Source organism: Neobacillus sp. NRS-1170 (genome assembly GCF_050468025.1).
The window spans coordinates 57672-169464 of sequence record NZ_JBITPF010000032.1; the positions used below are offsets into that span (position 1 = coordinate 57672).

The window sequence follows — 111793 nt, forward strand, 5'->3', positions numbered from 1 at the left end:
AGCATCTGTTCCAATCACATCAGCGTTACCGCCAAGAAGGGATGTAATGGCCTCCCCGCCGCCATCGTAAGAAACATATTTTATTTTTGTAGGATCCACACCAAATTTAAAGGCAGGAAGAATAGAAATTAAATGGTCCATAGAACCTGGTGCGGAACCACCGGCAAAGGTAAGTTTGCTAGGATCCTTCTTGACTTCATCTAAAAGGGACTTTAAGTCAGTAAATTTGGAATCCTTTTTGACAACAATCGCTCCATAATCTTTTGTCAATTGAGCAAGAGGTGTTGTATTTTTGTAGCCGTAAGGGCTGTTTCCTTCTTTTTTCAAGTTGTTGATAATAATCGGCGGTGAATTAACGAACAGCATTTCGTTATTTGCTGATTGCTGTGTGGCGTATTCAGCCATAAACACGGCACCTCCGCCTCCTGGCTTATTCTCCACTGTTAATGGCTGACTGACGAGCTTCGTTTCGCTCAATACTTTTGTAAAGGAGCGGGCTGTTAAATCCCAGCCGCCGCCAGCTCCAGATGGGGCTACGACAGAAATCGCTTTTGTAGGATAGCTTGGACCAGCCTCTTTTTTACTAGAACCTGAACTTGCTGTTTCTTTACTGCTGCAAGCGCCTAAGCTTAATGCCAAAGCACCTGCACACATTACTGCTGAGATTTTTTTGATCGAAAACATTTTTCTATTCCCCCTTGTAACCGTTTTCTTAATTTTACTTAAAATTTAGAAGATTCATAGTTTTTGCATTTAAACAGCATTAAAAACTTATAAACCATTTTGTTCATTTTGTTCACGACATGAAATAAAGGGGACGATCCCTGATATGTAAATTCGATATCAAAATTCAAAGGCTGCCTCAAGGACAGCCTTTTCTATTTTCAACCATAATTATTGTCCTTAATGATGCCCTCCCTGGCCGTGGTGGTATCCATGGCCTGGATAATATCCGCCATGGCCATGATGATAGCCATGGCCTGGATAATATCCTGCGTGGCCATGATGATAGCCATGGCCTGGATAATATCCGCCGTGGCCATGATGATAGCCATGGCCTGGATAGTACCCGCCGTGACCATGATGATAACCATGCCCTGGATAATATCCGCCGTGGCCATGATGGTAACCATAGCTTGCACCTGGATTCACTACATAAATTCCATGCAGCTGTCGTTGCATCTACATCCCTCCTCAATTAGGTTACAAAATAGTGTATGTATCCCTTTAGAAAATTGGGATAGGCTCCAGCTTAGACTCGAAATTCGTGGCAAAGGAAGCGGAAAATTGTTAAAAAAAAGAAAACGCCATTCAATGATGAATGACGTCTTTCTAAACTACTTCCTTAATTGCAGCTCCGACAAACTTTCGCTTTTGTATATAAATAAGTCTTAAGGATAAGGCGACTCCTGCTGCCAGCAAACCAACGGTCAGCCCAATCCAGTAGCCTCTTGCACCCAAGCTGGTAAAGTTGGCGAGAAGGTATCCGACTGGTAAGCAGATCAGCCAGTATGCAATTAAAGTCATGATAAAGGCTATATTCACATCTTTATACCCTCTTAATGCAGCCTGAGCAGTTGCCTGAATGGCATCCGCGATTTGAAAAAATAAGGCAAATATTAAAAAGTTTGCCGTTAAGTTGATGACAGCTGTTTCATTCGAATAGAAGCCGGCGACTTGATAGCGGAAGGCTACGACAAGTAATCCTGTTAAAATGGCGATTAATATGGCGAGGTACACACCAAGCCAGCTATATTGTTTCGCATCTTTATAACGCTTTGCCCCCACCTCAAAACCAACAAGTACAGTCTGGACCATGGAAATGCTGATGGGAATCATATACAAAAAGGAGACAATATTTAAGGCAGATTGGTAAGCAGCAATCGTGGTCACATTAAATTTACTTAAAAGGATCGTCACCACCGCAAACATACTCGTTTCAAAAAAAGTAGAAAGCCCCATTGGCACGCCAATTTTTAATATCTCCTTACATTTTTCCCATGAAAATTCCTTCATGTTTTCAAATATTGGAAAGGTAGAAAACGGTTCTTGTTTTTTCACGATGAAAATGGTCATTGCCATAAAGGCCCAATCGGTAATGGCTGTAGCATATCCAGCCCCTGCCCCGCCAAGCTCTGGGAAGCCCCAATTTCCAAAAATCAACACGTAGTTTAACAAGAAATTAAGCGGCAGGGATATTATCATAATGATCATGATCACCCTAGTCTTTCCAAGTGCATAAATAAAGGATCTCAGAACATTAAAAATAAACAGTGGCAGGATTCCGAAACTAAGTCCGACGAGGTAATCAAATGCAGTATCCTTAACTCTTGCTGTCAGGTTCATGCTATCTAAAATCGGATCTAACAAGAAGAAACCAAGAATAATTAATAGAATTGTGATAAATACAGAAAGATATAATCCATGTTTTACAACCGAGGTTACCTCATGGCTCTTCTTCTCACCAAACCGCTGTGCTGCTATAGGGGAAACCGCCAGCAGTATGCTGCTGATTCCTGTGAAAATCGGACTCCATATCGAGGAGCCTATTGCTACGCCAGCCAGATCGGAAGAATTGTATTTTCCTGACATAATCGTATTAAAAAACACCATTGAAAACATGCCAAGCTGTGTAATTAAGATGGGAATTAACAGGACGAAAATTTGTTTCGTCTTTTGTTTTATGGTAAAAGTCTGATTCATAAGTGCGTTCTCCTTGAGAAAATAAAAACCCGAAATTTCATTATACGCTATATTGGATTATAATTCCGCACTTTTAAATTCATTCTCCAAAAAAAGAGAACTTCCCTTGGAAGTCCTATTTCTTTACAATTTTTGATGGGTTATTAACCTTGTACAATACTGGTTCATCAACGAGGAATTCTTCTTCGACGTCTTTTCCTTTTGCCAATTTCTTAGCGGCCACTTTGCCATCAAATTCAAGGGAATCGCCAGGAGCTAGTTCGAATTTTTTGAGTGTTTTACTGTGACTGCACCACGCGAGGCCAAGGTCAAGTGGGTTATCCTGTACAATCTGCACATTTTCTAAAACCACCACTTCATCATTTTCTTCATTAAATGGATTATAGGTCATCGCAAATTGTTTCACAGTAGCCGTAAAATGAACTTTATCAGCCGGAAGCTCGAGTTTAGGCGCTTTCTCTTTCTTTGGTTTGGCCTCCTTTGCCTTTGGTTTCGGAGAATCTGCTTTTTGAGCTGTTTCCTTTTTCACAGGGGCTGGCTCCGTATTCTCTGTTATTTCTTTTTCCTCAATCGTCAGCAGGCTTTCTTTTCCAAAGCTTCCTGACTGCATTTCTTTTAAATATGCAGGATGAATGCAGCTAACCTTCCCATCCTGAAATTCAATAACCAGAGTATTTAACTCACCATTATTTCCGTAAGCTTCATAGCCTTTGATGGTTACGATTCGCTTGGCGTTTCTGTCCTTGTACCAGAATTCCTTTTTGGCCTCTTTTGCGGAGGATAAACCCCATTCCTTTAATTTTTCCTTATAATGATCCTCGTCGCGGAAGCTTTCATATTCCCCTTTTGGCGGAATATATTGAGTCAAATCCTTTTGTGTATCCTGGATTGGCAATCTAGCCACTTCCTTCCATCTATGTAAGTGTTTATATTATAACATTAACCCTGACAAATCCTAAAATTAGAACGTTCGATCGCCCCATCAGCATTTCTTTTATTTTTCAAAAAATACTTAGTTCAACGAAGGATTTTGTATGTATAATAGCTTTAGATATTAATAGTGAAGCTGGTGGGGGCACATGCGTACCTATAATGAAAAAATCAGTATTTATCATGGAATGGTGTCAATAATCGCTTTAAATTTAGCTGGTAACTACTTTCCGATTTTCGCCATATCAATTCTTGGAGCGAATAATTACCAAGTAGGTTTAATTAGTTCTCTCCCTCCCTTAGTTACACTCATCATTACGATTCCAGCAGCAATCTTGTTAAATAAGCTGGATGAGCAAAAGAAAACGGTTGCGATGAATGTTTTTTGGGCGAGAGTAATGTTCTTGCTTTTAGTGGGTGTGGTTTTTCTTCCACCTTCCTATCAGGCTTGGACTTTCTTAATCCTTATCGCGGTAATGAATGTACCTGGGACGATTTCTACCATCGGCTGGCAAACGCTCATTAGTGGAATGATTCGTGAAGAACGGAGAGGAACCTTTTTCAGTGACCGAAGTCGGTTACTTACGATTGTCGGTATGGTGACGACACTTATTATTGGCGTTGTCATGAAAAAAGAAACAGACAATGCTGCTGCTTATCAGTGGTTATTTTTTATGGCTTTTGTTTTTGGCTTACTGGAAATGTTTTTCTTGTTAAAGCACAAAGAAACGGACCAGCCCAAAACAGATATCGAACGAAAGAACTCATCAATGGATTGGTCTATTTTTAAAGATCAAGGATATAGGTGGTTTCTTATTTCGGCACTATGCTTTAACTTTGCCTGGCAGATGGCTTGGGGCATATTCAATATTTACAATGTTAAATATGCACATGCGACGATTCTTTGGATTAGCTTGTTTTCTGTAGGCAATCAATGTGTGCAGATATTCACTTTCCCATTATGGAAAAAGTGGGCGGAGCAAAAATCAAATACTTTGATGCTTGTGTGGGTTGCGGCCGGAATGGCTTCTGCCCCGATTTTGACGGTTATGTCTACAAATCTTTATTATTTAACGATTGTCAGTATGATTTCGGGATTTTTTCTATCCGGGACCACCCTACTATTGTTCAATCTATTGTTGGAGCAGTCTCCGGCGGAGAAAAGAACCTATTGTATTACCACCTATAATGTCCTGCTAAGTTTAGTCGCATTTATCGCTCCGCAAATTGGGATTTGGCTGTTGGAAGTAACGGGGATTCAAACCTCCATGGGAATTAGTTCAGTCCTGCGGTTTATGAGTGCGTTGGTATTTTTGTTAATGTACGTGCGATTTATGAAAAATAAAAAACCAATCTTGGAAAAAAGCTAGGGTGCCTGCCCTAGCTTTTTTTACTGAAATATATAGTTTGGGACTTTCATACTTTTATATAGGGAGTTGATTATGAAAACTGGAGGACACTATGATATTAATAAATAACCAGACGGTTAAGCCGGAGACTCTATTTAAAGAGATTACGAACGCTGAACAGCGGACGATTTTAAAACAAATGGCAGCCAATCAAGTGGAATATGGGTATCAAGATAAAGCCCATTTGAAATTTGAGCTTTTATTTCGCAGCAATACCCTGAGAGCGGCAAGGGAACTTAATAAGAGCGGGGTAAAATTTACGACTTTTAGTTATGCTTTCCCGAATCGGAAACTTTGGGACCGGTTGAGTAATGGCGGCTTCCTTATAAAACCTGGCGTCAGCCCTTCTGTTGCGATATTAGACATCATTAAAAACGGCTCTCTCTATGCATTTGAATGCTCCACTGGGATTGCGATTGTCTTGTACATTGCCACACTTTATTCCATCGGCAGCGACCGGTTTAATGTTCTCTTCGACCGTCTATATTTAATGGATTGGCAATTTGATGAGGATTTGCAGATTTTCCAGAAGTACGGGGATGATTTTATCCCTGGTGATGTGCTTCACTTCAACAATCCTGATTTTGACCCGAAACAGGCGCATTGGCGTGCCGAAAATGTCGTCTTCTTCGGAGATGACCAATACTATGGCCATGGTGTCGGAATTCGAAATGCCAGCACCATTATTAAGTTTTTAAATACAAAAAGAAGACCAAACCCTTCCAAATCAGCCTACTTAATGAACCTCATATCAAGGATATATTATCAAGGATTTTTATAAGAGATAGGCAAAACGATTTTTATTACAAACATGAACATGGTAAAATAAATTGATTTACAATAATTGTTTGTGGAGGAAAACTATGTCTGTTGATGTTTATTTAAATTTTAATGGCAACTGCCGGGAAGCAGTGGAATTCTATGCACAAGTTTTTGGCACAGAAAAACCACATATTATGACCTTTGGAGAAACGCCTTCGGATCCTAATTATCCTATGCCAGAAGAAGCAAAAAATTTAGTTATGCACACAAGGCTTAACATCAGCGGCAGTAATGTCATGTTTTCTGATACTTTTCCTGGGATGGAGTTTGTTGAAGGAAATAACGTAAACTTGGCATTTGTCAGTAAGAATCTGGATGAGATTAAAAATGCCTTCCATCAACTTAAGGAAGGCGGAAAAGTGGGCATGGAGCTTCAAGAAACCTTTTGGAGCAAATGCTACGGAATGGTAACGGATAAGTTTGGAATACATTGGCTGTTTAATTATGACAGCGGCGAAAATGAATGGGATAAATAAAACGAAAGACCTCAACAATGTTGAGGTCTTTTTATTTTGATTATCACCTAAAAATTAATGAATGAATCTTCAGGTTTCACTGTTTCTTTTATGACTTTGTTTTCTTTTAGCCACTGAGCGACTTTGCTCCATGTTTTAGGGTCCTGGTATCCAAAGGATTTATCCTTCGCATCCATTAAAGGAAGTAGGATTTCCAAGCTTTTCGTTTCAACGTCCTTTTCAAGCGGAGAGGATTTGTCTTCATGTTTCATTAGGACGGAAAGTCCCTCTTCTGGATGTTCCGAAACATATTTCTGACCTTTCGTGATAGCCGCCATAAACTTTTTAAACACCTCTGGCTTCGCTTTTAACCCCTTTTCACTGCCTACTAGTACCAATTCATAATAATCGGGAACCCCATAGTCGGCTGGGTTTAATGTCCGCATAGGATGGCCTTCTTTATCTAACAATAATTTCTCATGGTTAATATAGCCGCCAATAAGGGCATCTGTTTTCTTTGTTGCCATCGCCGGAATCAAGTCCCAGCCAACATCAACCATTTTTATCTTACCTGCTTCTCCCCCATCTGCCTTCACCATTGTCGATACAATCGCTTCATCGAGTGGAATTGATGGATAGCCAATCGTCTTACCAGCCAAGTCCTTTGGTGATTGAACCGAACTATCTGCAGGGACCATCAACTGGTTTAGGGGGTGGCGGACAATTGCCGCAAACGATTGCACAGGTATATCCTCTCCTCGCGCCACTAATACTTGCGGTTGATAGCTTAAGGCCATATCAATTTTGTCAGCTGCCACTAGTTTAAGAGGATCATTTGTATCGGCTGGCATTTGAATATCCACATCCAAACCTTGTTCCTTAAAATAGCCCTTTTCTTGTGCTGCGTAAAGGAAAGAATGGACGGCATTCGGATACCAATCAAGCATAAGGCTTACCTTCTGAAGCCCCGCATCCTTGCCCGAGGATTTAGAAGATTCACTTTTCCCACATGCACTTAATAGTAATAACAATAGACTTAACATGATTAATAAACTTTTTTTCATTTCGACAAACAACCTTCCTTGATATTAACGATTTTGATTTTTCAATAGCTGTTTTTCTACTGCACCAATTATTAAAAACAAGACAATTCCTAATAATGATAATAGGAAAATGGCAGCAAACACAGCATCCGCCTTTAGGTTTCCTGACATCCTTCGGCTGAAGTAGCCGAGCCCTTCACTTGCCCCCAGCCATTCTCCAATCGTCGCTCCCACGACACAATACACAACCGACATTTTCAATCCAGAAAAAATGGAAGGCAGAGCCATCGGCATTTGGATCTTCTTAAAAATCATCCAGCGGCCTGCACCCATGGTTTGCAATAATTCGCTATATTCCTTTCCGCCTGCCTTCAAGCCATCGTAAGTACTCACGACAATTGGAAAAAATGCCGTTAAAATCGTGACGGCAATTTTACTCCAAATCGAATAGCCGAACCACATGATGAAAATCGGTGAAATCGCGATCAACGGAATTGTTTGCGAAATGACCAGAAAGGGATATAAGATTTTTTCTACCAGACGGAAAAAATGCATCCCTACACCTAACAGGAGACCTCCAGCGAGGGAGAGTCCGAATCCAATTAAGACTTCCTTTAGTGTTGCAGGCAAGTGCTCTTCCAACAAAAGTTCCCGGTTATCAATCAGGGATGCCCAAATTGCCGATGGGGAAGGCAGGATAAATGCGGGTACCATTCCCTGCTTGACAATCCATTCCCAAAAGCTGACAAGGAGGATGACCACAAGCAAAAATAGCCCATATTCTCCCGTCCATTTTTTAAAATTAACTTTCATTTTGAATCAGCCACTCCAATTCTTTACGCATCGCCATAAAATCAGATTGATAGACTAGCTCTGAACTTCGAGGTCTTGGCAAGCTGACTTTTATTTCTTGGATTCCGCACCCTCTTAACAAATAAATCCGATCGCTTAATAAAATCGCTTCCTCAAGATCATGGGTGATGAACAGGACCGTTTTTTGTAATTCTCCCCACAGCCCCAGTAACCAGCTATGCATGTTGCGTTTCGTTAAAGAATCTAGTGCGCCAAACGGCTCATCCAACAATAAGAGATCTCTGCCCGTCACCAATGTTCTTAAAAAAGCGACCCGCTGCTTCATGCCTCCGGAGAGTTCATTTGGGAATGCTTTTTCGTAATCTGCCAGTCCGAAACGGGCTAACCATTCGCGGACTTCTGGGATTTTTTCTTGGCTTTTTTCCTTTATTACCTCAAGTGGCAGCAACACATTGTCCAAAACCGTCCTCCATGGCAACAGAAGGTCTTTTTGCGGCATGTAGCCTACCTGTCCTAATCTTCTCTTTGAATCCTGCTGCCCAATACGAATTTCTCCCACGTCTGGCTCAAGTAAACCCGTAATTAATTTAAAAAGAGTACTTTTCCCAGAGCCGCTTGACCCAATTACGGAGACAAATTCGCCTGGCTGTACATTCAATGTAATTTTTTGAAAAATTGGCCTTTCGCCGCTAAATGAATAGTTCAGCTCTTTGATGGATAACATGGACGAATTAGACAGGCCAATCTCCTCCCTCATAAACCATATCCCAGAACATGTATTCAAATCGGGAAGTCGTCAGAAAGTGTTCTTCTAATTTGGCCAGCTCCCGTTCAGGTTTTCCATCCGCGTATGCATCCAATAAATTAATCAGCCAAGAGGCAAGCTCGCCAAATTCACTCGAAGAGTACATTTTTACCCAATCACCATACTGATAGTGGTTGATAGAATCTGGATAGTTATCTGCTAGCATCTTGCTAATCTCCCAATAGCTCCACATACACGGCAGTAAAGCAGCGATTAACTCCTCCAATGACCCATTTTGGGCGACATTCAGCATGTACCGTGTATAAGCCAAATTGATGGGAGCCGGCTTTGTTTCTTCAAGCTGCTCATGTGTAATTCCAAATCTTTCAGCGTACTGACGATGAAGATCCATTTCACCATGCAAAGTTTCGTTTAGGAGTTTAGCGAATGCCGCCATTGTCTCCAAGTCCCCTGCCTTTACAGCACCCAAGGCAAACAGCTTAGAATAGTCGATTAAGAATACATAATCTTGTTTCATATAACGGATAAAGGATTCAACAGGTAATTCACCGGTCCCCATTCCGACAACAAAAGGATGCTGGTGCGTTTTTTTCCAAATATCCTCTACCTTTTGATAAAGCCTTTGTGAAAATTTCATTGCTAGTCCTCCTTCCGTGTGTTGCACCACTTTGCAATAAATATGGCTATTACTTTTGTAAAATCCAGCAATTGGCGGATTTCTACTTTTTCATTGACAGCATGGGCATCTTCTAGTTTTCCGGGTCCGAAGATAACCGTCGGAATCCCCGCTCTGCCAAGCCAGCCAGCGTCCGTTACAGTGGTTGACATCCCAACTGATGGCTTAAAGCCGAGCAAATTTTCAAAGGAATTAGTAAGAAGCTTTGTTCCAGGGTGCTCAGGATCGATTTCCATTGATGGGAAAATTTCTCCGCGATCCACAATCATCGATTTACCGCCCCAAACAAATTCCGGAGGATTCTCCCTTAGCCATGGGTCTGAAGCAGCGACAGCACCAATGTGCTGTTCAATTTCCTTAATCACGTCTTCGTAATCTTCATTGGGGTAAAAATGTACCGTGATCCATAATGAACAGCGGTCAGCCACAAAGGCTGCATGCCTGCCTCCCTCAATGACTGCAGGATTGATCGTATTAGTGCCATGCGGAAAGCCATCATAGCTTTTCGTCACCGCCCAGTGCCGTTCAAGTTCTTGAAGCCCGGCAATGATTTTCATCATTTTCTCAATCGCACTAGCCCCGTTGATACCTCCGCCTGCATGAATCATTTTCCTTCTTAGCCCGTCATGGTAGGTTTTTTTGCTTTGAATCGTAACCCAGCCAGTAATCACGCCACCCTGTCCTTGAATATGTAAATCGCTTGTATCGACAACAACGGCATAGTCTGCTTTATATCCCTTTTCCATGCATGAAAGTGTTCCGGCCTCCCCTACTTCCTCCCCAATAACCGATTGGAATTGAAGGTCACCTTTTAGAGGAATGCCGAGTTCTTTTAATAGTTTAATAGCCAAAAGTGAGGCAGCGATTCCGCCTTTCATATCGGCAACGCCACGGCCGTAAATATAGCCATCCTTGGTTATGGTTTCAAATGGCGAAGAATTCCACTCTTTATCATCCCCAACCTCGGCCACATCTACATGGCCATTCACAATTAGGCTATTAAACTGGCCAGAAGATTCACCGTGTAAAATGCCAACCACATTAGGGTCCCTAGGGTAGACGTCCCATTTTTCCGTTGTAAATCCCAATTCTTGGAGGTAGCCTTTAATAAAGTCCTGTACCTCCGAGGTATTTCGGGCAGGAGGACTTACAGTCGGAAAGGCAATAAGCTTCGTTAACAGTTCCAACAATTCCTCTTTTCTTGCTTCCACTTCATTCAATATCTGTTCCAGCAATTCTTTTCTCATTTGTTCACAGCCTTGGAATCTGCCAAATTCACAACTTTATTTTTTGAAAAAATAGCTAGAATAACAAAACCAATCAATGCACCGGCAAAGGAGCTAAAAATAAATAACGGAATAAATCCAAATAAGGTCGCTTTTTGTCCGAGAATCAGGGTTGCGATTGGATAGGAAAGGAGCGCACCGAAGATGCCTGTTCCAATGACCTCTCCTATAAAAGCAAGATATATTTTTCTAGTTTTCCAAAATAATAAGGATGCCAGCAATGCCCCGACCATGCTGCCAGGGAAGGCAAATACGGATCCGGTTCCCATTAAATTTCTTAATAGGGATACACAAAAGGCCTGAGCTACTGCGTAATAAGGGCCTAAAAGTACTGCCGATAATACATTTAAAAAGTGCTGAACAGGAAAGACCTTGGTAAATCCAATCGGAATCGATACTAAACTACTAGAAATCGTGCCAATCGCAATCATCATTGCCGTTAACGTAAGTTTATGGGTTCTTTTCATCCTATCACAGCTCCATTTAATTTCTTGGCAGCTTCTAAAGGTGACTTTGCATGGCTGATTGCCGTAATAACGGAAACACCATCTGCCCCGGCTTCCACAACAGATCGGGCATTATCCGCCGTAATCCCGCCAATGCCGACAATAGGGGTTTGGTATCCATTTTTTCTAAGTGTCTCAATAAGTTCAGTACCTCGGGACGGTTTGGCATCCGCTTTTGTTTTAGTCGGAAAAACGGGACCAATACCGAAATAATCTGCGCCTTCTCTTATCGCAGACATCGCTTCCTCTGTGGAATGAACAGACACCCCGAGGAGTTTATCGCCAATTTTTTTCCTAACGGTTTTCACAGACTCATCCTCTTGGCCGATATGGACACCGTCAGCATCGATCGATAGTGCCAGCTCGATATCGTCATTGACGATGAACGGGATTTGATGCTCTTTGCAAATGCTCTGAAGTCCTCTCGCGAGAGTATATTTTTCCTCTCCAGTTAAAGCGCCTTCTCCTTTTTCACGAAATTGAAACAGGGTAATCCCACCAGCGATGGCTTCTTTTAATACCTCTGCAGGGTCCCTCTGGCAGTTAGGGCTGCCCATTATAAAATAAACCTTTAGGTAGTCTCGTAAGTTTTTCATAAAATCAAGCCCTCATTCTTTACTCGATATCCCCAATGGTTGGTTGGACCATGTCCTTTTCCAATTTCCAAATCAAATTGGATCGCATCATGAATAAAATCCTTCGCTAATGCAACTGCGTCATATAAAGACTCGCCTTTTGCAAGTTCAGCCGTGATCGCTGCAGAAAAAGTACAGCCAGTTCCGTGAGTGTTTTTCGTTTGAATTCGTTTCTTGGCAAAACTGTAGAATTCTGTCCCGTCAAACAATAAATCGATAGATAGAGATTCATCTTCATCATGGCCGCCTTTGATGATAACGTTTTGAACGCCAAATTCTAATAATCTCTTAGCTGCTTCCTCTTTATCTTTGGCCGTTTGAATCGACATGCCAGTAAGAACCTCTGCTTCCGGTATGTTCGGTGTAATGACCCTTGCAAGCGGCAATAAATATGTTTTCATAGCTGATATGGCTTCCTTCTGCAGTAAAGAAGCGCCACCCTTAGCAATCATGACGGGGTCTACCACAAGATTTTCCCAATTATATTTTCTTATATTTTCAGCAACCGCCTCGATAATCTCTGCATTAAACAGCATTCCGGTTTTCACGGCATCCGTTCCCATATCATCACCAATCGCTTGCATTTGTTTTACTACGGCTTCTACTGACATCGGATACACTCCATGAACACCGAGTGTATTTTGCGCGGTAACTGCGGTTAAAGCTGACATCCCAAAAACCTGTAATTCCTGAAAAGTTTTAAGATCTGCCTGGATTCCCGCTCCACCGCCGCTATCCGATCCTGCAATCGTTAATGCTTTTTTCATTTTATTTGCCCCCTTAAACCTGTTTGATTGCGCAGTATTGTTTGATATCATCAGTTGAAACAACTGACAATTGGTTTAAAAATTCGATTTGGAAACTGCCTGGTCCTTGTTCAATTGTTTTTTGTGCTGCCTTTTCCGCTGCAATTCCATAAAAAGTTAACGCAGCAACGGAAGCCTTGATTAGATCTTTTTCGACACCTGCAAAAGCACCGATTACAGAGGTCAATAAGCATCCTGTGCCCGTTACTTTTGTTAAAATTGGATGACCATTTGCAATGGCATATGTGGTATTGCCATCGCTGACGATATCTTCCTTTCCGGTAATGACTACTAAGCAATTCATTTTCTGGGCAGCTGTAATCGCAAGATCAATCACATTTCCCTCGGTATTACCAGCGTCAACGCCCTTGATTTCCCACTTTTCACCAACGACATTTGCAATTTCCGCCGCATTTCCTCTAATGATTGCGACTTTAACTTCCTTCATGATTTTTTGGGCTGTGTCTGTCCGATAGCTTGTTGCTCCAGCACCAACTGGGTCAAAAATGACCGGGACATTGTGTTGATTTGCAGATTTTCCTGCAAGAATCATAGAATTGACGTTTTGAGAGTTTAAGGTACCAATATTTAAAACGAGCGCACTAGCGATTTTGGCCATATCGGCTACTTCTTCCTCTGCATAAGCCATAACCGGTGATGCCCCAAGTGCCAAAAGCCCATTTGCGGTAAAATTCGTTACCACTACATTTGTGATATTATGTACAAGTGGATTCACTTCTCTTACTTTTTGTAATGTTTCATACAAACTGTTTTTTTCCATTAGATTTTCCTCTTTTCTTTTTTTAAAATAAAAAAACCAGATCCACACATGGACCTGGTTCATAAGCAAGTAAGCGCAATGACTATTCTCGACTACTTTCCTACGCTGGTATTATCCAGATCAGGTCCAAAGGGTTAAAAACGTTGCCGTTTTCTCTCAGCCCGCATTATGGGCACCCCTAGTAGATACTTAACGTATTAATTTCAAATCAATAATACTCCTATTAAACTTATAAGTAAAGATTTAATTACTTAAAAAAATTATCCTATAAGGTTTACATAATATTATTATGATAAATAAAAAATACTTCCTTGTCTATTCCTTCATATACTAAATGTTTTTATTCTTTTTTCGCCAGCTCCATTAGCTCCTTTAATTCATTTGTAAATCCTTTCACTACCCGATTACCAACAACTGTTACTGGCACCCCTAAAAAACCGTACCCTTCCACTTCCTTTTGATATTCAGGGTTTTCCGAAACGTTCCTAGTTTCAAAAAGGATCCCTTCTTCTGTAAGAACTTTTTTAACCATTGTACATTCAATGCAGTCGTTTGTCGTATAGACTATCACTTGCTTGCTCATCATTGATTTCCCTTCTTTTAACGATTTTCTAGCTCATAAAATGATACCGTGTTTCGCCATAATGTATCAGAAACTTCTTCTAATGACAATTTTTTTATTTTTGAAATTTCCCGTATTGTTTCAATCATCATATTCGGATGGGTCATTTTCCCGGTAAAAGGACCTTCGAACGGCCATGGACCGTCTGTTTCAATCATTATCTGCTCTAGAGGATACATGTGAACGATGTTCCTTATTTTTTCTTTATAAACGATATCAGGGGTAACAGAAATAAAATAGCCATTCTCTATCATTCTCATGATGGTTTTCTGGTCTCCCTTAAACCAGTGAAAATGTGCCTTTTTAATAGAGTACTTTTCCAAAAGATCACAAACAATCGGTGCATCCTCATGGACTGCGTGAAGGACAATTGGTTTATCCCATACGACCGCACTTTGGACAAATTTCTCCAGTATATTATGATATTGTTCATATTGGACGTCAGAAACCTTATTCTGTTGCCTTAAATAATATGGAAGCCCAACCTCTCCGATAGCAATCATGTCGCCACGGTGCTGATCTATCCACTTTAGTAATTCACTTATGTACTCCTTACTAGCCAATGATTGCTCTGGGTGGAAACCAAAAGCTGCCTTCACTTTTTGATATTTTCGGCTTAATTCAAGGTTTCTTATACACGAATCAAGATCAGTTGAAACGGAAATCATTCTATCTATCAGTGGAGAACTATTCATTATATGTTTCATTTCATCATCTTTGTATTGGTCAAGATGAATATGGGCATCAATCATTTTAAGCAACTTACACATCCCCTTTATATCAACAAATAAAGCGCTTTCATACGACAAATAAATTCGAGAAATGTCTGTTCTTGCGCTTTCCCAAGGAATAAAGGAATATTTCCTCGACCGTTAATTTTTAATAGAGCCTATAATATAGCCATTTTACCATTCCTTATCCTAAGAAAACATGAAAACAGGAAATAATTTAAACTCTTCATTGTTTCGACTTTTTTCGCTCTAATTCTCTAAATACAAACAAAACCCCATGAATGTCCGTGGACATTCATGGGGTTTTGTCTTTCTATGGTGCCTGACACCATGATAAATATTTGGAATGTTTTGTGTATGGAAATATAATATATTAATAGTATGGGGGTGTTTCTGGTGGGAAATGAGATGAAGGGGCCGAAATCGCATTCTAGTACGAATAACAATAATAAGACTGACGTAAGGGTTAACAATCATTTTAGTCTTACTATCAATTTTGGTGATTCTTTAAATATTCTTGCATTAATTGCTGGGATTTATTTCATTAGGAGAATTGCCAAGAAACAAAAATTGAAGAAAGAAAAATTGTAATGGGATGTAATTTTTTAGATTCATAGATATAATCACTAGAAAATACCGAATCCGCCCAAATTAGAAATATCTAATTTGGGCGGATTTTAATTTATTAATAGAATATTAGTAGCAATACTTTACCATAATTATTCAAAAGGCTAGTGTTCTTATTGGTGGTAAACTATCAATCAAATAAAAATATTCACCTAATTATAAATAATAGCCATTCCATTATTACGCCTCTGATTCCCAATATTAATATACTAAGCCGGTTACCATTTTCCTCGGAACTTCTATGCTAATTATTCACTCGAATATTAACCCAGATGAATACTCTGTAGTAAAACATGCTATGGAGGTGTAAATATGGAACCGAAAACTAGAAATGATGGTTTGGAAATACAATTTTTCCTATATGGGTTAACAATAGTTTATAAAACTTCAAGCTCTAATCAAAATATTTACGTTACAGAGCGGAGTGAATTCAACGGAATACGTGGGAAATTTCGAATGCTTCAATTTTCTCCAGAGGTTGTCCAAGGAATAATAAATATGGAACAACCGCAATGCCTTGTCGCTTCATACAGTCGAATCACGGTCGATCTTATTGACCACTATGCAATTGATTTTAAAAAGGGGTTCATAATTGGCCATGGAATTGGTACCGTGAGCTCATATTATCCTGATAAAAATTTGTTAACAGCAGAGATTGACCCGCTGGTCGTCGAAATATCCAAGAAGTACTTCGGACATACGGGAAAGAACGTGATTGTCGGTGATGGACAAGCGCTCTTAAAAATTCAAGAGGCACAATCTCAGGATGTCATTTTTTTGGATGCGTATAGCGGTATTGAAATACCATTTCACCTAACCACTAAAGAGTTTTTTACTCTTACTTACGAGAAGCTGTCCGATAGGGGCATTCTAATTTTGAATTATATTGGAAAGATAAGAAATGATGAATTATTGCATACACTATACGTAACGATTTCAGAAATCTTCCCCAGTGTGAAACTGTTTGCTGCTAATCCATTGAGTACAGCATCACAGAATATATTTTTCGTTGCAAGCCGACACGTTCTGGAGGACTATTCACCTCAAGAAGCGACCTCTATCCAAATTATCGGTAAATAGTATAGATGACATTCGTTATAGAATCCTTATTAGCCAGCTTTTAGAGGGTCTTTTATTTGGTTTTTCCAAATTATTTTGTTTTTTGGAAATTTTTATAGCCCTTTTTTTATTATTGTGGAAAAAGTTTAGACTTGTCCATTATTCTAACATAATATGTTTAATGTAAGGGGCCTCTTATTATACTTTAAACATAAAGGGGGGCAAATAAATGGCTACTACTATCGATATTCCAGGTTTGTTAGAATGCTTGGGAGCAGTTCTTGTAATTGTTTTAAATGCAGTTGCATTACTTCTTGCTAATTTACTTCAATTACCGCAACCGACTAAGAATGCTATTGCAAACACAATTTGTACAGCTGCCCAAAACTGCTAATCCTATTAACAATTAAGTAATCCCTTACCGGATACTTCAAGAACCTTAGAAGATTATTTAACCAAATAAACTTCTAAGGTTTTTTCTTTAAAGCGAATAATTGTTTGTTTTTATTTTTTTAAAACAATTAAGAATTTTGCTTCCATAAGGATATTAACACACTACATTTTTATGCTATCGACATAAGATATAAGGAATTTCTGAACTTAATACTATTTAAAAATATAAGGTGGTTAACTTATGAGTGAAAACATGAATGACAATACCGAACAAACCAATCCTTTGAGCAATTTACTTAAAAATCAAAATTCTCTTGATTTGATGGGACTGGCAACATCTCTTCTAAAAAACGAATCTCTATTGAAGTCTGTTATGGAACTTAAGCAAAACACACAAACTCCAATAGTACCAATAGCTTCCGAAAAACAAGGAAACGCAGAGCTTTCATCCTTATCCTTATCAGAACAATTTGAGAAAATCTCCAACGATTTGGCAGAATTAAAAACAGAACTTTTAGAGCTTAAAGAACAAAATAAATATCTTACTAAATTAGTTGAAAAATTATATAATTATAGAAAAAAATAGTATTACTTTTCATTAATAATTAAAAAGAGCCTTGGACTCCAAGGTTTTTTTAATTTAGTAAATGTTTAACCGGCAGCACTTTATATAAATACAAAATGTTAATCTTTTCCTCTATACTTTTTCTATTCATTTTTCTTATTATACGAGTCCTTTTCTTTCTCAAATTTGGAAGAGTCAGTTTTCATTGTTTGTTCCATAGGGTCCTTTTCCTCTACAACCTGTGGTACAGCTTCAACCTTTTCAGTAACCGGTTCAAGTAATGAATTTTCTTCAACATTGTGTGGGAGTGCTTTTGTTTCAACAAGTTGTTCGAGGCGATTGATTCTTTCCAGTAATTGAGCACGTTCTTGTTCTGCCAATCTTCCTTTAGCGGAATAGTACGGATCGCTTTCCCACCAATCCATGCCTATCTCTTTCGCTTTATCGACAGAAGCTACAAGCAGCCTGATTTTAATGGTGAGCAAGTCAACATCAGCTAATGCTATTTTAATGTCCCCTGCAATCACGACTCCCTTATCTAAAATTTTTTCTAAAATTTCTAGTAAATTCGTAGATGATGCATGCTGAATGGCCATATCCATCTCTCCTGTCAAATGGTTTAAAGAAGCCTTCCCAAAGGGCCTAATTCTATGTTGAGTTCTTCATGTTCTAAACCAAAAATTACTTTTAGTTCTTCCATTTTTTCCTCAAGCCTCATTAAGGTTAACCCCAATTCCTCTAGCTGCTCATCCGTGAGGGAATCACTTTCTACCCGTCTCATTGCCTGACGCTCCATTAACTGGCGAAGAAGTTCAATGATTGTGAGAACTAATTTCGCTAATCCTTGCTCTACCCTGCTCGAGTCTAAGGGTATCCGTTCCATTAACGATGACCTCCCCTCCATTTTTCCGTTCTTGTGAGCCAAAGGCACTTTCAATTGATGAAATCAATAGTTTAAGATCAACAACAATTAAATCGATATTGGCAATCGAGATTAAGATTTCACCCCGAACTACGACTCCTGTATCAATAATGCCATCCAATAAATCCAGCAGTGTCATTTCCTTATTTTCAAAAAGATGATGACGCTCCATCTTAGGACTCCTTCACCATTTTGGAAAAATGATAAGGCGGCCATGGGCCAGTCACATGTAAGGTACAACCAAATGTTGTGTATGTTTTTTCTATTTCCTGAATTTTGTTTAAAAAATGTTCTGTTTTAGAAGTTTCGATTAAATAATCAGCATTCATAATCATGTCATCTTTTCGTTCGGTTACTTCTTTGCCCCAATTTTTCCGAAGGTTGGTATCGTGTACAAAAGATAGTAATTTTTGATTGATCTCCTGCCACCATTTCGCCTGCTCCAGTTCAAATTCATTGACAATCAAATGTTCGAGCTTCTTTTTCATTAGGAATTGCTTTCCCTTTGGCATAAATGCTAAATTCTCTTTTAATTCTAAGACAGCGGGATTATGATCAATAACATGAGCCAAAGCTTTATCGGTATCACAAAACATTTTAATATTCCACTCTTGCTTCCCTTTAAGGGAAAGGAGTTTTTGATAAAAAGCATCATATTGCTCTGAGAGGAAACTTTCTAAAGTTGTTTCTTTTTGAAAAATGGTGCAAAACGAAAAGGGAAGGACGGTAGCATTGTTGTGAATCGCGGCGATGACTTCATGATGTTGAAAAGCTTTTTCCTTTAACCATTCGGCATCCTTAATAAGAAGATCAATTTGCTCTTGGGAATAATCTAAGGCATTGACCGGAGTTATGACTGCTGCTAAATCTTTATAAGGGGTTGTATAGAATGGCTTTTGGTCAATGCCCTTAAATGTTGGAATCTCAAAATACTGAAGTTCCTCTGTTAAAATGACCCCGTATATATATATAAAGTCTGTTCCAATCTCTGTAAGAGTCATAATGCCTCCTCCTTTTTAAACCTCTAATCATCTAATAGCTCATTTTTTTCCCGTTCTTTGGCTATTTTATATCTGTTCAACAATTCCTGTTCCCGTAAAAAATAGGCTTCTTCCTCAATTTCCTCCAATTCGTACATCATATGCAACTCGATGAGCTGTTGTTGAATATATTGGATATCGTACAATTCTTGGTCCACTTCTTCTTGAATTTTTTCCCCAAGCTTGATGATGGAGCGGAACGGTAAAGTAAATAATTTAAAAATCATATTTTCCCTTCAATCCTTAATCGAATATCGACAAAGTTATAGGCCGGCCATGGTCCCGTATACTTAAAGTCTACTTTTTCCTTCCATATTTCAAATAAATCATTAACCCGTTTGTCAAATGCTTCTTCCATATCACGATCAACCAAAAAGGCAGCATTTAACAGAGTTTTTCCCGGAATTGTCGAATTTTGCTTTCCTGCTTCCGCTAACTCTAATAAGGAATGATAGATTTCTTTTTCCACCTCATACTCCAAACCTAAAACAAAGTTTTGGGCGTGCTCTCCTATTTGAATCTGGTCATAGAAGGATGCCGGATTGGTGATGTCTATTTTTGAGGCCCGGAGTTTCTTTAAATCTGGATTATTTTTCATTTCCTCCTTCAGCCATTCTTTTTTGGCAATTACCTTTAACCCGACCTCGATTTTGTTCTCCAAATGGATAAATAGTCTTTCAAATTCGTCATGCATATGTTTGGTAATCAGCAGCACATCTTCTTCTGAATGAAATACATTTCCAAAACTCATTGGGATTAAGCTGTATTGATTAATGATTTCAGAAATAATATTTTGATGGGCAAATAAATTATTTCGATCTGGCAAAACATCACCATCCACCTTTGCCACTACCATGGCCACATTCTGGTGGTGAATGGTATAAACCTCATTGTCTAAACCATTGAAACGTACTTTTCCAAATTGCTTTGGCTCCTTTTCACGTATGGCACAAAAAACATACACCCCATTCTGGGTACTCATTGATACTCTCCTTTCCTTAACAATTCTTTTAAAATAAGCTCCTGAACAGCTTTATTTTTCAACTCAGGAAAACTTTGCTTGACCGGTCTCGTTAATACATCCAGACAAAGGGCTTGATACTGTTTATCTTCAGGCAAAATTGGTATGTTTGATTTGTGGGCTATTGTGGCAATCATTAATGAAGCCCGTAAACTTGGACAAAATCCCTTACCATAGGATCTTAGATTAGAAACAAGCCGTACCACTTGCTCTGCTTCATCCTGTTTGATTCCAGTTTTCTCATGGAGGATTTTTATTTCGGCTTCCGTATCACATGTATCCAAACTGATGGTAATTAATCGGTCGAGGAGTGCATCTTGAGTATGAAAGGTTCCTGCGTATTCATCTGGATTACTTGTAAAAATGATGGAAAAGTTTGGATGACAAGGGATAAATGTGTCCTTTTCTTTTCCGTAAAGAGGCAAGACTTTTTCCTCTAAAAGGGCTAAAAATATATTATTCGTTTCAGGCAAGGAACGTGAAAATTCATCATAAATTACAACATGTCCATGTTTTACCGCTTCAATAAGCTGTCCTTGGACCCAAATTGGTTTAATAATTTGCTCTCGCTTATAAACAGAGTGAATATAATTATCGATAATCTCTTTTTTCGTTATTCCATAATGTTGGCCTAATAAATCCTTATTGGATAATTCATGGTGGCCGCGTATAATTGTAACCGGCCTGTTCATTTGTGAGGCAATTTGGAGTGCCAAGCTTGTTTTTCCAATACCTGAAGGCCCGACAAAATGAACGGGATAGCCTGCCTTAATATACTTTATCGTTCTTGTAATGATTTCCTCTATTTTCTCAGTTTTGACGAACATCATCACACCTCCTATTCGCTGATTTTTTCAATAAAGAAGCCAAGGCGTCACCTGCCTTGGCATCACCTTTCTATTTTTTTTTAAGTTGTAGATTCTAATTCGCTGACCTCATCAAAAAGATGATGAGGAGCATCCTTTAGTAGTCCAACCGCTTCTGCGTATTTCAGCCATGTTTTAACGCTGGCAATGACAATCCGGGCTTCGATTGTCAGCAGTTCAATGCCAACTAATGAAACAACAGCCCAAATGTCAATTACGACACCTTTATCCAATATGCGGTCAACTACCTCTGCCAAACTGGATGTATTTACACTCTTTTGTATAGCAGCCATTTACAATCTCCTCCTTTCGTTGGCTGCACTCAAGGGAAATCAATATAGATTATTCTTCTTTTCATGCACAAGTGATGATTCTTACCCTTTATCAAACAGCAGGATTCTTCGTATATTACGATTTACAATATATTATATGTTTACTAAAAAGTATGGCATGGACAAGTGTATTAGTTAGGGGACGCATATTGTTTATTTTTATAGAAATAGATTGATATAAAATATCTTTACAAATTTAAAAATTGTTCTTAATCTAAATGTAGTTAAATGATAGGAGGCTTATTTTTGGAAGAGTTTGTTTACCTGATCAGACCAAAACGCAAGGATTTTATTGAATCCATGACACATATGGAAGCGAAAATTATGGAGGAGCATTTCGAGTATCTTAAAGGTTTGTTAGCCGAAGAAAAATTAATTTTGGCAGGACCTTGCTTAGATGGAGCATTTGGAATTTGCGTGTTTAAATCAGAATCATGGGAAGATGCGGAGACAGTAATGAATAATGACCCTGCTGTTTCAAACGGAGTTATGAGTTCAGAATTACATGAATATAGAGTTTCTCTCATCCAAGGTAAATAAAAAAATGTCATCTTCACCTAGCAGGCGTCATTCGACACCTGCTTTTTTGTGATAAGGCAGGGATTTTACCTTTAATTTTAATAAACATTAGACCAATTTAACCCTTTGTCCCCCCATTTTTAATTCAAATTAAAACAATATTAATAAAGTAATCATACAATAACTTATCCACATTTATGTTAGGGGGTAAACAATGGAAAGTTTTTTTCGCTTAAGGCGGGATCAGGATAGCGAAGGGGTAGTAAGACTACATCCGGAGGTTGCCAAATTTATCGGTATTACCCGCTGGACTGAAAGGATTTTTTACTTCGGCAGTCAATCGCTTCGGGCACCTGTTTATACATCCCATAACCTTCAGGAAAATGAGATTGGCATTTCAGCAGATATTCTTGATCAATTAAACATTCCTCTTAACTGCCACTATGAAATCCTTCTGAAAGACGACGAAATTCACTTCGGTCCCTTTATTGGGTTACTAGCCGGGAGTTCGGTTAATTCTATCACTAGTCAACTAGAGGATCTATTGGATTATTTATTATATTACAAAGAAATCAAAGGTGCTGTTCTTGTTTTTTCAATTGAAGGTGTAAATAAAGAAAATCATACCGTAAAAGGTTATCTTTATAATCCCAAATCGAAACAATGGGAAAAAGGAACATTTCCCTACCCCTCCTCTATTTTTGTTCTGACGAAGAAGGCAAGCTCTAAATGGATTAAGCATTTTCAATCTGTTATCGGTGATGCGGTTTTTAATGATTTTCAATATAGTAAATGGAGTATTCATAAGATTTTAGAGTCCTCTTATAATGTGAAGGATTATCTGCCACATACCATTTTGTATGAATCACCTGAAGAACTTTACACTTTTTTACAGAAATACTCTAAAGTGATGGTTAAATCGATCAGCACCTCAAAAGATTCCTATATTTACAAAATATCAAAAGAAAATAACTACATCATCATCACGAATCCACGAAAGGGAGAAACTAAGAAAGTACGATCCTCTGAAAAGAACCAAGCCTATGAATTGTTTGCTAAGTATTTTAAAGCAGGGGATTATATGATCCAACAATCGATTGAACTGCTAACTACTCATGACCGGACCATTGACTTTCGGGTAATTGTTATCAAGAATTCAAATGGCAATTGGCAGATCATGAACATGTTTGCACGGCAAGGTAAACCGGGCACTGTATTAAGCAATATATATCCGTTTGTTGAATTAGGAAAAGACACTCTAAAAGAAGTCTGGGATTTGAATGAAGTGAAAACGGCCATGCTGGTGAAGGAAATTACCGATAAATCGATAGAAGCGGTAAAGGCTATCGAAGAAAAAGGAGTCCACTTTGCCAATGCCAGTGTAGATGTCAAAGTTGATGAGAATGAAGATATTTGGATTCTGGACGTCCAACATCGCAACCCTTCCCATGAAATCGCACTCGTTGCCGGTTTCCCCGACCTTTACTACGAAATCCTTAAAACCAATATGCTCTACGCCAAAAAACTAGCTGGATTTAATTAATCATTAATCAACATATCACCACAACTTATTAGATGTAGGTAATTACAGTTAACATAATAATATTATGTTAACTGAACAAAAATAAACAAGACAAATGTCCACTTCAGACGGACATTTGCCTTGTTTTGTCTTTTTTTGGTGCCTGACACCTATCTTAACATTACCCCTGTTGCAAAGGTCAGAAATACGTGAGTGCCAAGTTTGACGGTTGGTTGGACGTTCGTGTCCTTAAGCGGGTCCAGGCAGACGATGTCCATGGCTTTTACTTTTGGATGGCGGCCTGCTGCTAGTATCCCTTCCAGCAGTTCTGCCGTGGTCATGCCCCCCGGCGTTGAGGCCGGCACCCCTGGAGCATAGGCGATATCAAGCACATCCATATCAACCGTTAAATAAATTGTATCTACTTTCGCAGAAAGCTCTTCTAAACACTGAAGAACTGTCGCTTCGATGCCTTTCTTCCGAGCGCGGCTCAAGGTAATATAGTTAACTCCCTTTTTATCCGCATATTGCTTTAATTCCTTAGTATTAAAAAATCCGTGCAGGCCGATGTTGTACATATTAGAGCCCTCGACTACACCACTTTCAATCAGGTTCCGCATGGGTGTACCGTTTGAAGGGCCGTTATCGCTCATATCACGTAAATCAAAATGAGTATCAAATTGGAGAATTCCGATTCGCTCTCCAGGCTTCGACTTATGGAGCCCCTTCACCATCATTGCCGTAATTGAATGGTCGCCGCCAATGGCACAAACCTTCGAATTAATAAAATGACTGTGAAGAGCTTCAGAGGCCTCGATAATATTCTCATGACAGCGGCGGATATCGGTAACATGCATAGGAACGTCCCCCACATCCAAGGCGCTCATTTCCGCAAGGTCAATATCCTCGTCAAGATTGTAAGTGGTAAAACCTTTCCAAGCACGCCTAAAAGCATCCGGAAATTCGGAAGCGCCAGAAGCGCTAATCGATGAACGAGACAAAGGCACACCGACAACGACAATCTCCGTTTCTTTACTTATTTCAGAATCTACTGCAGCAGTCAACGGCTGAATCCATTCATGAACTTTCTCCGGAGTACGTCCCTCCGGTCTTACCCATGTAAAACTATGAGGATTAATTTTTGGATAAAGAAAGCTCTTCACTGAGCTGACCTCCCTTGACTACCACTGCACCATTTTTCACAACCGTGTCCACGTGGTTAACCCCATAGGAGTATTGAAGTTTCATATAGTTTGGCACTTTAAAAATGGTCACATCACCTTTTTTGCCAACCTCCAAGCTGCCAATCTCAGCACCCCGATTAATTGCATGCGCTGCATTGATCGTTGTTGCCGAAATGACCTCCGCAGGAGTCATCCCCATTTTCAAACAGCCAAGACTCATAATGAATGGAAGGGAAACTGTAGGCGATGAACCTGGGTTGCAATCCGTTGACAATGCAACAGGTACACCCAAATCAATCATTTTCCGTCCATTAGCAGACTCTGCCATTAAAAAGTATGCCGTTCCTGGAAGTAATACTCCGACTACGCCCTTTTCCGCCATTGCCTTCATGCCCTTTTCAGAAGCCTTCAATAAGTGGTCTGCAGAAACCGCACCTACTTCTGCCGCAAGTTCTGCTCCTTCATATGGCTCAATTTCATCTGCATGAATTTTCGCCAGCAGCCCGTGAAGTTTACCTGCTTCAAGGATCCTGCGTGATTGCTCCGGTGTAAACACACCATGCTCACAGAACACATCATTGAATTCGGCAAGACCTAGTTCGGCCACCTTTGGGATCATTTCGTCAATCAACAAATCCACAAACGCATCCGGATTTTCTTTATATTCTTTCGGAACTGCATGGGCGCCCATAAAGGTAGAGACAAGATCAATCACATGCTTTTCGTTCAGTTCTTTTGCCACTTCCAGCTGCTTTAATTCCGTTGCCCACTCCATACCATAGCCGCTTTTTGCTTCTACTGTGGTAACACCGTGACGAAGGAATGCATTCAAACGGTCATAGCTTTCACTAAATAGCTGTTCATGGCTGGCAGCCTGTGTTGCCCGTGTCGTCGCGTGAATTCCTCCGCCGGCATTCATAATATCCATGTAGGTAGCACCTTGAAGGCGCATATTAAATTCGTTTTCTCTGCTTCCGGCAAAAACAACATGGGTATGTGGATCGACAAGACCTGGGGTCACAAGTTTACCCGTTGCATCGACAACCTCCGCTTGACCTAAACGAGCCACATATTTTGCTGCTAATTCCTCATCCGTACCAACAGCCTGAATCACTCCGTCCTCAATCCAAACACTGCCGTTCTCAATAATGCTAAGTTCAGACATCGCACCCTTAACAAGGGGAGCCTTAGAGCTCCCCTTTAGGGTAACGAGCTGAGAAGCATTTCTAATAAAAAGTGCTTTACTCATTCGTTTCAAATCCCTTCAATCTTAGTCTTGTTGCAGCATTGGCATCTTGATGCCTTTTTCTTTCGCTGTCTTAATGGCTAAATCGTAACCTGCATCAGCGTGCCGAACTACACCCATACCAGGGTCAGTTGTTAATACACGCTGTAAGCGAATTTCCGCATCCTTTGTACCGTCCGCAACGATAACCATACCAGAGTGCTGCGAATATCCCATACCAACGCCGCCGCCGTGGTGAAGGGAAATCCAGCTTGCACCGCCAACTGCATTGATCATAGCGTTAAGAATTGGCCAGTCAGAAACTGTATCACTTCCGTCCTTCATTGCTTCCGTTTCACGGTTCGGTGAAGCAACAGAACCAGCATCCAGGTGGTCACGGCCGATAACGATTGGTGCAGAAACTTCCCCAGAAGCAACCATGTCATTGATGACTTTACCAAAGCGGGCACGGTCTCCATAGCCTAACCAACAAATACGGGCAGGAAGTCCTTGGAAAGCGATTCTTTCTTGAGCCATCTTCACCCATTTACAAAGATGCTCGTCATCTTTGAACTCGCGAAGTAATGCTTCATCAATTTTGCGAATATCTTCAGGATCACCAGATAAAGCTGCCCAACGGAAAGGTCCTTTTCCTTCGCAGAATAATGGACGAATGTAAGCAGGGACAAATCCCGGGAAGTCGAATGCATTTTCAACGCCTTCATCTTTTGCAACCTGACGGATATTGTTACCGTAGTCAAATGTAACGGCACCTTTTTGCTGCATCGTTAACATAGCTTTTACATGTATAGCCATGCTTTGTTTAGAAAGCTTCACATATAGTGTAGGATCTTCTTTTCTTAACTTCGCTGCTTCTTCTAAAGAATAGCCCACTGGTACATAGCCGTTAAGCGGGTCATGAGCAGATGTTTGGTCTGTTAACACATCTGGATTGAAGCCTTTCTCAATCATTAATGGTAAAATTTCTGCCGCGTTACCAAGAAGACCGATTGAAAGGGCCTTGCCTTCCTTTTTCGCCTCAAAAGCTAATTTTAAAGCTTCATCCAAGTCTTTTGTTTTTACATCCAAATAACGAGTTTCGATTCGGCGGTCAATTCTTGTTTCATCCACATCAATGGCGATACAGACACCATCGTTCATCGTTACGGCTAATGGCTGAGCGCCGCCCATGCCCCCAAGTCCTGCTGTTAATGTAATAGTATGTTTTAATGAGCCGCCGTACTCTTGTCGTGCAAGCTCAGCGAATGTTTCATACGTACCTTGAACAATTCCTTGGCTGCCGATGTAGATCCAGCTTCCAGCTGTCATTTGTCCGTACATCATAAGGCCTTTTTTATCAAGCTCATGGAAGTGCTCCCAATTTGCCCAAGCAGGTACTAGGTTTGAGTTTGCCAGTAATACCCGAGGTGCATCCTTGTGGGATTTCCAGACAACAACCGGCTTACCAGATTGAATTAATAGTGTTTCGTCCTCTTCCAACTCTAAAAGCGTTTTCACAATGGCATCAAAAGATTCCCAGTTACGCGCTGCTTTCCCAATTCCTCCGTATACCACGAGGTCTTCTGGTCTTTCTGCCACTTCCTGGTCCAGGTTATTCAATAACATGCGCAGCGCTGCTTCTTGAATCCATCCCTTTGCGTGAAGTTCAGTTCCTTTATAGTTTTGAATAACACGTGGTTTTGCCGTATTTGTCGTTTCCATTTTCGTCACTCCTTAATATGATTCTACTAGTATTATAAAAATAAAATCTTCTGAAAAATACGGTTAAAAAATTAGATGAAGTATAATATTTATGTTTTTATCTAAAGGATATTTAGGGGATAACCTTGTAAAGCTATAAAATTTTTAGAAAAAGATATTTTTTTTAGAAAAAAGACTCAGAGCTTATTCTGAGTCTTTTTCACTGTGTTGCATATCCATTTTTTTCAATCGAAATTCCCTTGGAGCGATTCCAACTGCTTCCTTAAACATTCTGCTAAAGTAATTCGAATTTTGATAGCCAGCAAGCAGGGAAATTTCCTTAACCGGTAAGTTGGTTTCTGTTAAAAGCCGTTTTGCCTCTTTCATTCGAATCCTTGTCAAAAAATCAGTAAAGCTTGAGCCTGTTTTTGTAATCAGGAGATGGCTAAAATAGGACGCATTTCGATCGACATATTGGGCAACATCTTCAAGTCTAAGATCGCTGTTCGAAAAATTTGCCTCCATAAAGGCAATGCCGCGCTCGATCGGGTCTTGTTTAAAATTAAGAATACTTGCTTCGGCACCTAAAAATAATTTTTGTACGAATAGGATGAGATTTTGCACCGTCCGGTAAAGAACGGTGTCATATAAAATAGAGTTAAAAATATATCGGTACTCCCGTTCATAGCTTTGGTCCGCATCAAGATTATAGGTCATCATATACCTTCTCACTTGAGCAAGGATACTAGTTAATCGGATTCTTACTAAGCCTGGGTCAGGATAACGCTCTTTTAATTGTAGAAATTCGTCATAAAGCCATTTTTTTATTTTTTCTAAGTCACTGTTCGCGAGCATGTCCACCCATTCGCGCTGCTCAGGAGGGGCCAGGAAAGGATCGATATGAACCCAATCGGGCGAATAATCAAGCTCAACTACTTGTTGGTATCCCTTATAATAAGTAAATTCGAGCATCTTTCTCGTTTGCAAATATTTTTGATTTAGCGTTAATGGTGCCGAGTTTCCCTTATGGACCACAATCGCAAGAGGTTCGGAGAATTCCTCGTCCCACTTTCTCATCGCTTTTTGACATTGTTCCTTTATATTTGAGCAGGTTTCCTTAAAGAGAAGAATCACCATGTCATTTAATGCAAAAATTCCGTGCATATCCTTGAAGGGATATTCTGTTAAAAAAGAATGCAAGGTAGGAATCGTCTCAATGCTTTCAGTTTGGTACGCAGCGATATGGTAGTTCTCCGAGTCCATGGTATGTGGAATAAATAAAGCTTCATAAGATACATCTTTATATGAATTAGAATGAAAATTACTATGTAATGTGTTTTTTTTGCCAAGCCTCCTCGACGCCTTTTGGTAGGCGGACTTGACCTTGGTTGTCGAAAAAGGTTTGATCATTAACTCCAATGCCTGCATATCAATCGCGAGCCTTGCCTTTTCGAAGGTTGCTTCGGCACTAGTCAGCAGTAGAATGGGGTCATAAATTTGCATGAGGTCGCGGAAGCTGTACCATTCCTCCTTGCTGACCATATCTAGCTCTATCAACACAATATCCGGGGATTCATTTTCAAAAAGAACGATGAATTCTTGAAAATTCGCTGCTAGAAAAATGTTGGTTACAGGAATGGAGGAAGTTTTCAGCAGCCACTTTAATCCTTCACGCTCGTTTAAATCTCGGTCGGCAATCAGCCATTTCCCTTCCATCTTCGCTCACCCCTTTTTAGAAACATTATACATAAAAAAAGGATCCGGTGGTAAACGATAATAAAAAATGAAAAAGGAGTGAGCATATGAGGAAATTTATTATTCTATTCATTGTCCTGATCGCTTTTTCAATAAATAACCCAATCTCAGCCCGCACAGAGCCGATAAAGGGGATTTATGTAAAAGCCGAAAACACGCAAGGCCCAATTTTTGAAAAATTAATGAACCTGATCAACCAAACAGAATTGAATGCAATGGTTATTGATATTAAAGATGACCATGGTAATCTCACCTTTCAGCCCTCTAATAATTCACCCTTTTATACGGCTAGTCGTCCATATATTAAGAACCCATCTACATTAATGTCGACACTAAAGAAAAATAATGTATATCCGATCGCCCGGATTGTCGTATTTAAGGATAATGTTTTGGCGAACGCTAACCCCGATTGGTCGTTTAAAACTACATCTGGCATTTGGAAAAATTCACGGGGTGATTCGTTTACGAACCCTTTTGTCAAAGAGGTTTGGGACTATAATATCGGCATGGCGATTGAGGCAGCGAAAATAGGATTTAAGGAGATTCAATTTGACTATGTCAGATTTCCGGAAAAATTTTCGACCTTTGACTGCACAATAACTTATACCGGCCAAAAAGAAGGAGGCAATCGCGTTGCTTCCGTAACTGGGTTTGTTAAATATGCGAAGGAAAAATTGAAGCCTTATGGGGTCAAAATGTCAGTCGATACGTTTGGAAATGCGACCGTGATACCTGAAGCACAAGGAATTGGCCAAAATTTCTCCCAAATTGCTGAGAATGTCGATGTCATTTCTGCGATGATTTATCCCAGCCATTGGACAGGGATTTTCGGAATCACTAAACCTGATTTAGATCCTTATCGTCTTGTTTCCGAATATGCAAAGGTTGAAAAAAACCGATTAAATAAATTGACCACCCCTCCTACTTCAAGGCCCTGGCTTCAGGATTTCACCGCTGCTTGGCTCGGTAAGGGGAATTATAAAGTGTATGGGAAACAGGAAATTGAAGATCAAATTCGCGCCCTTCATTCACAGGGCGTCAATGAATATTTATTATGGAACGCTGCAAACAACTATACACCAAATGTGGATTACACCCCGTATTAAATAGAAGTAAAAGGGACAACTTCCCATTAGAGGGGATTTGTCCCTTTGTTTTTTTAAGTGGTTGGAACGAATGGTCTGTAATCAAGTAAAGAATCTTTACTTAACAGGTTTCTGACCTCATCAGGAACCCTTACCTTACTTCTTAATTTTCGATCGATGATTGCAAGGACTGCCTCTGCCGAAACGACAAGTTCATGTTCATCCCTAATTATTTTTTGATTCAGCGTAAAGCTGGTATTCCCTACACGTTCAATCGTCGTTGTGATAAAAAGCTTGTCACTTTGGAAAACTTCCTTTTTATAATCAACTTCAATATGTACAGCTACTGCTTCTACACCAAGCAAAATACAAAAACGGTACCATTCCAACCTTGCCTGATCCAAGTATTCATATAGTTTCACATTATTCACATGACCCTTTTTAGATTCGGCAATGAGTTCCAATTCAGTGTAAGTCAATGGGACTCCTCCTTTCATTTAAGTTAGTTCTTCCGTAAATATTCTTAGTTATACTGTATAACAATCGATCAACTTATGGAAGAAAGAATCCCTTTTTACTAAATAAGAAAAAAACTGATCCTGTAAATAGATCAGCTTTACGCGGCCTTTACTCAATCTTTTTTACTCTTGAAAACATAATACCCAATACAACACCGAAAATAACGGAAATAAACTTTATTGAACCTGTGGAAAGGGAGAGAAAATTTAGGATCATTCTGTTGCTTTCATTAACCACCCTTAATAGAATGCCTTCCATCAGCGGCTGGTATAGGATTAAACAAGGGATCAGCACCAAGGGTGCAGCCAGCCAATTTCGACTTATCATATATTTTGTTAAAAATATAAAAATTATCGCAAATAGAATTGCGAAGCCATAAATAAACCAGTTAATATACTGAAGAGCACGGCCTGGCTGATTAAAAAAAGCCACAATAACGAGATAGACAACCCATAAAAATGAAACTAATACTGCTAAAACCTGAGTTCTTATTAAAAATCTCATATGAATCCTGCCTCAATTTCCTCTAAATTCATACACTTACCATAACCAAAAACAACCCAATTAACAACCAGGTCTATAACTATTTTTAAATAATAATTTAAATATTCCAAAAAAATATAAAAGAAATTTTTCATGTTATAATTCGTGTAAATCTAGAAAATACATATGTTCACGGGAGGCGGATTTATGGGGAATGAGGCACATTTAAAGAAAAATATTGGCTTCGCTGTTGCTACATCTTTGGTCGTCGGTACAGTAATTGGTTCTGGAATCTTTATGAAACCTGGAATCGTTATTTCTTCAACCGGCAACTCAACTCTTGCACTATTGGCTTGGATTATTGGCGGAATCATTACTCTGGCAAGCGGTTTGACAATTGCAGAAGTCAGTGTGAAAATCCCCAAAACAGGCGGCTTGTATGCATATATTGAAGAGGTGTATGGAAAGTTTTGGGGGTTCTTATGCGGCTGGGTTCAAACCCTGATTTACGGCCCTGCAATCATGGGCGCACTTGGTCTCTATTTTGGTACGCTTGTGGCGAACTTGTTTGGTTTCTCAGCGGAAAGCAACACCATCATAGGAATGGTAACCATACTCTTCCTTGGCTTTATGAATTTATTAGGCACGCAATATGGTGGATTTATACAAAATATCTCTACGATTGGAAAGTTAATTCCTATCATTTTGATTGCCGTTTTCGGCCTTTTCCAAGGAGATGTTCAAATCCTAAATATGGACAGTGGGGTAACACAGTCATTAAGCATGGGAGCAGCAGTATTAGCAACACTTTGGGCATATGATGGCTTTATGAATGTAGGATATATGGCCGGCGAAATGAAAAACCCTAGCAAAACACTTCCTCAAGCTATTATAACGGGGATATTAATCGTAATCGCTGCCTACTTAACAGTAAACCTTGCCATGCTTCACGTACTGCCTGCAAGTAAAATTGTGGAATTAGGTCCGAATGCAGCAAGTTCAGCCGCCGCTATTCTATTTGGAAAAATGGGCGGAAACCTGTTATCCATCGGCATTCTCGTTTCAATTTTCGGCTGCTTAAATGGGAAAATTCTTACATTCCCGCGGATCCCTTTTGCGATGGCAAAGGATGGATTCCTTCCAGCAGCTAAAGCCATTTCTTCAATTCATCCAAAATATAAGACACCCGTGGGGGCAACCTTGCTTCAAATGGCCATCTCCATCATTATGATGCTAGCTGCAGATCCTGATCGTCTATCTGATATTGCCATATTTACAGTATTCACGTTCTATTCACTATCCTTTGTGGCTGTCTTCTTACTAAGAAAAAAGGGAAAATCCAACAACCAAAATCTTTACAAAGTCCCTTTATATCCAATTACACCAATCGTGGCCATAATTGGCGCCTTATATATCATCGGCAGTACCGTCATAAACAAACCAATGGACGCATTCTTATCGATCCTAGTAACCATAATCGGAATCCCAGTCTACTCAATATTAAAATCAAAACAACAAAAGCAACATCCACTTTCCAAAGTAAGCTAACCCGCAATATAGAACTTGTCCACCCCAGGCGGACAAAAACACAAAAAGTGTCTTTCTATGGTGCCTGACACCACAGAAAGACACTTTTTAATTTTACTTATATTTTTTATTTAGCTTATGTCCTCGTACTTCAGGATCATTTCTTTTTCGATGTGGCTGGCTCGAATTCCAAATTTAGGTGTCATTGGGCACACCGTTTCTCCGAGGAGGATTTTTATTGCCAAGTATGGGAAATTGATTCCTGAAAGGCAGCTAATGTGCATCCCGCCGCTCATCCTTGGATTAATCTCAAGGAGCTTTGGTACCCCGTTACCATATTTCATTTGAATATTGAAAACATAGGGCAATTTATATTCCTCATGAAAATCACGAGCAAGATTAATTAATTCTAGGCTTTCTACTAACTCCCGTACCCGGCCATCCCCTTTCATCCTAGGAATTGCCGCATAGAGCTCTTCTTGGGACGACAAGCAATCAATACTATATTCTCTTCCATCCAAATATTCCATCACCATTAAATCTGGAAAGGATTCCTGCTGGCTAAAAATTTCACAAGCATATTTGTACGGAATCCGAAATCGAATCCCATGCTGGAGAAGCTGCTGAATGGAATCAACTTCTTCCTTGATGACACGAAAACCATTTGCGCCTTCACCAATGACGGGTTTAAAACAAACTTCATGACCTTTTTCTTTCAAGGACTCATAAGCCATTTTAAAGCCCTCGATATTATTGACAACGTGATAATCTGGAACTAAAAAACTCGGTACCCTATTTGCTACGGATCGATAGGCAGCTGCTTTATTGTCAACAGTTTCCATTAATTCATTATCTGGGCAAACCAACACTTTAACACCCAATGCCTCAAACTCCGCTAAACGTTTCGAAATGAGCACATTTTCTTTTCGCGGAATAAAAATATCAATTCCATGTCTCTGACAAAAATCAAGACAAAAAGCAATATATTCATCCCCTGACACTTCCGGCTCAATAAAGGCGTAATCACAATTTTGCAGATATAGCGCATCTTTATTAGGATGTGTACCATAAATAATAAATTTCCGACCATCATCGTTCGCACGAATCAAATCCATATAATGCGAAACAGTCGTAAACCATCGATTAAACCAAATCTTCATATGAAACCTCTTTCATGTTGTAATTTAGGACTTTTCCATTATGTGCCAACAGGATTCATTTTATAACACAAAATATTATATTAAAAAATGAAAAACGCTTCTGCGCAAGCAGAAACGTTTAAACAAAACTATTTAAATGATTGTTTTTGATGCAAAAATTTATTTTGGCAATATTATTACAATTGCATTCAATTAAATATTCTTTTCACAAAATCCCCAATTTCCTGAATTGCTTTTCTTGCTTCCGGCAAAAAATCACCACTCATTTGCCAAACATGCCACATCCCATCCCAAACTTTATAAGATACATCGACCCCACCCTTTCTTGCCTGGACGGCGAGCAGCTCCGCATCACTTTGCAAAATTTCATGACTACCAACTTGGATAAACAATGGGGGCAATCCTGATAAATCAGCAAAAACAGGTGAAATCAATGGATGATTAAGAGATTCCCTGCCTGCATATTCGCGTGCCACCTTCCATATACCCTCTACATTCAAATATGGATCCAAATCTTTGTTTGTTTTATAGCTTTCACCACTGCTTGTTAAATCTACCCATGGCGAAAGGGCGACAATCCCAGCAGGCAGCGGTTCATTCTGTTCTCTTAAAACTAAAGCGGCAGCAAGACTTAAGCCCCCGCCGGCAGAATCCCCTGCAACAATAATATTGGAAGGATGAAACCCCTCTTCAAGCAGCCACCGATATATACGGACAGCATCTTCAATTGCGGCGGGAAAGGGATGCTCAGGCGCCAGCCGATATTCAGGAATCAAAACCTTCACCCCTGCTGCCTTCCCAATACCCGCCGCAAGCGTGCGATGAGTTTGAACGGAGCAGTATTCATACCCGCCGCCATGTAAATACAGAATCACCTTATCATTCAGAGAGCCTTGAGAAGAAATCCACTCAGCATACATTCCTTCTATCTGAATGGATTCCACCTTACTGTCTTTCGGCATCCTTAATCTTTTTGAAGCTGCATCGAGTTTTTGCCGTCTTTCTTCAATCCCCACTTCCAGCATCCGTTTGCCCATTACTCTTTTAACAGAAAGTTTAATTACTTTTTCTAAAAAATAACTTTTAAAACTTCGCATAAATCCTTTCCCCTCTTTAAGACGACGATTAATATATATACATTATACTAGAAAAATCATTATTACATATTATTTCCAATGTTAATTTTTCAAAGATTCCGTAAATATTTTATAACCCTTCTTCCATTTCTACCTTCCTGTAGTACAATTGAATTATCTGTACAACCGATCCGGAGGTTTTTCATGAATCGTCTTACTGACCACCTAATTATTATATCCTTTGATTGTCTCTCAGCTTTAGATTTTCCCATCATTCAAGACCTGCCACATTTTAAGACCATTCTAAATAACGGGGCCTACGTCCAACATGTTGAATCCATCTACCCATCTATCACATATCCCTGTCACGCCACGATCGTGACTGGCAACTATCCCATCCGCCATGGAGTCATTAATAATACCCTGCTCCAGCCTGGAAGGCTTTCCCCGGACTGGAATTGGTTCCGTGATTCTATTCACGGGACAACCCTTTATGATGAAGTCAAAAAAGCAAACATGACAACAGCAGCGCTGTTATGGCCCGTTACAGCCAAAGCCAATATAGATTATAATATGCCGGAGATTTTCGCCAACCGCCCATGGCAAAATCAAATTCTTGTTTCTTTAATGAGTGGGACCCCTCGGTATCAATGGGAACTAAATAAACGCTTCGGACAAATACGCAACGGTTTGAATCAGCCCGAGTTGGACAACTTTGTGCTCGAATCAGCAGTAGATACCATAAAAACAAAGAAGCCCAATTTAATGATGATCCACTTTACAGATTTAGATTCCCAGCGCCATTATCACGGTTTTTCCTCCGATGAAGCCATCGCAGCGATTCACCGCCACCATACTCGGCTCGGCAGAATCCTAGATGCAATAAAGGAAAGCGGAATCGAAGAAAACTCAACCATAGTAGTTTTAGGCGATCATAGCGCCATGGATGAGAATAAAGCAATACATCCAAATGTTCTTTTGAACAAGCAAAACCTCATCACCACCAATCCAAAAGGCAAAATAATTAATTGGAAGGCCTACTGTAAAAGTTGCGATGGCTCCGCATATATTTATCTTAAGGACCCAGACGATTTAACCACAATCCGCGAACTCCAGTCATTGCTAGATTCCCTGCTTCAAGATCCTGACTCGGGTATTGAAAAAGTTCTCACCGGTGACCAAGCTGCGATAAAAGGGGCAGACGGCCAATGTGCATTTATGTTGGAGGCACGGAAGGGCTATTACTTTCTAGAAGACTATGAAGGAGAATATCTCAAATCAATTACACAAGAAGAGGTAACTCTCGATAAAAAATACACCCTGGCCACTCACGGTTATTCACCGGAAAAAGAGAATTATGGAACCATTCTAATGGCAGCAGGAAAAGGAATTCGCCACATCACTCTTCCTGCTATCCGACTCATTGATGAAGGCCCAACCTTCGCAAGGCTTCTCGGTGTCAGCTTAGGCAATACAGATGGAAGCGTAGTTGAAGAATTACTAGATTTATAAAAAAATAAAGGGGGATACGAGATGAGCCGGATGACAAAAAAAGAAAAAAGCTGGGTTTTATTTGATTGGGCAAATTCCGCCTATTCAATTATAATCACCACTGCCGTTTTTCCTTTGTATTTTAAGGCAGCTGCCAAAGAGGCAGGACTCGCAGCGGCAACTTCCACTGCCTACTGGGGCTATGCCAATTCGTTTGCGACCCTGCTGATTTCCATTTGTGCACCTGTTTTGGGCAGCATCGCCGATTTCAAAGGGTTCAAGAAACGATTTTTCACCTTCTTTTTTGCTTTAGGCATTATTTTTACCTTATTACTGGCATTAGTCCCAAGCGACCAATGGTTAATCCTGCTAATCTGTTATATGGTAACGGTCATTGGCTTTGGCGGAACCAATATTTTCTATGATGCTTTTCTAGTGGATGTAACGACCGAGGAACGAATGAACCAGGTTTCATCAAAAGGTTATGCGATGGGCTATATCGGCAGCACGATTCCCTTCATTATTGGAATTGCACTGATCATCCTTGCGCAGCAAGAGATCCTTCCTCTATCCGTTTCTGTTGCAAGCCAAATCTCGTTTGCGATTACCGCGTTGTGGTGGGGATTGTTCACTATCCCGATGCTAAGAAATGTTAACCAGGTATATTATAAAGAACGAGTTCCAAACCCGATAGTGAATGGTTTTAAACAGTTTTTTAGCACGTTTTCCAAAATTAAATTATATCGCCCGTTATTTCTATTTTTACTTGCTTATTTCTTTTATATTGACGGGGTTAATACAATCATTACCATGTCAACCACATATGGAGCAGATTTAGGAATCGATTCACAAAGTCTATTAATCATTTTATTTGCTACTCAAGTCGTGGCGGCGCCCTTTGCTGTTTTGTATGGAAAACTTGCCGATAAATTTAATGCAAAGACCATGCTGCTCGTCGGTATATTTGTGTATATCGTCATTTGTACTTATGCCTATTTCTTAAAAACGACGTTAGATTTTTGGATTCTTGCGATGCTTGTTGCTTCTTCACAAGGGGGAATTCAGGCATTAAGCCGCTCCTACTTTGCCAAGCTTGTGCCAAAAGAACATGCAAACGAATTTTTCGGCTTTTATAGTATCTTTTATAAATTCGCCGCCATCCTAGGGCCTTCACTAATGGGATTTACAGCCTATGTGACTGGAAATACAAACAGCGGGGTATTCAGCTTAGTCGTCTTATTTATCATCGGCGGCCTGGTTCTCCTCCGCGTACCAGAAACAACCAACATCGCAAAATCAAATTCTATTTCTCAATAAAAACCTGACTATGACCTCGTCAACGGCGAGGTCTACTTTTTTCAAAAAAACATGGGGCTTGTCACCATAATTCATCTAAATTTCTATATAATGTTACAAACCGTTTTTCTTTTTGATTCGTTTATTTTTGTAAAGGAATCAGGGAAATAATGAGGGGGATTGCCTTTTTTATGCAAAAAAAGAGTGATGTCGAATTGATGCAATTAATTAAAGAAAAACATCGCCCTGCTTTAGAAGAATTATATGATCGCTATATTAAACTCGTATACTCGTTTAGTTTAAAAGCGACGAAGGATCCTGATAAAGCCAAAGTGATCGTCCAAGCTGTATTTATGCGGATATGGACAACGGAGACGGGGTACAACCCAGAAAAAGGCCAGTTTGTGAATTGGCTTCTTACCATTACACGAAATATCACCATTGACCATCACCGGAAAGAAAAAAAGGAATCTTCCTTTATCGCATTCGGACAGGACCAGTTGGAGCAAATCCCAGGATACCCTGCCAATAATCCGGCAGAAATTGTGTCAAGAAAGCTCTTGCGAGAACAAATACAAAAAGCCTATCAATATCTATCAAACAGCCAAATTGAACTTATTCAATGGCTGTATTGGGAAGGCTATACGCTCCGCGAAATAGCGGATATGAAACAAGAACCAATCGGCACCATTAAGAGCCGGCTGCATCAAACTCTTAAAATCTTAAGAAATCGTATGGTTACGGAGATGGGGGAATGAAAAAATGACGATTAATCATAGCTGTTCATTGTCCATTGAATTAGTCTCTTACATGCTCGGAGAAGCAACAGAAGAAGAAATAATTTTATTTGAAGAACACCTTCTAAATTGTTCAGATTGTCGCAATGAAGTCCAAGAAATGCGGGAGGCGTGGAATTTGATCCCTTTTAAATTGGATGATGTTGAAGTACCTTCTGGATTAAAGTCAGAAGTCATGAATGCCATTTTTCAAGATGACAGCTCTAGTAACACCACCCTTGTGGAAAAGAGTCCTCGTCCAGAATCTAAACCATTTGGACGTATTCGGCAAACCGTATTTGGAGCTGCTGCTGCAGTCCTTCTATTAACCTCTGGCGGTGTTTTGTGGAACAATTTTCAACTTAGGGAAGAGCTGGCTGAGGTAAAAGAAAAAACACAGCTCCCTGCTGAGGTCGTAAAAGTTTATTCCTTAAAATCTGCGGATTCCGCTTCAAGCTCCGCACAAGGTAATGCCTGGCTCTATCAGCAAGGGGATGCAAGACAATTGGTGTTCAAGGTTCATGGACTGGCCTCCACTCATGGTTCAGAAGCCTATCAGGTTTGGTTAATCCATGATGGAAAACGAACCAGCTGTGGTACATTTCAAGTGGATCAGGATGGAAATGGTTTCCTCTCCTACCCCTTGCATGATAATGACTTAGCTTTTGAAGCGATAGGTGTTTCACTCGAACCAGATGCCAATGGAACCCAGCCCCGTGGGAAAAAGGTATTAGGAACATAATGAAAAAGCCCCTGATTCTCGGAAATGAGAATCAGGGGCTTTTTGGTTAAGTATTTGGGTATTCCGTTATTTTTTGATACTGTTTGATGGGGAGGTTATTACCCAGCCAACAGGGGCACCGCCGACAGGATGGCTTAGGGTCCTTCCCTCAATAGAAGATGCGGCATTATTATTAGCCAAAGTACCATCCAGTTTAAAATTATAGTAAATACTCCCACTATTAATATCTTTATCTTTAAAGCTAAATGTAAGCGGCTTATTAAATGCTCCAATGAGTTGATTGGTTTCCATATCTATTACCCTGAAAGCAAAATTCATCACTACTGTTTCACCGGCTGGTGCTTTTGTTTGGAAAAAGCTATTATCCCCTTCAAGAACTTGAAAAGTCACATCATGAGAAAAAGTTCCTTCTGGTATGGTAATTTTGATTCCGGAATGACTAATCCTTGCCGCTTCCCCTGCTTCAATTTTCTTTTCAGCCACTACTTTTGGAAATCCATTTTGCGTAAAATCAGTCGCAGCGAATGCCACCGCACCAAACAAAAGTATTGAAATTAACGATAATACAGTTACAAGGGTAAAACGAATTTTCATTAACTGACATCTCCTTCATTTTTCGTATTGGGCTTTCGTTATAAGTTAACGAAATGTTCGTCAATACGGTTCGAAGAAAATGAAAAAAAATTCCCATGCATAAAAAACTCGTTCATCTATGCATGGGAAAAAATCTAATCAATTTTTATTTACGTACAATCGAAACATTCTCTAATATACCGCCAGAGCTTGATACGATTTTAAGGGTACTCCCCGATAAAAACGATGGACCTGTACCTCTAAATCTAAAAGCACCAAAAGTATCAACGTCAGCCTTGCCTAATTCCTTCACATTCTTTTTTGGATCAACCAGATAAATAGTAACTGTTACACCAGGTCCAACTACATCTGAAGTACCGTCCAGCCTCCAGGTCGAAATCCTTGTACGGAATTCGGCAGGCTGTGCAGTTAATTTATCGGCATGAGTCGTTATCTGAACTTTTACTGGATCAGACGTTCCCCCTTTTCCAGTTACCTTCAGACTAAACTCTAAAGTCGTATTTTGCTTTGGAAACTTAAACTTTGGTTTCGCAGGATCGGCTAAATCAAGGTTCACTTGAGGCCCTTGGGTTTGCTCCCACGTGTACGTCAGTGCATCAGTCGAAGAGCTGCCATCCAATGTAACTTCCGTTCCCTGATCAACTTGCGATTTAGGACCTACAATTACCTTTGCTACAGGAACTGGAGGCAGGGCATTCTTGACAGTAACCTTTACGTTACTCGTTGATTCTTCCCCTTTTGAATTTGTAAGCTTAAGCTGGAATTCAAGCTCACCCATATCAGGTTGAGCTGTAAAGCTGGTGACTAGTTCATTCGGTTTATCAAGGACAACGTTTGGCGGCTGAGGAGCGACTTGTGTCCATTCAATTTGATCAAATGTACCGGTAGATTTCGAACCATTAAGGGTTACCGTTTCACCAGCCACGACCGTTATAGGGTCCCCGGCATTGGCCACAGGAGGACTGGAAGCCTCACCACTGACATCTACTGGAATGGTAACTGACCCTCCACCTGTAGAACTTATTGTAATGTCGGGCGGTAAATAACTTGAACTTATCGTCAATCCATTTTCAGTAATGTTCCCTTCAAAGCCATCAACAGTGAGAGTCGGCTTATTCACATTATCACTTGAATTGGCTTTCACGGTAATGGTAAAGGTTTTATCATTATAAGTTGCACTGGCCTCCCCTGTTACCTTGTCAACAGGATCGATAGTTTTTACAGAATTTGGTTTATCCGATACATTCGTTATGGTTAATGTCTTTGGTTTGGGTCCAGTAAATGGAAGTCGGGCAAAATATTTCCCTTTAGAACCTCTCATCCGAATTGGCTTATCTTCCGCACCCTTTTCGGTTACATCAATCTTGTAATCCTGATCTTCTTCTGTATAAGCAAAAACATCAATCGTTCCGCCATCAATAGGATTACCCTTATCATCAAGATTGCGGTTGTAGGTTGCTTTTATTACATCCACACCAGCTGTAGTGGCTTTTTTGCCCATTAAACTAAATAGATCTGTTTTGATACAGTTGGCTTCTATTCCATCTGAACCAACACATTTATTGCCAGCAGCCGCATTAGCCCCTACTCCTACTCCTTCAATCATGAAATAGTTTTTATAGCCGCCCTTAATTTTGTGGTCCTCATTCGGATCTCCCACATATCCTTCAGGTGCACCTTCATCCCATTCCAAAAAAGATCCAATACGGCTATTCATCGCGGCAGTGAACCCGCCAGAAAGACCGATATCTTCTACGAATCGAATTTCTCCATTTGTTGGATCTTTCTTATCTGCAGCTGTTGCAACTAATTCATCCACACCATATGGGTGAGTAATTTTATATTTTTTTCCCGTCACTAGTCCATCAATTCTGAAGCGGACCCTGCCGAAGACAATTTGGTCCCCATCAACTGGCAAACCATTTCCAAAAGCTGCTTCCAAGGCAAATGTCCCAACAGCCCTTCCATCATTTGGAAGATTATCAATTACCGAACTAGCTAACTGGTAAAAGGCTTCTTCTGGGAAATTATTATTTTTTAGAGAAATTGGTGCATCAGGATTCGGAATCTCTTCAGGTAATAAAGCACAGTAGGGATCATTAACATCAAGACAAAGCTGTAGTCGTGTATCATCATCTTTATACCAAACTGGAAATCCGTTATCTGGATCGATTGGCCCTACTTTGGTCAATTTAAAAGTAGGTTTTTCTATCGTATCTGCTTGTGCCCAGAAAATTCCTCCACTTAACAGCACTAGCACTGATAATATCATGATAAATAGTCGTTTTAAGGGATTTTGTTTCCACCTTATTTTTTTTCTGGAATGAATATTTTTTCTAGGTTCCAACCTTAACCGCCCACCTTTACAATTAGAAATATTTTTTTAAAAAATACTTATACGGGGAGTTTTCATATTTTTTTATCTCGTACTTCAACCGGACGGCTGAATCCTGAAAATTCTTCACCTATCTTATTAATCTCGATTCTTGCATTTTGGAACAAAGGTTCTAGGAAACTCAAATCCTCATTTTTTATCTCCAGATATTCGTTTGGCTGCATGTTTTTATAGCTAAACATGTGACCAGTTTTATTGAGTTCTTCCTTTTTACTCCATAACGTTTTTACTCTAGATGGACTGGTTATTATTTCCTTACTATATGGCGACTCATTTCCATAACGGTCGACCGCGGTAACTGCATAATAATAATTTTTAGAAGGCAGAGGGTCTGTTTCAGTAAATGAATTCGTATTGATAATCTCCCTGTTTACGTTCTTAAAATCCTTTTCAAGAATCGCCTTCCGATAAATGTTGTAACCGACAATATCTTTGCTAACAGAGTTATCCCAAACAATGGTTTTGGATTGTTTCCCTTCTCTAACATTTTGAGGTGGACTAGGCTGACGGTCAGGCAGGGTATGCAATTGACTTTTCGGCTTGTCATGTATGCGAAGAATCCCCCATAAGCCGCCCTCCAAATATCGTCTCAGCTTCATCTCGCGATAGAGATAATCACCTGCCGGATTTAGGAAACCTTCTTTTTGAATTGGAATAATATCGAGCGATTCTCCGGTAGTCAGCGATCCTTGACTCGATACAAGCTTGGAATTAGGATCAGTCCACTGAAAATGCCAGCGATTGCTATGAAGCGTAAAGACACTTCCTCTTGAGCGGTCTGCTGTCTGCATCACTCTTAAACGAATTGGGTCCCCTACATAACCTTCCGGAATCGGAGTTGAAGGGTCACCATGAATAACCGAGCTGAATACAAGTGACTTATCTGGGTTGACAGCCAGACGATGTTTAAACGGCTCAGAGCTATAATTGATTCCCTTTTCACCACGGTCTTCCATATCGGCATGTTCACCCGTTTTTGGGTCGACTTCACCAGGCGTTGGCGCACTCCCATCTTTTCCAATTGTAAAAAGTCCATCTGAAAACATGAGCGCCTGTTCCCTGAAATCAGGTTTATCAGGGACGATGATATCAGCCCGAGCGCCGGATAATATGGTTTTCCCGGTCATCGGATCTCTGTACTGAGAACCCTTCGGTTCTATGATGAGCGACCCATAGGCACCGTGCAATCGATGACTGCGAATGTCCCCATAATCATAAAGGATCGTCCCCCCGTACTCTTTGTCTGCATACCAATTATAGGTAATCGTCTCTCCCGGACCTATGGTTTGATCATAATTATAGCCTATGGTTGCACCATCCGACCCTTGTACATCGTATTGCACCATTTGCGGATGTAAAGAAACACGGTTTGAGTTTTTCCAAAATACCTGCCCGGCCATTAACAGGTCTGGGTCATTCTTATTTACTGGCGGTTTAAAGGGCAAGTTGTTTTTCAACGTCACTTGAATGCATTCGCCTTCATTTGCCCGGATAACAAGGGGCTCGGCACTCTTTTGGCCCTTAAGAATGGCGGAAACATCCTGGGTTAACGCAAACATGATTCCAAATGGATCATGGTCCCCCGCTTTGTTGTACTGAATATCCTTCATAAAGGCAGTCACATCAAATTTTTTCACCGGTGCTGAAGGCGGGCATGGATTACCGGTACTCTTCGGTTTTAGCGGATTACGATTGGCTTTTTTCATTTGTTTCACTTTTTCTGGGTCTGTTTTCGTTTTCAATGCTGCACGGTCCGGCAGACTCTTCAGACTGGCATTTTGTTCGCCCCAAACCCGGACAAATCCCCATAATCCGCTCCATAAATCCTCGATTGGCTGAGATGACCATAGATAATCCCGTTGTTTGACACCAACTGGATTCGGCTGAATTTCCATCGAAAACTGTTCTGACATCCCGATGGATTGCGTAGAGGTTATCTCTGTATCCTTGTTCCCCGATTCTTTTTTCCAGCTCAAACCATGGACGTTAAAGTTATGCTGTGTTTCATGGGCACCTTGAATTAACCGGATTTTAATCGGATCTCCAGGATATGTTTGAATAATAGGTGTTTGTGGGTCACCATGCACCCATGAACTAAATACATAAGCTGGATCCGCATTATTTCTTCTAAAGAATGGTTCATTCGAGTAATTGACCGCGGCATATCCATGTGCTTTATATACCAGCGAAGGATCAGACTCCAATGGAAGCATTTTTCCGTTTTTATCCCACATCCTGGCAAAATCGTGATATATGAGGACCTGCTCACGAAAATCCTCTTTATCAGGCGGTACAATCATTGCTTCTGTTCCAGATTGAATTTCTAATCCAGTCTTCGGATCCAGCCATTTCGATCCCTTTGGTTCCACAATTAATGACCCAAACGTTCCGTGAAAGCCCTTTTCAGCGGCTGACATATGGTCATGGAAGAATATATTCCCCTCTTCATCGGCATTCCAGCGGTAACGAATTTTTTCTCCCGGAAGAACACTTTGACTATAATTCCACCCCACCGCTGTTCCATCTGAACCAAGCGGATCAAAGCCGACAAAATGAATATGAATCGAAAGCCTGTTTGGCTTTTCTGCCTTATACAAATGATTTTCCAGTGTCGCTTCGACGCAATCTCCTTTATTGGCGCGTATAACAAGTGGGCGGGGCCTCATGGTTCCATTTAAAACCTTTGCCTCATCTTCAGCGAGAACAAACATCCGTCCTTTTTTGTCATGGTCGCCTGCGTTATTGTAAACAATGTCCGTTTCAATCCCAACAATGTTATATTTCCGGACTGGGGCATTCTTTTGGCAGCGGTCAAAATTTGGCGCTCCAGGAACCAATGCACCTAGTGCTGCTTTTTCCCCATCTGTCGGCGGTCGTAGCTCAGGGTCTGGCGGCTTGGGGGCCTGTTTACCCAACTCACCGGGTATATATTTCGGGAATCCGGGATTTGTTTCGGTTGGCTTTTCAAGAGCCTTCCTGTCCTTTAGGGGCATCAATTCTGGCTGCAGCTTATCAAAAACTCTTAATAGCCCCCACATCCCTTGAAAATAATGAGGAAACAAATGGCAATGCCATAAATAATCTCCCGGTGCTCCTTTCCCACCCTGAATATAGCCGGCATCATTCGTTAAAGAGAGTGTCTCGGTACTTCCGATGTTTAATGTTTCAGAGTCTACAGTAAACGTTTTTTTTGTTTCACTTTTCCAGCGGTGTCCATGTAAATGAAACACATGGTTTTCATCCTGATTGGCTCCAATAATTCTAAATTTAATCGGATCCCCAATGTAGGCCGGAGTAATCGGAGTGGCCGGATCACCATATACCCAGGAAGAATAAAAATTCGTTGGGTCTTTCCCATCTTCCGTCGCTGCGTGCTCTATTCGATCGTCTGAGGGTTCTGCACGGTAATTTACCGCATATAGTTCTTTTTCGATTCCAAGCTGCTCCTGCCCGTCTCCATCAGGCGGCTCTGGATCAGGATTCTCTTCCTCTTGCGGCTTAGGCAGAGGAAGTTGTGAGCTGCCTGAGATTGCTTCAACACCATCATGAAAGAACAAAGCATATTCTCGGAAGTCTGGTTGGTCAGGCAGTTCAATATTGGCCATTGTTCCACTTTTTATCTCTTCGCCCGTCTGCAGGTCCGTCCATTTTGCCCCCACAGGCTCCACAATTAAAGCGCCAAACAATCCATCTCCCATCGTCCCTTTACCATGAGTTGGATCGGTAAAATATGTAAAGTCAGCGCCATTTGTAAAAAAGAATGTGCCTTCTTCATCTGCATTCCATCGGTAGCGGATTTCCGAATTTGGCGCTGCTGTAGAATCAGGATTATATCCGGCACTCGTCCCGTCTGAACCCTTTACGTCATACCCGACACCTTGGATATGGATAGAAGCCTTCTCTTTTAATTTATTGGTAAAAGTAACTTCAATACAGTCACCTTTATTAGCCCTGATTGTTAGCGGCTCCACTTCCTTGACCGGTTTACCAGGATCCCTTGCGATAGCTCCTTGTATTTTTTCAGCATCTTCTTTTAAAGCAAAAATTTTACCATCTGGAACATGATCACCAAATTTGTTGTAAACCATATCTATATTGAGAGCAATTATTTCGAAATAACGAACACGTGAGCCTTTTTCGCACTTATTTTGTAAATTATTTGTCAGTTCAGTTAAAGTCGGGGTTCCCCTCTGTATTGCTTTTGTCGGTAGAATTGTATAGTTTTGCTTACTTAATGGAGATTGATCTTTGTGGCTGGAAGAATGGAGTTGCTCATTAGAAAGATTTTGATCGGTTGAAACCTTATTAATGTTTGCCTTCAAACTGTTCTCCGTGGCCAACATTTGCGGCGGCTGAGACGATTTCACAATGATAACAACCGATATGGCAGAAATGGCCATTAATAGGATAAAGGAAAATATAAGCATGAATATTGAACTTTTATTCAAATTTGGACCACTTCTCCTTCTACAATTATGATAAAAGTTTCCCAAATCCCTAGGAAAAATTAATAGAATAAATTACAGATGAAAACACTACAAAAATTTATATGTGCAGGACTTATTTAATATTACTTTTTTCACCCTGACGGTTAGATCCTTATTGTCACAGAAAACATTAACCCCAAATAGATTGTGAGAATAAAACTAACAGCAAAAATAATAGCAAAGGCAGGGCTCATTTTTTTAAAGCTAATAAAGATAAGAAATAAAAATAGAAGAGAAATAAACATTAGGAATGCTGAAGGAACAGTAGGTGCGAGTTCTACTTGGTTGAAGAGAGTAATATTTTTTGCCAGAAGCCAATCCATCCAGGTTTGTTTATCCCTTGTAGAAAATCCGCTGGAAACTTCATGCGGTGGGGATAGAGTTCCTAATACCCCGGTGGAAAAGAACACTATCAATAAAATAATACTTTCAGCCCTTAACCATGGCCTGGGATTGAAGTTTGACAGCTTCATAGATTGTTTGGAAAGAAAGCTGTTTATGAATGCAAAGACCAGGACAGGAATAATGCTGATGTGTTTTAAAAGTAACATTCTTCCGTATGGAACCTGCCAGCTGTTTAAATATTGTCCGCTTTTCATGACAAAAAACATTAGGAAAAATCCGCTAATTACAATGATGATAAAACTTACCATGGCTAAAGGAGTGAACCAGCTTAAAAAGTGTGGCCAATTATCCCGGTCCCGCGAAAACCAGCCAACATTTAGTAATACCCCCACCCAGGTCGTCATCATGAGGAAGTGGATTGTATGGGCAACAATCCCTGGCCAGTAGGTAAGGGAGGCCGCATGACCGGCATTCCCAATTGCAAAAATCATTAATAGCAGCCACTGCGCCCGAAAAAATTTAGATCCATTTACATAAATGGTCACCCATAAACACAGCGAAAAGAGACATAAAAATATCCACGCCCGGCCGATTTGAAAGCCGGTTACGACAGAAATTATGGCTGATAATAAGCCAAAACTGTTTTTATAATAAAGGATAGCTTGTAAAATCGGAGCAAAGGTTAAGACGATAATTCCAAGCACACAAAGCAGCAAAACAGGTTTAGAAATAAGCGTATTAGGTCTTTTGTTTTCCGGAACAAACAGCAATACAACATGCCCCGCCAATAGGGAAAACAATAAATACTGTCCAAATTCAGTAAAAGGAATCAGATAGCTCATTGCTTGCTCACTTCTTTCTAAATGACAAAATTACTGCCAATCCAAGGATGACTAAAAAGCCGATGATTAACATAGCAATCATCCAATTTGAATTCTTTTCCTGTGGCTCTAAACTACTTTTTTCTATTTTTTCCTCAATGTTAGTAACGACAGGCATGATTGGTTTATCCTCGTCAAGGGTGATCTCCTCTTGATTAGCGGAAGGTGTATTCAGGTTCTGATTGACTTGCTCCCTTTGAACCTGAAATTTTATTTCACCTGTGATTGGATGTCCATCATTTCCGGCTATATTCCATTGAATAACGTAGGCTCCATTTTCCAAGGGTTCCGGTAATGTACCAATCATTTTTTCCGCTTGGATTTGAACCAGATTAAATGGAATTTCTGTACCATCCTTTAGTAGCTTCATTGTACTTAGATTTTCAATTTTTTCAGCAAAGTTCAGCGTAATCTCTTTAAGTTCGTCTGAAATAATCCCTCCTTCGGCCGGGGTGGAACCTGTTAGCTGCGTGTGCGCACTCGCAATGGATGGAATCAACAAAAAGGCAGTGAAAAATAATACGATTAATTTGCTCATAAATGAACCCCCTTCTATCCTCCTAGGAATTTAGAAAGATTATCTAACTTAATTCTCACAATCTTTTACAAATCCTCTTTAAATTAGAAAATTCTAGTAAAAAATTTATTCAAGAGAGCAGAAAAGTAGTATAAACGTCCTAAAAAAGCCCCCCTATCGACTGGGAGGCTGTCTGCCAACGATTACTTAACTGTAATCGGAATCCTGCCATTTAAAAGAAAAGCATCACTCAAATGATGTCTATATTCTACTTGAGCAAGTGTGTTCATTGGTTTTTCGGTCCTGAATAACACATCACAGCGCTGTGCCGTGCTCATCTCAAATGAAGTACCGGCCTTAAGCGTGTATGGATGATTATATTTACCAAACGGCGGAACACCGAAGGAACGTCCATCACAGGCAATCACGACGACATCTACCGGAAACGTAATTTTGATCTTCACATACGCAGCACATAGCATACGCACCAGGACTGTCTGATTTATCTTTGCATTAATGGAAACCTGCATTCCCTCAACCCCGCTATTATAGGCGGCAGGGATAGTCACACCAGGTCGAATGGACGCAGTCCCCCCAACACGGCCAGGGAAGTATTCACCTGTAACAACAAAATAATCGGGATTGTAATCATTAAAGGCAAAGAAATTATATTTTCCAGAGTCATTAAAATGAAAATCATCATTTACTCCCGGTTCATCACCATGCTCTGGAAAGGTCTGATGCGCATCCTCTGCCTGTACACGCCAGACGGAATCAATGTCGTCAATGACCCATAAGGCCTCGACGTCATATGGAACCGTCATCGCATGTGGATCACCGCTTTCAAGACTGCCGCCAACAAATCCAGGGAATTTCGGGAAATTTGTAAGATTGGCGGCTGTCCGGCGAGGATAACCCCCTACATTCTTCCCATCCTTTGGGTCATAGGCATCAGGCGGCTCGATGATAAGAAAACCATATAAGCCATATTCAAAATGCTGAAGGGTGTTCCTATGACAATGGTAAAAGTAACTGCCAATATGATTTGGCTGCCATTGATAAGCGTAGTCCCCTACCTCCATGGAGCAGTGCCCCACCCCATCATTAATCGCAGTTGGTTCAATGCCATGCCAATGAATGGTATGTGGCGGCTGTCCATGTCCTTTAACCTGTCCGTGATAAATAACACCACGGGGGACACGGATTGTTGGGCCTGGAAAGATCCCCTCCGCAGCTTCCGGGACATCAGGATTTGCAATAAGAAAAAATTCCAGTTTCTTGCCATCCCACGTTTTTAAATCCGTGCCATGCATCAAATCAACCCTCTGCGTATTCGGAATCAGCATGGTTGCACCCGGAACATTTGCTGCAACAAAGGCAGGTACAGGATTTGTCGGCGCTAAGAGCTCCGGCGTTGGCGGACTGGCCTTAGGTGGATTGAATGATTTTACCCAGCTGGCCTCATGACCTTTTACTGACCGGCGGGGGATCTGAAAACCTGGTTTTGATGATGACATAGCATTTCTCCTTTGCCCATTCATAAAAATTTTTTCTATATGAATCTATTTCCTAGTTTCCGTGTAATTGGTGTTCATTCTTTACGGGATCCGTGTTAATCGGGTTATTGATTATCTTCGTTCTTGCATTGGTGTTGGTGGTATTGGATGTCATGGTATGGGATCCATCCATCCCCATTTCTGGGCCAGCTGCCTCCCCTGTTTTTTCCGGACCATGAGAGGTTGGAGCATTCGGAAAAGTCGTTACTCCTCCAGGTGTATTCCGATCTCCAATAAAATGAATTCCACTCATCATTCCCAATCCGTAGTTCCCGCCCTGCGAAGATTGGCTTGCTTCCGAGTGGTCATGCATCGGATAACAAATTGGTGATAATTGAACAGCGAGATCATAATCACCGACCTTTTCACCAATGTCTGGCAAGTGTATGTTCAATTCCTCCGTTGGCGGCCATACCGGGTGAGGGGAAGAACCGACAATCCTTGGATTCGGGATGGACATTAACGGTTTATCAGGAAGCCCGATTCCACGCTCATTCGGAACATCAGGCGGACGAATAAACGGAACGGCCCATTCATAGATCTCCAGTGGGTCAACCGTTAAAGTATCCATCCAAATCGGATTCTCCTGAACAACGCCATTTACACCAATTCGGTAGACGTGGTTTGCATGAATGTGTAAAGAATGCATGGATAGCCCTGCGTTTAAAATCCTAATTACAACCGGCTCTCCAACCCTATGGTTTGGAGTAATATACGGATTATGAGCCGCGAACCAGCCTGAATGTCCATTAATTGTGAAGAATTCAGGTTTTTTGTTTAATCCATCCGGCCTGTAACGGTCATATTGAAAAGCTTTCATGAATTGGGCAGCCGGATAATCTTTTCCAGGTGTATATTTCCCTACCTCTTCAAACAAACGGGAGCTTGCTTCATGAAGTATCCAAATATATTGTCTAAATGCAGGGGTATGGGTGGCATTATCCCCTTGCTCCCATGCTAATCCTGGGAAATGTTCAGTTGAACCAAAATCATCAAATAGCTGTTGGATAGACGGAGTTGGATTAGAATATGGGGTGAATCGGTGCCCGCTAACAGCCCTACTTGGCATGACTACTAATGCCCCGTGAAGTCCCATTACCCGGTTCACAGGTGCGTTTAAATTGTCGTAATATAAATAACTCCCCGCTGTTTGTGGGGTAAATTCAATTGTTTTTGTTTCTCCTGGACGAATGGGCCCACTATCTACCAATCCGCTTATGTAAAACGCATGCGGTTCATCGAGGGAATTGGTTAGCGTAACTTTTACTTTATTGCCAGCCGTTGTATAAATATGAGGACCTGGAACCTCAGCTGGGAAATTTTTCTCTTTATAAAACCAAAAGTAACATTGTGCTTTGTTTATTGAATTGTGCGTTGCCATATCCTTTACAGCATCCGTTATGGTAAAATTAAGCTCCTGAACTTGTATTGTGTTGGCTAGCAGCGGGTTTTTTGAGATCCATGAGGGCATGACGCTCCCTACAATTAATGATGCAATGCCGCCCCCCGCATACTTTACAAAATCTCTTCTCTTCATGTTTTCCTCCTTTACGCACATTAAAGATCAGATTTTTTCCTTTTCCTCATGGTGGACTATGGGCCGTCATCAGTAAAGTAAAACCTCCCTATCAAAAAATACTCCAAAAGGACTATTTTATATCCTGGAGTGTAAACTCTCATTTCTATTTTTGGATTTTATTTCTATTTGACGGTACTTTATAACTATTCAGTTCTACTTGGGAAAATTCCTAATTTAATTTTGAAAGTTTTTTAGGTCTATTATACTATTATTAAAAATAGAATGACCCCGGTTTTATTTACCGAGGTCATTCATTTTACTTTATAATAGGTATCTGAATAGCCTTCTTTCGAATTTGGTGCTTGTTCAACCAAGAAAAGAAGTTGGGATTGTTTTCGTGGATAAGCATAGGCCTGATACGTTTCACTTAAAAAGTTATATCTAGTCTTCTTTATGGCAAAATCACGATGGTATTTTTCTTCTAAATATTTCTCCATACTCACCTCTTGTTGTTTTTTCCCCCAAGGCGTTCCATAAAATTGTGAGTATACGTAAAAGCTAATTCCTAGTAAAAGCAAGGATACCAACCATAAAATTATTTTTGTGGCCCTAATATACCTCACCTCACCATTATCAGAATATTTAAAATATAATATTCGAGTTTTTTTGAATTATTCCTTCCCACTTTGCATTCGGGATGACAGAAATATTCAAAAAAAAAGGCTCTGTTAAACTTGGTTGTTGATTTGCGCTCCAGGCGCGAGCGGTTCGCGGGCGTGCCGGGGAGCCTCCTCGGCGCTTTGGCGCCTGCGGGGTCTCCCCTGCCCCGTACTCCCGCAGGAGTTTTCGTGCCTTCCACTCCAATCAACAGTGTTAAAAAATCAACAATGCCCTTTAACACAGCAAAAAAAACGAACCCTCAGGCTCGTTTTGTTATTATCATTATTTTACATCGTACCCCTGGTCATCAATGGTTTCTTTAATCGCGCTTAAGGAAACGACATTCGCGTCGAATTCTATATCTACTTGGCCCTTATCAAGTTTAACAGCCACTTTTTTAACACCTTGAAGAGCTCCTACGCTGCCCTCTACCGCTTTGACACAATGACCACAAGACATTCCGCTGACATTTAACGTTACATTTTCCATTTTGATTCCTCCATTATTTTTTCATTAATTTTTGGATTGTTGTCAGGACCTCATCCAAAACTTCATAATCCCCATCCTGGATTCGTTCCACGACACAGCTTTTCATATGTCCTTCAAGTAATACTTTGGCAACACTATTTAGCGCTGATTGGGTGGCGGAAATTTGGTTGATTACGTCATCACAGTACGTATCTTTTTCGATAAGTCCTTTAATACCGCGAATTTGGCCTTCAATCCGGTTTAGCCTTGTAATCAGATTGTTTTTAACTTTATCTGAATGATGGCTTTTCCGATGGTTCCCTTCAGGTTCACAGCAGGATTCTTCTTCTTTGCCAAAATCTAAAGACATCAAAACCGCCTCCTTTTTCGTCATTATATCATACCCCGGTACCGTAATTCGATGAAGATGTTGTGACAACATTGTCTATACGAATTCATTAAATTAATTTATTTCTATCACATACCGAAGATTGATTCCCTTTTATTAAAGTTTAACTCTTTGGAGTCTCAGTGCATTTAAGACTACGGAAACTGAGCTGAAGGCCATGGCTGCACCTGCGAGCCATGGTGCGAGTAATCCAATTGCTGCGATGGGTATTCCGAGTGTGTTATAACCAAATGCCCAGAATAGATTTTGCTTGATATTGCTGATGGTTTGCTTACTCATATAGATCGCATCGACGATACTAGTTAAGTCGCCTCTCATTAATGTGATATCGGCTGCTTCCATCGCGACATCTGTTCCAGTTCCAATGGCCATACCAATATCTGCAATGGCCAGTGCAGGCGCATCATTGATTCCATCGCCTACCATAGCGACAAGTTTTCCCTCCTGCTGCAGCTTTTTTACTTCAGCCGCTTTCCCATTTGGCAACACTTCTGCAATTACAAAGTCGACTCCAACTTCTATAGCGATGGCATTGGCAGTTCGATGGTTGTCACCTGTCATCATGATTACTTCCAGACCCATTTCCTTCAATTTCTTTATTGCTTCTTTAGATGTCTCTTTTACAGTATCTGCTACCGCTACAATTCCAGCAAATGCGCCATCGATTGCGACCAGCATGGCTGTTTTTCCCGTTTCCTCAAGTTCTAGCATCTTTTCGTTAGAAGAGTGGAAAGGGATGCCAACTTGATTTAGCAATTTACGGGTACCGATTACAACTTCCTTGCCTGCGACTGTCGCTTTTATTCCGTATCCTGGAATAGCTTCAAATTCGGTTGGTTCCACTAACTCTATTCCCTTTTCTCTAATTCCTTTTACAATCGCTTCTGCAAGGGGATGTTCAGATTGTTTTTCGGCTGAACCGACCAATTGCATAAATGTTTCTTGATCAATATGCCCACTCACTACGACATCTGTTAATTCTGGTTTTCCGTTTGTTACCGTACCTGTTTTATCAAGGACAATTGTGTTAATGCGATGTGTCAATTCTAAATGTTCGCCGCCTTTGAATAAAACGCCGGCTTCTGCCGCACGGCCGGAGCCTGCCATAATCGAAGTTGGTGTCGCAAGTCCCAGCGCACAAGGGCAGGCAATGACAAGCACCGCAATCATTTTTTCTAAGCTTACCGCAAAGTTTCCTGGGCTGACCCAGATAAACCAAATGATGAATGTTAACACCGCAATCCCAATGACAATGGGTACGAAAATTCCAGAGATTTGATCGGCCAACCGCTGAATCGGAGCTTTCGACCCCTGGGCTTCTTCCACAACTTTAATAATTTGTGCTAAGGCTGTATCCCGGCCGACCTTCGTCGCCTTGATTTTTAAAAATCCGTTTTTGTTTATGGTGGCGCCAATTACTTGGTCTCCGATTGTTTTATCAACTGGAACACTCTCACCCGTCAGCATGGATTCATCTAGGGTCGAACGTCCCTCGATAATTTCTCCATCAACTGGGACCTTTTCACCTGGTTTTACAAAAACGATATCGCCTACGACAACTTCTTCGATGGCTATTGCTTGTTCCTGGCCATTTCTATACACGGTTGCAGTCTTTGCCTGGAGACCCATTAACTTTTTAATGGCTTCCGAGGAGCGGCCCTTCGCCCTGGCTTCAAACAATTTTCCTAAAATAATCAGCGTGATGAGAATAGCACTTGTTTCAAAATAGAGCTCTATAGAATGCTGCCCTTTTCCAATTGAGAGGATTGATAAATATAAACTATAGAAATAGGCGGCTGATGTGCCAAGTGCGACAAGGACATCCATATTGGCACTTCTATTTCGGAGTGCTTTATAGGCGCCCACATAGAATTGCTTTCCAACAATAAACTGAACGGGAGTGGCCAGGGCTAATTGCACCCAAGGATTCATCAGCATTTCTGGCAGATATATAAACGAGGTAAATTCAAAATGACTGACCATCGCCCAAAGTAGTGGAAAGGTTAAGATTAGTGAAAAAATAAACTTGCCTTTTTGTTTTTCGATTTCTTTATCGCGGGTGCTGGTGCTGCTTTCTTCCGTAACTACCTCATATCCAAGATCGTTTATTTTTTTTATAAAATTATCAACATTTGTTGCTGCAGTATCATACTTGATGGCCGCTTTTTCAAGCGCCAGGTTTACATTTGCTTCATGAACCCCATCTAGTTTATTTAACCCTTTTTCGATACGGTTCGCACACGCTGCACAGGTCATCCCTGTTATAGGTAATTGAATTTCTTTTAAGTCAGAACTCATTTTTCTTTCCTCCAAACTATTTGGAATTCCTTTATTATTCATCTTATACTTATATACTATACCCCCCTACCCTATTTGGTCAATAAAAAATAAAATATTTTTCTAAATTATTTTCAAATTACGTTCTTTTAAATTTGTTGTTGATTTGCGCTCCAGGCGCGGGCGGTTCGCGGGCGTGCCGGTAAGCCTCCTCGTCGCTTCGCTCCTGCGGGGTCTCCCCTGCCCCGTACTCCCGCAGGAGTCTTCGCGCCTTCCGCTCCAATCAACAAGTGTAAAAAATCAACAGTGGTCTTAAACACAACATTTCAATAAAAAAAAGAGCTAACTGATAGCTCCTTTACTTCTTCATAACCCCCACAATTATTGCACCAATAATGGTCCCTATAGTGGCAGAGCCAAGAATAATAAAATAAATAATGTCTCCCAATGCCGACATCTCTGGCCCTGGAAAGATCCAAGCTTTTATTCCCATAATGAATGTACCAATTAGGAATAGGATGGCAGGAATCCACTTTGCCCATTTGGACTTATATTTCATCAACAGGAATGGTAATAAGAGTCCAAAAAGAAAAATTATGAAAAGGAACATAGGTTTTTTTCCCTTCAATTTTTTACTAACCTGGTACTATATTAGACGTTTTTATGTTTTGACTGTTTCATTATTCAAGATTGTCCAAATGCCCATTTTTAACAAAACATGCTCTTAAAGGAAGGATTTGGTTCAATCTTTAAGCATCCATGAGGTATTTTATTGAGGTTCCATCTCAGCCCTATATACCCCGACCAATCCCTTTATATCGACTTTGTGCATTCAAAATCTGAATGTTAAGATTAAAACTGTGCACGACAAATAATCGCTCAAAGCGAAATTAACCGGAGGGATTCGTTATTCATTATTTAAAGCTGAATTACACAAATGAAATGGAAAAAGCGATGATGAAAGCCCATGGAGTTTGTTACGAGGTTTATCGGAGGAACCATCGAGTCAGGATGAAGGTTGAACAACGAAGAGAGCGAGAACATCAAAAATACCAGCAAATACTTACTGAATTAGATCGGAAATTACACATAAACTATATTGAAAAAAGAGCAAACGGGTTCACGTTTTGAAGATCTTATAACCAAAAGAAGACTTAAACATAAAAAAGGGTCACGTAGAAAACTTCTACGTGACCCAAATATTTTGCTCTCCCCCTAATGCCCTTACACATGACCTTGAAAATCCCCCATTCCTTAGTGTAGATTAATTGACTTCAAAAAATGTTCATGCAATACTTGAACTACATTTCAGGTATTTATACCTAATGAGACCTAAATAAGGGAGTTTTTTATGAATCAACGGATCATAAGTTTTTCGCTAATGATTACTATCTATTCAGCGTTAACGTTTTATATTGGCTGGAATGGATGGGTTTGGCTTCATTCCGCATTTGGCCTACAGGACAAATGGATTTATGGATTCATCGTTGGACTTATTTCCTTTTCCTACCTTATTGGTTATTTTCTGAAAAAAATGGCTATTTTTAAAGTAGTGGGAGCTTATTGGTTTGGCTTCCTTCAATACGCGGTCCTTTTCCTTCCTCTAGCGAACCTTGTTGCGTTGATTTTGATAGTTTTCAATTTTCCTGCAATTGCTGTCGTTAATTGGATTGGTGGAATCGTATTTTCGGCATTTCTTATTGTATTTATTTATGGAAGCTATAACGCATACAGCCCGATTGTTCGCAGGTTTTCTATTTCCATTCCAAATCAAGCAGGTAATCTTTCGAAACTTAGGATCGCTATGGCATCCGATATGCATTTTGGCAGATTGTCAGGTTTAGAGCATGCCAGAAGGCTTGTTCGCGAAGTGAACTCCCTTAATCCCGATATTATCTTACTTCCTGGTGACATTATTGACGATGATCCCGAACCATTTATCCAAAAGAAAATGGGAGATGTCTTGAAGGGGCTATCTGCTCCATTAGGTGTATATGGTGTTCTAGGAAATCATGAATATTATGGAGGCGGTATTCCACGGTTTTTGCAGGAAATGGAACGGATCGGCATTACTATATTACTAGATGATGTAATTACAATTGCTGACAGCTTTTATTTAGCAGGCCGTAAAGACAAAACCGATCGCAATCGAAAGTCTATAGCTGAGTTATTATCTGACAAACCATTAACACTTCCGATCCTTATGATGGATCATCAACCTTCGGACCTTATTCAAGCAGAGAAAAATCAAGTAGACCTTCTATTGTCAGGGCATACTCATCGAGGGCAAATGGCACCGAACCATCTGATAACAAGAAGAATGTTTGAAGTAGACTGGGGTTATTTGAAGAAAAATCAGCTCCATACGATTGTATCATCTGGATTTGGTTTTTGGGGTCCCCCGCTTCGAATTGGCAGCCGTTCTGAAATTATTCAAATTGATGTTTCCTTTAAGGAATCAAAATAATTTCAATTTCAAATATTTAATAATTTTTTCATTTTTCTGATATTTTTCTCGCATTCTTAACTTTCCATCATATATAATAGATAAAATAACATTTTTGAAAGGTGTTGGTTAATTTGGCAAATCAGTCTGAATCCAAAAAAATCTCGGTTAATTCTACAATTTCTTTAAAAGGAATTGTGAAGGCCATATTTAACGATACCATTCATGTTCAAATTGGTGGAAAAATAATTACTCTGCCAACTTCAGATTTTCTTTTGGAAAACAAGTTAAGTAAATAGATAAAAGGCGATATCTCTTTATAGAGATTATCGCCTTTTCTACTACTTCACCTGAGCTGTTTTTTGATAACAGTCACACGTTACGATATGATCATTTACCATTCCAACAGCCTGCATAAACGCATAACAAATCGTGGAGCCGACAAATTTAAAACCGCGCTTTTTTAAATCCTTGCTTAATTTGTCGCTGATTTCCGTGGATGCAGGGACATCTTTTAATTCTTTAAAGTGATTTTGAATTGGTTCGCCACCCACAAAAGACCAAATGTACTGACTGAAGGAGCCAAATTCCTCTACTATCTTCAAATATGCCTTGGCGTTGGTAATAACCGCGTTGATTTTCAGCTTATTTCTAACAATTCCTTCATTATGTAAAAGCTCCTCAATCTTTTTTTCATCGTATGTAATAATTTTTTCTGCCTCAAAATGATCAAACTCCTTCCGGTAATTCTCCCGCTTTTTCAAAATCGTATACCAGCTTAGTCCAGCCTGGGCTCCCTCAAGATTTAAATACTCAAACAGCAAACGGTCATCGTAGACAGGCATTCCCCATTCCTCGTCATGATAATGGATATATAAAGGATCCTGATTTACCCAGCCGCATCGATTCAAATTTTCCACTTCCCTATTTGTTTAATTCCTTCTATTATCATCGATTTTCTCCTTATTATCTAGTCCTGATTCTGCAGAGTGATAATTCCCATTTTCTTACGTTAATCAAAATAATCTAAAAAATAAAAATACTCCTTCTCATTTTAGCTAACTTATGTTAGTGTATATAACAGAAAAAGGATTGACTGCACCAAAAATAACAAATGAAGGATTCCCTTCATTTGGAAAGGACAGAGGAATGGAAAAGGTCTCTTTTCAACAATTAGTTCGGAACAAGTTCTCCGACCTATCAGCAGGTCAAAAAAAAGTGGCTAAATACCTGAGTGAAAACCTCAACCAAGCCGCCTTCAAAACAGCCTTTCAAATTGGCCGGCAGGCAGCTGTAAGTGAAACCACCGTAATACGATTATCCTATGCATTAGGATTTGAAGGATTCAGCGAAATGCAAGCGACGATTCAACAAGGTCTGCTTCAGGAGAATCAAGCAGATTCTGAAAATAGTAACCGCATGCCTTTCAGAAACAGTGACCCTTTTAAAAGAGTAATATTAAACGAAATCCAACTATTAAAGCAATTAATTAATCGAACAAATGTAGAGGAAATTTGGAAAGCTGTTGAAACCATTATTAAGGCAGATCAAGTGTTAATTGCCGGACATATGCTTTCCCATGCTGCGGCCTACTGGTTTTCCTATATGCTCGCCTCCATTAGAGATCATGTAACATTGTGTTCACCTACCGGAGAGTTCCTTGAAAAATTTTCAAATTTAACGAAAGATTCTGTCGTGGTCGTTTTTTCCTTCCCAAGATACTCAAATGACACGATTAAATTAGCTGAATATGTTGCTGAAAATGATATATGTTTAATTGCCGTAACAGATCGCCTGCTTTCTCCTGTTGGAAGAATTGCAAATATTGTAGTAACCACAGAGGAGAATGCCCAAACTGGCAGTAATTCAATTGCATCAGTTATCAGTTTAGTTGATTTGATTATTGAAGGAATCCACGAAAAAGACCAGGAACGGGTCCAAAAACATCAACAAAAATTAGAAAAAATGTATACCACCTTAAATGTTTTCAATGAATAAGAACTATGGAAATTGTTGTAAACGCTATCATCCGTGAGTTCGGTGAAACATTAGGAGGTGAGGATTTTCAGTTTAAAACTAACGATTTATCATTCAATTAGATATTATTATTTCATTATAAAAGAGGTGTATCTATGCAAAATTCTGCACGCAAATCAGACGTTATTGTTCAATCGGCCATACCAGAAAAAGAGCATTTGGAACGCAAACTTAAAACAAGGCATTTAACAATGATTGCCATTGGCGGAACGATCGGAACCGGTCTGTTTTTAGCAAGTGGAACGACCATTCATGATGCTGGTCCTGGCGGGGCTTTAGCTGCCTATCTAATTGCTGGGATTATGGTTTATTTCTTGATGACAAGTCTTGCTGAGATGGCTGCATTTATTCCAATTTCTGGTTCATTCAGTACATATACCGCAAGATTTGTCGACCCTGCTTTAGGATTTGCTGTCGGGTGGAACTATTGGTATAACAATGCGATCATTCTTGCTCTTGAATTATCAGCTTCAGCTTTAATTATGAAATACTGGCTGCCGGATGTTCCAGGAATAGTCTGGAGTGCCCTATTCCTCGCCCTGATTTTTGGTCTTAATGTATTATCAGTAAAAGGTTATGGGGAATCGGAATTTTGGTTTTCCTTAATCAAAGTAGCGACTATCGTTATTTTTATCGCTGTCGGTTTATTGATGATTTTTGGAATTATGGATGGCCACTCTGGCGGTTTTGACAAGTTCACAAAAGGTGAGGCTCCATTTAAAGGCGGTCTATTGTCGATTTTCAGTGTGTTCATGGTTGTTGGCTTTGCTTTCCAAGGTACAGAAATGGTTGGGGTTGCAGCTGGGGAAAGTGAGAACCCTGAGAAAAATATCCCTAAAGCGATTAAGCAAATCTTCTGGCGTATTCTATTGTTTTATGTCCTAGCCATTTTCATTATTGGTGCATTAATCAGCTATAATGATCCGAATCTATTAAGCGGAGATCTTGAAAATATCGCTGTCAGTCCGTTCACACTTGTATTTAAGCATGCAGGACTTGCATTTGCAGCAGCAGCCATGAATGCTGTCATTCTTACTTCCGTATTGTCTGCAGGAAACTCATCGCTATATGTTGGTTCACGAGTTCTATGGATATTGGCAGAAGAAGGAAAAGCTCCAGCCTTTTTGAAGAAAGTCAATAAGGGCGGTGTACCAGTTAACGCTTTATACATTACGACTTTAGTTGGTATGCTTTGCTTCCTGACTTCCTTTTTTGGTGACGGAACTGTTTATTCTTGGTTATTAAATGCGGCTGGATTAGCTGGTTATCTATCCTGGTTAAGTATTTCCATCACACATTACCGATTCCGAAAAGCATATGTTGCTCAAGGCAGAGATTTTAAAGATTTGCCATATTTAGCAAAATGGTTCCCATTGGGCCCAATTTTAGCAACAGTTTTATGTTTAATTGCCATGCTTGGAACCAATTATGGTGCCTTTATCGGCGATAAGATTGACTGGTATGGAATCGCTGTTTCCTATATTGGACTACCACTATTTATATTGGGTTATTTAGGCTATAAAATAACTAAAAAGTCAAAAATGGTACCATTAAAAGAGGCTGATTTCAGCCGGGAATAAATTCCTAACAAACAGCCAGGCAATCAGCCTGGCTGTTTACTTTTTTATTCGATAAGCACGTCTTTCTGCGTACTCCGAGCAAGGAATACATACTTTCAAGGATTCGCCATTATCATTGATATAGGTTCTTAGAGGCTTTACCTTCCTTTTGCATATCGCACATTTATTATTGAAGAGATTAAAAATAAACACTTTCCTTCACCTGCACTTTATTGTTAGTATCATAGTATTCTAGAATTTATTATTACATCTGGTCAATCGCCCATATTTGTCCCCCTATTGTGGATTCAGTCATAAAATATCACTACTAAAGATAAAAAAGGGCGGGTAAGGTATGGGATTATTTATCAACAATCGAGAGCACCCTGAAGTGTTTAAAAATAAGCAAAATATTAATGAACCAAATCAGGCGTACTCGCGGAAGGATTATTTTACCGAGCTAATTAATGAACTTAGGATGCAATCACAGCTTCATAAAGAGACCGAAGCCATTCATTGGAAACAGGTTGACAATCAACTCCACGACCTAAGAGAAAATCATCAGTACCAAAAGGAATTTGAAAACCAGATCATCCAATACTTACAGACTATTAATGATAAGCAGCTTGAATTGCAAAAAGAATTGGCAGGAAAACTTGCCGAACAAGCGGAGTTTCAAGGGGGGGTTTTGCAGCGTTTAGATACACAGGAAGCCCTGATTGACAAATTGTCACGTCAGCTTAACAATATTCGTTCCATTCTTTTTGAACGGACGAATTATTTAGCGGGAAAAATTGAAGATGGCTATAAAGTAACTTCTTCTTATGTTTATAAACTAATGACCGGCTCTGAAAAACCATTAACCTTCTTTCTTTTGAATAATAAGAAGGAAGAAGGTCAGAAGCAATCCGACCAGCAATAATCTAATATTTTATACAAAAAAAGTTCACGGCTGTTAATGACCGTGAACTTTTTTAGATTTAGGCTACACTCTGATTCGGGTTATTTGCCGTTTTTGCTGATCTTGTAACTGCGCTTACTACAAACGTAACGACAAGATTAATAATTAGGGCGATAACTCCGACATTTAAATCTTTGATAAATTGCGGCAGTGCTGGGAAAAGTGTTCCAATCGTTGAAGCGCTGACTGTAATATAAGCTACTGTAAATACCCCAACTGCAATACCTGCAAACGCACCCGCTTTTGTCACAATGTTCTTTTTTGCTAAGCTGAATACTAATGCCGGGAACAATTGTGTCACTAAGCTATATCCCATTAATAACAAGGTCACAAGAGTGTCCCCGCCTTTAAAGGTGAAATAAAGTGCAATGATTGCAACGACTGGTACAAGATTTTTAGCCAATTTTGAAACTTGCTGATCAGTTGCCTTTGGAACAAATACCTTATAAACGTTTTTCGCAAGCAGGGTTGATGCTGACATCATAATCATAGAACCCGGAACGATTGCGGTTAATAAGCCTGCAGCCCCAATCAAGCCAACTACCCATGGATCAAACGTTTGCATCGAAAGTTTTAACAATGCAAGGTCGCCTGCAGGACCTTCTAAACCTTTAACCTGAAGAATTGCTGCAAAGCCAACAAAGAATACAAACAATAACACTAGCTGGTAAAGCGGCATGATAATGGCATTTTTACGGAATACCTTGGCACTTTGGGCTGAATAAATCGAGCCGAAGGTATGAGGCCACATATAGAAGCCAAGTGCTGTTAATAGAACGGTAGAAATAAACCAAGATACACTTAAACCAGTAGCAGGCAGCGCAAGAAATCCTGGTTTAGCAGCTTCAATCGCTTCAAACATTGGCTGGAAGCCGCCGTAATAATGGATCGGTAAATAGATTCCTAGGAATAAGACGACACCGAGGATCATTATATCTTTTATTACCGCAGTCCATGCTGAACCGTGAATCCCTGAAATCATAACGTATGCTGTAACGGCGATTACACCGATCCAAATCGCTGCGGTTGATGAAATGGAACCGCCTGATGCTTCAGATACAATAATACCCAATCCTTTTAATTGAAGGACAAGATATGGAATAAGTGCGACAACACCTACTAATGATACGAAGACACCAAGGAGCGGGCTTTTATATTTGCTGACAAAGAAATCGGATTGAGACATCAATTTGTTATCTTTCGCATATTTCCAAATCGCAGGAAGCAGCCAATAAGACATGATATAAGCTAAACAGCCGTAACCTAAGATATAATATGTTGGGCCGCCTTTCCCGTATGCCCATCCACTTCCACCTAAGAATGTAAAGGTTGTATAGATTTCACCTGCCATCAAAAGGAAAACAAAGATGGTTCCGAAGCCGCGGCCGCCGACCGACCATTGCTCAAGGCTCATGTCCTTCCCCTTTTGGGCTTGGACACCAAGGAAGATAGATAATGCTAAAAATCCAAATATAATGATTAATGCGGTATTCATTAAATCCCCTCCTTATTTTCCGGGTCCAATTTGAAAACAATCGCCATGATGCCAGAAGTGAGTACTACCCATAAAACGATATAAAATAGAACAAAAGGCATCCCGAAAACATAGGGAGTGACTTTATTGACGAAAGGTACGCCCCCAAGTAAACCAATGAACGGAATAAGTGCAAGAAGCTGATGTAATTTCATAAATTAACCCCCATTTTTTTATATCTATGCTGCTTTGTTCTACAAACTTCTCCCCAAAAATTTAAATGTTGCATGTAGGAATGTTTTCACACCGATTTCGAGTGCATCTTCATCAATGGTGAAGCGCGCATGATGATGTGGATACGTAATTCCTTCCGCTTCGTTTCCTGCTCCGACATAGAAATAACAGCCTGGAGCTTTTTCCATAAAGGCCGAGAAATCTTCACCGCCCATATTTGGTCTCATCATATCAAGGGCTTCTTCACCAAAAACTTCTCTAACAGTTTCTTCAATGACAGCAGTAACTTCGTTGTTATTGATAACTGGACGATAGCCAAATTCATATTTTAAATCATAGGATCCTTCATGTGCTTCCGTGATCCCCTTCACGACACGTTCCATTTTTCCCGGAATCGATTCACGCAGTTTGGGATCGAGGGTTCGAACCGTACCCCAAAGTGTAACAGCCCCTGGAATAACATTATGCGTGGTACCGCCGAGAATTTGGGTTACAGAAATAACTAAGCTATCAAGCGGATCCGTATTCCTTGAGACGATGTGCTGCAGATTGGTTACAACCTGGGCCGCAATCGCGATAGAATCGATGGTTTGATGCGGCAGGGCAGCATGTCCGCCTTTACCCTTTACCGTAATCCAAAAAGTATCCGGAGCGGCCATCATTGGACCGTAAACCACGCCGACTTTGCCTATTTCCATTGGGGACCACAGATGTGTTCCAATTACTAAATCGACCCCATCCATTACACCAGCCTGAACCATTTCTTCAGCACCGCCAGGAAAAAGCTCTTCGGCATGCTGGAATAAGAAACGAACTTCCCCTTTAATTTGGTCCTTTAATCCAGAAAGAATTTTTGCCGTCCCAAGGAGCATCGCTGTATGTCCGTCATGACCGCATGCATGCATGACCCCTGGGTTTTTGGAGGCAAATTCAAATGTGTTTTCTTCCTCGATGGGAAGAGCATCCATGTCTGCACGAATCGCAAGAGTTTTTCCGGGTTGATTTCCTATCAATCGTGCCATGACACTTGTTTTTGTCGGCCTGGAAATTTCTAAGTTTCCAAATGAATGTAATGTATCAAAAATAAATTGCGCCGTATTTTCTTCATGAAATGAAACTTCCGGATTTTGATGTAAATGTCTTCTCCATGAAATGACCTGTTCCTTTAGATCACTTGCCAATTGATTTAGATTTGTTGTTGTATCTGTACTCATTGAAATCATCTCCAATTTATTTCATTGTTGCATTAATTTTTTGGACAGCCAGTTTCAGAACTGTTTGATAGAGGACATTCGCTCCGTCTACACAGTCTTCTTTAGAGCTCCATTCAGCCGGATCATGGCTTATGCCATTCTTGGAACGGATGAAGATCATCCCCATTGGACATAAATCCATTAATTGCATCCCGTCATGTCCTGCCCCGCTAAGGAGAAAATGAACCTTAAGCCCAAGTGTTTCAAATGCTTCATTTGCTGCATTTTTGATAAGGTCGGAGCATGGTGCAGGTGCAACTCGCTGCAGGTCTTCAATGGTTAATTTAACACCTTGATTGTCACAGATCTTTGCTGCTGCTTTTCTTATTTGATTTTCCACCCCGTCTCGGACAGTCTCATCAATATCCCGTAAATCTAATGAGAATTCAACATGGCCGGGAATGATGTTGATTCCACCAGGTAATACTTGAACTTGTCCAACAGTCCCCACTGTCGTTCCTGTTTTCGAAGCTTCCTCTTCGATCACCAGCATCACTCTTGCCGCTGCTGTTAATGCATCATGCCTGATTGGCATTGGAGTCGCACCAGCGTGGCCAACCTCTCCTTCAAAAATAAACTTGAGCCATAACGGGCCGGCAAGTCCGGAGACAATTCCTGTTGAAAGATTCAAACCCTCGAGGACTTTCCCCTGCTCAATATGAAGCTCCACATACGCTTTGACATCCTCAGGCTTTCGGGCTGCTTTGCCGATTTCATCAGGGTTAAGACCACTGGAGACGAACGCTTCCGCGATCGAAATACCTTGTTTATCCTTATTAAGCAGCTCCTCCTGTGTCAAGGTACCAGCGATTCCGCTGCTGCCAATCATACCAAAGCTGAATCTTGCTCCCTCTTCATCGGTAAAAGCAATGACTTCAATTGGATGTTCTGTATTAATCCCTTCATCATTCATAACTTGCAACGCTTCAACAGCAGCCAGAACTCCCAATGGTCCATCGAAATTGCCCCCATTAAAGACGGAATCAACATGGGAACCAGTAAGAACCACTGGAGCATCCGGATTCAATCCTTCTTTTCTCCCAATCAAGTTTCCAACTTCATCTTCCCGAACTTCTAATCCCGCTTCTTTCATAAAGGAAGCAACCAGGTTCTTTGCCTCTCTTTCCTCCTGAGTAAAAGACAAACGTGTGACTCCCCCGGATTCTGTTTTCCCTACTTCGCTCAGGAGCTGTAATCGGCTCCATAATCTTTCTGCGTTTATCAAGGCTCTATCCTTTCTGCCAAATCTTTTTTATCACTTTAATGGACTGGCGTGTATTTTTTATGTATTTATAATTATAAAACTTATCTGAATATTTTTTATGTTTTTTTACACAAAATTTTAAACAAACAATTTGTGAAAAAACACAAAAATTATTGTCGAATATCCCTTTTCCTTATTATACCTTATAAAAATCACACAATTACAAATATTATTTGTTAGAATAGATAATAGAAATGGATTTAAGATTATTTTTGAAGAATAGATAGGAGGTGCATCATGAAGGAAACTCTTAGCCATCGACAGCTGCAGTCATTAATACATGTTTCCAATGTTTTAAACTCATCCTTGAATATCGATATTATTATTAACTCAATTATGGTTCAAACCATCTCTGTCATTGATGCTGCCCATGGAGGCGTATTATTTATCTATGATCCAAAAGAAGATGTACTCATTCCAAAGTCTGACAGCAATTTTAAATCTGAAATTTCAAATGTGAGGCTAAAACCGGGCGAGTCAATGACAGGTCTAGCTTTCACTGCACAGAAATGCTTGATTTTTCATAACAGGACGGAAGTAGAAAAAGCAACCGCCACCCTGTCCGAAAAGAACCATGCACTGATGCTTAAAACCATCCCAACAGTCCCTTATTCAACCATTTGCGCCCCTATCCTGTTAAAAGGGGATTGTATAGGAGTGATTACGCTTGATTCTTTCGACCCGTCGGTTCACTTCATTCCGGAGGATATTAATCTATTAACCGCGATTGCCCATCAAGCGGCCGTTGCCTTGGAAAAAGCCGGTCTTTACCGTGAGCAGGAAAAGACTGTAAGACAGCTGGAATCATTAAATAATACCATTTCACAACAAAACGAGATGCTTTCCCGTTCTGTGGATATCCATAATCAGCTCGCGAGACTGGTTTTAAATGGTGAAGGACTTGATTCGATTATTTCTTATTTGCACGTTACGACCGGCCACACGGTATTGCTGTTTGATGATCTTGCCGAGCTGATTTCTTCTGCCTTTCAGGAAAATCTGGGAAATACTGACTTATTAGCTATTAAAAAAATGGCACAGGAATCGATTAAGACACCTGGGACTCCCCGTTCTTTTAATGAAATATCCATAAATGAGAGGAATCAATGTTTAACAGTTCTCCCAGTCGGGGCAAAGACGACACTTTTTGGCTCTCTGGTCATTGTTGCACCTGAAAAAATGCGCGAAGTGGATATTGCCGCATTGGAGCATGCTTGTACCGTTATCGCGCTAGAGTTAGTAAAAGAACAAGCCATTTTTGATGCACAAGAAAGAATAAATGATCAATTTATCGACGTCCTCTTTTCCGGCAAAATGGACGACACGATTCTTCAAAAAACAAAACAGATGGATTTCGACCCTATGGGGGACTATATGGCACTCATCATTCGGCTTGACGAATCCGATAATATTCCAAAACGGAACAGTATTATCCGCCATCTGGTCCAACTTGCCAACCGTGTATTTTTAAAAAATTTCTTAAAGGGGATAGCTGCTAGGAATCAAGATCAAATCGTCATCCTTTTAACTTTTCAGCAAAAGGTATCTGCCTCTTATGCTCATCATCAAGTAAAAGAGCTTGTATCGAAATTCCAGCAGGAAATTCAATTAAAAAATTGGGGAACGACCGTCTCAATCGGGATTGGCAGGATTCATTCAAGTTTATTGAAGGTAACCAAATCTTTGCAGGAAGCGGCGAAATGTCTGCAATTCCTCCGGAGTTTCAGAGGGAAAAACCAGGTTATCAGTTATAAAGATCTCGGTGTCCAACGGCTTCTGCTTCAAAACAGCGAGGAAGAACTAACTGATTTTATAAGAGAGGTACTAGGTCCATTAATTGATTATGACCAATCCCGGAAAGGGGAACTCCTTCCATCTCTGTTTGCTTACCTCGAACACAATCAAAATGCTAAGGAAGCGGCAGAAGCAATCCATGTTCATACGAATACTTTAATGTACCGGTTAAAAAGAATCGAAGATATCCTGTCAACGGATTTTTCGGACAACCAGCAATTCTTGAATATCCATCTGGCTGTAAACCTTTATCCGTTTATGAAAGACAAACTGCAAGAAAATAAGTACATTTCCGTTCTATAAAAAATGGGCGCACCAGGATTCAGGTGCGCCCATTTTTTACTTTATACGACTGTAATAATAATTCCGAGAATAGTAATCACACATGCTGTAAGCTTGGCAGGAGTAATTCGTTCGTTAAAATAAAGCCAAGCGAGAAATACGGCAAATAATGGTGATGTGAAAGCAAGAGAAACAACGAGTGTGCCATCAGCAAATTTGAGTGCTGTAAAAAGACAGATCCACTGGATAATAACAGTTATCCCCCGTATACTCAAATGGCCGTGGAGGCTGGGAAACCATATTTTAGGACGGTAAATAAGATATGTACAAAGCGCAATTCCACAAGATCTGTAGAAATAAAGGGTAACCGGATTGATCCATTCGTGTATCAAAAGCTGCTGTGAAGGTACCGTGCTGACACCGAAAGTTACGGCAGAAGCGATCCCCAACAAATTCCCAGGCTTTGTTAACTCTTTTTAAACGGAGTTAGTGGGTTTGGCCCCTTTAAGTTTAAGAAATAGACCCCTACTATAATAAACAAAACAGACACAAGAACAAATGGATGAAAACCATATAAAAAAGTATTGGGCATAAACGTAAAGAGCGGTGTCAGTGCCATATACACTGACAGAACCGAAACCTCGATACGCTCCATTGTTTTGAAAAACAAAATATTCCCTAACATATCGAGGAAAATAACCCCAACCAGCAAAGTAATAGAAACAGGATTGGCCTTAAATGAGTAAAGCCACGGCAAAGAAAGTCCCAGCAGGAAATCGATGTAGGCAAATGATGAAACGATAAAGCTGTTATTATCTTTCATCTCGGTAACAATTTTTTTTGCATAAAGTGCATTTACCGCATTAAAAAATGAACTAATAAGCGACAAGAAAATCAAAGCTCTTCCACCTTTTTAAAAAAGTTTTTCAAAAATTTCGATATTCTAAATATTTTATAGATTACAATAAAACTTTTAGAATGAAAAAAAGGAATTTTAAATTTTTCAATAAATATTTGGAAATAAAATTCCAAATTATGAACAAAATAGAATTTAAATAGTGGATGGGATATTACAGAGGGAGGCTTTTCCGCCTGGTTTATTAACGAATTAAACCAAGTAAAAAACCGCTCATGCTTTTTGTAAGCATGAACGGTTTTTTACTACAACTCACCTTTATTGAAAATATCGGTTAAGACAGGAACAATTTGTTTTTTACGGGAAACAACACCTTTTAAGGTTGCGGTGTTATTAGAAAGTGTCACATTATAAGCTTTTTCTACAGCAGCAGTTTTGCTTCCAAGAGCTAAGCCAATTGAATCGTTTGTTAAAATATCTGTTACGACAAATAAGAATAAATCAAGGTTCTTTTCTTCAATTTTTTGAGAAATAGCAGCTTCTAATTCCTCTTGTCTAGCAAGTACATCAGCCGTGTCAACTACATTCACCTGCGCAATTTCCACTTTGCTTGCGCCCATTTCAAAGCCTTTAGCATCTAGGCTTAAAAGTTCTTCAATTGATTTATCCCTAACATCTGCACCAGCTTTAAGCATTTCTAATCCGTAGCTTTCCGCATCAACACCAGCGATTTCTGCCAATTCACGTGCAGCAGCCACGTCTTCTTGTGTGCATGTTGGTGATTTGAATAACAAGGAATCAGAAATAATCGCTGAAAGCATTAGTCCGGCAATCTCAGGTTTAATTTCCTTACCATTTTCCTTGTACATTTTATTTAAAATAGTTGCTGTACAGCCAACTGGCTCGCAGCGATAGTATAAAGGATCACTTGTTTCAAAGTTGGCAATCCGGTGGTGGTCGATTACTTCTATTACACGAACATCAGTAATATCGTTTGCACTTTGCTGGCGCTCATTATGGTCAACTAAGATAACGGAGTTGACTTCGGAAGCCACGGCTTCAACTAAACGTGGAACCTCAGCATTGAATTTATCAAGCGCAAATTGCGTTTCGCCATTAATTTGGCCAAGACGGATAGGTTCAACTTCTAACCCTAGCTGTGTTTTTAAGTCTGCATAGGCGATCGCAGAACAAATTGAATCTGTGTCTGGATTTTTATGTCCGAAAATCAGTACTTTTTCCATTTTTATAACTCCTAATCGTATTAAAGTATGTAAGACCGCCTCATCAAATGAACATGGCCCTAATGGAAATTATATAATAATACGATTTAGGTTTCAAAAAAAATTTATTCGGTGATTTTTTTTAACATTTGAACCTGCTCTGTTGTTTTATTAAATCCATGCTCCATAAGGTATTGAATAACAGGATTGGACATGGATCCATTGATGATCGTGAAGTTTACCGGATCACCGGCATTTTCAGTGATCGCGGCCAAAATGGCATTTATGTTTAAAGTATTCACTTCTTCTAAAAGTTCCAACTGATATAAAAATACCTTCTCTAGGTGACCATTTTGGTTCCACACTTTCTTATACAAGCCATATCCCTGGGGATTTCCTTCCTCATCATAATAAACTTGTGCTTCACCGGCCTTCACGCTTTGCCATTGGCATTGCCATGGGACATTTTCTTTATAAAAAGGAAGAAGTGGGAGCTTTTCAGGGCGGATCGATTCTGCTTGAATTGTATTCACGTCCGTAACCTTAGGCGTTCCGCTTAAGAAAACAAGTGAATCCGTAATTTCATAACCATACCTTTGGTATAATCGAATTGCTTTCTCATTTTCCTTTATCGCTTCAAGCGTGGCAGCTTCGACCCCATTTTCCTGATAAATTTTTAAGGTTTCTTCCATTAATAGTTGGGAAACACCCTTCCCTCGGTATTCCGGAGCTATTCCCGTTCCGCCATTCCAAGCTGTTTTTTTATCGTTAACAGTCCGAAACCCATTCATCACGATGGCAACAGAATTATCCTGATCAAATGCAACAATGGAATGGTTTAATGAAAGACCTTCATTTACTAAACGATTGAAGAAATGCTCGGGAGTCATTTCAATTTGGACAAAATAACCTTCAAATCCTCGGTTCCAGGCAGTAACCGCCTCTTGAATGGTGCATTCGGTTAATTTTTTCAAAGAAATTTGCATTCCTTTTCCCCCTCCTCTACTAAAATAAAGAAATACTTCTAGGTTTTTCGATTGAGAAAAACAGACGGTTCATTGTCTCTAAATACTCGGAATTTGATATTTCTGTTCTTCCTAGTAAATATAGCTCTTTAAAGGTTACAACCCCCATGAGCATGGAAGAAAAATCAGATACATCCAATGAGATTTTAACATCATAATCACCATTTGAAGCAATTTCCAACCAGCCGTTATGAGCATGGAGGATTAACTCGATATTGTTTTGCGGCAAAAATGTATCTTTAATCTTAAGTTTTACCTTCGCCGATACATGGTTGAAATTATGATCCTTTAAATCTTCAAATATTCCATGAACATTAATGATGCGATACATTAATCCTACCCCTGAGAGGTTGGTTTCATGGTATACGCTTGGGAGAAGATTATGAGAACCATTACGTGGATCTTCGATCAAAAAGTGGACATACTCTTCTTGAGTATTCCATACAATTCGGTTTACCTGGTCCGCTTGGGTATGAAGAAAGGTGCTTATTTCTAACAAGGCTTCTGGCGTTTCGTAAATCATTTCTTTGATGACTAAGTCATTGTATACAAAATTGGTTTGGCTCCTTTTTTCAAATGAAAACTGGATATAGCCTTTAATTTCACTATTGTCTTCATATCCAATGATTCTGATTTCAGGATTTTTAAACATCCCTTCTAATTCCGCATCGGTCTTATAAAACATTCCATGGGTTTTTAGCGCATACCTTGAATAACAATCTCTTACTTTCTCTTTATCAATTAAACTCAAAAACCTAAGCCTAGATTTACTCGGACCTAGCGGGAAGCTATCTGGAGTGATTCGATACTGGTGCATTTTTGGGCCATAGCCAAACCCCATCTTTTTGTAAAAATCAGGCCGAAATGGGTACAGAAGCACCATATTTATTCCCTTATCTAAAAAGAAACTTAGAAAATATTCAAGGAGCTCCTTAGCAGCTTTTTCTTTTTTATGTAAAAGATCGACTGCTACAAGCCCAACTCCCCCTACAGAAATGAAATTTCCGAAAAGGTTCATTTGATAGTAATGAAGCCTCATCCCTCCCAATAATCTGTCATTTCTAAACAAGCCGAAAAAATCGAGGGATTCATCTTGGTCCTGTCGCTCGCTAAATCTTTTTATAGTGGCTTCTTTCATCTCTTCTATTGGCTGCATTATCCCAGGATAAGCATTTGTCACGATATCTACGAATTCCTTTAATTCTTCGTTATTTATTTTTCGAATCTCACTCATCGTTTCCCTCCGGTCTAAAACCGACTATTCAGTCTATTTTTATTAAATCAAATCCATTACCCTTTTTCAATATTTTCTGAAAAAAAACTTTCATTACATTTTGACATATTTTTTGTTAAGATTAGTCTTAGTCAATTATCTTTTGGGGGAGGATGTTTATGCCACCAGTAGTTTCCGATAAATATAAACAAGAAAAGAAAGAGGCAATCCTCAAGAGTGCCTTCGAATGTTTTGCTGAAAAAGGATTTCAAGTTGCCACCATTGACGATATCGTGGCCCATTCCAAAATCAGTAAAGGGGCCATTTATAATTATTTTAACTCGAAGGATGATATTTACATTGAATTAATGAATCAACATACCACTGAGAATATTACTTCGCTAAAACACGAACTCGAAAAATTGGCTGACACAAGAGAAAAGCTGGATTATTTTTTCTATCTATATAGTAACCTTGATCAACACCCTCAATTTTCGAATTCAACCCGGGTACATATCGAATTTTGGCTGTATTCCACTAGAAAAAACGAACTACGCGATATCATGCTGGCTCGATATGAAGTTTATAAAAACCTTTTTAAAAATATTTTAAAGGAAGGAATCGAAAAAGGGGAAATCTCAACAAGCGTTAATCCAGATGAACTATCCTTCATATTCTGGGGAGTTATTGATGGCATCTCATTGCATTATGCCATGTTATTAGACCAATATCCTTATCAAAAAGTCTATAAGGAAATAAAAGATCTAATTTATGTTAAATTAGGATTTAACTAAAAACCCATTATGATAGCCATAATGGGTTTTACATTTTACTTTACCGTTTCCTTTACTACTTCAAACGGCCATGCTGGAAGTGTGTTTGATAATGGCTTGTCCTCACGGTAGCCTAAAACATATTCCGCCTGCATAACAGTATGAATTTCACGAGTTCCTTCATAAATAACTGGCGCCTTAGCATTTCTTAAATAACGCTCTACCGGGTACTCATTGGAGAATCCATATGCCCCGTGGATTTGTACTGCATCATTTGCGGCTTCCCAAGCATAATCACAAGCCTGCCATTTTGCTAGAGAAGTTTCGCGTGTATTTCGTTTCCCTTGATTTTTTAACCAGCCGGCTCTAAATACAAGTAAACGTGATTGCTGAAGGCCCGCCTCCATTTTGGCAATCATTTGCTGCACAAGCTGGTGCTTGCCGATTTCTTTTCCAAAAGTACTTCTTTCGTGACAATATTTTAAGCTGGCTTCTAAGCTGGCCATGATGGTGCCGCATGCACCTGCTGCCACGGTAAATCTGCCGTTATCTAGCGCAGACATGGCAATTTTAAAGCCTTCCCCTTCTTGTCCAAGTAAATTTTCTTTCGGGATTCTTACATTGTCAAAAAAGAGTTCTCCCGTATTTCCCGCACGAATTCCCAGTTTACCTTTAATCGCTTTTGAAGAAAATCCTTCCCATTTCCGCTCTACAATAAATGCGGATATTCCGTGATGTTTTTTGCTCTTATCAGTGTATGCAAACACTAAAAAGTGATCGGCTACATCACAAAGGGAAATCCAAGTTTTGGACCCATTTAATATGTAATAATCGCCTTCTCTAACGGCTGCTGTTTGCATCGCTGCAACGTCTGATCCGGCATTTGGCTCGGTTAATCCAAAGGCACCAACCTTTTCACCTCTAGCTTGTGGTGTAAGGTACTTTTGCTTTTGCTCTTCATTGCCCCATTGCAGCAATGTCATGCTGTTAAGACCTGTGTGAACAGATACCGCTGTACGGAAGGCCGTATCCCCTCTTTCCAATTCCTCGCAGACAATGGCTAAAGCGTTGTAATCCATGCCGCTGCCGCCGTATTGCTCGGGAATGCAAACACCCATTAGGCCCAAATCAGCCAAATGAGTTAGAATTGACGATTCAAAATGCTGTTTTTCATCCCATTCACGAATATATGGATTAATTTCCTTGTCTACAAACTGTCTTACTGTTTTTCTTAATAATTCTTGTTCCTCTGTAAGTGAAAAATCCATCATTGTGCTGTTCCTCCTGAGTATATTGTATGTTTAATTTTGAGAATCCCTGGTTTATTTGCGAATCTGGACAACTTAATTGTGAATCTAACCCATTTATTTGCGAATTGACCTGGTTTATTTGCGAATTACCCGAGCCAGCAAATTTCTTCAAAAAGCTGGCCGGGTTTCACCAAATTACTTAACCGTCAGCGGAACAACCTTTTGCCCAATCGCTGCAATCAATTCCTTTGGCATTGGGAAGCTTAAGGCTGCCGGGTCCTTCATGACAGCTGGAATCGTCTGCAGCAGTGCTTCTTCCGAAATATTGTATTCTTTAAAATCAGCTGGCAGGCCGCACTTTTTCTGGAGCAAGCGAATTTTCTCCACAACCTTAGATAAAGCTGTTTCAGGGGAATCTCCCTTCAAATCTAAATTTAAGGCTTGTGCCAGTTCAGCCGCCTTTGGCAAATACAGCTGCGGGACCAGTTCCATGACCACCGGTAAGAACACAGCGTTTGCCAAGCCATGCGGGATTCGGAATAACGCACCATAAGCGTGGGCCATATTATGAACTGGAATCGCGTTTAAAGCAAAGCTGAAGGCAGTAATTCCCATTAAACTCGCCTGCAGCAGATCCATCCGGGCATCAAGGTTCCCGCCATCGTATACTGCCACCGGAAGATTTTTCTCAATTAAGCGAATCGCATGAAGGGCATAAGCATCGGTCAAACCTGTCGCTGTCGGTGATGCCAGTGCCTCAATCGCATGTGTTAAAGCATCAAATCCGGTAAAGGCGGTAATGAATGGCGGAAGACCGACAGTTAAATCCGGATCTAAGACCGCCATATCGGCACTTATAAACGGATTGATGATATTCGTCTTCATTTGAATGTCTTCATTATAAATAACCGCAATTGGCGACACCTCTGAGCCGGTACCCGCTGTCGTCGGAATGGCAATATGCGGAATTGGGATATAGTTCGCCTTTGGAAAAGACTCATACAATAATCCGCCAGGAATGGCCTCTTTAATGTCGGAAAGCCCTTTATGGAGTGCGTACTTCACACCTTTAACAGTATCAAGTACACTTCCGCCGCCAACTGCAAGCAAGCTATCTGCCCCGACTTCCTTTGCATATCGGACCGCATCATTAATGCAACGGCTTTCCGCATCCTGCGCAATGTCAAGATACGTTCCAACTAGCTGCGGGCCGCTGCCATGACCAGTTAACTCAAAAATAGATGCTACTTTTTCGACAATACCTGCTTTTTCTAAGCCTCTATCGCTTAAAAGAAGAACACGTTGGGCACCAAGCCCGGCGAACAAACTCGGTACCATGGCCCGTGAATTTGAACCGCTGTAAATTCCAGTACGTAACATGAACTGTGATAAGGTTGTTTTCATCTTAAATCCTCACCTCTTCATTAGTTTTGGCCGAATAAAATACCGTACCAATTACGTCTTTCAAGCTCTGGGGTCATGGAGGTGTGAACATGCTTCACTTGTGTATAGGCATCTAGTGAATGCTGCCCCATTTCCCGTCCGATGCCGCTTTGTTTATATCCGCCGAACGGAGCATCACTTCGAAGCATATGCCAGTCATTGATCCAAACCACTCCTGCTTGAAGCTTTCTTGCAACCTCATACGCCTTGTTTACGTCACGGGTCCAAACACCGGCAGCTAAGCCATAAATCGTATCATTTGCCATTTTAATCGCTTCATCTAAATCTGAATAACGGATCACAGATAGTACAGGTCCGAAAATTTCTTCTTCAGCAATTTTCATATTGTTAGTTACATTGGTAAAAATCGTTGGCTCGATAAAATGACCTTCTTCACAGCCTGACACCTTCACTTCTTTACCGCCGCAAACTATTGTTGCTCCTTCTTTCTTTCCAGCTTCAATGTAAGAGAGAATGGTTTCTTTTTGCTTTTTCGAAATGACAGGTCCAACATCCGTTGCAGGATCAAGCGGATTTCCGAGCTTTATTTTTCCAGCCAAGGCCACAAGTCCTTCTACGACCTGGTCATAAAGCTTATCAGGTACAAATAACCGGGTACCGGATTCACATAACTGACCGGAATGAAGGAATACGCCAAACAAACTTCCAGGGAGGGCGATACTTAGGTCGGCATCTTCTAAAATAATATTTGGCGATTTTCCTCCAAGCTCTAAGGTAGTATTTTTGATCGTCCCTGCGGCAAGTCCCATAATTCTTCTGCCAACCTCGGTTGATCCTGTAAAGGCAACCTTGTCAACCTTTGGATGTGTCACAAGAGCCTCACCTACTTCTGCACCAGGACCTGCCACAACGTTAATGACGCCTGGTGGCACGACGGCTGAGATAATTTCTGCTAGTTTCAAAGTAGAAAGCGGGGTATAGCTTGCAGGCTTAATCACAATGGTGTTCCCCATAGCCAGTGCCGGAGCAATCTTCCATGTCGCGATCACCATTGGCAGATTCCAAGGGGTGATGGCTGCACAAACGCCAATAGGCTCTCTCCAGATAAAGTTATGGGCCGGACCAGGGAATGGGGGAACTGGCAGAGTCTCAGAAAAAGGATATTCTAACGTAAATTTTGCCAGTGTTTGAAATAAATCAACCATTTGTAAAATATCGCTGCTGCCAATCCGGCGTACAGTTCCACCTGAACTAATTGCTTCCAAGTACGCCAATTCTTCTGCGTTCGCAGCGATTTGATAGGAAATAGCATAGAGAACATTTGCCCGATCCTTTGGCTTCATACTTTTCCAATCACCCTGGTCAAAGGCATCACGTGCTGCTTTCACAGCAAGTTCCACGTCAGCCGGCGTACCTTTTGCAACCTTAGCTACCAGCTCACCCGTTGCTGGGTTGAACACATCAAACATTTCCTGGCTGCGAGCTTGCTCCCACTTTCCGTTTATAAAGTGGGGAAATGTTGGTACCTCTACCTTTACAGTCATGTAAATCCTCCTTAGTTATATTTTCATTACAGAACCCCTATCTCACTGTCTGTTACTCTATAAATCTCTTCGATTTTTTTACCTTTCGCTCTTGCTAATACTTCCATCCGGACTGATAGTTGTTTTAGAGTAAAATTCATGACATCATCAGGATTTCCTCCGAACGAGCTTACATCCCTTCCTGCAATTCCTTCCTGATTTAACCGAATAGCTAACGGAGTCAGTTCTGCCATTTTGTCTGCAACAAAATCAAAGAGATGTGGATGTTCACAAATCAATCTTTGTAAAAGGAAGGTGCCATAGCCGATATGTCTTGACTCATCCTTCTTTAAATTTCCTACTCCTTCGAGCAGGCCTGGCATAATATTAGACTTTTCTAACGCCTCATAGAACGAGTAATATCCCGTTTCTGCTAATACGCCTTCAACAAACATGTTGTAAACGACAGATGCCTCAGCTATCGCTTCTGGAGACTGGTCGGTTACAAGGCGTTCCATCGTCGTTGGGAGGAGTTCATAGAAAATCTTTTGATATGTTTCTGTATGGAAATGGGAAAGATCCCCTCGTTCGCCTAGAGCATTTAACACAAGACGGAAAAATTCGGTGTGCTTGGCTTCCTCAAATAAAAAGGTCGTTAGAAACATTTCTTCTTCTAGACGGCCTTCTTTAGCAATTGCCATAATTAGTGGTAGAAGATCGAGCGTTACCGCCTCTTCCCCTGCCTGGAATTGCGAAATCAGCCTTAGGATATCCTGTTTTTGTTCAGCATTAAGGGTTTTCCAATCTCGTTGATCCTGGCTAAAATCGATATCGGCCGGATTCCAAGTTCCCAACCTCTTTGCTTTTTGATAAAGACGATAAGGGAAAGAATCTTCAAGTAAACCTCGTTTGCTTGTAGTTAAAATGGTTCTTTTTTCCATTTAATTTTTCCTCCTTTTTATCTTTAGGGTTTGATTACAATATCCGCAGCCGCTTTACGCAAATGTGTTTTCAAGATTTTCCCTACCCCATTTCGAGGCAAGGATTCAAGAAACACGACTCTTCTAGGTGTTTTGTTTTTGGCGAGATGGTCCTGGCAATAACGGATTACTTCCTCCTCCGTCACATCATTACCCGGTTTCCTGACAACGCAGGCGACCATTTCTTCGCCCATTCGCTCATCCGGGACTCCGACAACTGCAGCTTCAAACACTTGTTCATGAGCATTGAGAATTTCTTCGACATCACGCGGGTAAACATTAAAGCCGCCACGTATAATTAAATCCTTTTTCCGGTCGACAATGTATACATAGCCGTCCTCATCAATCCGGGCCATGTCCCCGGTATATAACCATGATTCCTTTAACACTCGATGTGATTCTTCCGGATTCTGGTAGTATCCTGGCGTCACATTATCACCGCGAACGATTAATTCGCCCACTTCGCCTAATGGAAGCTCTTCACCAATTTCATTCACAATCTTCACTTCTACCCCCGGAATCGGAATGCCGACCGAACCTGGTTTGATTTTATAGCCTTTTCTGTGGGCAGTGACTACTGGTGCTGCTTCTGATAACCCATAGCCTTCATAAACCTTTGCTCCAAACTTTTGTTCAAATGCATTTATTAAAGCGACAGGAAGCGGTGCTGATCCTGAACCTACTGACTCCAAGCTCGAAGTGTCATATCGGGCAGCTTCTGGATAGGAAACTAAGGCGTGAATCATCGCAGGAACAGCAGAAAAAGTTTTAACACCATATTTTTCAATCGCGCTAAAAACCGCTTTAACATCAAAGCTGGAGAAAACCACAATCGAGCTTCCCGTCAAGAAGCATACATTTGAAACCGTCAGTCCATAGACATGCGCAAGCGGCAGAACCCCAAGTGTAGTTCCTCGCTCTGTATCATTATGTTTAGCGGAATTCGCTGCATTGGAAAAGAGATTTTTATGGGTTAAGAGAACGCCTTTTGGATTACCAGTAGTACCAGATGTATATAAAATAACTGCTGTATCTTCTGGGTTCACTTCACCAAACTCACGCGCCTCACCCTGCGCCAATACATCATAAAAGTTTTTCGCTTGGTCATTTGATGGCTGATCAACCACAATTAACTGAGGTTTTGACGGCAATCCGTCTAAAGCTTTTTCAACATTTTGAAGAACATAGGAGGAAGTTATAACTGCTTTAGCCCCTGAATTTAAGGCAATGTAATGAAGCTCTTTTGGATGAAGAGTGAACATAACCGGAACGATGATTGCACCCGCCCTGGTAATTCCCTGATAGGCAAAAAGGACTTCGGGACAATTGGGCATGCAGACTATAACCCGGTCGTCTTTAACAATGCCAAGAGTTTGTAATCCGTTGGCAAATTGGTCAGCAAATTGTTTCGTTTCCACATTTGTAAAAGCCTTATCCTTGAAAAATAATAGCGGATACTCCCCAAACTCAGCGATATTGGTCTCTAGCAGGTCCTTTAACTTCATTAAATCCTCTCCTATTTAAAAAATGAAAGAATTCCCCATCTTATATGGCGTGGCAGACGGCAATCGAACCCTTTTGTTCATAGCGCACAAGTTGTCTTTCCTCAAGCAAATCTAAATGACCTTGAATTTGTGATAATCCTAAAAACACGGTTCTGCCCTTTAAACGTGGATACATTTCAGAACAGATCTCAAATATTGTTTTTTCACCGCTGCGAAGAATTTGTACTATCTGGTCACAACGCTTCTCCTGTTCTAGCAATCTTGTTTTAATTACCGATAAATGTTCAGAAAATGCCTCTCCGTGACCTGGATAAATCATCGTGAGTGGCAGCCCGCTTACTTTTTCGAGAGAGTGACGGTACTGAAGGAGCGGCTTTGGCCTCACATTCTCCCCCGGATTTGGCGGTTCGATAAAGGCGTTTACTGAAAAAGCCTTTAAAAGATGGTCACCGGCAAGTGCATCCCCGGTTTCAGGATTCCAGAGTAAAATGTCACATTGGCTATGACCGGGAACATGTAATATTTCAAACCTTTGTCCACCCAAATGAATTTCATCCCCTTCATTTAGGAAGGAAACATTTCGCCACTTTTCCTCTCTGAAGCGACGTTGAATGATGTGCTCGAAGGGATCTGCCCCACAGCTTTCTAAAAAATAATTAAAAAACTGCTGGACTCTCTCAAACTCGTTTATACCAGCATTAATCGAACCCTTCGCCTGCTCATGGACAAAAATGGGTATTTCTATTTCTTCTTGTATAAGTGGTATAGCTCCTGCGTGGTCTATATGAATATGGGTAAGCACAATTTGATCAATATCTTTTAAAGTAACTCCATAATTATGTAATTTTGATTTAAGCTTCTGAAAAGATTCTTTGCCGGGATTTCCTGTATCGATTAACGTAACGGTTTCTCCAATCGCCAAAAAGGCATTCACTGTACCTTCAGCAAAGTGGGTTTCTAATTCAAGGGGGACGATTTTAACCATCCATTGTCCCTCCTTTCTAAAAATATTATTCAACCATCACAATTAGCAGGAGGTTTGACCCATCTGCTATCAAAACTATATTACTTGCAATCAAATAATATGATTAACTTCTTACAAAATATGAAAATTAATTATTTTTTTCAAAAAATAATAAATCCCCCTTGTGTACAATCACGGATGAAGCATTATCGTAATTTCTACAAGGGGGAAAAGCTTTTTTAAATTGGCTATTACTCTTTTATTTTTTGAAATTATTTCACTTTAATTGGAACGATTTTACCGTTTTCAACAGCAGCAACTACTAACTCTGATTCGAAACCGCCATCCTCGCCAATTTTAGGAATATTGTAAACCTTTGCTTTATCTGGCATGTTATCAAGACCCTTTTGCATATTGGCACGGATTTTTTCAACATCGTCAACGGAACCCGCAGCCTTCATAGCTTCAACGAATGCATACATACCAATGTAATTTAAGCCTGCTTCAGAGCCTGGATCTTCATTATATTTAGCTTTATAATTCTTAACATATTCAGGGACAGCAGCCTCATCAGAATCAACTAATGGCATTACACCAATTGCTCCGTTAAGAGCATCATATCCGCCAGTAATCTTTTTCATTTCATCTAATTTAGCCTGGTCCATAACGATGAAACCACCCTTAAATCCAAGCTCTCTTGCTTGTTTTGCCACTTTTGCTGTTGGTTCAGATGCACCACCGATAAATAATACATCCGGCTTTTCTTTAAGAGCATTTGTAACGATCGTAAAGAAATCAGTTTCTTTTGCAAAGTCAATGGAAGAATTGTAAACCACTTTTCCACCTTGTTTTTCCCAATATGGTTTAAGCTTTGCAGACCAGTCCTTGCCATATTGAGATGCAGTTGGAAGGAAAGCAATTTTCTTTCCGAACTTATCCATTGCATAATCAGTAAATGGCTTTAGATAGCCATCATAACGAGGAGGAATTCGGACAGTTAGTTTGTTGCCAACATCAGAAACTTTCGGTTCACTTGTGTAAGCTCCAATAATGAATTTATCTTGTTGGTTGAATACTTGTAATGCGAATACGCCGCCGCTGTGCGGAGTAAAAATAATTGGAGTTTTATTTTCCTGCATCAGCCTTTTTGCATTGGCTCCTGCCTCATTTGGTAAGTATTTATCGTCTAAGGAAACGATATTTAATTTGTACTTTTTACCGCCAACTTCAAATCCGCCAGCGCTGTTAATTTCCTCAGCTGCCATCGAAATACCGTTTAGGGTACGCTTACCGTAAAATGCTGCAGGTCCGCTTAGTGGGCCCGTATAACCGATGTTAACTGTTCCAACGTCTCCTGACTTGCTTCCGCCGCCATTTGATGCTGGCTTGCTTGACGTTTTATCGCTTGTACTATTACATGCAGCCAAACTGAAAATCATTACGAAGATAAAACACATCATTAATAAAGACTTCATTCTTTTCATTAGTTTTCCCCCTAGTAATTTTTCTAATCTTCAGATATTGCTAGTGATGAATATTCCCTTCATCACCCCCTTAAAGGCAATGTTAGAATTAGGCACCAATATAAGCTTTTCGTACCTCATCATTAGCGAACAATTCGGCCGATGTGCCTTGAAGAACAATGGAGCCATTTTCAAAAACATAGCCTTTGTCAGCAATTTTTAATGCAGCGTTGGCATTTTGTTCAGCTAACAGGATTGTAGTTCCTTCTTTATTAATTTTCTGAATGACTTCAAACATTTGCTCAACGATTAATGGAGCAAGGCCAATGGATGGTTCATCCAGGAGCATTAACTTTGGTTTTGACATCAATGCTCGTCCGATAGCAACCATTTGCTGCTGTCCGCCGCTCAGAGAACCCGCCGCGTCATGGCGCTTATCCTTTAAAATTGGGAATAATTCATATACATATTCAAGTGATTGCTTGATTTGCGCTTTGTTCCGACGATGTACATAGGCACCCATATTAAGATTCTCTTCAACAGACATCGCAGGGAACAGTTTACGTCCTTCAGGGCATTGGCCAATTCCTAATTGGACAATTTGATCAGCTGACTTCCTATTGATTTTTTCCCCTTCAAAGAGAACTTCGCCGACTGCCGGCTTGCTTAATCCGCTTATAGTCCTGAATGTTGTACTCTTTCCAGCCCCGTTTGCGCCTAGTAGGACAACGATTTCCCCAGCATTTACTTCAATATTAATGTCATGGACGGCTGTAAAGCTTCCATATTTGACAGAGACATTATTAAGTTTAAGCAATGGCGCTCCCTCCCAAATAAGCTTTAATAACCGTTTCGTTATTACGGATTTCTTCTGGCCTGCCCTCGGCAATTTTTTCACCATAGTTCAAGACCATAATTTTGTCAGCTATTCTCATAATCATTTGCATTTTGTGCTCGATTAAGCAAACCGTAATCCCTTTTGACACCATCTTTTGCATTAATTCCGCTAAGCCCTCAGTTTCATCAGGGTTTACACCAGCAGCTGGTTCATCAAGAAAAACAATTTCCGGATCGGTCGCTAGCGCTAGCGCAAATGCCGTCCGCTTCTTTTCTTCTTGAGTTAAGCTGCCAACAATGTTACCAGCGATGTTTTTCAAACCAACGAATTCTAACACTTCCATTGCCTTGTCACGGCATTGTGCCTCTTCCCTCTTTAGACGAGGTGTTCTTAATATGGCATCAACTAACGTTGATTTCGTTCTTAATCGATGTCCGACGATTACATTATCTAAAACAGTCGATTGTTCAAAAAGATTAGTTGTTTGAAAGGTACGCGCGACTCCAAGTTCCGCTATTTTATTGGAGGGCAACTTAGTAATATCTACTCCTTTAAAAATAACCTGCCCTGAAGTCGGCTGATGGAATCCGCTGATCAAGTTAAAAAATGTAGATTTCCCAGCACCATTAGGTCCGATAATCGCATTAATTTTTCCTTGTTCAATCGTGAAGTCGACATTATTGACGGCTGTATTACCACCGAACCTCTTCGTCAGATTTTTTGTTTCTAAAAAGATCACGCCTATCCCTCCTTCACTTGTTTATCTGAGATTGTATTTTTTTCAATAACCATTTCTTTGGCAGTTCGAGCTTTAGGGGCTATTGTTGATTTCTGACTGCCTTTCGATCTGATCATTTGGAAAAGACTAGAAACCCCTCCAACGATACCACGAGGGTAAAAAATAACCAATAAAGTTAAAACTGGTCCAAAAATGAGCATCCGTTGATCCTGTAAATCTTGCAAAAATTGGGATAGCCAAACTATAAGGAGAGTACCAACAATAGGACCGCTTAATGTTCCAATCCCTCCTACTAGTAAATAAGTTAATAAGTCAAATGTGATATTAATAGCACCAATATCAGGTCCAATAAAGCGTACAAATGAAGCATACAAAGCACCAGAGAGACCAGCAAAGAACGTAGAAAGAACAAATACGGTTAATTTGTTTTTCATCGTTGAAATTCCGATGGTTTGCGCAAGATCCTCACTATTACGAATCGCAATATAGGTTCTTCCTGATAAAGAGTGAATAATTCGATACATAACTAGAACGACCAGAAGTAAGAACACTAAAACAAGATAATAATTTGATAGTTCGTTATCAAATTTGATTGGACCAATATTGGCTGGGGCCGGAATCCCAATTAATCCGCGGACGCCTTCTGTCAGGCTTTCCCATTTATCAATCACCAGATAAAGAATATAACCTAAGCACAATGTATAAATGGCGAAGAAATGCTCTTTTGTCCGTAAGGCAATTACGCCGACGATAAGACCTAAGACACTTGTAATAACAAGGGCTAACAAAAAGGCCAGCCAAAAATTCATTTGTGCTTTAACTGTTAAAATTCCAAGTGAATACGCACCGATTGCAAAGAATCCGGCATGTGCCAAGGAAAGGTATCCCGTATAACCAGCTAGTAAATTGAGACCATAAACCCCAATCATCCAGATGAAGGACAAGGTCATGACGTGAATAATATACGTATTATTTTGAGTCATAAAAGGAAAGAAAACGGCAAGTAAAATTAATACAGGAAAAACAATTTTTCGATTTAAGATCGTTGACATTAATGGCCCCCCTTTGAAAACAGTCCTGTCGGTTTAACTGTTAAGATAATTACGAGGAGGATAAAGGCAATGATGTCCTTATAGTCATTTGAAATATAGGTTGCACCTAAACTTTCACTAAATCCTAAAATATAGCCTCCTACAATCGCGCCTGGGATACTTCCCATTCCGCCAAGGATAATGATTACAAATGCTTTTAAAATGACGAGTTGTCCCATTCCTGGGAATACTAGATTAATAGGTGCCGATAATGACGAAGCAATCGCAGCAAGAGCCCCTGAAATCATAAAAGTTAACATGGCAACCTTATTCGTATTTACCCCAACTAAGTTTGCCCCTTCACGATTTTGCGACATGGCAATAATCGTTGCACCAGTATAGGTCTTTTTAAGGAATAGATATAACAACACCATAACGACAATTGCAGCGATAACAATTAACAGCCTTTGCATAGTAATCGTTAAACCAAAGATTTGTACAACACTTTCATATGGGGTTGGCATTGACTGGTAATCAGCACCCCAAAATTTTTGAGCGAATGCCTCCAAGAATAAGAGAATACCAATGGCAGCAATCTTATCATGGATTGGCGGTGCCTCTCTAAGCGGGTGAAAAACTAACCGTTCCATTAAAACTCCGATTAGACCAACTACAATTATTGAGACGAATATTGCAATCCAGTAATGAAGTCCAAATTTGGTCATCATGGTTAATGTTACGTACCCGCCCATCATGTATAATGCTCCGTGAGCGAAATTTGGAATGTGCAGAATACCATAAACTAACGTTAATCCTAACGCTACCAGAGCATATACGCTTCCAATGGTCAGACCATTAAATAACTGCTGTATTAAAATCTCCATTGCTCTCCTCCTTTTTTGTTAAAACACTGCTTGTCCACAAAATATTCCATCCGGTGAGCCCTCCATTTGAAGCTCACCGTTTGATATTCACTCTTATTGAACTGTATTTTCCGCTTTTGCTTTTTCCTCATCTTGCAGCGTACGCCATAAAATCTTTCCGCTGGATGTCATAGGGAACTGCTTTCTGAATTCAATATATCTTGGGTATTTATAAGCAGCCATATTTTCTTTTGACCACTCGATGATTTCTTCCTCATTCACTTTCCCTTCATAGCCTTCATTTAAAATGACAAATGCTTTGACGGTTTCTCCTCTTCTTGGATCAGGTACGCCTACTACACAGGCTTGCTGGATTGCTGGGTGTTTATAAAGATAAGATTCCACTTCTGTCGGCCAAACCTTAAATCCAGATGCATTGATCATCCGTTTCACACGATCGACAATGAAGAAATAACCTTCTTCATCATACCGGCCAATATCACCTGTTCTGAAAAACTTCTTCCCGTTTAAATCAATAAATGAACTTCTATTTTCATCATCACGGTTATAGTAACCTACCATTACCTGAGGACCATTGACGATGATTTCTCCAACTTCACCGACACCTAGTTCTTTTCCCGTTGCAGGATCGATGATTTTAGCATCCACATCAAAGGATGGAATCCCAAGGCATTGCATTTTAGGACGTTCTGCCGGATTGAAATGGGTTTGGGCAATCGTTTCGGAAAGCCCATATCCTTCCACAAATCGTAATCCCGATAGTTTATATAATTTTTCACCAACTGCTTCTGGCAGTGCAGCGCCCCCTCCAGAAATAGAGGTTAATGTTGAAATATCCTCCGCTGTTAATTTAGGATTCGCTAAGAAATCGACAATCATTGTCGCAATTGTAACCCAATGGGTACATCCTAAATTTTTAATTAAGTCGACAGCAGTATCCCGGTCCCATCTGGTCATGACCACAATGGTGCTGCCGCTGTATATTGGCATATGCATGCTATGCACCATTCCTGTAACATGGAAAAGAGGAAGCGTCATGAGGTGAAGCGCATTTGGTGTTGACTGTGACCAATGATAACAGCCAACCGTGTTCGCCTGTACTGTCTTGTTCGTATGCATACATCCCTTTGGCAGCCCGGTTGTACCGGATGTATAAGGAAGAACGGCCAGGTCATCACCCTTCGATGTATGATCAGATGGAGTCAAATTTGCCTGAATGGCATCACACCAATGATAATGGTTGGCTTCAGTGAAGGTTGCTCTTGGCAGTTCAACCTCAGTCGGCAATACTCCTTGGAAATCTTCCCCTTTATAATCGGAATAAGCAGCAATTAACAAATTCTCAAGGGAAGTTCTGCCTAAAAGCGGCTGGACACGATCGTATAGTTCTTGTCCAAGTATTGCCGTTTTAATTCCACAATCCCGGATATAAAATTCCAATTCATTGGCAACTAGCATCGGATTGATCGGCACAACCACGGCATTCGCCCTTATTATTGCATAATAGCCAATGATGAATTGCGGCGAATTTTGCATGAACAGCAAAACCTTGTCACCAGAACGGACTCCTAACTTGTGCTCTAAATACCCTGCCAAGGCATTGACTTCAGCATCTAGGTCCTGATATGTAAGTTTGTTTCCGTAATAATAAATGGCATCTTGATCTGGATAACGACGTGCACTTACTTGAAGGTTGTCATAAAGTGAAGTTGAAGGTACCTTCAACGATTTTGCAAGTTTTGGCCAATATTTGTGATGAAGAGTTAACATGATGCAGCTCTCCTTTTCATTAGAATGTTAAATGGAGTTTGACACTTTCTCCGGATTTGAGATTCCGTTAAGGACCATATCTAGAAAAATCTCAACCACTTTTTCAACTGGGACTTCGCCGTGAGGATTGAACCAATAATAGCTCCAATTCGTCATTCCAAGAATTCCTAACGTTAGGATATCGGCTCGGAACTCCTTCTTTATTACGCCTTGATTAATTCCTTCTTCGACCAATTTCTGCGTATTTCTTCGGAATGCAGCTCGTTTTTCTTTTATCTCTTGAACATGTTTTTCATTTAAATGCCTATGTTCCCTTGTAAAAATCCGGGCACTAGGGCCTTTAGATTGGATGTTGTTTATGAGCATAAAGACAATCTCATAAAGTTTTTTCGTAAAATCATAGGAAGTGTTTTTTAAAATGACTTCCTGCTGATTTACGATCTCCTCAATATACGATAAGTGAATATCCTTCAATAATTCTTCTTTACTGCTAAAGTAATAGTAAAAGGTTCCCTTCGTAACACCCATTTCTTGCACAATATCCTGCACAGAAGTGGATTTAAAACCATTTTGGTGAAATAGATGGATCCCAGTTTCCATTATTTTTCGCTTCATAGGATGTTTCCTTTCGACTATTAATCTAGTTGGAGGGAAAGGGAGGCAACAAACTCCCTCCTTTTCCTATTGGTCTTATGCTCAGTTTTGATATTATTCGCGTTCAATGATAGTAGCGATTCCTTGACCGCCGCCAATACAAGCAGTAATCAAGGCGTACCTTCCTTCGGAGCGATGTAATTCGTATACAGCTTTTGTTGCCAGGATGGCACCGGTTGCTCCTAACGGATGTCCATGGGCAATGGCTCCACCGTTAACATTTACTTTTGCGAGGTCCATTTCAAGTTCTCGATTACAAGCTAACACTTGAGCGGCGAATGCTTCATTAATTTCAATAAGATCTATTTGTTCTAGCGAAAGACCTGATTTTTCCAGTACTTTTCTTACTGCCGGAACAGGTCCAATTCCCATGATATTCGGATCCACTCCCGCAACAGCATATTGGCGAATAACAGCTAACGGAGTGAGATTTAATTCTACCGCTTTTTCTCTCGACATGATGACAAGAGCGGATGCGGCATCATTTAATCCTGAACTGCTTCCAGCTGTAACTGTGCCGCCTTTTAAAAACGCGGGGTGCAGTTTGGCCAATCCTTCAATTGTCGTTTGCGGTCTTGGGTGTTCATCAGTATTAAAGATTATTGGCTCTCCCTTTTTAACCGGGATTGTGATCGGTACAATTTGTTCGTCAAAACGTCCCTCTTTCATGGCTGTTGCCATCCGATGTTGACTTTGAAACGAAAATTCATCTTGCTCTTCTCTGGAAATCTGGTATTTTTCTGCCAGATTTTCTGCGGTTATTCCCATTGGCGGATTGCCGGCTTCTTCAGTTGATACCTGTAATTTAATAAAGCTTGGCGGTTCAGCATGATATGGTTTTTCCGGACGGGCCATCAAATATGGGGCACGGCTCATGCTCTCAGTTCCGCCAGCCACAAAGATATCTCCATCACCTGCTTTAATCGCCTGGGCTGCCAGATTAATAGCATTAATGCCAGATCCGCATTGACGGTCAACGGTTACCCCTGGGATATCGATCGATAATCCTGTTTGGATGACTGATAATCTAGCAATATTTCCTCCGCCCGAGAGCACATTGCCAAAAATAACATCGTCAATCATTTCAGGCTTAATTTTCGCTCTTTTTACAGCTTCTTTAATCACTTCAGCACCTAAAACATGAACAGGAACCCCTGCTAGGGCACCACCCTGCCTGCCGATCGCTGTTCGAACGGCTGAAACGATGACAGCATCTCTTTTCAAATATATCGACTCCCTTAATCAAATTTTTCCGATTGTCACTTACATAGCATGAGCGCCGCCGTCTACCACCACGATATCACCAGTAACAAAATTTGATGCTGGTGCGGCTAAAAATAGCGCAACTCCTTTTAAATCAGTTTCAGAGCCAAACTTTCTTAATGGGGTACCTTCAAGGATGGCCTCACCGCCTTCGTCAAGCAGCCCTTTAGACATTTTCGTCGGGAAGAAGCCCGGTGCAATGGCATTAACATAGATACCATGTGGCCCCCATTTAACTGCTAGATCCTTTGTAAAGGTTATGACTGCACCTTTACTAGAGTTATAGCCAATGGCATTCATATATTTTGGATTGCTTCCTTGTAAACCAGCAACGGAAGCAATGTTAATGATTTTTCCAGCTTTTTGCTCGATCATGACCTTTCCCGCTGCCTGGGACATTAAGAAGGTTCCGGTTACGTTAACATTCATAACCTTTTGCCAGGCTTCAAGCGGCATTTCTTCTACTGGCGCTCCCCAGGAAGCTCCACTATTATTGACGAGAATGTCAATTCGTCCGAACCTCTCCACTGTTCGTTCTACGACGTTTTTTACATCTTCAGGATTGGAAACATCACATTTTAAAGCAAAGCTTTCAACCCCCAGCTTTCTAAGCCCTTCAGCTACTTCTTCACAGGCCTCAAGCTTTCTTGAACAAACAACAACATTTGCTCCCGCTTCCGCAAATCCCTCAGCGATCTGCTGGCCAAGACCTCTGCCGCCTCCAGTTACTATTGCTACCTTTCCGGTTAAATCAAACAACTTTTGAACATGCATGGTACTTCCTCCTATAAAACCATTATCGGTATTTTTTCAATTCGTATCTTGCAATCGCTCGCTTGTGAACCTCATCGGGACCATCCGCTAATCTTAGAGTTCGGATACTCGCCCAGCTGGCAGCCAGTGGTGTATCCTCACTGACACCGGCTGCACCAAATGCCTGAATGGCACGATCGATTATCTTTAATGCCATATTTGGAGCCACTACTTTAATCATGGCAATTTCTGCTTTCGCTTCTTTATTCCCTACCGTATCCATCATGTATGCCGCTTTAAGTGTCAGTAATCTAGCCTGCTCAATATCAATTCTTGCCTCGGCAATCCATTCCTGAATGACACCTTGCTCGGAAAGCTTTTTACCAAAAGCTGTCCTTGATTGAACGCGCTTACAAAGCTCTTCAAGTGCACGTTCAGCAGCGCCGATCGTTCTCATGCAGTGATGAATTCTTCCTGGGCCTAGTCGACCTTGTGCAATGGCGAAGCCTTTTCCTTCATCCCAGAGCATATTGGAAGCAGGCACTCGAACATTTTTATATTCTATTTCAGCATGTCCGTGCGGTGCATGGTCATAACCGAAAACTGGCAAGATCCGTTTAATCGTTACTCCCGGAGTGTCTAGTGGTACTAGAATCATAGATTGTTGTTCATGGGTTGGCGCGGATGGATCGTTTTTACCCATGACAATCGCTATTTTACAACGTGGGTCTCCAGCACCTGATGACCACCATTTCGTTCCATTGATGACATATTCATCGCCATCGCGGATAATGCTAGCCTGGATGTTGGTCGCATCAGAGGAAGCTACATCTGGTTCTGTCATCGAGAAACAGGAACGAATCTCGCCGTTTAATAACGGTTTAAGCCATTGTTCTTTATGCTCTTCCTTTCCATATCGAACTAGGACCTCCATATTTCCTGTGTCTGGTGCTGCACAGTTAAATACTTCAGGGGCAATGCTGGATCGGCCCATAATTTCACAAAGCGGAGCGTATTCCAAATTCGTTAATCCGGCACCATATTCACTTTCTGGTAAGAACAAGTTCCATAATCCATGCTGTTTTGCTTTTTCCTTCAACTCTTCCATGATAGGAGGAACCTTGGAAAATGGAGCATTTTTATCAATTTGCTCATGATATACCTTTTCATTTGGATAAATATATTCTTCCATGAAGTCATTAAGCTTTTTTTGTAACTGTTGCACTTTTTCAGAATAAGTGAAATTCATCATTAACACTCCTTTTAACATACTAACTAGTTGGTATGTTGTTAAATTTAATATATCCATAATTTTTAGAATATTCAACACACTGCTTTTCGACAAATTTCTCATTAATATAGTAGAAACATATTTAATTAACGAATTGACGCTGTTTTTCATGAATAAATACAGAAATTCTTATATTAATCTAGTATTTTTTTTTAAAAAAATTTATTACGACTGTCGAAATATCTTATAGACACCTGTTCCTTTTGCGATTAGCTGTTCATTTTCATCGATTATTTCCGATTCAATCGTAGCTAATTTAAAACCCTGCTGAAGTATTTTTGCCCTGGCAAAGAGATCGCCAGTGTTTATGGGAGCAAAATAATGCACATCCAAATTCACTGCTGATATCGATGTTTGATAAATTGTACGCAGATGAATGGATTGAACCATGTCAAGCATAGAGGCATGGACACCGCCATGCAGAGAATTATTCGTGTTTAACAAGTCTTTTTTTACGGCCAGCTTGAGTAAAATTTCATCTTCGTTTCCGCTTACAAGCTCAAACCCAATATGCTTAAAAAATGGGTTCTTTTCAATAATTTTATAAATTTCTTTTTCCACCATCTGCATCTTCCTCCCCCTCCCTTCCTTACTCCTGTTTAATCGGAGTTGCCTTGAAAGTACCAATTCCCTTAGCAATTAGAACCCCGTCTTCAGTGAAGATTGTCCCCTCAGCCGTTACATATCTACCCTCATGCTTCAATATTTTCGTTTCAGCCTGATAGTTATTTTTTGGCGTTGGATCGAAAAATGATAGGTTTAAATTAATTGTAGTAGCAAAGGAATTGGTTTCTATGGAGATGGTGGCACCCATAGAAATATCGAGCATCGTTGAAAAAACACCAGGATGAATCGTACCATCGTCCTGGAGCATATGCGGCTGCACGGGTAAATCTAATTCAAACTTATCAGCGATCGTGCTTTTAAACCCCATATAATCAAAAAATGTGGATGATGTCTTTGGTCTGTTCACTCCCATGTTCCTTTCTACATTACCTCGACCATCAATGCCATTCCCTGGCCTCCGCCGACACATAGAGTAGCTATTCCCTTCTTCTTTTCACGGCGTATTAGTTCGTGAATTAGGGTGGTGATGATTTTTGCTCCTGTAGCCCCAAGTGGATGCCCAAGGGCAATAGCGCCGCCATTAACATTTACCTTATCCATATCTATATTTAATTCACGAATAACCGCAAGGGCTTGCGAGGCGAAAGCTTCGTTCAGCTCAATTAAATCAATATCCTCAAGAGTTAATCCTGTGCGCTCCAAAAGCTTTTTAACCGCAGGTACTGGTCCAATTCCCATGATTTCAGGAGAAACCCCTACAGAGGCCCAATCCACGATTTTGGCAAGCGGCTTTACCCCCAATTTTTCAGCATGACTTGCTGACGTCAGTACTAATGCGGCTGCCCCATCATTTCTGCCACAGGCATTTCCAGCTGTAACAGTGCCATTTTCTTTAAAGGCAGGGCGAAGTTTACTAAGTGCTGCCAAAGACGTTTCCGGTCTTGGATGTTCATCAACTGTAAAGACAAATGAGCTTTTTCTGCTTTTAATCTCAACCGGAACGATTTCATTCTGGAAATGATTATTATTGATGGCAGCAGAAGCCCTTAATTGACTTTGCAGCGCAAAGGCATCCTGGTCCTCTCGGGAAATCGAAAATCGCTCAGCAACATTTTCTGCGGTTATGCCCATGCCAAGATCATTGCCATAGATTTCAGCGGGCTGTTGACCCGCTTCAGTGTTCGAATCAACCAACTTTGTATTATCTCCGCCAAAACGAGAGTTTCTTAGATAAATAGGGGCATTGCTCAAGCTTTCTGTACCGCCCGCAACCACGATTTCTGCCTGCCCGAAGGCAATTTGCTGTGCACCTGAGCAAATTGCCTGCATGCCGGAAGCACATAAGCGGTTAATGGTAAATGCTGGAGCAGTTTCTGGTACCCCTGCCCTTAATGCGGCTACTCTGGCCACATTCGAAGACTCGGTAGACTGTCTTACCTCTCCTAAAATTACTTCATCGACTTGCTCGGCAGAAATGCCAGCCCTTTTAATTGCCTCATCGATAGCAATTGAAGCGAGCTGCCCGGAATTAAGACTTTTTAATGCACCGCCATACCTTCCAACGGGTGTTCGAACTGCACTCAAAATGACAATCTCGTTCACTTTCAAATCCCCCTAGTTTAATAGAATTAGCTGTACTCTTTTTCTAATTGTGCGGCAATGATATTTTTCTGGATTTCAGAGGTGCCCTCATAAATTCTCGTAATCCTGGCATCGCGATAATAGCGTTCTACTGGATAATCGGCAATATAGCCCAGTCCCCCATGGATTTGCACAGCTTTATCTGCCACGCGGTTATATACCTCTGAGCCATAAAGCTTCAGCATGGCAGCTTCCTTGATCACTTTCATCCCTTGATCAACCATCCAAGCAACACGGTAGGTAAAGGAACGGAGTGCTTCAATTTCAACCGCCATCTCTGCCAGCATATGGCTGACTGCCTGATTTTTAATAATGGGCTTGCCAAATTGGATCCGTTCTTTGGCATATCTTGTTGACATATCTAATAGTTTTTGACAGGATCCTAGATTTCGTGAAGCTAATCCAGCACGGCCATTTGCTAATATCTTTAACGCATTCACATAACCTTGTCCTTCAGCTCCCAGTACATTTTCAACTGGAACCTCACAATCTTCAAAAATTAATTCTGCAGAGTGCGATCCTCTTAAGCCCATCTTTTTTTCGATGGCTCCGACCTGAAACCCCGGAAAATCCTTTTCGACAATAAAAGAGGTAATCCCCTTGGCACCTTGATCAGGATCTGTAACGGCCATCACTGTAAAAACACTTGCCTCTGTGGCATTTGTAATGTAATGCTTCAAACCGTTTAAAATGTATTTATCTCCGCGTCTTACCGCTGTTGTTTTTAAATTAGCTGCATTTGATCCGGCAGCCGGCTCTGTTAAAGCAAATGCTCCTAGTTTTTCGCCGCTTGCCATATCAGGAAGATATTTTTCCTTTTGCAGCTCATTTCCCATTTCAACAATGCCCACAGTCCCAATTCCTGTATGTGCTCCAATCAGGGTGGTATACCCATTATGCGTTTGCCCGATCTCCTCATATAAAGCACATTTACCTACCATGCCAATCCCAAGGCCGCCGTACTCTTCAGGTATACTTAAACCAAACAGACCCATTTCCTTTGAAAGATTAATGATTCGTTCAGGAATATGGTTTTCTTCTTCAATTTGCATCGCAACAGCTTCAACCTCGGTTTGAATAAAATCTCTAATATTCTTTTTCATAAACAGAATGTCTTCGTCTAATTCAAAGTTCATGAATTTCACTCCTAGTTGATCTAATGTAATCTTTAAACTGTTTTCTTTGCTTCTTCTAACAGGACCCGCTTTAATACCTTTCCAACCGTATTCCGCGGTAATGCTTCGATGACTTCGAATTGTTTAGGCACTTTGTATCGGGTTAAGAGCTGATAGCAATGCTCCCGCAAATCCCCTACATTGATTTCACAGCCCTGCTTTTGCACGATAAAGGCCTTCACTAATTCTCCCGCTTGGCTGTCAGGTATCCCAACTACTGCCGCTTCGAGGACATCAGGGTGTTCGTACAGCACTCCTTCAACCTCCTGCGGATAAACATTAAACCCGCCAACAATAATCATTTCTTTTTTCCGGCCGACAATATAAAAATATCCGTCCTCATCCATCGTGGCTAAGTCACCTGTATAAAGCCATCCATCCCGCAAGGCCTGGTTCGTTTCTTCAGGTTTATTCCAGTATCCTAACATCACCTGCGGCCCTTTTATCAATAATTCTCCTACCGTTTTTTCCGGAAGATCTTCCCCAGAATCATTAACAATTCGGCAATCTGTTTTCGGCAGCGGAATTCCAATGCTTCCAACCTTCATTAACCCATCCGGTGGATTTCTGTGAGTAGATGGCGATGTTTCTGATAACCCATAGCCTTCACCTATCGATGCACCTGTTAACTCTTCAAACTTCTTTAAAATTTCGATTGGCAATGGAGCTGAACCACTGGTACAGGTTTTAAAGCTCGTTAAATCATAATTTTCAATATTTGGATAATTCACAAAGGCATTGTACATTTTTGGGACACCTGGGAAGAACGTCGGCCTGTAAGTTTGAATGAGATATAGTACTTTTTCCATTTCAAATTTATTTACCAATACATTTGCTGCGCCAATGTATATGGATAGGTTCATTCCACTGGTCATCCCATACACATGATAGAGGGGAGTGGCAGTTAAGATTGTTTCTTCGCCAAAAAACATTCTGGCTCCGTAAAGCGCTTTACTTTGAAGGACATTGGCTGTCAAATTAAAATGAGTAAGCATCGCGCCCTTCTTTTTACCGGTCGTTCCACCTGTATATTGAATAACGGCAATGTCATTTTGGGCATCAATAGCACAGGATTCATTCATTGGCGGAAAGCTGTTAATTAACTGGAGAATACTGTAAAAATCTTTACTTTCTTCGGAAATTTCCGTGACAAAAATTGCGTTAAAGCTATAAGATTCTTTGAGTTGTGATACTTTTTCAACTCCAGACGGTTCAATAACCAAATAAGTTATTTCAGCATCATGAAAAATTTCAAGAAGTTCTCTTGGCGTGTAGTGCGGATTAATCTGAACCACGATCATTCCCAGCTTCAATGCTGCGTAATAGGAAATAACATAAAAAGGATGGTTAGATACCATTAAACCAAGTCTATCCCCTTTTTTAGCACCTAAGTCTTGCCATGCGGCGGCAAGCCGGTCGACCTGATCCTTCAACTGCAAGTAGTTCAAGGATTCATCTTCAAATATGAGCGCAGTATTATCACCATATTTCCTTGTCGTATCCTCTAAAAATGAATACAAACTAACTTCTGGGATTTGAAAGGAAAGATTAGTCGTCTCGGGGTAATAATCCATCCAGGGACGATCGTACTCTGTATCCAAACCATTCACCTCTCTAAATGGATTTGATTTTATACTATTTTTGTCTGGTAGTTTAATAGATGATAGATTGTTTCAAGGACAGGTGTTGCTACCTTTAGTTCCTTGCCTTTTTTTACGATATAGCCTGCGATGGATTCCAGCTCAAGTGTTTTTCCTTTAAGCTTATCCTGCAGCATCGAGGTATGGTGATTTCTTGCCAGGTTCCCTTGTGCAAAAATGGTTTCGTAAAAATTTTCATCGATAGCAAAACCTAATGCTCTAGCAACTGCAATTCCTTCTTTACATATTTTTTCGGCAGTAGAATACAAGCCTTCATTTTCATAGACAGCCCCCACTTTTGACTCAATTAAGGCTGTTATTGGATTGAAGGTGACATTCCAAAGTAATTTTTTCCATTTGATTTCCAAAACATTACTAGTAGTAAATGTATCAATGTTTGCCGCATTAAATTGCGCTGCAATTTCGTTAACCTCTTCAGATAAGCTATTATCCAAGGCGCCTATCAAAAGCCTAGGCGGAACGCCAATTTGTTTCACAGCACCCGTCTCGGTCACAATCGCCTGAATGTAGGTAGCGCAGGATAAAATCCGCTTTTCCCCAAAAATGTCAGCCAGAATTTCTTCATTATCTACCCCGTTTTGAAACGTCATAATTAGGGAGGATTCTTTTAAAAACGGAAGGAACTTTGTTGCAACCTCCATTGTACTTGTTGATTTCACACAAAATAACAACAGGTCAATGTCTGAAAATGACTCATATTGCTCGGTAAAGACTCCGTCTACAGTAAATCTCTCTACTTCACTTTCAATGGCTAGCCCTTTTTCTTGCATTCTTTCAAGTGAGGTTCCACGCGCTAATAATATAACTTCATGACCTGCCTTTTGCAAAAGCCCGCCAAAATATCCGCCAACGGCACCGGTGCCTGCTACCCCTATCTTCATTTGCGATCCTCCAAAGAAAAATATGTATGCATTTGAAAAATTCAGTTAAATTTTATTATTGATCATGGGTATTAGGATCCACTCTTAATTACCCTTGAAGCAATTTTCCTTGATCACGGGCATTTGGAGACCCCCTTATTTACCCTTGAAGCAATTTTTTCATGATCACGGGCATTTGGAGCCCCTCTTATTTACCGTTGAGGCAATTTTTCCATGATCACGGGCATTTGGAGCCCCTCTTATTTACCGTTGAGGCAATTTTTCCATGATCACAGGCATTTGGAGCCCCTTTTAATTACCCTTGAAGCAATTTTTTCATGATCACGGGCATTTGGAGCCCCTCTTATTTACCCTTGAAGGAATTTTTCCATAATCATGGGTATTAGGAGCCCCTCTTATTTACCGGTGAGTCAATTTTTCTTGATCACGGGCATTAATAACTCCGCTAAATAACCTGCGACAATCGATTAATCCAATAAATCCGGCTGTTCTTTCACAATCCGGTTCCATAATGGCTGGAATTGGAACCAGCCTGCTTCATGGGTTCCCACTGTTTCATAGGTTCCAGCCGCATTTTCATCATCAATGACGATGGGTGATCCTACCGACTCTGCAAGTATTTGCGCCTGGCATGACCGTTCCATTGTAATAAACCACCATGCCGCTTCATCCACAGATTTTCCAACTGTCAAAAGTCCATGATTTCTTAAAATACATGCCTTTCGATTTCCTAAAGCTTTTCCAATCCTCCGGCCTTCTTCAATATCCAAAACGACACCGGTAAAATCATCGAATAAAGAATGATCATTATAAAATGCACAGGCGTCCTGGGTTATCGGATCAAGGAGTCGTCCAAGAGAAGACCATGATTTCCCGTAAACCGAATGGGCATGGGCAGCAGCAATGACGTCAGGACGTGCGGCATGAACCTGAGAATGGATGGCAAAAGCTGCACGATTTACAGGATAATTTCCTTCCACGACAACTCCATCATGATTACAAAGAATCAAATCGGAGGCTTTGATCTGACTAAAATGCATCCCGAATGGATTCACCCAGAAGTGATCCTTTCGCTCAGGATCGCGTGCCGTAATATGTCCGGCGACCCCTTCATCAAAGCCAAATTTAGAAAATAAACGGAACGAGGCCGCTAATTTTTGTTTTAAATGTTGTCTTTCCTCTTCTACTGAAGAGAATACAGGAGGCTTATAGCTCAAAGTCATTTTCGCGGACATGTTATCACCCTTTAATAATTGATAGAAATAAACCCAGCATTATGAAAAATTCAATAAATGCCGGGTTTTTTTAAATTTTCAATTCTGTCTATCGTGTTAGTATTGGTGATACACTACCTCACCCTTTAATACATCTTTGCCTTCCCCGTTAACCGCTTGAACAGTAAAGCGCAGTTTATTTTCTTCTTTTTCCTTCAATACCGCTTTAAGTGTAATGACATCATTCAAAAATACCATGCCTTTAAAACGGATTGAATAATCCTCGATGAAACCTTCCTCATAGTACTCAGTAAACAACTTTGCGAGATTACCCATCGTCCACATCCCATGAGCAATAATGCCTGGTAATCCTGCCTTTTTCGCTTCATCATCAATCGTATGGATCGGATTAAAATCCCCGGATGCTCCCGAATATTTAATGAGGTCCATTCTTGAAACAGGCTCTAATTGAATCTCTTTTAACGATTCGCCAATTTGTAATTCAGTAAGTGTACTCATCGGGTCAACACCTTCCTAACAGCTTCAGAAATGACAACCGTTGAGGTTGAGCTAAAAATGGTATTCCCTGCCGCATCATCGCCATAGTTTTCGAGTACGAGGAAGCCCATTTCACCAAAGTTACCTTTTTTCTCAAAGTAGTTCTTTACTTTTGAATAACAGTAAACTTCTTCCCCCACTAATAATGGACGGACATAATGAAAGGTTTGTTCTCCGTGAATCAAGCCTTTATTTGGAAGGTTTAATCCTTCAATCACACCATAATCAAAAACCCTTGGGAATGTCGGTGGTGCAATATTCTTACGATACCTGGACTGCTCGCCAACTTCTTCATCAAAATAAATCGGATGAAGGTCACCGATGGACTCGGCAAATTTCTTAACGGCTCCTCTTTCAACAACATTTTTCACCTTGTTTGATTGCTTGCCTATTTGATCTTTAAACAATTCATCCTCACCTCACCTAATTAACATTTTGGTCCGCCGGCTACATAGATGACTTGCCCATTTACAAATGAAGACTTTTCATCTGCAAAGAAAGCAACAGCATTAGCAATATCCTCTGGCTTACCGCTTCTTCCCACAGGAATATTCGATACGCTTGCTTGGATTAATTGCTCAAAAGGAATGCCAATTCTTGCAGCCGTTTCTTTTGTCATATCGGTTTCAATGAAACCAGGTGCAACAGAGTTGGCAGTAATTCCATATCTTCCAAGCTCAATCGCCAGTGTTTTTGTGAAACCTTGGAGACCTGCTTTTGCAGCAGCGTAATTGGCCTGACCGCGATTTCCAAGTGCTGACGTAGAAGAAATATTAATAATACGGCCGTATTTTTGCTCAACCATATATTTTTGGGCAGCACGGGCCGCATTAAAGGATCCTTTTAGATGAACATCCATAACAGTCTGCCAATCGGAATCTGTCATTTTGAATAACAGATTATCGCGAATAACACCAGCATTATTGACTAGAATATCAATCGAACCGAAAGTATCATGAACCTCTTTTGCAGCAGCTTCTACTTGCTCAGCATCGACAACGTTTGCCACCTTCGAATACACTTCATAGCCTTTTTCCCTTAATTCATTGGCTGTCTCACTTAAAGCCTCTTCGTTTAAATCAATAATCGCAACCTTTGCCCCTTCGCTTGCAAAAAGCTCGACAATGCCTTTCCCGATTCCACGGCTTCCCCCTGTAACAAAAGCTACTCTTCCTGCGAATCTTCCTGCCATTTTTCTTCCTCCCAAAATAAGAATTTCTATTAAGACAACGCTTACAAAAAGGATTTAAACGTGTTGACCAACTTTTGCATGACCTTTAATCAAGTTACGGGCAATAATCATACGCTGGATTTCATCAGTACCATCGTAAATTCTCCAAAGTCTTGCTTCACGGTACCAGCGTTCAATTGGCAATTCCCTTGTATAACCCATGCCGCCATGAATTTGCAGAACTCGGTCTACTACTCTGTTCCCCATATTTGCTCCATATAATTTAGCCATCGAAGCAAGATGGCGATTATCTTCGCCTTGGTCAAGGGTAAAGGCAGCATTTAGAACAAGCCAGCGGGCTGCTTCAATTTCAACGGCAGAATCAGCGATTTGCCACTGGATTGCCTGGCGCTCAGCGATCGGCTTGCCAAACGTAATACGTTCTTTAGAATAATCAATGGCCATTTGCAATAAGCGTTCAGCAGCTCCTACAGCTCTTGCTCCGACAATCCATCTTGCAAATCCAATCCATTCCAATCCAAGATTGTAGCCTTTATGCAATTCACCAAGAATATTTTCCTCAGGAACGCGTACATTATCAAAGACCAAGCCAGCTGGACCCCATTCTCCCATAGTATGTATATACTCAGATTTCCAGCCCATATCACGGTCAACAATAAAACAGGTTACACCTTCGCGTCCACGTGTCGCTTGATGTTTTTCTTTATCCGTAATGGCAATGGCCATAACGAAATCAGCTTCGTTGCCGCCTGTAATAAAGGTCTTTTCACCATTGAGAACCCATTCGCTTCCATCTTTAACTGCAGTCATTTTAATGTTTTGCGTATCAGAGCCTGCGCCTGGTTCTGTCATGGCAAAGCATGACTTCTTTTCACCATTGATTGTCGGGATGAGATATTTTTTCTTCTGTTCTTCATTTGCATAGTAAAGAATATTATCAGCAGAACCGCCAAATGAAAACGGAACAAAGGTCTTAGAAACTTCCATTAACACAATTGCCATCATCATCTGGCCTAAATCTGCACCGCCATATTGTTCAGGTGTGTTAATTCCCCAAAAGCCTGCCTCTTTCGCCTTCAATTGCAAATCTTTTAATTTCCCTGGAGGCAGACTTGGTTTGCCTTCCCGCTCATTTCTGAGGACATCGTTTTCTAGTGGGATCAGTTCTTTTTCTACAAATCTTCTAATTGTTTTTTGCACCATTTTCTGTTCATCTGTCAGACGCAAATGCATAGTAATCACTCCATCCTTATTCTTGCAATCTAGTTTTTTACCCTTAAAAATAATATGCAATAATCCATCGAAACATACCTACCGGTTGGTATGTATTTTAATTTTATTTCGAAATTTCAGAAAATACAAGTTTTAATTTATATGAAATTGAAATTTTTTCTTATTATTGACTATTTTTATGTATTTTTACACATGATATATATGATATTCCTTAGTGAATATCCGTTTCAAATCCTAGGATGAGGTGATATTTGATGAGCTACAAAGATCATTTAGATTCACGCTCAGAGCGAATTTGCCACAACAACACGAGACCGAAGTTTGCCAGATCACAGGTAAACGGAGAGACTCAATTGACGCAAAGTGCGATCATCTTAAGGAGCAATGCCAAAGCTCACCGTTGGTAAGAGCTTGGCAATGGAAACGAAATTGGTCTTTTCTCAATTAAAAAAATTGGGAAAAGGCCTTTCTTTTTATTGATATTCTTTGCTTTGAACGATAACATAAATGCTAGTTAAAAAACATACAGGAGTGACAATAGTAATGTTTGAAAAGTTTAAAATTAGAGATGCAGAAATAAGCGACCTGCCAATTATTGTGGACATTTACAACTCAACAATTTCCAGCAAAATGGTAACAGCAGATACCGAACAAGTAAGTGTAGAAAGCCGTATGAAATGGTTTAACGATCATTCTCCTGCTTTTCGTCCTCTATGGGTTGTTGAAAGTAATGGCAATATATGCGCCTGGGTAAGCTTTCAATCGTTTTACGGCAGACCCGCCTATAATGCCACGGCTGAAATTAGTATATACATTCATCAAGACTTTAGAGGAAAAAAACTTGGTAAATATTTAATCCAACAAGCTTTGGATGCCTGTCCAAAACTGAAGATCAAAACCTTGCTCGGATTTATTTTTGCCCATAACGAACCGAGCGTTAAACTATTTAACAGCTTTGGTTTTGAAAAATGGGCCCACCTTCCTAATGTAGCCGAACTAGATGGGGTGGAAAGAGATTTATTAATCCTAGGTAGAAGAATATAAAAGAAGATAATTCGCATGAGTGTACATAAAGACATAACTGAACATGTCAATAAACAGATTTCCATAATTGAAATATTCCAAAACACCTAATTTTCCTGTATTATTATGTAAGAAAAAATTTTCTTACATTCTTGGAAAATAATTTCCTTGAAGGAACTGGAGAATTCATGGAGAAAAAAAAGTTAATTTTCCTCTACTGCATATTAAGTATAGTATGGATATACGGTACAAATTATTTAATTGATCAATTTGTGCCTTCTTCTTATATAGATTTTACCGCCAGATTCAAAGAGGTTCTATATATCTTTGTTACTGGATGGTTCATTTACTTTTTAAGTGTTAAATCACAAGAATTAAATGCTTCAAAAGAGGATCAAAAGCGTCTATCCACGTTAATCAATTCAATGGTTGATTTTGTAAACTTTAAGGATGGCGAAGGCAGATGGATTGAAGCCAATGAATTTGGTTTACAATTATTTCAGCTTGAAGATGTAGATTATCGGGGAAAAAAGGATTCTGAATTAGCGGAATACACCGAGTTCTATGGAGACGCGCTCAGATATTGCGAAATTTCCGATGAGGAAGCATGGAAAAATAAAGCAATAACCCGGATTGAAGAAGTTCTGCCTGTGCCAGATGGAACAACTAAAACCTTTGATACCATAAAAGTTCCTTTGTTCCATCCTGATGGGAGCAGAGAAGGTTTGGTTATTATTGGCCGGGATATAACTGAGAGAAAAAATATGGCAAGACAATTAGCCGAAAGCCAGCAGCAATATAAATCAATGTTTGAGTACAGTCCGGATATCGTATATATGTTGGACTTGAACGGAAACATAACCAATCTAAACCCTCATTTTGATGTGATAACCGGCTTCAAACGAGAAGAGATGATTGGTAAAAATATAGGAACATTATTGCCTAAAAAATATAAAAGGTATCTCAATAGATTTATTTCTTCTTTAGTTGATGAAAGCAAGCCCATTATGTATGAACTCGAAATTCCACATGCTAATGGGAATACACTAACCATTCAAGCTACATCACTCCCAATTGTAATTAACGGGAAGATAACTGGAATCATCGGCTACGGCAGAGATGTGACTGCCTTAAGACAAACAGAGGAACGTCTAAGGAGGACGGAGAAGCTGTCGGTTGTTGGTGAGTTATCTGCGAGTGTTGCCCATGAAATACGTAATCCACTCACTTCATTAAAGGGATTTGTACAGCTTTTACAAATGGAAGATAAGAAGCACCAATTCTATTATCAAATCATGTTAGATGAATTAAATCGGATTAATCATATTGTTGGTGAATTATTACTTTTAGCCAAACCGCAGCTGTTGAAATACACTACTGCAGACATTCAAAAGCTTTTGAACGATGTTATTTCCTTATTAAGCACTGAGGCGAGTTTATATAATGTGCAAATTGAATCGATTTATCCTGAAAATGAGATCAATATAGAATGCGACCCGAACCAGCTGAAACAATTATTTATTAATCTTATTAAAAATGCGATTGAAGCCTCCATAAATGGGGGTAAAGTGTCCATTGTCCTTGAACAGTTAGAAAACGAACAAGTAATAATAGCTGTCAAAGACAATGGTTGCGGCATTTCTAAAGAACGTTTAGAAAAAATTGGCGAACCGTTCTATTCTTCAAAAGAAAAAGGAACCGGTTTAGGTCTAACTGTCAGCTTTAAGATTGTTCAATCTCATAAAGGGACAATCCGTTTTGACAGTCAAAAAAATCATGGAACGACCGTTAATATTACCCTTCCAATAAAGCAGGGTAATTCACAAAAAATCAAGCCCGCCTAGGACGGGCTTGATTTTTTTTTTCGATTTCGAAAAAAAGCCAGGATTAATAATATACAGGGAATTATAATTTGGAAGGGCCAATGCAAATATATTGTGACAACATCCAGCCCCTCTTTAATATGTTCCGCATAACTGGTTGCAATAGTCACGGATGAAAATAACACCAGCACCCCGATTGGAAACCCCAGTTTACGTTGATTCTTGAAATTGAATATATCCGCCGCCCCAGCCACAGCTACATAATAATATATAGTTATTTTAAAAAATCCACCAATAACAAGATACAGCATAAATAATACATCGAGCCGCTCGATAAAATTGGCTAATTGAATTTTCCCAATTGTCGTTAACAAAGGAAAATTGGAACGAACAAATAAATCCGTTCCTAAGGCAGCAATATTAATGACAGCCGTTATCGTGATATTAATTCCACTTAAAAGCATCCCGCCAATACACGCCATTTTCACTTTTTTTGGATCATTTAAAAATGGGAGCAGCATCGTAAAGACAATCATTTCTCCGAATGGGAAAGTGAAAGTTTCACGAAGAAAGGTTTTTATCACAGGCTTCCACCCATTTTCAAGTATTGGTAATAGATTTTCAAAATGAATCAATCCCGAAAAGAGGATTAAAGAAAATCCACCTATTGCCATCATATAGATAACCGCAAAATATATTTCCCCCACTCGAGCAATGACTTCAAAGCCCTTATGAATAGCATAAATAATCGTCAAGATCATCAAGGTATTGATGACAAATAACGGGGTACTTGAATAGATAGTTGTGGTTAATAGCTCTCCAAAATCCCGTAATACCCTTGAGGCCCCGTAAATAAAATATACGATGTAAAGCAATCCAATAAATCGGCCAATCCATTTTCCGGCTATTTTTTGAAGATAACTGGTTAGCGGAAGGTCTGGATAATACTTAAACAAACGGTAGTAAACGAAAAAGAGAATCACTCCTGCTGTCATTCCCAGCAAAATGGATATCCAGGCGTCCTGTGCGGCACCTGCCCCCATGCCAACAAGAATTGCACTGCCCATTTCATACAAAACTACGAGAACAAATAATTGGGATGCTTTTATTTTTGCCTTTTCCATTTGCTACACTTCCCTACTCGCAACGGGTTACTTATTCATCGTTGACCAAAACGGTTTGGTCCGAATTCCTTCTCGCCGAATGTAGGAATCTACCTCGACATTTACTTCTATATTGGCAAAATGTTCGTTCCAATTCCTCTTAAGCTTTTTCCATAGTTTGGGGTCTGCTCGATGCACCCGCTCACCAAATCCAAAAATATCACTTTTCTTTTTTTGAGCTGCTTTGACCGTGCTTACAATTTGCCTTTTAATTTCTTTTTCCACAAGCTTATCAATATTCTCAATTACTTTTGGATTCGTTAAATCAATCGCCGTATTGGCTTCACTAATCCAGCCCTCATCTTCAATGCGAATATGAATGACGGGTTTTCCATTTTTAAATTTAACCGAAACTTTTGTTTTGGAGCGAATGGGTGCCATTGAAATGGCATTCTTTTTACCATCCCAGTCGACATTAATATCAGTGCTTTTTACCTTATTTAGAATCCAAATAACCCCTCGGGCATTGTTTTTTTCAATCCAGCCTTTTAGCTTACCATTTTTAAAAACGGCAAGTCCATTGGCTTCAAGGTAGGCATCTGATTTGGTAGATTGAAGACTTTCCGCCTTTAGAGCTTGTTCTTTCTTCCCCATTACTTTATATCCATTTAAAATTGGCTCTTTTCCACTGCTGATTATTCCACTAACAAAATCATCTACGTTAACACTCATATTTTCCCCTAGCATGTTTTGTGTCGATTTAAGCTCCTTAGTAATCTTATTGACAGGAAGTTTATCTAGGTTTGTCAGAGCTGAAACAAGGTTTTCGGCAGACGAACCTCTCGAAATCACCATTTCAGTAGTCGTTCTAAATTCAGGGTCTCGATCTAATGCATCAATAAGATCAAGCAAATCAGTTTTAGCCACGGCTTCACTAACTACCACTAAATTTGTGTGAGCATAATATAAACGCCTGGAAATTTTCTTCGTCGCTTGTCTTGCTGCTTCTGTAAGCGTGTCCCCCGAGCTTTTATATACAGCTATTGGCAGCCCCTGACCTCCACCGACTTGCCCGGCGGATACATTTCCTGGATTTACTATTTGAAAAGAAACATCAAACTTTTCTTTTTTACCTTTATCAATTCCAATCCCCATTACAAAGGCCAAATCGGTTAACTCCTTTTGATTCCAGCACGCGGTTAAAGAAGGTAAAAGAAAAAGCACACATATAGACAGCAACAAATATCGTTTCATCAGGACTCACCTTGCGATGACTGGTCTTCGTCCTGCGTTGGCGGAGCCGGTTTTTGATTTTCTCCCGCTCGGGCCATATTTTCCTTACTGATAAACATCGGTCTATTTTTCATTGCCCAAATCGGAAAACGAATGAACACATCCTGCTGATTTCTTATATTAAAAGGAGCGATCGGCATCATGTAGGGAATGCCAAAAGACCTTAGAGAGCATAAATGGATGGTCATAAACATCAGACCCAGCATAATTCCATAAAACCCTAAAATAGTGGCAAGGCCCATCATTATAAAGCGAATTAATCTTGCAGCAATGGCCATTGTAAAAACGGGCGTCGAAAAATTGGCAATGGCTGTGATAGAAACGACGATGACCATTACTGGTGATACAAAACCTGCCTGAACGGCTGCTTGCCCTATTACAAGCGCTCCAACGATGGAAACTGCTTGACCGACTGCCCGTGGAAGTCTTAACCCTGCCTCCCTTAATATTTCAAAGGTAACCTCCATAATTAATGCTTCAAAAAAGGCCGGAAAAGGGACATTTTCTCTCTGTGCTGCAATCGCGATGGCCATGGTAGTTGGAATCATTTCCTGATGAAAGGTAGTTCCAGCTATGTATGCTGCTGGTCCAATTAAAGCGATAAAAAAGGATAAAATTCGTAAAATCCGAAGGCTTGTGGATATATCAAAACGAGCATAATAATCATCTGGTGCTTGGAAAAATTGTATAAATAAAGCTGGTACTGTGACTACAAAGGGTGTCCCATCCACTACAAGGGCAATTCTCCCTTCAAGCAATTGTGAAGAAATAACATCTGGCCTTTCAGAATGATGAGTGGTCGGAAACGGTGTCCAGGTTTGGTCTTCAAATAATTGTTCAATATAACCTGAAGCTTGAACCGCATCAATATTAATGCGATTTAGCCTTTCTTTTACTTCTCCAATAATTTTCTCATTAGCAATTCCCTTTATATACATGATGGCGATATCGGTTTGCGTTACAGTACCCAGCTTCATCGATTCAATCCATAAATTTGGACTTTTTATCCGCCGTCTAATTAGTGCTGTGTTTGTTCGAAGTGTTTCCGTAAACGAATCCTTCGGCCCTTGAATCGATAATTGGGTTGAAGGTTCGGTGATGGCACGTTTCTCCCATCCCTTGGTTTCCACACTAATGGCTTTATTGTAGCCATCTAAAAAAAAGATGGTATTCCCAACCAAGATGGCATCATGTACTTCGTTCCAATTCGTGATCGATTCGACGTTTCCCAGACCAGCTGCGAAGTCAATCATTTGTTGGAAACAGTCGGTAACCATCTCTCTCACTTCTTCTGTCACCGTTTCCATAAAAAAATCATTGATCATACTATTACTGGCTAGGCCATCAATGTAAACGGCGCTCCCCCTGCTGCCGCAAAATTTAAACTCGCGGTATGAAACATCGGTACTGTTACCATATTCTTCTTTTATTTTCGCAATATTATCTTGGTAGTCCCTATGGATTGGCAATTCGTCCGGTTTACCAGGATCCTGCATTTGCCTGAAATTATCGTTCTGTCTCTTTTTTTGCTTATTTTTCAAAATATTAGACAAAATCGACACATAATCTCCGCCTAACTCAATGAAGTTTCAATTTTCTTATTACCAATAATGGATAGATTCCCCAAAGTGTTATATTTTATCCAAGGATAATTCCATTCCGAAGTAGAAATATAATAACAACACATAAAAATGGGTGAGGATTATGAAAATAATATTGGTCACTGGTTTATTAGCGGCTTTTTTATTAACCTTAATTATTTCAATCGATTTGATAATGGGAGTAAGATTATCTGGGGTGATTTGGAAAGCAACAAATCCTTTTAGAGTAATGGAACCGGCGGAATATATCATATTAATACTATTTATCCTCTTCTTTTTTATTGATTCGATTGGATCTTATTTAAATAAGAAACGGCAAAACAACCCTCCTTCAAACTCATAAAGAAGAAAGCCCGCTTTCAATCAAAGCGAGCTCTCTTCTTTTTTATTTTCATGAATATTTGTTGGAGATTTCCGTTTGAAAACACGGAGGAAAACTTTAACTCTATTTTTCCAAATGCTTTTCCTTTCGTGATTTGGCCCATAAACATAGCGATTCCACAGATAATAGATTATTTCCTCAATGATAAGAAATAGACAGCAAAATAAAGCAAAGATACCAGCCCAGTACCACATTCCATGGACCCCCTTCTCAAATAGTCCTTACATTCTATTTGAAAAAATCTATCTATTCTTTATTTTACCAGAATAATGGAAAAATGTGGAGGAATAAAGTTTACACTGTTTTTTCCAATGTGGATATTTTTGCTTTGATATACGACCTGTTTCCAGCGGTAAAGAAAATAATACTTCCCAGTGTGAGGATTGAAATAATCCAAAACATGAATTGTCCGTGGAGATGACTGAGGAGAAATCCACCAAATATGGGACCCAGGAAATTCCCTATTTTCCGGAATTGGCCCGCCCCAAAATAAGTTCCACGTAATTGCTCCGGTGCTAATTTGTCCATCATCATACTGTTAGAAGGGAAAATTAATATTTCACCGATTGTTAGGAGGACCATTGAAATTATGGCACTCACCCAGCCATTGATGAAACTAAAGCCGAGTAACCCAGCCGCGATAAATAATGAACCTCCAGCCATCGCCTGCATTAAGCTAAATTTTTCAGCAAAATGGCTGATTGGCATCTGCAAGCATACCACCATCACAGCATTAATGGTAAGCAAAACGGAAAAAATGGTTACGCCGTTTTCCACTGTCCCTTCCAGGAATTGCGGCAAATTGGAGTCTATTTGGACATAGCCGATGTTTATTAAAATGATCCCAAATAAAAGGTATCTCAACGCTTTATCGGTCTTGATGATTTTGAATGCATCCACAAAAGATACTACTTTTTTCGTTTCTGATTGTTTCGTAATAATGAGTTTTTTCATTAAAATAAAAAGAACTATTCCATATGCAAAGTAGGTTGAACCAGTAATGGCGAAAGATAGCTTTGCTGAGTGATTCGCCAAATAGGCACCTAAAAGCGGCCCAACTGATGCTCCAATGTTCATGGCGGTATACCTTAAGGAGTACACCTTCATCCTAATTTTCTTGTCTGTCAAATCGGCCATAAGTGCTTGTGATGTAGGTTCAAAAAAGGAAGTACATAAGCCATTAATGGCGTTTAATAGAATGAACCATCCCTGACTATTGGCTACTGTAAACCCATAATAGACAAATGCTAACACAAACAAAGCGGTGAGCATTATCGGCCTTCTGCCAAACCGGTCTGATAAATGGCCCCCGATAAATCCTCCCACTGTGGCCATTAATGGACTCATACCGACCGTTAAACCGATGATAATCGGAGAAAGATCGATATGCCGTGATAAATAAATCGATAAAAAGGGCAAGGTCATATAGGCAGAGCCTCTGGTTAAAACGGTACCAATTAATAATACCCAGACAATTGGGTGGAATTGTCCAATATAGTTTTTCACTTTGTTCATATGTATAGCCTCGCAATTTATTTTATACTTAATTAGTAAACTATGTTAGACGCTAATTGTAAAGAATTTTCCTAATTTTTATGGTCATCAAAAAAGTCAGAACCGCATGGGCACTGACTTTTTTGTTAAACATAGTTGTTGATTTGCGCTCCAGGAGCTTCGCTTTCCGCGGGCGTGCCTGGGAGCCTCCTCGGCGCTTTAGCGCCTGCGGGGTCTCCCCTGCCCCGTACTCCCGCAGGAGTCTTCG

At 40.2% G+C, this 111793-nt stretch carries 108 protein-coding genes, 2 pseudogenes and 1 riboswitch (1 of these 111 running past the window's edge); of the genes and pseudogenes, 25 read left to right on the plus strand and 85 right to left on the minus strand.

The window, feature by feature from the left end; genetic code table 11:
• From ACIFOT_RS15005 to ACIFOT_RS15020, 4 genes are all read right to left on the minus strand, one after another.
• Positions 1 to 684: the 5' portion of a Bug family tripartite tricarboxylate transporter substrate binding protein gene (locus tag ACIFOT_RS15005; protein WP_430065841.1), read on the minus strand. It extends 351 nt beyond the left edge of the window; only the first 684 of its 1035 coding nucleotides appear in the window; it begins with the start codon at positions 682 to 684; the stop codon falls past the left edge of the window.
• 219 nt (positions 685 to 903) lie between these two features.
• A complete protein-coding gene (locus ACIFOT_RS15010) occupies positions 904 to 1182 on the minus strand; it encodes a hypothetical protein (protein WP_430065843.1) in 279 nt (92 codons plus the stop codon).
• 150 nt (positions 1183 to 1332) lie between these two features.
• Positions 1333 to 2703: an MATE family efflux transporter gene (locus ACIFOT_RS15015; RefSeq protein ID WP_430065845.1), complete on the minus strand. Its 1371-nt coding sequence runs from the start codon at positions 2701 to 2703 to the stop codon at positions 1333 to 1335.
• 115 nt (positions 2704 to 2818) lie between these two features.
• Positions 2819 to 3598: a hypothetical protein gene (locus ACIFOT_RS15020; RefSeq protein WP_430065847.1), complete on the minus strand. Its 780-nt coding sequence runs from the start codon at positions 3596 to 3598 to the stop codon at positions 2819 to 2821.
• Positions 3599 to 3782: 184 nt separating this feature from the next.
• Between ACIFOT_RS15020 and ACIFOT_RS15025 the strand changes: the two genes are divergently transcribed.
• The 3 genes from ACIFOT_RS15025 (at position 3783) to ACIFOT_RS15035 (ending at position 6340) form a co-directional block, all read left to right on the plus strand.
• Positions 3783 to 5003, plus strand: a complete 1221-nt coding sequence (locus ACIFOT_RS15025) for an MFS transporter (protein ID WP_430065849.1) — start codon at positions 3783 to 3785, stop codon at positions 5001 to 5003.
• A gap of 91 nt (positions 5004 to 5094) precedes the next feature.
• The gene (locus ACIFOT_RS15030; protein ID WP_430065851.1) at positions 5095 to 5823 is read left to right on the plus strand and encodes a protein-glutamine gamma-glutamyltransferase; all 729 of its coding nucleotides are present in this window, start codon (positions 5095 to 5097) and stop codon (positions 5821 to 5823) included.
• An 82-nt stretch (positions 5824 to 5905) separates the two neighbouring features.
• The gene (locus ACIFOT_RS15035; RefSeq protein ID WP_430065853.1) at positions 5906 to 6340 is read left to right on the plus strand and encodes a VOC family protein; all 435 of its coding nucleotides are present in this window, start codon (positions 5906 to 5908) and stop codon (positions 6338 to 6340) included.
• Positions 6341 to 6387: 47 nt separating this feature from the next.
• On the opposite strand, the gene ACIFOT_RS15040 is transcribed toward ACIFOT_RS15035, so the two are convergent.
• From ACIFOT_RS15040 to ACIFOT_RS15090, 11 genes are all read right to left on the minus strand, one after another.
• Entirely contained in the window at positions 6388 to 7383 is a 996-nt protein-coding gene (locus tag ACIFOT_RS15040) for an ABC transporter substrate-binding protein (protein ID WP_430065855.1), read from the minus strand.
• Between the two features lie 24 nt (positions 7384 to 7407).
• Positions 7408 to 8175, minus strand: coding sequence for an ABC transporter permease (locus tag ACIFOT_RS15045; protein WP_430065857.1), 768 nt, complete (start codon positions 8173 to 8175; stop codon positions 7408 to 7410).
• A complete protein-coding gene (locus ACIFOT_RS15050) occupies positions 8165 to 8932 on the minus strand; it encodes an ABC transporter ATP-binding protein (RefSeq protein WP_430065859.1) in 768 nt (255 codons plus the stop codon). The genes ACIFOT_RS15045 and ACIFOT_RS15050 overlap by 11 nt, the downstream gene beginning before the upstream one ends.
• Positions 8907 to 9578: a thiaminase II gene (tenA, locus tag ACIFOT_RS15055; RefSeq protein ID WP_430065861.1), complete on the minus strand. Its 672-nt coding sequence runs from the start codon at positions 9576 to 9578 to the stop codon at positions 8907 to 8909. The genes ACIFOT_RS15050 and tenA overlap by 26 nt, the downstream gene beginning before the upstream one ends.
• Before the next feature lie 2 nt (positions 9579 to 9580).
• Positions 9581 to 10864: an acetylornithine deacetylase gene (locus tag ACIFOT_RS15060; protein ID WP_430065863.1), complete on the minus strand. Its 1284-nt coding sequence runs from the start codon at positions 10862 to 10864 to the stop codon at positions 9581 to 9583.
• The gene (gene thiW / locus ACIFOT_RS15065; RefSeq protein WP_430065865.1) at positions 10861 to 11370 is read right to left on the minus strand and encodes an energy coupling factor transporter S component ThiW; all 510 of its coding nucleotides are present in this window, start codon (positions 11368 to 11370) and stop codon (positions 10861 to 10863) included. Before thiW ends, ACIFOT_RS15060 begins: the two co-directional genes overlap by 4 nt.
• Complete coding sequence (gene thiE, locus ACIFOT_RS15070; RefSeq protein WP_430065867.1) at positions 11367 to 12005, minus strand: thiamine phosphate synthase; 639 nt, start codon at positions 12003 to 12005, stop codon at positions 11367 to 11369. Before thiE ends, thiW begins: the two co-directional genes overlap by 4 nt.
• Entirely contained in the window at positions 12002 to 12811 is an 810-nt protein-coding gene (gene thiD / locus ACIFOT_RS15075) for a bifunctional hydroxymethylpyrimidine kinase/phosphomethylpyrimidine kinase (protein WP_430065869.1), read from the minus strand. Before thiD ends, thiE begins: the two co-directional genes overlap by 4 nt.
• Positions 12812 to 12824: 13 nt before the next feature.
• A complete protein-coding gene (gene thiM / locus ACIFOT_RS15080) occupies positions 12825 to 13631 on the minus strand; it encodes a hydroxyethylthiazole kinase (RefSeq protein ID WP_430065871.1) in 807 nt (268 codons plus the stop codon).
• A gap of 80 nt (positions 13632 to 13711) precedes the next feature.
• Positions 13712 to 13821, minus strand: a riboswitch (TPP riboswitch).
• 150 nt (positions 13822 to 13971) lie between these two features.
• Positions 13972 to 14217 carry a glutaredoxin family protein gene (locus tag ACIFOT_RS15085; protein WP_430065873.1) on the minus strand — a complete coding sequence of 82 codons (246 nt, stop codon included), beginning with the start codon at positions 14215 to 14217 and terminating at the stop codon, positions 13972 to 13974.
• Positions 14218 to 14231: 14 nt separating this feature from the next.
• Positions 14232 to 15023 (minus strand): TatD family hydrolase, encoded by a 792-nt coding sequence (locus ACIFOT_RS15090; RefSeq protein ID WP_430065875.1) that lies wholly within the window; start codon positions 15021 to 15023, stop codon positions 14232 to 14234.
• Positions 15024 to 15380: 357 nt separating this feature from the next.
• On the opposite strand from ACIFOT_RS15090, the gene ACIFOT_RS15095 reads away from it, so the two are divergent.
• The 4 genes from ACIFOT_RS15095 to ACIFOT_RS15110 all read left to right on the plus strand — a co-directional run bounded on the left by ACIFOT_RS15095 (position 15381) and on the right by ACIFOT_RS15110 (position 17649).
• Positions 15381 to 15575: a hypothetical protein gene (locus tag ACIFOT_RS15095; RefSeq protein WP_430065877.1), complete on the plus strand. Its 195-nt coding sequence runs from the start codon at positions 15381 to 15383 to the stop codon at positions 15573 to 15575.
• A gap of 348 nt (positions 15576 to 15923) precedes the next feature.
• On the plus strand, positions 15924 to 16691 hold the full coding sequence (locus ACIFOT_RS15100) for a spermidine synthase (protein ID WP_430065879.1): 768 nt from the start codon (positions 15924 to 15926) through the stop codon (positions 16689 to 16691).
• A gap of 208 nt (positions 16692 to 16899) precedes the next feature.
• On the plus strand, positions 16900 to 17064 hold the full coding sequence (locus tag ACIFOT_RS15105) for a hypothetical protein (protein WP_430065881.1): 165 nt from the start codon (positions 16900 to 16902) through the stop codon (positions 17062 to 17064).
• Between the two features lie 240 nt (positions 17065 to 17304).
• Positions 17305 to 17649, plus strand: coding sequence for a hypothetical protein (locus ACIFOT_RS15110; RefSeq protein ID WP_430065883.1), 345 nt, complete (start codon positions 17305 to 17307; stop codon positions 17647 to 17649).
• A gap of 290 nt (positions 17650 to 17939) precedes the next feature.
• On the opposite strand, the pseudogene ACIFOT_RS15115 reads toward ACIFOT_RS15110, so the two are convergent.
• From ACIFOT_RS15115 to gvpA, 8 genes and pseudogenes are all read right to left on the minus strand, one after another.
• Positions 17940 to 18224 (minus strand): annotated as a pseudogene (locus ACIFOT_RS15115) (gas vesicle protein); the annotation flags it as partial.
• Between the two features lie 23 nt (positions 18225 to 18247).
• The gene (locus tag ACIFOT_RS15120; RefSeq protein WP_430065885.1) at positions 18248 to 18532 is read right to left on the minus strand and encodes a gas vesicle protein K; all 285 of its coding nucleotides are present in this window, start codon (positions 18530 to 18532) and stop codon (positions 18248 to 18250) included.
• On the minus strand, positions 18441 to 18722 hold the full coding sequence (locus ACIFOT_RS15125) for a gas vesicle protein (RefSeq protein WP_430065887.1): 282 nt from the start codon (positions 18720 to 18722) through the stop codon (positions 18441 to 18443). The genes ACIFOT_RS15120 and ACIFOT_RS15125 overlap by 92 nt, the downstream gene beginning before the upstream one ends.
• 1 nt (position 18723) lies before the next feature.
• A complete protein-coding gene (locus tag ACIFOT_RS15130) occupies positions 18724 to 19551 on the minus strand; it encodes a GvpL/GvpF family gas vesicle protein (RefSeq protein WP_430065889.1) in 828 nt (275 codons plus the stop codon).
• A gap of 23 nt (positions 19552 to 19574) precedes the next feature.
• The gene (locus ACIFOT_RS15135; protein WP_430065891.1) at positions 19575 to 19817 is read right to left on the minus strand and encodes a gas vesicle protein GvpG; all 243 of its coding nucleotides are present in this window, start codon (positions 19815 to 19817) and stop codon (positions 19575 to 19577) included.
• Positions 19814 to 20572, minus strand: coding sequence for a GvpL/GvpF family gas vesicle protein (locus tag ACIFOT_RS15140; RefSeq protein WP_430065893.1), 759 nt, complete (start codon positions 20570 to 20572; stop codon positions 19814 to 19816). Before ACIFOT_RS15140 ends, ACIFOT_RS15135 begins: the two co-directional genes overlap by 4 nt.
• Positions 20569 to 21441 (minus strand): gas vesicle protein GvpN, encoded by an 873-nt coding sequence (gvpN, locus tag ACIFOT_RS15145; RefSeq protein ID WP_430065895.1) that lies wholly within the window; start codon positions 21439 to 21441, stop codon positions 20569 to 20571. The genes ACIFOT_RS15140 and gvpN overlap by 4 nt, the downstream gene beginning before the upstream one ends.
• 77 nt (positions 21442 to 21518) lie before the next feature.
• The gene (gene gvpA / locus ACIFOT_RS15150) at positions 21519 to 21770 is read right to left on the minus strand and encodes a gas vesicle structural protein GvpA (protein WP_430065897.1); all 252 of its coding nucleotides are present in this window, start codon (positions 21768 to 21770) and stop codon (positions 21519 to 21521) included.
• A 285-nt stretch (positions 21771 to 22055) separates the two neighbouring features.
• On the opposite strand from gvpA, the gene ACIFOT_RS15155 reads away from it, so the two are divergent.
• Positions 22056 to 22349 carry a YciI family protein gene (locus tag ACIFOT_RS15155; RefSeq protein ID WP_430065899.1) on the plus strand — a complete coding sequence of 98 codons (294 nt, stop codon included), beginning with the start codon at positions 22056 to 22058 and terminating at the stop codon, positions 22347 to 22349.
• Between the two features lie 193 nt (positions 22350 to 22542).
• On the plus strand, positions 22543 to 23871 hold the full coding sequence (locus tag ACIFOT_RS15160; RefSeq protein WP_430065901.1) for a YheC/YheD family protein: 1329 nt from the start codon (positions 22543 to 22545) through the stop codon (positions 23869 to 23871).
• Between the two features lie 149 nt (positions 23872 to 24020).
• On the opposite strand, the gene ACIFOT_RS15165 is transcribed toward ACIFOT_RS15160, so the two are convergent.
• From ACIFOT_RS15165 to ACIFOT_RS15180, 4 genes are all read right to left on the minus strand, one after another.
• Entirely contained in the window at positions 24021 to 25013 is a 993-nt protein-coding gene (locus tag ACIFOT_RS15165) for an agmatinase family protein (RefSeq protein ID WP_430065903.1), read from the minus strand.
• A complete protein-coding gene (hutI, locus tag ACIFOT_RS15170) occupies positions 24985 to 26283 on the minus strand; it encodes an imidazolonepropionase (protein WP_430065905.1) in 1299 nt (432 codons plus the stop codon). Before hutI ends, ACIFOT_RS15165 begins: the two co-directional genes overlap by 29 nt.
• A gap of 21 nt (positions 26284 to 26304) precedes the next feature.
• A complete protein-coding gene (gene hutU / locus ACIFOT_RS15175; protein WP_430065907.1) occupies positions 26305 to 27981 on the minus strand; it encodes a urocanate hydratase in 1677 nt (558 codons plus the stop codon).
• Between the two features lie 183 nt (positions 27982 to 28164).
• A complete protein-coding gene (locus tag ACIFOT_RS15180) occupies positions 28165 to 29676 on the minus strand; it encodes a helix-turn-helix domain-containing protein (RefSeq protein WP_430065909.1) in 1512 nt (503 codons plus the stop codon).
• Between the two features lie 86 nt (positions 29677 to 29762).
• Here ACIFOT_RS15180 and ACIFOT_RS15185 point away from each other — a divergent pair, with 86 nt between their 5' ends.
• Positions 29763 to 30821 (plus strand): putative glycoside hydrolase, encoded by a 1059-nt coding sequence (locus ACIFOT_RS15185; protein ID WP_430065911.1) that lies wholly within the window; start codon positions 29763 to 29765, stop codon positions 30819 to 30821.
• Positions 30822 to 30874: 53 nt separating this feature from the next.
• On the opposite strand, the gene ACIFOT_RS15190 is transcribed toward ACIFOT_RS15185, so the two are convergent.
• Together ACIFOT_RS15190 and ACIFOT_RS15195 are read right to left on the minus strand one after the other, a co-directional pair.
• On the minus strand, positions 30875 to 31279 hold the full coding sequence (locus ACIFOT_RS15190) for an acyl-CoA thioesterase (protein WP_430065913.1): 405 nt from the start codon (positions 31277 to 31279) through the stop codon (positions 30875 to 30877).
• Between the two features lie 148 nt (positions 31280 to 31427).
• Positions 31428 to 31823 carry a hypothetical protein gene (locus ACIFOT_RS15195; protein WP_430065915.1) on the minus strand — a complete coding sequence of 132 codons (396 nt, stop codon included), beginning with the start codon at positions 31821 to 31823 and terminating at the stop codon, positions 31428 to 31430.
• A gap of 186 nt (positions 31824 to 32009) precedes the next feature.
• Here ACIFOT_RS15195 and ACIFOT_RS15200 point away from each other — a divergent pair, with 186 nt between their 5' ends.
• Positions 32010 to 33350 (plus strand): APC family permease, encoded by a 1341-nt coding sequence (locus ACIFOT_RS15200; protein ID WP_430065917.1) that lies wholly within the window; start codon positions 32010 to 32012, stop codon positions 33348 to 33350.
• A gap of 110 nt (positions 33351 to 33460) precedes the next feature.
• On the opposite strand, the gene ACIFOT_RS15205 is transcribed toward ACIFOT_RS15200, so the two are convergent.
• Both ACIFOT_RS15205 and ACIFOT_RS15210 read right to left on the minus strand, forming a co-directional pair.
• Positions 33461 to 34489, minus strand: a complete 1029-nt coding sequence (locus ACIFOT_RS15205; protein ID WP_430065919.1) for an ATP-grasp domain-containing protein — start codon at positions 34487 to 34489, stop codon at positions 33461 to 33463.
• 188 nt (positions 34490 to 34677) lie between these two features.
• Positions 34678 to 35586 carry an alpha/beta hydrolase gene (locus ACIFOT_RS15210; RefSeq protein WP_430065921.1) on the minus strand — a complete coding sequence of 303 codons (909 nt, stop codon included), beginning with the start codon at positions 35584 to 35586 and terminating at the stop codon, positions 34678 to 34680.
• A 183-nt stretch (positions 35587 to 35769) separates the two neighbouring features.
• On the opposite strand from ACIFOT_RS15210, the gene ACIFOT_RS15215 reads away from it, so the two are divergent.
• From ACIFOT_RS15215 to ACIFOT_RS15230, 4 genes are all read left to right on the plus strand, one after another.
• Positions 35770 to 37077, plus strand: a complete 1308-nt coding sequence (locus ACIFOT_RS15215) for an ectonucleotide pyrophosphatase/phosphodiesterase (RefSeq protein ID WP_430065923.1) — start codon at positions 35770 to 35772, stop codon at positions 37075 to 37077.
• A gap of 21 nt (positions 37078 to 37098) precedes the next feature.
• The gene (locus ACIFOT_RS15220; RefSeq protein WP_430065925.1) at positions 37099 to 38373 is read left to right on the plus strand and encodes an MFS transporter; all 1275 of its coding nucleotides are present in this window, start codon (positions 37099 to 37101) and stop codon (positions 38371 to 38373) included.
• A 170-nt stretch (positions 38374 to 38543) separates the two neighbouring features.
• Complete coding sequence (locus tag ACIFOT_RS15225; RefSeq protein ID WP_430065927.1) at positions 38544 to 39110, plus strand: RNA polymerase sigma factor; 567 nt, start codon at positions 38544 to 38546, stop codon at positions 39108 to 39110.
• A gap of 4 nt (positions 39111 to 39114) precedes the next feature.
• On the plus strand, positions 39115 to 39870 hold the full coding sequence (locus ACIFOT_RS15230; protein WP_430065929.1) for an anti-sigma factor: 756 nt from the start codon (positions 39115 to 39117) through the stop codon (positions 39868 to 39870).
• A gap of 66 nt (positions 39871 to 39936) precedes the next feature.
• Here ACIFOT_RS15230 and ACIFOT_RS15235 read toward each other — a convergent pair whose 3' ends face one another.
• The 12 genes from ACIFOT_RS15235 to ACIFOT_RS15290 form a co-directional block, all read right to left on the minus strand.
• Entirely contained in the window at positions 39937 to 40464 is a 528-nt protein-coding gene (locus tag ACIFOT_RS15235) for a hypothetical protein (protein ID WP_430065931.1), read from the minus strand.
• A 145-nt stretch (positions 40465 to 40609) separates the two neighbouring features.
• A complete protein-coding gene (locus ACIFOT_RS15240; RefSeq protein ID WP_430065933.1) occupies positions 40610 to 42811 on the minus strand; it encodes a PKD domain-containing protein in 2202 nt (733 codons plus the stop codon).
• A 62-nt stretch (positions 42812 to 42873) separates the two neighbouring features.
• A complete protein-coding gene (locus tag ACIFOT_RS15245; RefSeq protein ID WP_430065935.1) occupies positions 42874 to 47307 on the minus strand; it encodes a multicopper oxidase domain-containing protein in 4434 nt (1477 codons plus the stop codon).
• 143 nt (positions 47308 to 47450) lie between these two features.
• On the minus strand, positions 47451 to 48533 hold the full coding sequence (locus ACIFOT_RS15250) for a copper resistance D family protein (RefSeq protein ID WP_430065937.1): 1083 nt from the start codon (positions 48531 to 48533) through the stop codon (positions 47451 to 47453).
• Between the two features lie 7 nt (positions 48534 to 48540).
• On the minus strand, positions 48541 to 49110 hold the full coding sequence (locus ACIFOT_RS15255; RefSeq protein ID WP_430065939.1) for a copper resistance CopC family protein: 570 nt from the start codon (positions 49108 to 49110) through the stop codon (positions 48541 to 48543).
• Between the two features lie 182 nt (positions 49111 to 49292).
• Complete coding sequence (locus ACIFOT_RS15260; protein ID WP_430065941.1) at positions 49293 to 50606, minus strand: multicopper oxidase domain-containing protein; 1314 nt, start codon at positions 50604 to 50606, stop codon at positions 49293 to 49295.
• A 52-nt stretch (positions 50607 to 50658) separates the two neighbouring features.
• The gene (locus ACIFOT_RS15265; RefSeq protein ID WP_430065943.1) at positions 50659 to 52182 is read right to left on the minus strand and encodes a multicopper oxidase domain-containing protein; all 1524 of its coding nucleotides are present in this window, start codon (positions 52180 to 52182) and stop codon (positions 50659 to 50661) included.
• Positions 52183 to 52475: 293 nt separating this feature from the next.
• Positions 52476 to 52661, minus strand: coding sequence for a hypothetical protein (locus tag ACIFOT_RS15270; protein WP_430065945.1), 186 nt, complete (start codon positions 52659 to 52661; stop codon positions 52476 to 52478).
• A 445-nt stretch (positions 52662 to 53106) separates the two neighbouring features.
• Complete coding sequence (copZ, locus tag ACIFOT_RS15275) at positions 53107 to 53313, minus strand: copper chaperone CopZ (protein WP_430065947.1); 207 nt, start codon at positions 53311 to 53313, stop codon at positions 53107 to 53109.
• Between the two features lie 13 nt (positions 53314 to 53326).
• Positions 53327 to 53662, minus strand: a complete 336-nt coding sequence (locus ACIFOT_RS15280; RefSeq protein WP_430065949.1) for a metal-sensitive transcriptional regulator — start codon at positions 53660 to 53662, stop codon at positions 53327 to 53329.
• A 135-nt stretch (positions 53663 to 53797) separates the two neighbouring features.
• Entirely contained in the window at positions 53798 to 55999 is a 2202-nt protein-coding gene (locus ACIFOT_RS15285) for a heavy metal translocating P-type ATPase (RefSeq protein ID WP_430065951.1), read from the minus strand.
• Positions 56000 to 56336: 337 nt separating this feature from the next.
• Positions 56337 to 56588, minus strand: a complete 252-nt coding sequence (locus ACIFOT_RS15290) for a hypothetical protein (RefSeq protein WP_430065953.1) — start codon at positions 56586 to 56588, stop codon at positions 56337 to 56339.
• Between the two features lie 741 nt (positions 56589 to 57329).
• Here ACIFOT_RS15290 and ACIFOT_RS15295 point away from each other — a divergent pair.
• Positions 57330 to 58445 (plus strand): metallophosphoesterase, encoded by a 1116-nt coding sequence (locus ACIFOT_RS15295; protein ID WP_430065955.1) that lies wholly within the window; start codon positions 57330 to 57332, stop codon positions 58443 to 58445.
• 320 nt (positions 58446 to 58765) lie between these two features.
• On the opposite strand, the gene ACIFOT_RS15300 is transcribed toward ACIFOT_RS15295, so the two are convergent.
• The gene (locus ACIFOT_RS15300) at positions 58766 to 59335 is read right to left on the minus strand and encodes a DNA-3-methyladenine glycosylase I (protein WP_430065956.1); all 570 of its coding nucleotides are present in this window, start codon (positions 59333 to 59335) and stop codon (positions 58766 to 58768) included.
• Between the two features lie 238 nt (positions 59336 to 59573).
• On the opposite strand from ACIFOT_RS15300, the gene ACIFOT_RS15305 reads away from it, so the two are divergent.
• The 3 genes from ACIFOT_RS15305 to ACIFOT_RS15315 all read left to right on the plus strand — a co-directional run bounded on the left by ACIFOT_RS15305 (position 59574) and on the right by ACIFOT_RS15315 (position 62942).
• The gene (locus ACIFOT_RS15305; protein WP_430065958.1) at positions 59574 to 60422 is read left to right on the plus strand and encodes a MurR/RpiR family transcriptional regulator; all 849 of its coding nucleotides are present in this window, start codon (positions 59574 to 59576) and stop codon (positions 60420 to 60422) included.
• A gap of 134 nt (positions 60423 to 60556) precedes the next feature.
• On the plus strand, positions 60557 to 62041 hold the full coding sequence (locus tag ACIFOT_RS15310) for an amino acid permease (RefSeq protein ID WP_430065960.1): 1485 nt from the start codon (positions 60557 to 60559) through the stop codon (positions 62039 to 62041).
• Between the two features lie 334 nt (positions 62042 to 62375).
• On the plus strand, positions 62376 to 62942 hold the full coding sequence (locus tag ACIFOT_RS15315) for a hypothetical protein (RefSeq protein ID WP_430065962.1): 567 nt from the start codon (positions 62376 to 62378) through the stop codon (positions 62940 to 62942).
• Between the two features lie 58 nt (positions 62943 to 63000).
• Here the strand turns inward: ACIFOT_RS15315 and ACIFOT_RS15320 are convergent, their stop codons facing one another.
• From ACIFOT_RS15320 to ACIFOT_RS15335, 4 genes are read right to left on the minus strand one after another with little or no spacing between them, the layout of a single operon-like run.
• On the minus strand, positions 63001 to 64476 hold the full coding sequence (locus ACIFOT_RS15320; RefSeq protein WP_430065964.1) for a sodium:solute symporter family protein: 1476 nt from the start codon (positions 64474 to 64476) through the stop codon (positions 63001 to 63003).
• On the minus strand, positions 64476 to 64670 hold the full coding sequence (locus tag ACIFOT_RS15325; RefSeq protein ID WP_430065966.1) for a DUF3311 domain-containing protein: 195 nt from the start codon (positions 64668 to 64670) through the stop codon (positions 64476 to 64478). The genes ACIFOT_RS15320 and ACIFOT_RS15325 overlap by 1 nt, the downstream gene beginning before the upstream one ends.
• Before the next feature lie 39 nt (positions 64671 to 64709).
• Positions 64710 to 65903 carry a M20 family metallopeptidase gene (locus tag ACIFOT_RS15330; RefSeq protein WP_430065968.1) on the minus strand — a complete coding sequence of 398 codons (1194 nt, stop codon included), beginning with the start codon at positions 65901 to 65903 and terminating at the stop codon, positions 64710 to 64712.
• A gap of 16 nt (positions 65904 to 65919) precedes the next feature.
• Entirely contained in the window at positions 65920 to 67167 is a 1248-nt protein-coding gene (locus ACIFOT_RS15335; protein WP_430065970.1) for a Zn-dependent hydrolase, read from the minus strand.
• 276 nt (positions 67168 to 67443) lie between these two features.
• Between ACIFOT_RS15335 and ACIFOT_RS15340 the strand changes: the two genes are divergently transcribed.
• A complete protein-coding gene (locus tag ACIFOT_RS15340; protein ID WP_430065972.1) occupies positions 67444 to 69303 on the plus strand; it encodes a helix-turn-helix domain-containing protein in 1860 nt (619 codons plus the stop codon).
• 41 nt (positions 69304 to 69344) lie between these two features.
• Here the strand turns inward: ACIFOT_RS15340 and ACIFOT_RS15345 are convergent, their stop codons facing one another.
• From ACIFOT_RS15345 to ACIFOT_RS15365, 5 genes are all read right to left on the minus strand, one after another.
• Entirely contained in the window at positions 69345 to 69731 is a 387-nt protein-coding gene (locus ACIFOT_RS15345) for an EamA family transporter (protein ID WP_430065974.1), read from the minus strand.
• A gap of 17 nt (positions 69732 to 69748) precedes the next feature.
• Positions 69749 to 70180: an EamA family transporter gene (locus ACIFOT_RS15350; protein WP_430065976.1), complete on the minus strand. Its 432-nt coding sequence runs from the start codon at positions 70178 to 70180 to the stop codon at positions 69749 to 69751.
• Positions 70181 to 70443: 263 nt separating this feature from the next.
• Entirely contained in the window at positions 70444 to 71382 is a 939-nt protein-coding gene (locus ACIFOT_RS15355; protein WP_430065978.1) for a manganese-dependent inorganic pyrophosphatase, read from the minus strand.
• Between the two features lie 104 nt (positions 71383 to 71486).
• Complete coding sequence (locus ACIFOT_RS15360) at positions 71487 to 72347, minus strand: GNAT family N-acetyltransferase (RefSeq protein ID WP_430065980.1); 861 nt, start codon at positions 72345 to 72347, stop codon at positions 71487 to 71489.
• Positions 72348 to 72366: 19 nt separating this feature from the next.
• Positions 72367 to 73620 (minus strand): GNAT family N-acetyltransferase, encoded by a 1254-nt coding sequence (locus ACIFOT_RS15365; RefSeq protein WP_430065982.1) that lies wholly within the window; start codon positions 73618 to 73620, stop codon positions 72367 to 72369.
• Between the two features lie 158 nt (positions 73621 to 73778).
• On the opposite strand from ACIFOT_RS15365, the gene ACIFOT_RS15370 reads away from it, so the two are divergent.
• The gene (locus tag ACIFOT_RS15370) at positions 73779 to 74393 is read left to right on the plus strand and encodes a TetR/AcrR family transcriptional regulator (RefSeq protein WP_430065984.1); all 615 of its coding nucleotides are present in this window, start codon (positions 73779 to 73781) and stop codon (positions 74391 to 74393) included.
• 35 nt (positions 74394 to 74428) lie between these two features.
• Here ACIFOT_RS15370 and ACIFOT_RS15375 read toward each other — a convergent pair whose 3' ends face one another.
• The 27 genes from ACIFOT_RS15375 to ACIFOT_RS15505 form a co-directional block, all read right to left on the minus strand.
• Positions 74429 to 75640: an acyl-CoA dehydrogenase family protein gene (locus ACIFOT_RS15375; protein WP_430066051.1), complete on the minus strand. Its 1212-nt coding sequence runs from the start codon at positions 75638 to 75640 to the stop codon at positions 74429 to 74431.
• 177 nt (positions 75641 to 75817) lie between these two features.
• On the minus strand, positions 75818 to 77026 hold the full coding sequence (locus tag ACIFOT_RS15380) for an iron-containing alcohol dehydrogenase (protein WP_430065986.1): 1209 nt from the start codon (positions 77024 to 77026) through the stop codon (positions 75818 to 75820).
• A gap of 20 nt (positions 77027 to 77046) precedes the next feature.
• Complete coding sequence (locus ACIFOT_RS15385) at positions 77047 to 78570, minus strand: aldehyde dehydrogenase family protein (protein ID WP_430065988.1); 1524 nt, start codon at positions 78568 to 78570, stop codon at positions 77047 to 77049.
• A gap of 26 nt (positions 78571 to 78596) precedes the next feature.
• Positions 78597 to 79490, minus strand: a complete 894-nt coding sequence (locus ACIFOT_RS15390; protein WP_430065990.1) for a R2-like ligand-binding oxidase — start codon at positions 79488 to 79490, stop codon at positions 78597 to 78599.
• A 23-nt stretch (positions 79491 to 79513) separates the two neighbouring features.
• Positions 79514 to 81034: a long-chain-fatty-acid--CoA ligase gene (locus ACIFOT_RS15395; protein WP_430065992.1), complete on the minus strand. Its 1521-nt coding sequence runs from the start codon at positions 81032 to 81034 to the stop codon at positions 79514 to 79516.
• A 40-nt stretch (positions 81035 to 81074) separates the two neighbouring features.
• Positions 81075 to 82019, minus strand: a complete 945-nt coding sequence (locus ACIFOT_RS15400) for an MBL fold metallo-hydrolase (protein WP_430065994.1) — start codon at positions 82017 to 82019, stop codon at positions 81075 to 81077.
• Between the two features lie 251 nt (positions 82020 to 82270).
• Complete coding sequence (locus ACIFOT_RS15405) at positions 82271 to 83482, minus strand: ABC transporter substrate-binding protein (protein ID WP_430065996.1); 1212 nt, start codon at positions 83480 to 83482, stop codon at positions 82271 to 82273.
• Between the two features lie 88 nt (positions 83483 to 83570).
• Entirely contained in the window at positions 83571 to 84278 is a 708-nt protein-coding gene (locus tag ACIFOT_RS15410) for an ABC transporter ATP-binding protein (RefSeq protein WP_430065997.1), read from the minus strand.
• On the minus strand, positions 84271 to 85035 hold the full coding sequence (locus tag ACIFOT_RS15415; RefSeq protein WP_430066053.1) for an ABC transporter ATP-binding protein: 765 nt from the start codon (positions 85033 to 85035) through the stop codon (positions 84271 to 84273). The genes ACIFOT_RS15410 and ACIFOT_RS15415 overlap by 8 nt, the downstream gene beginning before the upstream one ends.
• A gap of 5 nt (positions 85036 to 85040) precedes the next feature.
• The gene (locus ACIFOT_RS15420; RefSeq protein WP_430065999.1) at positions 85041 to 86090 is read right to left on the minus strand and encodes a branched-chain amino acid ABC transporter permease; all 1050 of its coding nucleotides are present in this window, start codon (positions 86088 to 86090) and stop codon (positions 85041 to 85043) included.
• Entirely contained in the window at positions 86090 to 86953 is an 864-nt protein-coding gene (locus ACIFOT_RS15425; RefSeq protein WP_430066001.1) for a branched-chain amino acid ABC transporter permease, read from the minus strand. The genes ACIFOT_RS15420 and ACIFOT_RS15425 overlap by 1 nt, the downstream gene beginning before the upstream one ends.
• Before the next feature lie 93 nt (positions 86954 to 87046).
• Entirely contained in the window at positions 87047 to 88723 is a 1677-nt protein-coding gene (locus ACIFOT_RS15430) for a long-chain fatty acid--CoA ligase (protein ID WP_430066003.1), read from the minus strand.
• 27 nt (positions 88724 to 88750) lie between these two features.
• Entirely contained in the window at positions 88751 to 89338 is a 588-nt protein-coding gene (locus ACIFOT_RS15435) for a TetR/AcrR family transcriptional regulator (protein WP_430066005.1), read from the minus strand.
• A gap of 93 nt (positions 89339 to 89431) precedes the next feature.
• Positions 89432 to 90601, minus strand: a complete 1170-nt coding sequence (locus ACIFOT_RS15440) for a thiolase family protein (RefSeq protein ID WP_430066007.1) — start codon at positions 90599 to 90601, stop codon at positions 89432 to 89434.
• Between the two features lie 39 nt (positions 90602 to 90640).
• Positions 90641 to 91414, minus strand: a complete 774-nt coding sequence (locus tag ACIFOT_RS15445; RefSeq protein ID WP_430066009.1) for an SDR family oxidoreductase — start codon at positions 91412 to 91414, stop codon at positions 90641 to 90643.
• Between the two features lie 22 nt (positions 91415 to 91436).
• Positions 91437 to 92642 carry an acyl-CoA dehydrogenase gene (locus ACIFOT_RS15450; RefSeq protein ID WP_430066055.1) on the minus strand — a complete coding sequence of 402 codons (1206 nt, stop codon included), beginning with the start codon at positions 92640 to 92642 and terminating at the stop codon, positions 91437 to 91439.
• Positions 92643 to 92849: 207 nt separating this feature from the next.
• Positions 92850 to 93254 carry a PaaI family thioesterase gene (locus ACIFOT_RS15455; RefSeq protein WP_430066011.1) on the minus strand — a complete coding sequence of 135 codons (405 nt, stop codon included), beginning with the start codon at positions 93252 to 93254 and terminating at the stop codon, positions 92850 to 92852.
• A gap of 19 nt (positions 93255 to 93273) precedes the next feature.
• Positions 93274 to 93657, minus strand: coding sequence for a PaaI family thioesterase (locus tag ACIFOT_RS15460; RefSeq protein ID WP_430066013.1), 384 nt, complete (start codon positions 93655 to 93657; stop codon positions 93274 to 93276).
• A gap of 14 nt (positions 93658 to 93671) precedes the next feature.
• Positions 93672 to 94853, minus strand: coding sequence for a thiolase family protein (locus ACIFOT_RS15465; RefSeq protein WP_430066015.1), 1182 nt, complete (start codon positions 94851 to 94853; stop codon positions 93672 to 93674).
• Between the two features lie 26 nt (positions 94854 to 94879).
• Positions 94880 to 96028: an acyl-CoA dehydrogenase family protein gene (locus ACIFOT_RS15470; RefSeq protein ID WP_430066016.1), complete on the minus strand. Its 1149-nt coding sequence runs from the start codon at positions 96026 to 96028 to the stop codon at positions 94880 to 94882.
• A gap of 32 nt (positions 96029 to 96060) precedes the next feature.
• On the minus strand, positions 96061 to 97668 hold the full coding sequence (locus ACIFOT_RS15475) for a long-chain-fatty-acid--CoA ligase (protein WP_430066018.1): 1608 nt from the start codon (positions 97666 to 97668) through the stop codon (positions 96061 to 96063).
• Positions 97669 to 97697: 29 nt separating this feature from the next.
• Positions 97698 to 98609 carry a ketopantoate reductase family protein gene (locus tag ACIFOT_RS15480; protein ID WP_430066020.1) on the minus strand — a complete coding sequence of 304 codons (912 nt, stop codon included), beginning with the start codon at positions 98607 to 98609 and terminating at the stop codon, positions 97698 to 97700.
• A 467-nt stretch (positions 98610 to 99076) separates the two neighbouring features.
• Complete coding sequence (locus tag ACIFOT_RS15485) at positions 99077 to 99844, minus strand: class II aldolase/adducin family protein (RefSeq protein WP_430066022.1); 768 nt, start codon at positions 99842 to 99844, stop codon at positions 99077 to 99079.
• Between the two features lie 96 nt (positions 99845 to 99940).
• Positions 99941 to 100342, minus strand: coding sequence for a MaoC/PaaZ C-terminal domain-containing protein (locus tag ACIFOT_RS15490; RefSeq protein ID WP_430066024.1), 402 nt, complete (start codon positions 100340 to 100342; stop codon positions 99941 to 99943).
• Positions 100339 to 100788 (minus strand): MaoC family dehydratase N-terminal domain-containing protein, encoded by a 450-nt coding sequence (locus ACIFOT_RS15495; protein WP_430066026.1) that lies wholly within the window; start codon positions 100786 to 100788, stop codon positions 100339 to 100341. Before ACIFOT_RS15495 ends, ACIFOT_RS15490 begins: the two co-directional genes overlap by 4 nt.
• A 20-nt stretch (positions 100789 to 100808) precedes the next feature.
• The gene (locus ACIFOT_RS15500; protein WP_430066028.1) at positions 100809 to 101573 is read right to left on the minus strand and encodes a beta-ketoacyl-ACP reductase; all 765 of its coding nucleotides are present in this window, start codon (positions 101571 to 101573) and stop codon (positions 100809 to 100811) included.
• Between the two features lie 54 nt (positions 101574 to 101627).
• Positions 101628 to 102806 (minus strand): acyl-CoA dehydrogenase family protein, encoded by a 1179-nt coding sequence (locus ACIFOT_RS15505; RefSeq protein WP_430066029.1) that lies wholly within the window; start codon positions 102804 to 102806, stop codon positions 101628 to 101630.
• 254 nt (positions 102807 to 103060) lie between these two features.
• Here ACIFOT_RS15505 and ACIFOT_RS15510 point away from each other — a divergent pair, with 254 nt between their 5' ends.
• From ACIFOT_RS15510 to ACIFOT_RS15520, 3 genes are all read left to right on the plus strand, one after another.
• Positions 103061 to 103213 (plus strand): YpzG family protein, encoded by a 153-nt coding sequence (locus ACIFOT_RS15510; RefSeq protein WP_223587800.1) that lies wholly within the window; start codon positions 103061 to 103063, stop codon positions 103211 to 103213.
• Positions 103214 to 103349: 136 nt separating this feature from the next.
• Entirely contained in the window at positions 103350 to 103850 is a 501-nt protein-coding gene (locus ACIFOT_RS15515; RefSeq protein ID WP_430066031.1) for an N-acetyltransferase family protein, read from the plus strand.
• A gap of 167 nt (positions 103851 to 104017) precedes the next feature.
• Positions 104018 to 105673, plus strand: coding sequence for a PAS domain S-box protein (locus tag ACIFOT_RS15520; RefSeq protein ID WP_430066033.1), 1656 nt, complete (start codon positions 104018 to 104020; stop codon positions 105671 to 105673).
• Here ACIFOT_RS15520 and ACIFOT_RS15525 read toward each other — a convergent pair.
• Genes ACIFOT_RS15525 through ACIFOT_RS15535 form a run of 3 tightly spaced genes read right to left on the minus strand, consistent with a single transcriptional unit; the run spans position 105670 to position 109544 of the window.
• A complete protein-coding gene (locus ACIFOT_RS15525; RefSeq protein ID WP_430066035.1) occupies positions 105670 to 106776 on the minus strand; it encodes a GerAB/ArcD/ProY family transporter in 1107 nt (368 codons plus the stop codon). The two genes, ACIFOT_RS15520 and ACIFOT_RS15525, sit on opposite strands and share 4 nt — an antisense overlap.
• A gap of 27 nt (positions 106777 to 106803) precedes the next feature.
• A complete protein-coding gene (locus ACIFOT_RS15530; RefSeq protein WP_430066037.1) occupies positions 106804 to 108009 on the minus strand; it encodes a Ger(x)C family spore germination protein in 1206 nt (401 codons plus the stop codon).
• Positions 108009 to 109544, minus strand: a complete 1536-nt coding sequence (locus ACIFOT_RS15535; protein WP_430066057.1) for a spore germination protein — start codon at positions 109542 to 109544, stop codon at positions 108009 to 108011. Before ACIFOT_RS15535 ends, ACIFOT_RS15530 begins: the two co-directional genes overlap by 1 nt.
• A gap of 208 nt (positions 109545 to 109752) precedes the next feature.
• On the opposite strand from ACIFOT_RS15535, the gene ACIFOT_RS15540 reads away from it, so the two are divergent.
• Positions 109753 to 109992 (plus strand): hypothetical protein, encoded by a 240-nt coding sequence (locus ACIFOT_RS15540; RefSeq protein WP_430066039.1) that lies wholly within the window; start codon positions 109753 to 109755, stop codon positions 109990 to 109992.
• 333 nt (positions 109993 to 110325) lie between these two features.
• Here the strand turns inward: ACIFOT_RS15540 and ACIFOT_RS15545 are convergent, their stop codons facing one another.
• Entirely contained in the window at positions 110326 to 111546 is a 1221-nt protein-coding gene (locus ACIFOT_RS15545) for an MDR family MFS transporter (protein WP_430066041.1), read from the minus strand.
• Positions 111547 to 111598: 52 nt separating this feature from the next.
• Positions 111599 to 111793 (minus strand): annotated as a pseudogene (locus ACIFOT_RS15550) (hypothetical protein); the annotation flags it as partial.

Bases quoted from the DNA above. Each gene is read 5' to 3' on its own strand.
- ACIFOT_RS15010 (WP_430065843.1), bottom strand. From the start codon at position 1,182: ATGCAACGACAGCTGCATGGAATTTATGTAGTGAATCCAGGTGCAAGC.
- ACIFOT_RS15015 (WP_430065845.1), bottom strand. From the start codon at position 2,703: ATGAATCAGACTTTTACCATAAAACAAAAGACGAAACAAATTTTCGTC.
- ACIFOT_RS15025 (WP_430065849.1), top strand. From the start codon at position 3,783: ATGCGTACCTATAATGAAAAAATCAGTATTTATCATGGAATGGTGTCA.
- ACIFOT_RS15030 (WP_430065851.1), top strand. From the start codon at position 5,095: ATGATATTAATAAATAACCAGACGGTTAAGCCGGAGACTCTATTTAAA.
- ACIFOT_RS15035 (WP_430065853.1), top strand. From the start codon at position 5,906: ATGTCTGTTGATGTTTATTTAAATTTTAATGGCAACTGCCGGGAAGCA.
- ACIFOT_RS15040 (WP_430065855.1), bottom strand. From the start codon at position 7,383: ATGAAAAAAAGTTTATTAATCATGTTAAGTCTATTGTTATTACTATTA.
- ACIFOT_RS15045 (WP_430065857.1), bottom strand. From the start codon at position 8,175: ATGAAAGTTAATTTTAAAAAATGGACGGGAGAATATGGGCTATTTTTG.
- ACIFOT_RS15050 (WP_430065859.1), bottom strand. From the start codon at position 8,932: ATGAGGGAGGAGATTGGCCTGTCTAATTCGTCCATGTTATCCATCAAA.
- tenA (WP_430065861.1), bottom strand. From the start codon at position 9,578: ATGAAATTTTCACAAAGGCTTTATCAAAAGGTAGAGGATATTTGGAAA.
- ACIFOT_RS15060 (WP_430065863.1), bottom strand. From the start codon at position 10,864: ATGAGAAAAGAATTGCTGGAACAGATATTGAATGAAGTGGAAGCAAGA.
- thiW (WP_430065865.1), bottom strand. From the start codon at position 11,370: ATGAAAAGAACCCATAAACTTACGTTAACGGCAATGATGATTGCGATT.
- thiE (WP_430065867.1), bottom strand. From the start codon at position 12,005: ATGAAAAACTTACGAGACTACCTAAAGGTTTATTTTATAATGGGCAGC.
- thiD (WP_430065869.1), bottom strand. From the start codon at position 12,811: ATGAAAAAAGCATTAACGATTGCAGGATCGGATAGCGGCGGTGGAGCG.
- thiM (WP_430065871.1), bottom strand. From the start codon at position 13,631: ATGGAAAAAAACAGTTTGTATGAAACATTACAAAAAGTAAGAGAAGTG.
- ACIFOT_RS15085 (WP_430065873.1), bottom strand. From the start codon at position 14,217: ATGATGAGCAAGCAAGTGATAGTCTATACGACAAACGACTGCATTGAA.
- ACIFOT_RS15090 (WP_430065875.1), bottom strand. From the start codon at position 15,023: ATGTGTAAGTTGCTTAAAATGATTGATGCCCATATTCATCTTGACCAA.
- ACIFOT_RS15100 (WP_430065879.1), top strand. From the start codon at position 15,924: ATGGAACCGAAAACTAGAAATGATGGTTTGGAAATACAATTTTTCCTA.
- ACIFOT_RS15105 (WP_430065881.1), top strand. From the start codon at position 16,900: ATGGCTACTACTATCGATATTCCAGGTTTGTTAGAATGCTTGGGAGCA.
- ACIFOT_RS15110 (WP_430065883.1), top strand. From the start codon at position 17,305: ATGAGTGAAAACATGAATGACAATACCGAACAAACCAATCCTTTGAGC.
- ACIFOT_RS15120 (WP_430065885.1), bottom strand. From the start codon at position 18,532: ATGGAGGGGAGGTCATCGTTAATGGAACGGATACCCTTAGACTCGAGC.
- ACIFOT_RS15125 (WP_430065887.1), bottom strand. From the start codon at position 18,722: ATGGAGCGTCATCATCTTTTTGAAAATAAGGAAATGACACTGCTGGAT.
- ACIFOT_RS15130 (WP_430065889.1), bottom strand. From the start codon at position 19,551: ATGACTCTTACAGAGATTGGAACAGACTTTATATATATATACGGGGTC.
- ACIFOT_RS15135 (WP_430065891.1), bottom strand. From the start codon at position 19,817: ATGATTTTTAAATTATTTACTTTACCGTTCCGCTCCATCATCAAGCTT.
- ACIFOT_RS15140 (WP_430065893.1), bottom strand. From the start codon at position 20,572: ATGAGTACCCAGAATGGGGTGTATGTTTTTTGTGCCATACGTGAAAAG.
- gvpN (WP_430065895.1), bottom strand. From the start codon at position 21,441: ATGATGTTCGTCAAAACTGAGAAAATAGAGGAAATCATTACAAGAACG.
- gvpA (WP_430065897.1), bottom strand. From the start codon at position 21,770: ATGGCTGCTATACAAAAGAGTGTAAATACATCCAGTTTGGCAGAGGTA.
- ACIFOT_RS15160 (WP_430065901.1), top strand. From the start codon at position 22,543: ATGGAAAGTTTTTTTCGCTTAAGGCGGGATCAGGATAGCGAAGGGGTA.
- hutI (WP_430065905.1), bottom strand. From the start codon at position 26,283: ATGAGTAAAGCACTTTTTATTAGAAATGCTTCTCAGCTCGTTACCCTA.
- hutU (WP_430065907.1), bottom strand. From the start codon at position 27,981: ATGGAAACGACAAATACGGCAAAACCACGTGTTATTCAAAACTATAAA.
- ACIFOT_RS15180 (WP_430065909.1), bottom strand. From the start codon at position 29,676: ATGGAAGGGAAATGGCTGATTGCCGACCGAGATTTAAACGAGCGTGAA.
- ACIFOT_RS15185 (WP_430065911.1), top strand. From the start codon at position 29,763: ATGAGGAAATTTATTATTCTATTCATTGTCCTGATCGCTTTTTCAATA.
- ACIFOT_RS15195 (WP_430065915.1), bottom strand. From the start codon at position 31,823: ATGAGATTTTTAATAAGAACTCAGGTTTTAGCAGTATTAGTTTCATTT.
- ACIFOT_RS15200 (WP_430065917.1), top strand. From the start codon at position 32,010: ATGGGGAATGAGGCACATTTAAAGAAAAATATTGGCTTCGCTGTTGCT.
- ACIFOT_RS15205 (WP_430065919.1), bottom strand. From the start codon at position 34,489: ATGAAGATTTGGTTTAATCGATGGTTTACGACTGTTTCGCATTATATG.
- ACIFOT_RS15210 (WP_430065921.1), bottom strand. From the start codon at position 35,586: ATGCGAAGTTTTAAAAGTTATTTTTTAGAAAAAGTAATTAAACTTTCT.
- ACIFOT_RS15215 (WP_430065923.1), top strand. From the start codon at position 35,770: ATGAATCGTCTTACTGACCACCTAATTATTATATCCTTTGATTGTCTC.
- ACIFOT_RS15220 (WP_430065925.1), top strand. From the start codon at position 37,099: ATGAGCCGGATGACAAAAAAAGAAAAAAGCTGGGTTTTATTTGATTGG.
- ACIFOT_RS15225 (WP_430065927.1), top strand. From the start codon at position 38,544: ATGCAAAAAAAGAGTGATGTCGAATTGATGCAATTAATTAAAGAAAAA.
- ACIFOT_RS15230 (WP_430065929.1), top strand. From the start codon at position 39,115: ATGACGATTAATCATAGCTGTTCATTGTCCATTGAATTAGTCTCTTAC.
- ACIFOT_RS15235 (WP_430065931.1), bottom strand. From the start codon at position 40,464: ATGAAAATTCGTTTTACCCTTGTAACTGTATTATCGTTAATTTCAATA.
- ACIFOT_RS15250 (WP_430065937.1), bottom strand. From the start codon at position 48,533: ATGAGCTATCTGATTCCTTTTACTGAATTTGGACAGTATTTATTGTTT.
- ACIFOT_RS15255 (WP_430065939.1), bottom strand. From the start codon at position 49,110: ATGAGCAAATTAATCGTATTATTTTTCACTGCCTTTTTGTTGATTCCA.
- ACIFOT_RS15260 (WP_430065941.1), bottom strand. From the start codon at position 50,606: ATGTCATCATCAAAACCAGGTTTTCAGATCCCCCGCCGGTCAGTAAAA.
- ACIFOT_RS15265 (WP_430065943.1), bottom strand. From the start codon at position 52,182: ATGAAGAGAAGAGATTTTGTAAAGTATGCGGGGGGCGGCATTGCATCA.
- ACIFOT_RS15270 (WP_430065945.1), bottom strand. From the start codon at position 52,661: ATGGAGAAATATTTAGAAGAAAAATACCATCGTGATTTTGCCATAAAG.
- copZ (WP_430065947.1), bottom strand. From the start codon at position 53,313: ATGGAAAATGTAACGTTAAATGTCAGCGGAATGTCTTGTGGTCATTGT.
- ACIFOT_RS15280 (WP_430065949.1), bottom strand. From the start codon at position 53,662: ATGTCTTTAGATTTTGGCAAAGAAGAAGAATCCTGCTGTGAACCTGAA.
- ACIFOT_RS15285 (WP_430065951.1), bottom strand. From the start codon at position 55,999: ATGAGTTCTGACTTAAAAGAAATTCAATTACCTATAACAGGGATGACC.
- ACIFOT_RS15290 (WP_430065953.1), bottom strand. From the start codon at position 56,588: ATGTTCCTTTTCATAATTTTTCTTTTTGGACTCTTATTACCATTCCTG.
- ACIFOT_RS15295 (WP_430065955.1), top strand. From the start codon at position 57,330: ATGAATCAACGGATCATAAGTTTTTCGCTAATGATTACTATCTATTCA.
- ACIFOT_RS15305 (WP_430065958.1), top strand. From the start codon at position 59,574: ATGGAAAAGGTCTCTTTTCAACAATTAGTTCGGAACAAGTTCTCCGAC.
- ACIFOT_RS15310 (WP_430065960.1), top strand. From the start codon at position 60,557: ATGCAAAATTCTGCACGCAAATCAGACGTTATTGTTCAATCGGCCATA.
- ACIFOT_RS15315 (WP_430065962.1), top strand. From the start codon at position 62,376: ATGGGATTATTTATCAACAATCGAGAGCACCCTGAAGTGTTTAAAAAT.
- ACIFOT_RS15320 (WP_430065964.1), bottom strand. From the start codon at position 64,476: ATGAATACCGCATTAATCATTATATTTGGATTTTTAGCATTATCTATC.
- ACIFOT_RS15325 (WP_430065966.1), bottom strand. From the start codon at position 64,670: ATGAAATTACATCAGCTTCTTGCACTTATTCCGTTCATTGGTTTACTT.
- ACIFOT_RS15330 (WP_430065968.1), bottom strand. From the start codon at position 65,903: ATGAGTACAGATACAACAACAAATCTAAATCAATTGGCAAGTGATCTA.
- ACIFOT_RS15340 (WP_430065972.1), top strand. From the start codon at position 67,444: ATGAAGGAAACTCTTAGCCATCGACAGCTGCAGTCATTAATACATGTT.
- ACIFOT_RS15355 (WP_430065978.1), bottom strand. From the start codon at position 71,382: ATGGAAAAAGTACTGATTTTCGGACATAAAAATCCAGACACAGATTCA.
- ACIFOT_RS15360 (WP_430065980.1), bottom strand. From the start codon at position 72,347: ATGCAAATTTCTTTGAAAAAATTAACCGAATGCACCATTCAAGAGGCG.
- ACIFOT_RS15365 (WP_430065982.1), bottom strand. From the start codon at position 73,620: ATGAGTGAGATTCGAAAAATAAATAACGAAGAATTAAAGGAATTCGTA.
- ACIFOT_RS15370 (WP_430065984.1), top strand. From the start codon at position 73,779: ATGCCACCAGTAGTTTCCGATAAATATAAACAAGAAAAGAAAGAGGCA.
- ACIFOT_RS15375 (WP_430066051.1), bottom strand. From the start codon at position 75,640: ATGGATTTTTCACTTACAGAGGAACAAGAATTATTAAGAAAAACAGTA.
- ACIFOT_RS15380 (WP_430065986.1), bottom strand. From the start codon at position 77,026: ATGAAAACAACCTTATCACAGTTCATGTTACGTACTGGAATTTACAGC.
- ACIFOT_RS15385 (WP_430065988.1), bottom strand. From the start codon at position 78,570: ATGACTGTAAAGGTAGAGGTACCAACATTTCCCCACTTTATAAACGGA.
- ACIFOT_RS15390 (WP_430065990.1), bottom strand. From the start codon at position 79,490: ATGGAAAAAAGAACCATTTTAACTACAAGCAAACGAGGTTTACTTGAA.
- ACIFOT_RS15395 (WP_430065992.1), bottom strand. From the start codon at position 81,034: ATGAAGTTAAAGGACCTGCTAGAGACCAATATCGCTGAGTTTGGGGAG.
- ACIFOT_RS15400 (WP_430065994.1), bottom strand. From the start codon at position 82,019: ATGGTTAAAATCGTCCCCCTTGAATTAGAAACCCACTTTGCTGAAGGT.
- ACIFOT_RS15405 (WP_430065996.1), bottom strand. From the start codon at position 83,482: ATGAAAAGAATGAAGTCTTTATTAATGATGTGTTTTATCTTCGTAATG.
- ACIFOT_RS15420 (WP_430065999.1), bottom strand. From the start codon at position 86,090: ATGTCAACGATCTTAAATCGAAAAATTGTTTTTCCTGTATTAATTTTA.
- ACIFOT_RS15425 (WP_430066001.1), bottom strand. From the start codon at position 86,953: ATGGAGATTTTAATACAGCAGTTATTTAATGGTCTGACCATTGGAAGC.
- ACIFOT_RS15430 (WP_430066003.1), bottom strand. From the start codon at position 88,723: ATGTTAACTCTTCATCACAAATATTGGCCAAAACTTGCAAAATCGTTG.
- ACIFOT_RS15435 (WP_430066005.1), bottom strand. From the start codon at position 89,338: ATGAAGCGAAAAATAATGGAAACTGGGATCCATCTATTTCACCAAAAT.
- ACIFOT_RS15445 (WP_430066009.1), bottom strand. From the start codon at position 91,414: ATGCATGTTCAAAAGTTGTTTGATTTAACCGGAAAGGTAGCAATAGTA.
- ACIFOT_RS15450 (WP_430066055.1), bottom strand. From the start codon at position 92,642: ATGAATTTCACTTATTCTGAAAAAGTGCAACAGTTACAAAAAAAGCTT.
- ACIFOT_RS15455 (WP_430066011.1), bottom strand. From the start codon at position 93,254: ATGCAGATGGTGGAAAAAGAAATTTATAAAATTATTGAAAAGAACCCA.
- ACIFOT_RS15470 (WP_430066016.1), bottom strand. From the start codon at position 96,028: ATGAACTTTGAATTAGACGAAGACATTCTGTTTATGAAAAAGAATATT.
- ACIFOT_RS15480 (WP_430066020.1), bottom strand. From the start codon at position 98,609: ATGAAGATAGGGGTAGCAGGCACCGGTGCCGTTGGCGGATATTTTGGC.
- ACIFOT_RS15485 (WP_430066022.1), bottom strand. From the start codon at position 99,844: ATGTCCGCGAAAATGACTTTGAGCTATAAGCCTCCTGTATTCTCTTCA.
- ACIFOT_RS15490 (WP_430066024.1), bottom strand. From the start codon at position 100,342: ATGAGTACACTTACTGAATTACAAATTGGCGAATCGTTAAAAGAGATT.
- ACIFOT_RS15500 (WP_430066028.1), bottom strand. From the start codon at position 101,573: ATGGCAGGAAGATTCGCAGGAAGAGTAGCTTTTGTTACAGGGGGAAGC.
- ACIFOT_RS15505 (WP_430066029.1), bottom strand. From the start codon at position 102,806: ATGCATTTGCGTCTGACAGATGAACAGAAAATGGTGCAAAAAACAATT.
- ACIFOT_RS15510 (WP_223587800.1), top strand. From the start codon at position 103,061: ATGAGCTACAAAGATCATTTAGATTCACGCTCAGAGCGAATTTGCCAC.
- ACIFOT_RS15515 (WP_430066031.1), top strand. From the start codon at position 103,350: ATGTTTGAAAAGTTTAAAATTAGAGATGCAGAAATAAGCGACCTGCCA.
- ACIFOT_RS15520 (WP_430066033.1), top strand. From the start codon at position 104,018: ATGGAGAAAAAAAAGTTAATTTTCCTCTACTGCATATTAAGTATAGTA.
- ACIFOT_RS15525 (WP_430066035.1), bottom strand. From the start codon at position 106,776: ATGGAAAAGGCAAAAATAAAAGCATCCCAATTATTTGTTCTCGTAGTT.
- ACIFOT_RS15530 (WP_430066037.1), bottom strand. From the start codon at position 108,009: ATGAAACGATATTTGTTGCTGTCTATATGTGTGCTTTTTCTTTTACCT.
- ACIFOT_RS15535 (WP_430066057.1), bottom strand. From the start codon at position 109,544: ATGCAGGATCCTGGTAAACCGGACGAATTGCCAATCCATAGGGACTAC.
- ACIFOT_RS15540 (WP_430066039.1), top strand. From the start codon at position 109,753: ATGAAAATAATATTGGTCACTGGTTTATTAGCGGCTTTTTTATTAACC.
- ACIFOT_RS15545 (WP_430066041.1), bottom strand. From the start codon at position 111,546: ATGAACAAAGTGAAAAACTATATTGGACAATTCCACCCAATTGTCTGG.